91 protein-coding genes, 1 other RNA gene, 4 pseudogenes and 1 riboswitch (2 of these 97 running past the window's edge) are annotated in these 114,208 nt (G+C 72.1%); of the genes and pseudogenes, 26 read left to right on the forward strand and 70 right to left on the reverse strand.

Going from position 1 to position 114,208, the window contains the following annotated elements; translation table 11 throughout:
• The 5 genes from FQY79_RS02570 to FQY79_RS02590 form a co-directional block, all read right to left on the reverse strand.
• On the reverse strand, positions 1–1,174 hold the 5' portion of the coding sequence (locus FQY79_RS02570; RefSeq protein ID WP_146310441.1) for a diguanylate cyclase. It extends 116 nt beyond the left edge of the window; 1,174 of the gene's 1,290 nt are visible here — the first part of the coding sequence; its start codon is at positions 1,172–1,174; its stop codon lies off the left edge, out of view.
• A 150-nt stretch (positions 1,175–1,324) separates the two neighbouring features.
• Positions 1,325–3,244 (reverse strand): potassium transporter Kup, encoded by a 1,920-nt coding sequence (locus FQY79_RS02575; RefSeq protein WP_146310443.1) that lies wholly within the window; start codon positions 3,242–3,244, stop codon positions 1,325–1,327.
• A gap of 27 nt (positions 3,245–3,271) precedes the next feature.
• Positions 3,272–3,868 (reverse strand): Holliday junction branch migration protein RuvA, encoded by a 597-nt coding sequence (gene ruvA, locus FQY79_RS02580; RefSeq protein ID WP_146310445.1) that lies wholly within the window; start codon positions 3,866–3,868, stop codon positions 3,272–3,274.
• Positions 3,869–3,971: 103 nt separating this feature from the next.
• Positions 3,972–4,493, reverse strand: coding sequence for a crossover junction endodeoxyribonuclease RuvC (gene ruvC / locus FQY79_RS02585; RefSeq protein ID WP_146310447.1), 522 nt, complete (start codon positions 4,491–4,493; stop codon positions 3,972–3,974).
• Between the two features lie 20 nt (positions 4,494–4,513).
• A complete protein-coding gene (locus FQY79_RS02590; RefSeq protein WP_146310449.1) occupies positions 4,514–5,254 on the reverse strand; it encodes a YebC/PmpR family DNA-binding transcriptional regulator in 741 nt (246 codons plus the stop codon).
• Positions 5,255–5,607: 353 nt separating this feature from the next.
• On the opposite strand from FQY79_RS02590, the gene FQY79_RS02595 reads away from it, so the two are divergent.
• Together FQY79_RS02595 and FQY79_RS15465 are read left to right on the forward strand one after the other, a co-directional pair.
• The gene (locus FQY79_RS02595; RefSeq protein ID WP_146310451.1) at positions 5,608–7,311 is read left to right on the forward strand and encodes a sodium:solute symporter family protein; all 1,704 of its coding nucleotides are present in this window, start codon (positions 5,608–5,610) and stop codon (positions 7,309–7,311) included.
• Entirely contained in the window at positions 7,308–7,439 is a 132-nt protein-coding gene (locus tag FQY79_RS15465; protein ID WP_222434231.1) for a putative transporter small subunit, read from the forward strand. Before FQY79_RS02595 ends, FQY79_RS15465 begins: the two co-directional genes overlap by 4 nt.
• A gap of 20 nt (positions 7,440–7,459) precedes the next feature.
• On the opposite strand, the gene FQY79_RS02600 is transcribed toward FQY79_RS15465, so the two are convergent.
• From FQY79_RS02600 to aspS, 3 genes are all read right to left on the reverse strand, one after another.
• Complete coding sequence (locus FQY79_RS02600; protein WP_146310453.1) at positions 7,460–8,107, reverse strand: esterase/lipase family protein; 648 nt, start codon at positions 8,105–8,107, stop codon at positions 7,460–7,462.
• Positions 8,104–8,622: a GNAT family N-acetyltransferase gene (locus FQY79_RS02605; RefSeq protein ID WP_146310455.1), complete on the reverse strand. Its 519-nt coding sequence runs from the start codon at positions 8,620–8,622 to the stop codon at positions 8,104–8,106. The genes FQY79_RS02600 and FQY79_RS02605 overlap by 4 nt, the downstream gene beginning before the upstream one ends.
• 123 nt (positions 8,623–8,745) lie before the next feature.
• Positions 8,746–10,506: an aspartate--tRNA ligase gene (gene aspS, locus FQY79_RS02610; RefSeq protein ID WP_146310457.1), complete on the reverse strand. Its 1,761-nt coding sequence runs from the start codon at positions 10,504–10,506 to the stop codon at positions 8,746–8,748.
• Between the two features lie 223 nt (positions 10,507–10,729).
• On the opposite strand from aspS, the gene FQY79_RS02615 reads away from it, so the two are divergent.
• Complete coding sequence (locus tag FQY79_RS02615; RefSeq protein ID WP_146310459.1) at positions 10,730–12,823, forward strand: phosphoglycerol transferase I; 2,094 nt, start codon at positions 10,730–10,732, stop codon at positions 12,821–12,823.
• Between the two features lie 40 nt (positions 12,824–12,863).
• On the opposite strand, the gene FQY79_RS02620 is transcribed toward FQY79_RS02615, so the two are convergent.
• The 3 genes from FQY79_RS02620 to FQY79_RS02630 form a co-directional block, all read right to left on the reverse strand.
• Complete coding sequence (locus FQY79_RS02620) at positions 12,864–13,193, reverse strand: FmdB family zinc ribbon protein (protein WP_146310461.1); 330 nt, start codon at positions 13,191–13,193, stop codon at positions 12,864–12,866.
• Between the two features lie 110 nt (positions 13,194–13,303).
• Positions 13,304–13,996, reverse strand: a complete 693-nt coding sequence (locus FQY79_RS02625) for a hypothetical protein (protein ID WP_146310463.1) — start codon at positions 13,994–13,996, stop codon at positions 13,304–13,306.
• A 56-nt stretch (positions 13,997–14,052) separates the two neighbouring features.
• Entirely contained in the window at positions 14,053–15,906 is a 1,854-nt protein-coding gene (locus FQY79_RS02630) for an ABC-F family ATP-binding cassette domain-containing protein (protein ID WP_146310464.1), read from the reverse strand.
• Positions 15,907–16,056: 150 nt separating this feature from the next.
• Between FQY79_RS02630 and FQY79_RS02635 the strand changes: the two genes are divergently transcribed.
• From FQY79_RS02635 to FQY79_RS02645, 3 genes are all read left to right on the forward strand, one after another.
• Complete coding sequence (locus tag FQY79_RS02635; RefSeq protein ID WP_146310466.1) at positions 16,057–18,456, forward strand: TonB-dependent receptor plug domain-containing protein; 2,400 nt, start codon at positions 16,057–16,059, stop codon at positions 18,454–18,456.
• 146 nt (positions 18,457–18,602) lie between these two features.
• The gene (ybaL, locus tag FQY79_RS02640; RefSeq protein WP_146310468.1) at positions 18,603–20,357 is read left to right on the forward strand and encodes a YbaL family putative K(+) efflux transporter; all 1,755 of its coding nucleotides are present in this window, start codon (positions 18,603–18,605) and stop codon (positions 20,355–20,357) included.
• A gap of 63 nt (positions 20,358–20,420) precedes the next feature.
• Complete coding sequence (locus FQY79_RS02645) at positions 20,421–21,143, forward strand: SIR2 family NAD-dependent protein deacylase (RefSeq protein ID WP_186759706.1); 723 nt, start codon at positions 20,421–20,423, stop codon at positions 21,141–21,143.
• 3 nt (positions 21,144–21,146) lie between these two features.
• Here the strand turns inward: FQY79_RS02645 and FQY79_RS02650 are convergent, their stop codons facing one another.
• The 6 genes and pseudogenes from FQY79_RS02650 to FQY79_RS02675 form a co-directional block, all read right to left on the reverse strand.
• Positions 21,147–22,436 carry an O-acetylhomoserine aminocarboxypropyltransferase/cysteine synthase family protein gene (locus FQY79_RS02650; protein ID WP_146310470.1) on the reverse strand — a complete coding sequence of 430 codons (1,290 nt, stop codon included), beginning with the start codon at positions 22,434–22,436 and terminating at the stop codon, positions 21,147–21,149.
• 567 nt (positions 22,437–23,003) lie between these two features.
• The gene (clpB, locus tag FQY79_RS02655) at positions 23,004–25,589 is read right to left on the reverse strand and encodes an ATP-dependent chaperone ClpB (protein WP_146310471.1); all 2,586 of its coding nucleotides are present in this window, start codon (positions 25,587–25,589) and stop codon (positions 23,004–23,006) included.
• 637 nt (positions 25,590–26,226) lie between these two features.
• Positions 26,227–26,757, reverse strand: coding sequence for a DUF4166 domain-containing protein (locus FQY79_RS02660; protein WP_146310473.1), 531 nt, complete (start codon positions 26,755–26,757; stop codon positions 26,227–26,229).
• 343 nt (positions 26,758–27,100) lie between these two features.
• Positions 27,101–28,693, reverse strand: a complete 1,593-nt coding sequence (locus tag FQY79_RS02665; RefSeq protein WP_146310475.1) for a SulP family inorganic anion transporter — start codon at positions 28,691–28,693, stop codon at positions 27,101–27,103.
• A 465-nt stretch (positions 28,694–29,158) separates the two neighbouring features.
• A pseudogene (locus tag FQY79_RS02670) lies at positions 29,159–31,476 on the reverse strand (TonB-dependent receptor).
• A 20-nt stretch (positions 31,477–31,496) separates the two neighbouring features.
• On the reverse strand, positions 31,497–31,961 hold the full coding sequence (locus FQY79_RS02675; RefSeq protein WP_146310479.1) for a DUF3574 domain-containing protein: 465 nt from the start codon (positions 31,959–31,961) through the stop codon (positions 31,497–31,499).
• Between the two features lie 196 nt (positions 31,962–32,157).
• Here FQY79_RS02675 and FQY79_RS02680 point away from each other — a divergent pair, with 196 nt between their 5' ends.
• Complete coding sequence (locus FQY79_RS02680; RefSeq protein WP_146310481.1) at positions 32,158–34,581, forward strand: TonB-dependent receptor plug domain-containing protein; 2,424 nt, start codon at positions 32,158–32,160, stop codon at positions 34,579–34,581.
• Between the two features lie 167 nt (positions 34,582–34,748).
• Here the strand turns inward: FQY79_RS02680 and pgeF are convergent.
• The 3 genes and pseudogenes from pgeF to rluD all read right to left on the reverse strand — a co-directional run.
• Positions 34,749–35,252, reverse strand: a pseudogene (gene pgeF, locus FQY79_RS02685) (peptidoglycan editing factor PgeF); the annotation flags it as partial.
• Positions 35,253–35,537: 285 nt separating this feature from the next.
• Positions 35,538–35,795: pseudogene (locus tag FQY79_RS02690) on the reverse strand (laccase domain-containing protein); the annotation flags it as partial.
• Positions 35,789–36,787 carry a 23S rRNA pseudouridine(1911/1915/1917) synthase RluD gene (rluD, locus tag FQY79_RS02695; RefSeq protein ID WP_146310483.1) on the reverse strand — a complete coding sequence of 333 codons (999 nt, stop codon included), beginning with the start codon at positions 36,785–36,787 and terminating at the stop codon, positions 35,789–35,791. The pseudogene FQY79_RS02690 and the gene rluD, both read right to left, overlap by 7 nt.
• Positions 36,788–36,874: 87 nt before the next feature.
• Between rluD and FQY79_RS02700 the strand changes: the two genes are divergently transcribed.
• On the forward strand, positions 36,875–37,756 hold the full coding sequence (locus FQY79_RS02700) for an outer membrane protein assembly factor BamD (RefSeq protein WP_146310839.1): 882 nt from the start codon (positions 36,875–36,877) through the stop codon (positions 37,754–37,756).
• A gap of 66 nt (positions 37,757–37,822) precedes the next feature.
• Here FQY79_RS02700 and FQY79_RS02705 read toward each other — a convergent pair whose 3' ends face one another.
• From FQY79_RS02705 to sucC, 4 genes are all read right to left on the reverse strand, one after another.
• Positions 37,823–39,463: an NAD+ synthase gene (locus tag FQY79_RS02705; RefSeq protein ID WP_146310485.1), complete on the reverse strand. Its 1,641-nt coding sequence runs from the start codon at positions 39,461–39,463 to the stop codon at positions 37,823–37,825.
• A gap of 606 nt (positions 39,464–40,069) precedes the next feature.
• On the reverse strand, positions 40,070–40,417 hold the full coding sequence (locus tag FQY79_RS02710) for an endonuclease domain-containing protein (protein ID WP_146310486.1): 348 nt from the start codon (positions 40,415–40,417) through the stop codon (positions 40,070–40,072).
• A 569-nt stretch (positions 40,418–40,986) separates the two neighbouring features.
• Positions 40,987–41,865 (reverse strand): succinate--CoA ligase subunit alpha, encoded by an 879-nt coding sequence (gene sucD, locus FQY79_RS02715; protein WP_146310488.1) that lies wholly within the window; start codon positions 41,863–41,865, stop codon positions 40,987–40,989.
• A gap of 197 nt (positions 41,866–42,062) precedes the next feature.
• A complete protein-coding gene (gene sucC / locus FQY79_RS02720; RefSeq protein WP_146310490.1) occupies positions 42,063–43,232 on the reverse strand; it encodes an ADP-forming succinate--CoA ligase subunit beta in 1,170 nt (389 codons plus the stop codon).
• 180 nt (positions 43,233–43,412) lie between these two features.
• Between sucC and FQY79_RS02725 the strand changes: the two genes are divergently transcribed.
• From FQY79_RS02725 to coaE, 9 genes are all read left to right on the forward strand, one after another.
• Positions 43,413–45,056 (forward strand): sensor histidine kinase, encoded by a 1,644-nt coding sequence (locus tag FQY79_RS02725; RefSeq protein WP_246122970.1) that lies wholly within the window; start codon positions 43,413–43,415, stop codon positions 45,054–45,056.
• Between the two features lie 175 nt (positions 45,057–45,231).
• Positions 45,232–46,662: a sigma-54-dependent transcriptional regulator gene (locus tag FQY79_RS02730; RefSeq protein WP_146310494.1), complete on the forward strand. Its 1,431-nt coding sequence runs from the start codon at positions 45,232–45,234 to the stop codon at positions 46,660–46,662.
• A gap of 99 nt (positions 46,663–46,761) precedes the next feature.
• Positions 46,762–47,478, forward strand: coding sequence for a hypothetical protein (locus tag FQY79_RS02735; RefSeq protein ID WP_146310496.1), 717 nt, complete (start codon positions 46,762–46,764; stop codon positions 47,476–47,478).
• Positions 47,479–47,758: 280 nt separating this feature from the next.
• Positions 47,759–48,220 (forward strand): pilin, encoded by a 462-nt coding sequence (locus tag FQY79_RS02740; protein ID WP_146310499.1) that lies wholly within the window; start codon positions 47,759–47,761, stop codon positions 48,218–48,220.
• A gap of 315 nt (positions 48,221–48,535) precedes the next feature.
• A complete protein-coding gene (locus FQY79_RS02745; protein ID WP_186759709.1) occupies positions 48,536–50,302 on the forward strand; it encodes a DCC1-like thiol-disulfide oxidoreductase family protein in 1,767 nt (588 codons plus the stop codon).
• Positions 50,303–50,468: 166 nt separating this feature from the next.
• The gene (pilB, locus tag FQY79_RS02750) at positions 50,469–52,193 is read left to right on the forward strand and encodes a type IV-A pilus assembly ATPase PilB (protein ID WP_146310503.1); all 1,725 of its coding nucleotides are present in this window, start codon (positions 50,469–50,471) and stop codon (positions 52,191–52,193) included.
• 236 nt (positions 52,194–52,429) lie between these two features.
• On the forward strand, positions 52,430–53,692 hold the full coding sequence (locus FQY79_RS02755; RefSeq protein ID WP_146310505.1) for a type II secretion system F family protein: 1,263 nt from the start codon (positions 52,430–52,432) through the stop codon (positions 53,690–53,692).
• An 85-nt stretch (positions 53,693–53,777) separates the two neighbouring features.
• Positions 53,778–54,638 carry a prepilin peptidase gene (locus FQY79_RS02760; protein WP_146310507.1) on the forward strand — a complete coding sequence of 287 codons (861 nt, stop codon included), beginning with the start codon at positions 53,778–53,780 and terminating at the stop codon, positions 54,636–54,638.
• A gap of 357 nt (positions 54,639–54,995) precedes the next feature.
• On the forward strand, positions 54,996–55,631 hold the full coding sequence (gene coaE, locus FQY79_RS02765) for a dephospho-CoA kinase (RefSeq protein WP_146310509.1): 636 nt from the start codon (positions 54,996–54,998) through the stop codon (positions 55,629–55,631).
• 290 nt (positions 55,632–55,921) lie between these two features.
• Here coaE and FQY79_RS02770 read toward each other — a convergent pair whose 3' ends face one another.
• The 3 genes from FQY79_RS02770 to FQY79_RS02780 form a co-directional block, all read right to left on the reverse strand.
• Complete coding sequence (locus tag FQY79_RS02770) at positions 55,922–56,950, reverse strand: Nudix family hydrolase (protein ID WP_146310511.1); 1,029 nt, start codon at positions 56,948–56,950, stop codon at positions 55,922–55,924.
• Positions 56,951–57,309: 359 nt separating this feature from the next.
• Entirely contained in the window at positions 57,310–60,039 is a 2,730-nt protein-coding gene (gene secA / locus FQY79_RS02775; RefSeq protein WP_146310513.1) for a preprotein translocase subunit SecA, read from the reverse strand.
• A gap of 280 nt (positions 60,040–60,319) precedes the next feature.
• Entirely contained in the window at positions 60,320–61,150 is an 831-nt protein-coding gene (locus FQY79_RS02780) for a M23 family metallopeptidase (RefSeq protein WP_246122988.1), read from the reverse strand.
• Between the two features lie 77 nt (positions 61,151–61,227).
• Here FQY79_RS02780 and FQY79_RS02785 point away from each other — a divergent pair, with 77 nt between their 5' ends.
• The gene (locus FQY79_RS02785) at positions 61,228–61,716 is read left to right on the forward strand and encodes a DciA family protein (RefSeq protein WP_146310517.1); all 489 of its coding nucleotides are present in this window, start codon (positions 61,228–61,230) and stop codon (positions 61,714–61,716) included.
• A 249-nt stretch (positions 61,717–61,965) separates the two neighbouring features.
• On the opposite strand, the gene lpxC is transcribed toward FQY79_RS02785, so the two are convergent.
• The 14 genes from lpxC to mraZ all read right to left on the reverse strand — a co-directional run bounded on the left by lpxC (position 61,966) and on the right by mraZ (position 77,713).
• Positions 61,966–62,874 (reverse strand): UDP-3-O-acyl-N-acetylglucosamine deacetylase, encoded by a 909-nt coding sequence (lpxC, locus tag FQY79_RS02790; RefSeq protein ID WP_146310519.1) that lies wholly within the window; start codon positions 62,872–62,874, stop codon positions 61,966–61,968.
• A gap of 195 nt (positions 62,875–63,069) precedes the next feature.
• Complete coding sequence (ftsZ, locus tag FQY79_RS02795) at positions 63,070–64,308, reverse strand: cell division protein FtsZ (protein ID WP_146310521.1); 1,239 nt, start codon at positions 64,306–64,308, stop codon at positions 63,070–63,072.
• Positions 64,309–64,525: 217 nt separating this feature from the next.
• Positions 64,526–65,761 (reverse strand): cell division protein FtsA, encoded by a 1,236-nt coding sequence (ftsA, locus tag FQY79_RS02800; RefSeq protein ID WP_146310523.1) that lies wholly within the window; start codon positions 65,759–65,761, stop codon positions 64,526–64,528.
• Positions 65,758–66,576, reverse strand: coding sequence for a cell division protein FtsQ/DivIB (locus tag FQY79_RS02805; RefSeq protein ID WP_146310525.1), 819 nt, complete (start codon positions 66,574–66,576; stop codon positions 65,758–65,760). The genes ftsA and FQY79_RS02805 overlap by 4 nt, the downstream gene beginning before the upstream one ends.
• Complete coding sequence (locus tag FQY79_RS02810; protein WP_146310527.1) at positions 66,573–67,520, reverse strand: D-alanine--D-alanine ligase; 948 nt, start codon at positions 67,518–67,520, stop codon at positions 66,573–66,575. The genes FQY79_RS02805 and FQY79_RS02810 overlap by 4 nt, the downstream gene beginning before the upstream one ends.
• On the reverse strand, positions 67,517–68,965 hold the full coding sequence (gene murC, locus FQY79_RS02815) for a UDP-N-acetylmuramate--L-alanine ligase (protein WP_425463166.1): 1,449 nt from the start codon (positions 68,963–68,965) through the stop codon (positions 67,517–67,519). Before murC ends, FQY79_RS02810 begins: the two co-directional genes overlap by 4 nt.
• A complete protein-coding gene (ftsW, locus tag FQY79_RS02820; RefSeq protein ID WP_146310842.1) occupies positions 68,962–70,287 on the reverse strand; it encodes a putative lipid II flippase FtsW in 1,326 nt (441 codons plus the stop codon). Before ftsW ends, murC begins: the two co-directional genes overlap by 4 nt.
• A 23-nt stretch (positions 70,288–70,310) precedes the next feature.
• Positions 70,311–71,396, reverse strand: a complete 1,086-nt coding sequence (mraY, locus tag FQY79_RS02825; RefSeq protein WP_146310529.1) for a phospho-N-acetylmuramoyl-pentapeptide-transferase — start codon at positions 71,394–71,396, stop codon at positions 70,311–70,313.
• Positions 71,386–72,774, reverse strand: a complete 1,389-nt coding sequence (locus tag FQY79_RS02830; protein WP_146310531.1) for a UDP-N-acetylmuramoyl-tripeptide--D-alanyl-D-alanine ligase — start codon at positions 72,772–72,774, stop codon at positions 71,386–71,388. Before FQY79_RS02830 ends, mraY begins: the two co-directional genes overlap by 11 nt.
• Positions 72,771–74,258, reverse strand: a complete 1,488-nt coding sequence (locus tag FQY79_RS02835; protein WP_146310533.1) for a UDP-N-acetylmuramoyl-L-alanyl-D-glutamate--2,6-diaminopimelate ligase — start codon at positions 74,256–74,258, stop codon at positions 72,771–72,773. The genes FQY79_RS02830 and FQY79_RS02835 overlap by 4 nt, the downstream gene beginning before the upstream one ends.
• Entirely contained in the window at positions 74,255–76,054 is a 1,800-nt protein-coding gene (locus FQY79_RS02840) for a peptidoglycan D,D-transpeptidase FtsI family protein (protein WP_146310535.1), read from the reverse strand. The genes FQY79_RS02835 and FQY79_RS02840 overlap by 4 nt, the downstream gene beginning before the upstream one ends.
• A complete protein-coding gene (gene ftsL, locus FQY79_RS02845; protein ID WP_146310537.1) occupies positions 76,051–76,314 on the reverse strand; it encodes a cell division protein FtsL in 264 nt (87 codons plus the stop codon). Before ftsL ends, FQY79_RS02840 begins: the two co-directional genes overlap by 4 nt.
• Positions 76,311–77,225 (reverse strand): 16S rRNA (cytosine(1402)-N(4))-methyltransferase RsmH, encoded by a 915-nt coding sequence (rsmH, locus tag FQY79_RS02850; protein ID WP_146310539.1) that lies wholly within the window; start codon positions 77,223–77,225, stop codon positions 76,311–76,313. Before rsmH ends, ftsL begins: the two co-directional genes overlap by 4 nt.
• Positions 77,226–77,266: 41 nt before the next feature.
• A complete protein-coding gene (gene mraZ, locus FQY79_RS02855; protein WP_146310541.1) occupies positions 77,267–77,713 on the reverse strand; it encodes a division/cell wall cluster transcriptional repressor MraZ in 447 nt (148 codons plus the stop codon).
• Between the two features lie 347 nt (positions 77,714–78,060).
• Between mraZ and FQY79_RS02860 the strand changes: the two genes are divergently transcribed.
• Positions 78,061–78,444, forward strand: coding sequence for an ArsR/SmtB family transcription factor (locus tag FQY79_RS02860; protein ID WP_186759712.1), 384 nt, complete (start codon positions 78,061–78,063; stop codon positions 78,442–78,444).
• Positions 78,441–78,986: an SRPBCC family protein gene (locus FQY79_RS02865; RefSeq protein ID WP_146310543.1), complete on the forward strand. Its 546-nt coding sequence runs from the start codon at positions 78,441–78,443 to the stop codon at positions 78,984–78,986. Before FQY79_RS02860 ends, FQY79_RS02865 begins: the two co-directional genes overlap by 4 nt.
• Before the next feature lie 202 nt (positions 78,987–79,188).
• Here the strand turns inward: FQY79_RS02865 and rnpB are convergent.
• Positions 79,189–79,559, reverse strand: an RNA gene (gene rnpB / locus FQY79_RS02870) — RNase P RNA component class A.
• 125 nt (positions 79,560–79,684) lie between these two features.
• Here rnpB and FQY79_RS02875 point away from each other — a divergent pair.
• Complete coding sequence (locus FQY79_RS02875; RefSeq protein WP_146310545.1) at positions 79,685–81,619, forward strand: LTA synthase family protein; 1,935 nt, start codon at positions 79,685–79,687, stop codon at positions 81,617–81,619.
• A gap of 9 nt (positions 81,620–81,628) precedes the next feature.
• Here FQY79_RS02875 and rsmI read toward each other — a convergent pair whose 3' ends face one another.
• A complete protein-coding gene (rsmI, locus tag FQY79_RS02880) occupies positions 81,629–82,468 on the reverse strand; it encodes a 16S rRNA (cytidine(1402)-2'-O)-methyltransferase (protein WP_425463167.1) in 840 nt (279 codons plus the stop codon).
• 92 nt (positions 82,469–82,560) lie between these two features.
• Between rsmI and FQY79_RS15475 the strand changes: the two genes are divergently transcribed.
• Genes FQY79_RS15475 through FQY79_RS02895 form a run of 3 tightly spaced genes read left to right on the forward strand, consistent with a single transcriptional unit; the run spans position 82,561 to position 85,232 of the window.
• The gene (locus FQY79_RS15475) at positions 82,561–83,679 is read left to right on the forward strand and encodes a penicillin-binding protein activator (protein ID WP_146310546.1); all 1,119 of its coding nucleotides are present in this window, start codon (positions 82,561–82,563) and stop codon (positions 83,677–83,679) included.
• 1 nt (position 83,680) lies between these two features.
• A complete protein-coding gene (locus tag FQY79_RS15480; RefSeq protein ID WP_222434232.1) occupies positions 83,681–84,040 on the forward strand; it encodes a YraN family protein in 360 nt (119 codons plus the stop codon).
• A gap of 13 nt (positions 84,041–84,053) precedes the next feature.
• The gene (locus FQY79_RS02895) at positions 84,054–85,232 is read left to right on the forward strand and encodes a MalY/PatB family protein (RefSeq protein ID WP_146310548.1); all 1,179 of its coding nucleotides are present in this window, start codon (positions 84,054–84,056) and stop codon (positions 85,230–85,232) included.
• Between the two features lie 94 nt (positions 85,233–85,326).
• On the opposite strand, the gene thiL is transcribed toward FQY79_RS02895, so the two are convergent.
• From thiL to FQY79_RS02950, 11 genes are all read right to left on the reverse strand, one after another.
• A complete protein-coding gene (gene thiL / locus FQY79_RS02900; protein ID WP_186759715.1) occupies positions 85,327–86,286 on the reverse strand; it encodes a thiamine-phosphate kinase in 960 nt (319 codons plus the stop codon).
• Between the two features lie 31 nt (positions 86,287–86,317).
• Positions 86,318–86,827, reverse strand: coding sequence for a transcription antitermination factor NusB (nusB, locus tag FQY79_RS02905; protein WP_246122971.1), 510 nt, complete (start codon positions 86,825–86,827; stop codon positions 86,318–86,320).
• Positions 86,776–87,243 carry a 6,7-dimethyl-8-ribityllumazine synthase gene (gene ribH, locus FQY79_RS02910; RefSeq protein WP_146310553.1) on the reverse strand — a complete coding sequence of 156 codons (468 nt, stop codon included), beginning with the start codon at positions 87,241–87,243 and terminating at the stop codon, positions 86,776–86,778. The genes nusB and ribH overlap by 52 nt, the downstream gene beginning before the upstream one ends.
• Positions 87,244–87,357: 114 nt before the next feature.
• Positions 87,358–88,461 (reverse strand): 3,4-dihydroxy-2-butanone-4-phosphate synthase, encoded by a 1,104-nt coding sequence (gene ribB / locus FQY79_RS02915; protein WP_146310555.1) that lies wholly within the window; start codon positions 88,459–88,461, stop codon positions 87,358–87,360.
• A 1-nt stretch (position 88,462) separates the two neighbouring features.
• Positions 88,463–89,074 carry a riboflavin synthase gene (locus FQY79_RS02920; RefSeq protein WP_146310557.1) on the reverse strand — a complete coding sequence of 204 codons (612 nt, stop codon included), beginning with the start codon at positions 89,072–89,074 and terminating at the stop codon, positions 88,463–88,465.
• A 67-nt stretch (positions 89,075–89,141) separates the two neighbouring features.
• Positions 89,142–89,309, reverse strand: a riboswitch (FMN riboswitch).
• A 41-nt stretch (positions 89,310–89,350) separates the two neighbouring features.
• On the reverse strand, positions 89,351–90,367 hold the full coding sequence (locus FQY79_RS02925) for a Gfo/Idh/MocA family protein (protein ID WP_246122972.1): 1,017 nt from the start codon (positions 90,365–90,367) through the stop codon (positions 89,351–89,353).
• Positions 90,364–91,116, reverse strand: coding sequence for a class I SAM-dependent methyltransferase (locus tag FQY79_RS02930; protein ID WP_146310561.1), 753 nt, complete (start codon positions 91,114–91,116; stop codon positions 90,364–90,366). Before FQY79_RS02930 ends, FQY79_RS02925 begins: the two co-directional genes overlap by 4 nt.
• 8 nt (positions 91,117–91,124) lie before the next feature.
• Positions 91,125–92,198: a bifunctional diaminohydroxyphosphoribosylaminopyrimidine deaminase/5-amino-6-(5-phosphoribosylamino)uracil reductase RibD gene (gene ribD, locus FQY79_RS02935; RefSeq protein ID WP_146310849.1), complete on the reverse strand. Its 1,074-nt coding sequence runs from the start codon at positions 92,196–92,198 to the stop codon at positions 91,125–91,127.
• A 49-nt stretch (positions 92,199–92,247) separates the two neighbouring features.
• Entirely contained in the window at positions 92,248–92,781 is a 534-nt protein-coding gene (gene nrdR / locus FQY79_RS02940) for a transcriptional regulator NrdR (protein ID WP_146310563.1), read from the reverse strand.
• 96 nt (positions 92,782–92,877) lie between these two features.
• Positions 92,878–94,146, reverse strand: a complete 1,269-nt coding sequence (gene glyA, locus FQY79_RS02945) for a serine hydroxymethyltransferase (RefSeq protein WP_146310565.1) — start codon at positions 94,144–94,146, stop codon at positions 92,878–92,880.
• A gap of 153 nt (positions 94,147–94,299) precedes the next feature.
• A complete protein-coding gene (locus tag FQY79_RS02950) occupies positions 94,300–94,752 on the reverse strand; it encodes an RcnB family protein (protein WP_146310567.1) in 453 nt (150 codons plus the stop codon).
• Positions 94,753–94,997: 245 nt separating this feature from the next.
• On the opposite strand from FQY79_RS02950, the gene ettA reads away from it, so the two are divergent.
• Positions 94,998–96,662, forward strand: coding sequence for an energy-dependent translational throttle protein EttA (gene ettA, locus FQY79_RS02955; RefSeq protein WP_146310569.1), 1,665 nt, complete (start codon positions 94,998–95,000; stop codon positions 96,660–96,662).
• Positions 96,663–96,747: 85 nt separating this feature from the next.
• The gene (gene pyrF / locus FQY79_RS02960) at positions 96,748–97,578 is read left to right on the forward strand and encodes an orotidine-5'-phosphate decarboxylase (protein WP_146310571.1); all 831 of its coding nucleotides are present in this window, start codon (positions 96,748–96,750) and stop codon (positions 97,576–97,578) included.
• Between the two features lie 108 nt (positions 97,579–97,686).
• On the opposite strand, the gene pncB is transcribed toward pyrF, so the two are convergent.
• The 16 genes and pseudogenes from pncB to FQY79_RS03040 form a co-directional block, all read right to left on the reverse strand.
• A complete protein-coding gene (gene pncB / locus FQY79_RS02965; protein ID WP_146310573.1) occupies positions 97,687–98,871 on the reverse strand; it encodes a nicotinate phosphoribosyltransferase in 1,185 nt (394 codons plus the stop codon).
• A 58-nt stretch (positions 98,872–98,929) separates the two neighbouring features.
• A complete protein-coding gene (locus FQY79_RS02970; RefSeq protein ID WP_146310575.1) occupies positions 98,930–99,772 on the reverse strand; it encodes a glycosyltransferase family 2 protein in 843 nt (280 codons plus the stop codon).
• The gene (locus FQY79_RS02975; RefSeq protein WP_146310578.1) at positions 99,769–100,647 is read right to left on the reverse strand and encodes a glycosyltransferase; all 879 of its coding nucleotides are present in this window, start codon (positions 100,645–100,647) and stop codon (positions 99,769–99,771) included. Before FQY79_RS02975 ends, FQY79_RS02970 begins: the two co-directional genes overlap by 4 nt.
• 24 nt (positions 100,648–100,671) lie before the next feature.
• Positions 100,672–102,858 carry a type II secretion system secretin GspD gene (gspD, locus tag FQY79_RS02980; RefSeq protein WP_146310580.1) on the reverse strand — a complete coding sequence of 729 codons (2,187 nt, stop codon included), beginning with the start codon at positions 102,856–102,858 and terminating at the stop codon, positions 100,672–100,674.
• A gap of 9 nt (positions 102,859–102,867) precedes the next feature.
• Positions 102,868–103,668, reverse strand: a complete 801-nt coding sequence (locus FQY79_RS02985) for a hypothetical protein (RefSeq protein WP_146310582.1) — start codon at positions 103,666–103,668, stop codon at positions 102,868–102,870.
• Positions 103,658–104,278, reverse strand: a complete 621-nt coding sequence (gspM, locus tag FQY79_RS02990; RefSeq protein WP_146310584.1) for a type II secretion system protein GspM — start codon at positions 104,276–104,278, stop codon at positions 103,658–103,660. The genes FQY79_RS02985 and gspM overlap by 11 nt, the downstream gene beginning before the upstream one ends.
• Positions 104,259–105,440, reverse strand: coding sequence for a PilN domain-containing protein (locus FQY79_RS02995; RefSeq protein WP_146310587.1), 1,182 nt, complete (start codon positions 105,438–105,440; stop codon positions 104,259–104,261). Before FQY79_RS02995 ends, gspM begins: the two co-directional genes overlap by 20 nt.
• Positions 105,437–106,234 carry a type II secretion system minor pseudopilin gene (locus tag FQY79_RS03000; RefSeq protein ID WP_146310851.1) on the reverse strand — a complete coding sequence of 266 codons (798 nt, stop codon included), beginning with the start codon at positions 106,232–106,234 and terminating at the stop codon, positions 105,437–105,439. Before FQY79_RS03000 ends, FQY79_RS02995 begins: the two co-directional genes overlap by 4 nt.
• Positions 106,235–106,290: 56 nt before the next feature.
• The gene (locus FQY79_RS03005; RefSeq protein WP_146310589.1) at positions 106,291–106,977 is read right to left on the reverse strand and encodes a prepilin-type N-terminal cleavage/methylation domain-containing protein; all 687 of its coding nucleotides are present in this window, start codon (positions 106,975–106,977) and stop codon (positions 106,291–106,293) included.
• A complete protein-coding gene (xpsI, locus tag FQY79_RS03010) occupies positions 106,974–107,444 on the reverse strand; it encodes a type II secretion system protein XpsI (protein WP_146310591.1) in 471 nt (156 codons plus the stop codon). The genes FQY79_RS03005 and xpsI overlap by 4 nt, the downstream gene beginning before the upstream one ends.
• 62 nt (positions 107,445–107,506) lie before the next feature.
• The gene (gene xpsH / locus FQY79_RS03015; RefSeq protein ID WP_146310593.1) at positions 107,507–108,022 is read right to left on the reverse strand and encodes a type II secretion system protein XpsH; all 516 of its coding nucleotides are present in this window, start codon (positions 108,020–108,022) and stop codon (positions 107,507–107,509) included.
• 112 nt (positions 108,023–108,134) lie between these two features.
• On the reverse strand, positions 108,135–108,599 hold the full coding sequence (gspG, locus tag FQY79_RS03020; protein WP_425463173.1) for a type II secretion system major pseudopilin GspG: 465 nt from the start codon (positions 108,597–108,599) through the stop codon (positions 108,135–108,137).
• A 200-nt stretch (positions 108,600–108,799) separates the two neighbouring features.
• Entirely contained in the window at positions 108,800–110,017 is a 1,218-nt protein-coding gene (gene xpsF, locus FQY79_RS03025) for a type II secretion system protein XpsF (RefSeq protein ID WP_146310597.1), read from the reverse strand.
• A gap of 50 nt (positions 110,018–110,067) precedes the next feature.
• Entirely contained in the window at positions 110,068–111,795 is a 1,728-nt protein-coding gene (gene gspE / locus FQY79_RS03030; RefSeq protein WP_425463174.1) for a type II secretion system ATPase GspE, read from the reverse strand.
• A gap of 291 nt (positions 111,796–112,086) precedes the next feature.
• Positions 112,087–114,015 carry a S8 family serine peptidase gene (locus FQY79_RS03035; protein ID WP_146310601.1) on the reverse strand — a complete coding sequence of 643 codons (1,929 nt, stop codon included), beginning with the start codon at positions 114,013–114,015 and terminating at the stop codon, positions 112,087–112,089.
• Positions 114,016–114,194: 179 nt separating this feature from the next.
• A pseudogene (locus tag FQY79_RS03040) lies at positions 114,195–114,208 on the reverse strand (ESPR-type extended signal peptide-containing protein); its annotated part runs 6,415 nt beyond the window's last position; the annotation flags it as partial.

Here is a 114,208-nt window from a genome sequence, read left to right on the forward strand (position 1 = left end):
TGCTGGCCGTCATCCGCAGGAAGCCGTTGGGCGACGGCACGTCGAGATCCTCGATCCGGCGCCGCAGCGCCTCGAAATAGTCGAGCAGCGGCCCGTCGGCCAGGTCCGGCACCAGCAGGCAGAACTCCTCGCCGCCGAAGCGCGCCACCAGGTCCCCCGGCCGGGCATGCGTCGACAGCTCGGCGGCCACCGCGCGCAGCGCGTGGTCGCCGGCCTCGTGCCCCCACCCGTCGTTGATCCGCTTGAAGTGGTCGACGTCGAGGATCGCCGCGGCCAGTGGGCGGCCGGCCTCGCGCATCCGCGGCACCATCCGCTCGGCCTGCTCGAGGAAGTGGCGGCGGTTGGGCAGCCCGGTGAGGAAGTCTCGGGTGGCCAGGTCCTGCAGGCTGCCGATCAGTTCGAGCTGGTCGACGTTCTGCGACACGCGGCAGAAGAACTCCTCGCGCGAATAGGGCTTGCGCAGGAAATCGTTGGCGCCACTCTTGAGGAAGCGCGCCACCAGGTCGCTGTCGTCGCGCCCCGAGACGCCGATTACCGCCACCCGGTCGCGCGGGCGCAGCGCACGCAGCCGCCGGGTCAGTTCCACTCCGTGCATGCCCGGCATCGCATCGTCGACCATCGCCAGCCGGATCGTGGAGTCGCGCTCGATCACCCGCAGCGCGGCCGCGCCGTCGCCGGCCTGGACCACGCGGTAGCCGTAGGTCTGCAGCAGGCTGGCGGTATGGGCGCGGGCCGAGGCCGAGTCGTCCACCACCAGCGCCGAGATCCGCCGGTTGCGGTCGAGCCGCTTCACCAGCCAGACGATGTAGTCGAGGCTGCCGGGGTTGTCCTTGAGCACGAAGTCGATGACCCGGCGGCGCAGCAGGCGCTGGCGCAGCCCCTCGTCGTAGACGCCGGTCACCACCACCGTCGACAGGCCGCGTCCGAGCAGGCAGTTGACCACGTCGTCGCGGTGGCCGTCGGCCAGGACCAGCCCGGTCAGGGCCAGGAACCAGTCGTCGTGGCGGTCGAGCAGCGCGCGCGCCTCGGCCAGGCTCGATGCGGTGGCGACCGGCAGCTCCAGCTTGTGCTCGATCGCCTGGGCCACGGCGCGCACGTAGGCACGCGAGTTCTCCAGCAGCAGCACCCGCTGCGGCAGGATCGTGGCCGGAACGATGGGCTCGAGCAGGGTCATGCAAGCGCCTGCGTTGGCGTGACACCCTTCCTAGCGGCGCGCGCCGGCCGCACTTGAGGCGCCGGACGGCGTGATTGGGCCGCGGTTCACGCTTCGCCCGCGGGCGCGGGGCCCGGCCTGCCGCGGCGGGTCACCCCCGCACGGCGCGCGTCAGATTTCGACCTGCGCGCCCAGTTCCACGAGCCGGTTGCCCGGGATCCGGAAGAAGTGGTTGGCCGGCGCGGCGTTGCGATGCATCACCGCGAACAGCTTGTCGCGCCACACCGGCATGCCGCGGCGTGCGCTGGAGACCACGGTCTCGCGGCTGACGAAGTAGGTCGTCTCCATCGGGTCGAAGCTGATGTCGCAGTGGTCGGGTACCTGCATCAACGCCTGTGGCACGTCCGGCGTCTCCATGAAGCCGAAGCGCACCAGCACCCGGTAGAAGCCGTCGCCCAGGGTCTCGACCGTCAATCGCCTGCCAGGTGCGGCGTAGGGCACGGTCAGGGTATCGACGGTCAAGAACACGTTGCGCTCGTGCAGCACCTTGTTGTGCTTGAGGTTGTGCAGCAGCGCGTGCGGCACCACGCCCTTGTCGCTGGTCATGAACACTGCGGTCCCCTCCACCCGCACTGGCGGTGCCAGCATCAGGCCCGGGATGAAGGCATCCAGGCGGATGCCCTCCTTCTGCATCTCCTCGCGCAGGATCTCGCGCCCGCGCCGCCAGGTGCGCAGCAGGGTGAACAGCACCATGCCCAGCACCACCGGGAACCACGCGCCCTGCAGCACCTTGGCCCCGTTGGCGACCAGGAAGGCGAGGTCGATCAGCAGGAACAGCACGCACAGTGGCAGCACCCAGCGCCGCGCCACCGGCCACAGCGCGCGCGCCACCAGCGCCAGCAGCAGGGTATCGATGAGCATGGTCGCCGACACCGAGATGCCGTAGGCGGCGGCGAGCGCCGACGAGCTGCCGAACGAGAGCACCAGCCCGACCACGATCACCGCCATCGTCCAGTTGATCGCCGGGATGTAGATCTGGCCGATGGTCTCGCTGGAGGTGTGCTTGATCCGCATGCGCGGGATGTAGCCCAGCTGCATCGCCTGGCGCGCGATGGAGTAACCGCCGGTGATCACCGCCTGCGAGGCGATCACCGTGGCCAGGGTGGCAAGCAGCAGCATCGGCCACTGCGCCCAGTCAGGCACGCCGACGTAGAACGGGTTGCGGACCGCGGCCGGATCCTCGAGCACCAGTGCGCCCTGCCCCAGGTAGTTGAGCATCAGCGCGGGCAGGACGAAAAAGTACCACGCATGGCGGATCGGGCGCGGACCGAAGTGGCCCATGTCGGTGTAGATCGCCTCGCCGCCGGTCACCGCCAGCACCACCGCGCCGAGGATGAAGATCCCGCCCCAGGCGTGGTCGACGAAGAAGCGCACCGCCCACCACGGGTTGACCGCGTGCAGCACTTCCGGCTCGTGCAGGATGTTGGCCACGCCCAGCGCCGCCAGGGCCAGGAACCAGACCACGGTCACCGGGCCGAAGATCCGCCCCACCTTCTCGGTCCCGTAGCGCTGGGTGGCGAACAGCGCCACCAGCACCAGCACCGTGATCGGCACGATCCAGGCGTGCATCCCCGGCGCGACCACCTCCAGGCCCTCGACCGCCGACAGCACCGAGATCGCCGGGGTGATCACCCCGTCGCCGAAGAACAGCGAGGCGCCGAGGATGCCCAGGACGCCCACCACGTAGGCGCTGCGCGAGTCCTTCGGGAAGCAGCGCTGGGCCAGCGCCATCAGCGCCATGATGCCGCCCTCGCCCTCGTTGTCGGCGCGCATGATGATCGTGACGTACTTGAGCGTGACCACCAGGGTCAGCGACCAGAAGATCATCGACAGCACGCCGAGCACGGTGTCGTGGTCGGCGACCAGGCCGTAGTGCGGCGAGAACGCCTCGCGCAGGGTGTACAGCGGGCTGGTGCCGATGTCGCCGAACACCACCCCGATCGCGCCCACCACCAGGCCGGCGAGCCCGGCCTGTGCCGCTCCCTGCGGCGGGACGTGCGCGGGAGGACGCGGGCGGGCGGGCTGGGGCATGGAAGGTGGTCCGGAAGGGCTGGGCGGTCAGCGCAGCGCGGACTGTAGCGCCTTGCGGATGATGTCTTCGGCGGGGTCGCCGTCGGCGGCCGCGGCCTTGGCCATCCGCTGCGCCTCGGCCGGCCTGTAGCCCAGCTGCTGCAGGGCGACGGTGGCCTCGGCCAGCGGGTCGGCCGGCGGCGCGGCGCCTGGCCCGCCCGCAACTGGCGGCCCCGCGGCCAGCGCGGCGGCGCGATCGCGCAACTCGACCACGATCCGCTCGGCGGTCTTCTTGCCGATCCCCGGGATCCGGGTCAACGCGGTGATGTCGCCGGCCTGGACCAGCGCCGCGAACTGGTTGACCGACGCCCCGGACAGGATCGCCAGCGCGATCTTCGCGCCGATGCCGGTCACCTTCTGCACGTCGCGGAACATCCGCCGCTCGGCCTCGCTGAGGAAGCCGTACAGCGACACGCTGTCCTCCTTCTGCGCGTAGTGGGTGAACAGCGCCACCTCGCGCCCGACCTCGGGCAGTTCGTAGAACGTGCTCATCGGCGCTTCGAGCTCGTAGCCCACGCCGTTGACGTCGACCACCAGCCAGGGCGGCTGCTTGTGGACCAGGATGCCCTTCAGGCGTCCGATCATCGCGTTGTCCTCCGGGCGCGCGAACGATGGTGGGGGAAGCAAGGCCGCGACCGGCGGCGCCCGGCTCGGCGCGGCGCCTGGTGGGCCGTGGCGGCGGGCGCGCTCATTTCCTGCTCCAGGCCTGGCGCGTCCCGACGCCCAGGCGGCGGGCGGTGGCGCGCACGTGGGCATGGGTGATGGCGATGGCCAGCGCGTCGGCCGCGTCGGCCTGCAGCTTGCCGTGCAGGTTGAGCATGATCCCGACCATGTGCTGGACCTGCGCCTTGTCCGCGCCGCCCTTGCCCACCACTGCCAGCTTCACCTCGCGGGCGGCGTACTCGTGCACCGGCAGGTCGCGCAGCACCACCGCGCTGAGCGCGGCGCCACGCGCCTGGCCGAGCTTGAGCGCCGAGTCGGGGTTGCGCGCCATGAACACCTGCTCGATCGCCACCTCTTCCGGCCGCCAGCGCTCTATCACCTCGGCCAGCCCGACCAGCAGGCGCTTGAGCCGCGCCGCGAAGTCGCCCTCGCCCAGCAGCACCAGCGCGCCGTTGTGCACGTGGGTCGCCCGGCCCGCCTCGTCGACGTCGATGATCCCGACGCCGGTGCGCTGCGAGCCTGGGTCGATGCCGAGGATGCGGGTCATGTCCGGGCCGGGCCGACGCCTCAGGCGTAGGCGTCCTCGCCCAGGTCGGCGTTGGAGTAGACCGCCTGCACGTCGTCGATGTCCTCCAGCCAGTCGAGCAGCTTGACCACCTGCTGGCCGGTCTCGCCATCGACCGCCACGTCGTTGTCGGCGCGCCAGGTCACCTCGGCCTGGGCCGGCTCGCAGCCGGCCGCGACCATGGCGTCGCGCACCGCGGCGAAGTTCTCCGGGTCGGTCAGCACGTCGATCGAGCCATCCTCCGGGTAGGCGACCACGTCGTCGGCGCCGGCCTCGATCGCCACCTCGGTGATCCGGTCCTCGTCCGAGCCGGGCGGGAAGCTCAGCACGCCGAGCTTGCGGAACATGAAGGCGACCGAGCCGTCGGTGCCCAGGTTGCCGCCGAACTTGTTGAAGGCGTGGCGCACGTCGGCCACGGTGCGGACCTTGTTGTCGGTCAGGCAGTCGACGATCACCGCCACGCCGCCCGGGGCATAGCCCTCGTAGCGGACCTCCTCGTAGTTCACGCCCTCCAGTTCGCCGGTGGCCTTCTTGATCGCGCGCTCGATCACGTCCTTGGTCATGTTGGCGCCGAGCGCCTTGTCGATCGCGCTGCGCAGCCGCGGGTTGGCGGCCGGATCGCCGCCACCGGTGCGCGCGGCCACCGAGATCTCACGGATGATCTTGGTGAAGATCTTGCCCCGCTTCGCGTCCTGCGCGTTCTTGCGGTGCTGGATGTTCGCCCACTTGGAATGACCGGCCATTCAACGCCCAACGATGCACTTGAGGGGCCCCGATTATAGGTCCGCGGGCAGGGGCCGGAGCGCTGGGCTATAGCGCTGGGCTATAATGCCCGGCGCTTCGCAGCCTCCGTGCGCATTGAGTTGCGCACGCCGCTCGAATGCCCCGGTGTCCGCGACCGGTGCCCAGCCACCGTCCCGGCGCCCCCCGGCGGCCACGCCGCCGGCCCATGGCATCTTCGTCGATGCCGCGCCCAAGCAGCCGCAGACAGGCTGCCCCCCATGGCCCGGAAGGGCCCCCAACCCGGCGGGATGACCCGCACGGGCGGCATTTGTTCGTCCGCGCAGGCATCCGGCCCCAGGACCGCTGCAATCCCATGCAACAGACCGGAATCCACCAGCTCGGCACCTCCACCGCGCTCCTGCTCATGGTCGGCTTCTACGTCGCGACCTTCCTGCTCTCGCTCACCATCGTCCGGCGCAAGGAGAACGTCGACGCCTACATGGTCTCCAACAGCGCCATCGGCTTCGGCATGGCCGCCGCCAGCATGATGGCGACCTGGATCTGGGCCGCCTCGTTCTTCGCCAGCGCCACCTCCGGCTACCGCTACGGCCTCTCCGGCCCGATCCACTACGGGCTGTGGGGCGCGCTGATGATCCTGTTCATCTACCCGTTCGGCCGGCGCTTCCGCGAACTCGCGCCGCGCGCCCACACCCTCGCCGAGATCCTGCATGCCCGCCACGGCACGTCCAGCCAGATGGTCATGGCGATTTCCAACATCGTCGGCAGCTGCATCAGCCTGATGGTCAACTTCAGCGCCGCCGGCGCGCTGGTGGCGGTGCTCACGCCGCTGTCGTTCACCCATGGCGTGCTGATCGCCGGGACCGGGGTGCTGGCCTACACGCTGTGGTCGGGCTTCCGCGCTTCGGTGATGACCGATTTCGCCCAGCTGGTGGCGATGGTGGTCGCGGCCGCGGTGCTGATCCCGATGGTGTATTTCAACGCCGGCGGCAGCACCCTGCTCGAACAGGGCATGGCGAACCTGACCAGCGAGCAGGCCGACTTCTTCTCGACCACCGCCTTCCTCGAGCAGGGCGCGCCCTACCTGGTGGCGGTGCTGGCCTACGCGATCGGCAACCAGACCATCGCCCAGCGCCTGTTCGCGGTGCGCCAGGACCTGATCAAGCCCACCTTCATCACCGCCACCGTCGGCTACGGCGCGGTGGTCATCGGCCTGGGCATGCTCGGCCTGCTGGCGCTGTTCGCCGGGATCACCCCGCTCGAGGGCGACAGCAACAACCTGATCCCGCAGATGGCCTCGCAGTACCTCCCGCCGTTCGCGATCGGGCTGTTCTTCATCCTGGTCGTGGGCTCGCTCTCGTCCACCGCCGACTCCGACCTGTCCGCCCTGTCGGCGATCATGATGACCGATGTCTACGGCAAGCACCTGGCGGGCAAGCGGCCGAACCCCAGGATCATGCTGCTGGTGGGCCGGGTCACCATGATCGTGGCGACGATGATCGGCATCATCTTCGCCAGCCTGCGCCTGGACATCCTGGTGGTGCTGGTGTTCGTCGGCGCGCTGTGGGGCGCGATCGTGTTCCCGGTGATCGCCAGCTTCTACTGGGACCGGGTGGACAACCGCGCGTTCTCCTGGTCGGTGGCGGTGGCCGTGACCCTGTTCTGCCTGGTCCGGTTCCAGGTCGTGCCGCTGGACGGTGCCTTCGGCTACCTGGTCGAGGGCATCGCGCTGGTCGGCTCGGGCGTGGTCGCCGGGCTGATGGCGTTCGGTTTCTTCGGCCGCCGCGCCGGCCTGGCGGTCGGCGCCGCCACCATCCTGGGGCTGTCGACGATCGTGTTCGGCGCCCTGCGCGACTACATCCCGCTGGTGGCCGCCCTGGTCGCCTACGGCGCCAGCGCCGTCGTGTGCACCGCCCTGAGCCTGCGCAGCAAGGAGCGGTTCGACTTCGCCCTGCTCGACGAGCGGGTGCGCAACTTCCAGGAATCCGCCTTCGACCGTGCCGGCGCGAAGGACCGCGGTACCACCTCCGCCGGCGCCATCCCGGAGCCGCGCGCATGAACACCACCCTGCTTTCGATCTACATCCTGATCTGGCCGGCGCTGGCCATGGGCGTGCTGGTGCTGCTGTGCGTGGCCCTGGTGCGCGACATCCTGGCGGCACGCAGGAAGGGCACCGACCTGGTCTGACCTGCGGGGCGCGGCGCCGGCTATGCGCCGGGCGCCGCGCGGTCGAAGCGGCCGGTAGCCAGGAAGCGGCCCGCCTGCCGCGCCACCTCGCGAGAGAGGACCATGCCCATGTGGCTCACCGGCAGCACCAGGTGGTCGGCCAGGGCCGGCGTGCGCGTCTCGGCCACCGCCACGGTGCCGTCGTGTTCGCCCTGGAAGCGACCGAACCACTGGCCCATCCCGTGCGGCGAGGAGCCGGCGATCATCCCCACCTCGAACCGGTCGGGCCAGGTCATGCAGCCATTGATCAGGAGTTCGGCGCTGTGGCCGAAGTACAGCCGCGACAGCGGCAGCCTGGCCAATCCGGCTGCCGCGCCGCTGCCGCACAGCGGCGAGCCCAGGCACAGTACCCGGGCCACCGGCACGTGCGGATCCACGCACAGCGCTTGCACCGCGACCAGCCCGCCCAGGCTGTGGCCGACCACGTGCGCGGGCCCGCCCCGGCGCAGGTGGGCGAGCAGGCGGTCGATGGCCGCCTGCGGCGTCGCGGCCACGCTGCGGTAGCCCAGCACCTCGGGCTCGAAGCCCTGGGCGCGCAGGCGCCCGGCCAGCGGGCGCATGCTCACCGCGGCCATCCAGATGCCGTGCAGCAGCACCACGCGGCGGATCGCGGGCGGCGGCCGGCTCATCGCGGCGGCCGGCGCAGGATGAACTCGAGGTCGCGCACCGTGCCCACGGGGAACAGGTACTCGCCCACCCTGGCGAATCCGCGGCGCTGGTAGAAGCGCTGCGCCCCGGCATTCTCCGACCAGACGCCCACCCACAGCGTGCGCGGCCCGTCGCGCAGCAGCCAGTCCATCGCCGCGTCCATCAGCTTCCCGCCGAGGCCGCCCGACTGGTAGTCGCGCAGCACGTACAGGCGCTTGATCTCGCCGTCGCCGGGCGCGACCTCCGGATGCGGCAGGCCGCACGGCCCGGCGGCGACATGGCCGACCGCCACGCCGTCGTCCTCCAGCAGCCAGACGCCGTAGCGCGGATCGGACAGGATCGTGCGCTGGCGCCCGACGGCGTAGGACTCGCGCAGGAACGCGTCCAGGTCTTCCGGCGGGTACAGGTGGCCGAAGGTTTCGGTGAACGTGCGCGCGGCCAGCGTGGAGAGCGTGCTGGCGTCGTCGACGCCGGCGCGGCGGATCTCAAGCGGCATTGGACGGCCCCCACCCCGGCCCTCCCCCGCACGCGGGGGAGGGAGTCGAGACACGGCTGCCGCCGCTCCTGCCGGGCCGGACGGGTTGGGGTGGGCGCACCGCCACCGCGACCACCGACGCCATCAGCCCTGCGGCCGCACCTGCACATGCACCTCGGCCAGCTGCTCGTCCGGGATCGGCGAGGGCGCGCCGGTCATCAGGCACTGCGCGGAGGTGGTCTTGGGGAAGGCGATCACGTCGCGGATCGAGTCGGTGCCCGCCATCAGTGCCGCGATCCGGTCGATGCCGAAGGCGATGCCGCCATGCGGCGGCGCGCCGTAGCGCAGCGCCTCGAGCAGGAAGCCGAACTTGAGTTCGGCCTCCTCCCGGCCGATGCCCAGCAGCTCGAACACCGCCGACTGCATCGAGGCGCGGTGGATGCGGATCGAGCCGCCGCCGATCTCGTTGCCGTTGAGCACCATGTCATAGCCGCGCGAGACCGCCGTGGCGGCATTGGCGCGCAGGTCGGCCTCGTCGTCCACCGCCGGCGCGGTGAAGGGATGGTGCAGGGCCACGTAGCGCTGCGCCTCCTCGTCCCACTCGAACATCGGGAAGTCGGTGATCCACAGCGGGCGCCAGCCCTCCTCGACCAGGCCGAAGTCCCGGCCGGCCTTGAGCCGCACCGCGCCCATGAACTCGCTGACGGTGGAGTACCTGCCGGCGCCGAAGAACACGATGTCGCCGTTGCCGGCGCCCACGTGCGCCAGCAGTGCGGAGAACGCGGCCGCGTCGAAAAACTTCTGGATCGGCGAACTCACCTCGCCGCCCTCGCCGATCTTCGCCCAGGCCAGCCCCTTGGCCCCGAACTTCGCCGCGTGCGCGGCGTACTCGTCGATCTGCTTGCGCGACAGCGACGCGCCGCCCGGGATGCGCAGCGCGGCGACGCGGCCGCCGGCCTCGCTGGCCGGGCCGGCGAACACGGCGAAGCCGCAGTCCTTCACCAGCTCCGCCACGTCCACCAGCTCCAGCGCGATGCGCAGGTCCGGCTTGTCCGAGCCGTAGCGGCGCATGGCCTCGGCGTAGGTCATGCGCGGGAACGGATCGGCCAGCTCGACCCCGGCGACCTCGCGGAACACCTCGCGCATCATCGCCTCGACCGTGTCCTGCACGTCGCGCTCGGACACCCAGGCGAACTCCATGTCGAGCTGGGTGAACTCGAGCTGGCGGTCGGCGCGCAGCGCCTCGTCGCGGAAGCAGCGCGCGATCTGGTAGTAGCGGTCGAAGCCCGCCATCATCAGGATCTGCTTGAACAGCTGCGGCGACTGCGGCAGGGCGTAGAACTCGCCGGGGTGCATGCGCGCCGGGACCAGGAAGTCGCGCGCGCCCTCGGGCGTGGCCTTGGTCAGGATCGGGGTCTCGATGTCCTGGAAGCCGCGCGCGTCGAGCCAGCGGCGCAGCGCCGCGACCAGCTTCGTGCGGGTGCGCATCTTGCGCTGCATGTCCGGGCTGCGCAGGTCGAGGTAGCGGTACCTGAGGCGGATGTCCTCGCCCGGGTTCTCGTGGTGGTGGAACGGCAGCGGATCGGCCTTGTTCAGCACCTCGATGCGCTCGGCCACCACTTCCACCTGGCCGGTGCGGATCTTCGCGTTCACCGAATGGCGGCGGCGCACGGTGCCGGTGACGCGCAGGCAGTCCTCGTAGCCCACCTGTTCGGCCACGGCCAGGACCTCGGCGTTGCCGGCGGCGTCCGAGGGCTCGGCCACCACCTGGACGATGCCCTCGTGGTCGCGCAGGTCGATGAAGCACACGCCCCCCAGGTTGCGGGCGACGTCGGCCCAGCCGCACAGGGTCACGGTCTGCCCGATCAACGATTCGTCGACCAGGCCGCAGAGATGGCTACGCATGGAACGCAAACTCCGGGGAAGCGGTCCACCCGGCGGCGGCCGGGAAACCCGCGAGTGAAAACCCGCAAGTCTAGACGCTCGCGGCCCGGCTTGCCGCCTCCGGACCTGCTGGCCAAGCCGCGCGCAGGGGCGCGCCCGACTGCCCATTCAGCAATATGACAGCACGATGGCAATAGGTTCGAACCCCGCACCGCCCGGTCCCCAGCCCGAGAACCCACGCCGCATGCCCGTCATCCTGCTGCTCTGGTTGCTGTTGCTGGCCTGCCTGGTCGTGGCCGCGGACCGGCTGGCCTGGGCACGCGCGGCCCTGCTCAGCCTGCTGCTGCTGGCCCTGAGCGCCTGGTGGCTGGTCGACCGGATCAGCGGCGACGGCATCAACGCCGCGACCCTCTACCACCTGCAGGCCGGGCTGGAAGGCGCCGGCGTGGCCGGGTTCAGCGCCGATCTGTGGCGGTTCGGCGGGCTGGTGCTGCTCTCGCTCGCCCCGCTGGTCCTGGCCGCGGTGCGCGGCCGTCTGCCGCGGCTGCGCGGTCGCCGCGCCGCCGCGGGGGTGAGCGCCGCCTTCGCCGCGGCGTTCGTGGCCGCCATCGTGGCCAGTCCCCTGCACCACGACGTGCTCCGGCTGCAGCGCCAGCTGGCCCCGGCCGACGGGCGCAGCGTCGCCACCGAGTACCGCCCTCCGTCCGGCACGCTGGAGCGGCCGAAGAACATCGTCTGGATCTACGGCGAAAGCCTGGAGCGCACCTACCTCGACCAGGACGCATTCCCGGGGCTGATGCCGGAGCTGGCGCGCCTGGTCGCGCAGGGCCTGGATTTCCGCGACGTCGCCTCCCCCCAGGGCACCGGCTGGACCATCGCCGGCATCGTCGCCTCGATGTGCGGGGTGCCGCTGACCGCCGCGCGCGGCGACGAGAACAGCCTGGGGCGGATGCGCGAGTTCCTGCCCGGCGCGCGCTGCCTGCCCGAGTTCCTCGCCGAGCAGGGCTACCGCAACGTGTTCCTGGGCGGCGCCGACTCCAACTTCGCGGCCAAGGGCCGGTTCCTGCGCCAGCACGGCTTCCACGAGGTGCGCGACCGCGACCACTACCTCGCCACCGGCATCGACCCCGCGCACTTCTCGCACTGGGGCCTGCACGACGACGTGCTGCTGGAAGACGCGTTCGATACCTTCATGGAACTGTCCGCGACCGGCCAGCCGTTCCTGCTCAGCGCGCTGACCATGGACACCCACCACCCCGCCGGCCACCTGCCGGTGGCCTGCCACGACCTGCGGGGCACCGGGGAGGTCGGGCTGATCGACGCCCTGGCCTGCAGCGACCGCCTGGTCTCGCGCCTGGTCGAGCGCATCCGCACCAGCCCGTACGCGGCCGACACGATCATCGTGCTGGCCTCCGACCACCTGGCCATGCCCAACGACCTCACCGCGGTGCTGCGCGACCTGCGGCGCGAGAACCTGTTGCTGTTCCTGGTCCCGGGGATGCCGGCACGGCAGTTCACGGTCCCCGGCTCGGTGCTCGACAGCGGGGCCACCCTGCTCTCGTTGCTGGATCCGCGCCACGACGCGCTTGGCTTCGGCCGCTCGCTGCTGGCGCCGGCGGCCGACGGCGGCACCCGCGCGGCCCTGGCCGGCGACGAGGCGTTCGCGCCCTACCTCGCCTACGCGCGCAGCCTGTGGACCGGCGGCGACGTGCGCACGCTGCGGGTCGAGGACGGCCAGCTGCGGATCGGACTGCAGCACGTCACCCCGCCGGTGATGGTCGAGTACGACCCGGAGTGGGGCCTGCAGGCGATCACGATGGAGGATGCGCCGCGCCAGTTCGGCCTCGACGACCCGGCCAACGTGCGCGCCTACGTCGACCGCTGCACCGCGTTCGACGACGAGGGCCTGCGCGGCGAATGGTGCGCGCTGCTGGTGGACGCCGACAACAACATGAAGCTGTTCGCGGGCGACGAACTGCGCGACGGCGTGCGCGTGGACGCGCCGCTGGAAGCGGCCACGGGGCCGCGCCCGCGGCCGCGGCGCGCGATCTGGCTGGGCGCCGAGTCCTCGCTGGTCGCGGGCGAATACCTGCTGCGGCTGCGCCCGCGCGAGTGGCCCAGCCACCCGTTCTGGCTCGAGGCGGTGTCCTCGGACGGCCGGGTGGTGGCGCGCGAATGGATCGAGCCAGACGACGGCGAGCCGCGCACGATCCGGCTGCGGATCGGGCTGGAGGAACGCATCGACGACCTGGAGATCCGCGCCTGGCTGGACTGGGCCGAATACATGGAGCTGTCGAGCCTGGCGATGGTGCGCACCGGCTCGGGTTCGCGCGGCTGAGGCCGCGCCGGGCATCGCGGCCCGGCGCGCCAGACGGGCCTCAGGCGGTAGCAGGCGCCGCACTGGAGGCGGCGTCGGCGGACCTGGCAGGCGTGTCGGCCTTGGCCTCCGGCTTGGAGGCGGCACTGCCGCCTTCGGACTTGCCACCGCCGTCGCCCGCGTCGGCGAGGTTGCGCTTGCGATCGCCGTCCTTCTTGAAATCCGTCTCGTACCAGCCCGTCCCGGCCAGCCGGAACGCGGGGGCGGTCACCTCGCGCCGGACCTGGGCACCGCCGCAGGCGGGGCAGGCCTCGGGATCGGGGTCGGAGAGCTTCTGCAGGCGATCGAAGGAATGCTCGCACTGCTCGCAGCGGAACGCATAAATGGGCATGGCAAATCCACGGAAAGCAGGGATGACGGGTGCGGCCGGGAGTCTGGGGGCCGTACGCGGGAAATCAAGCCCGGCCAGCCGCGACGCGGCGTGGCCGGCGCTGCGCGCGACTATTGCGCGGCGTCGCTGCCCCACGGCGGAGGCGGCGGATCCACCGGCCGGGTGAGATCGAACTCGACCTTGAACTCGCGACCACCCGGGCGGGTGAGTTCGTAGACAAAGCGCTGTCCCGGCTCGATCTCCATCGCCCAGGTGTTGGTGACCGAGGCCGCCAGGCCTTCGCGCTCGAACAGCGCAACCGATTCGGCGTCGACCGGGAATTCCTGCCGCTGGGCGGTGCCCGCGACGACGCTCTCGCCGCCGTACATGGTCACCGCGTCGTCGCTGCCGTCCTCGTGGCGGTGGTCGTGCTTGAGCCGCAGGCCCGGGCCCACGCGGGTGAGCACCCAGGTGCGGGAACGGTCGTCGCCGACGTGGAACGGCACCCGCAGCTCGCGTGCCGGGTCGTCGCAGCCGCGCACGTGCATCACCAGCCGCTCGGCCTCGAACGCGTCGGGCTCGGCCGGGCGCGGCTCGTTGGCCACCACCCGGCCCTCGAAGGCCTGGCCGCAGTGCGAGGCCAGCGCGGCCATGAATGCGTCGGCGGGCACTTCGGCCGCGGCGAAGCCCTCGGCGGCGGCGTCGGCCTGCTCGGCCGGATCGCCCTTGCGGCTGGCGGGGTCGGGCGCGCCGTCGAAGCGGATGCAGCCGGCCAGGGCAAGCACGAGGCCGCTGGCGGCGAGGATTCGGAAGGACGTCTGCATGGCGGCACCGTAGCCGCGCCCGGCGGGGCCTGCAAGTACGGGCCGGCGGCGCGCGCTCAACCGTACAGCGCCAGCAGTTCGTTCTCGGCCGCCTCCAGGTCGGCGTGCAGCTGCACCTGGCGCTGGCCCAGCGCGGCGGCCCGGTCTGGATCCGACCAGGTCGCCGGATCGGCCAGCGCGGCCTCCACTTCCGCCAGCGCCTGCTCGAGCTGGGCGACCTTCGCTTCGGCCTTGCCGACGCGGTGGGGGTTGGGCTTGCCCGCGGGCTTCGCCGGCGCAGGCGGCGGCACGGGCTCCGGCTCGCGCGCGGACGCGGGCGCGCGCGCCTGCTCGCCCGCCGGGCGCGCGCGCAGCCAGGCGGCGTATTCGTCCAGGTCGCCGTCGAACGGCTTGACCACGCCGTCGGACACGCGCCAGAAGGTGTCGCTGACCAGGCCGATCAGGTGACGGTCGTGCGAGACCAGCACGATCGCGCCGTCGAAGTCCGAAAGCGCCTCGGCCAGCGCCTCGCGCATGTCCAGGTCGAGGTGGTTGGTCGGCTCGTCGAGCAGCAGCACGTTGGGCTGCTTCCAGGCGATCAGCGCCAGCGCCAGGCGCGCGCGCTCGCCGCCGGAGAAGCCATCGATGCTCTCGAACGCACGGTCGCCGGGGAAGTACCACTTGCCGAGGAAGTCGCGGAAGGCCTGGGTCGGCGCGTCCGGCGAGAGTTCGCGCAGGTGGTCGATCGGCGAGGTGCCTTCCTTCAGCGACTCCACCGTGTGCTGGGCGAAGTAGCCAATGCGCAGGTCCGGGTGCGCGTAGCGCTCGCCGGCCAGCAGCGGCAGCTCGCCGACCAGCGACTTGACCAGGGTCGACTTGCCGGCGCCGTTGGGGCCGAGCAGGCCGATCCGGTCGCCGGCTTCGAGGCCGAAGCCGACGTTTTCCAGGATCCTCGCGTCCCCGCCGTAGCCGCAGGTGCCGTCGTTGATCCGCAGCAGCGCGTGCGGCAGCTTCGCCGGCGCGGGGAACTCGATCCGGAACTGGCGCTCGGCGCGCACCGCCTCGGTGCCGGCGAGCTTGGCCAGCCGCTTCATCCGGCTCTGCGCCTGGCGCGCCTTGCTGGCCTTGGCCTTGAACCGGTCGATGAACTTCTGCAGGTGGGCGCGCTCGGCCTGCTCCTTCTCGTAGGCGATCTGCTGCTGGCGCAGGTGCTCGGCGCGCTGGCGCTCGAACGCGGTGTAGTCGCCCACGTACAGCTTCGCCCTGCCGTCGTGCAGGTGCAGGGTGTGGGTGGAGACGCCGTCGAGGAACTCGCGATCGTGGCTGATCAGCAGCAGGGTGCCGGTGTAGCGCAGCAGCCACTGTTCCAGCCACAGCACCGCGTCGAGGTCGAGGTGGTTGGTGGGCTCGTCGAGCAGCAGCAGGTCGCTGGGCATCATCAGCGCGCGCGCCAGGTTCAGGCGCACGCGCCAGCCGCCAGAGAACTCGCCGACCGCGCGACGGTGGACCTCGGCCGGGAAGCCGAGCCCGTGCAGCAGCCGGCCGGCGCGCGCCTCGGCGTCGTAGCCGCCGATCTCGGCCAGCTTCTGGTGCGCGGCGGCCACCGCTTCCCAGTCCTCGCGCGCGGTGGCCTCGGCCTCGGCGCGCAGCACCGCGGCCACCTCGTCGTCGCCGCCGAGCACGAAGTCGATCGCCGGTTCGGGCAGCGCCGGCGTCTCCTGGGCCACGCTGGCGATGCGCAGCCGGTTGGGCACGTCGATGTCGCCGCGATCGGCCTCCACCTCGCCGCGGATCGCGGCGAACAGGCTCGACTTGCCGGTGCCGTTGCGCCCGACCACGCCCACCCGCCAGCCGGCGTGCAGGGCCAGGTCGACGTCGGACAGCAGCAGGCGCTCGCCCCGGCGCAGGGCGAAATTGCGGAAGGCGATCATGGGGCGCGGATTCTACCGGAGCGGGGCGCGGCCGGCCGGACTTATGAATTGCCGGCATGAGGCCGTGACGACATGCACTTTGGCCGCCCGGGACCCGGTTGCTAAGGTGGCCGGCGCAATTTCGACATCCCCCACCGCAGGAGTTCCCCCATGAGCCGGCATCCCCTTGCCCTCGCCCTCCTCGCCGCGCTGGCCACCGCCCCCGCCCTGGCCCAGGAGGCGCCCCAGGCCACGGCCGACCGCGCCAGCACGCTCGACACCATCATCGTCACCGGCACCCGCGTGGCCGACCGCACCGTGGCCGAGTCGCAGTCGCCGATCGACATCATCAGCAGCGAGGCGCTCCAGGCCACCGGCACCACGGAGCTGGCGACGGCGCTGTCGCGCGCCCTGCCCTCGCTGAACTTCCCGCGCCCGGCGCTGGTCGACGGCACCTCGGCGATCCGCCCGGCGCAGCTGCGCGGCCTCGCCCCCGACCAGGTGCTGGTGCTGGTCAACGGCAAGCGCCGCCATACCTCGTCGCTGCTCAACCTCAACGGCACCATCGGCCGCGGCTCGGCCCCGGTCGACCTCAACACCATCCCGGTCTCGGCGATCGACCGCGTGGAGGTGCTGCGCGACGGCGCCTCGGCGCAGTACGGCTCGGACGCGATCGCCGGCGTGGTCAACGTCGTGCTCAAGGGTGCGCGCCAGGGCGGCAGCCTGCAGGCCCAGTACGGCGGCTACTCCGCTGGCGACGGCAAGCAGTCGCAGCTCTCCGGCGACGCCGGCCTGGCGCTCGGCGACGACCGTGGCTTCCTGCACCTGTCGGCCCAGCTCGGCCAGCAGGACCACACCAACCGCGCGCGTCCGTTCGCCGGCACCCCCGGCCCGACCCAGCCCGAGCCCGGGCAGAAGGCGTTCGTGATCGGCGAGCCCGAGGTCGACGCCGGCGCGGTCGCCTTCAACCTCGACTATGCCTTGGGCGAGCACGTCTCGGCCTACGCCTTCGGCAGCGCCAGCAACCGCGACATCACCTCGTTCGCGTTCTTCCGCGCCCCGGGCAACCCGACCCAGAACATCCCCTCGATCTACCCCGACGGCTTCCTGCCGGAGATCAACAACATCTCCAAGGACCGCGCGATCGTCGCCGGCCTGAAGGGCTTCACCGAGGGCGGCTGGAACTGGGACCTGAGCTACAACTACGGCTACAACCACCTCGAGTTCTACACCCGCAACACCCTCAACGCGACGCTCGGCCCGGACTCGCCGACCGAGTTCTACGACGGCGCGCTCGAGACCACCCAGAACATCCTCAACCTCGATGTCAGCCGCCAGTTCGACTGGGGCCTGGCCTACCCGGCCACGCTCTCGTTCGGGCTCGAGGCCAGGAACGAGAAGTGGAACCAGTCGCCGGGCGAGTACGGCTCCTACGCCGACGCCGGCCTGGGCGTGCCGGGCGCGCCGCCCGGGGCGCAGGGCTTCGGCGGCTTCGCGCCGGAGGTCTCGGGCGCCTACGACCGCGACAGCTATGCCGCCTACGTGGGGCTGGAGGCCGACTTTACCGAGAAGTTCTCCGCCGGCGTCGCCGCCCGCTACGAGGACTTCGACGACTTCGGCAGCCAGGCCTCCGGCAAGCTCTCGGCCCGCTACGCGTTCACCGACGCGGTCGCCCTGCGCGGCACGGTGTCCTCGGGCTTCCGCGCGCCGTCGCTGGCCCAGCAGTACTTCCAGACCGTGAGCACGGTGTTCCTGCCGGGCATCCCGACCCCGTTCGAGATCCGCACCTTCCCGGCCAGCAGCGCGGTGGCCCAGGCCTTCGGCGCCGAGCCGCTGCAGCCGGAGGAATCGCTGTCCTACAGCCTGGGCCTGGTGCTGCAGCCGGCCGACGGGCTGTACCTGACGGTCGACGCCTACCAGATCGACGTCGACGACCGCATCGCGCTCTCGTCCAACCTCACCGGCGACGGCGTGCGCGCGCTGCTCGAGTCGCGCGGGATCTACGGCGTGAACGGCGGGCGCTACTTCACCAACGCGATCGACACCCGCACCCGCGGCGTGGACGTGGTCGGCACCTGGCGCGTGCCGCTGCAGGCCAGCACCCTGGACCTGACCGCCGGCTACAACCACACCAGGACCGAGATCACCCGCATCGCGCCGAACCCGGAGGAGCTGGAGGAAAGCGGGCTGAACCTTGAGCGCATCGACCGGGTCGAGATCGGCCGCATCGAGCAGGGCTTCCCGCGCAACAAGCTGCTGCTGGGCAGCGTCTGGAACGCGAGCCAGTGGACGCTGTCGGCCACCGCCACCCGCTACGGCAGCGTGCGCACCACTCCCAACAACCCGGACCTGGACCAGGAATACGGCGCCAAGTGGCTGCTCGATGTCTCGGCCAGCTACCGCCCCGACGAGCGCTGGACGCTGACCCTCGGCGCGGACAACGTGCTCGACGAGTACCCCGACGAGAACATCTTCGGCAACTCGACCAACGGCCAGTTCCCGTACAGCAACCTCTCGCCGTTCGGCTTCGGCGGCGCGTTCGTGTACGGCCGGGTGGGCTATCGCTGGTAGCGGCCCCGTCCCGCGGGCCCGGCAGCGCCGGGCCCGCGCGTCGCCGGCGCCCGGGGCGCCGGAAAACGCTTCCGGTCCCGCGGGAATTTGCCCGCAGTCGCCGCATTCGGCGACACTGCCAACCCGGAAGCGACGATCCCCGCTCGATGCACCATGACACCAGCCTGATCAGCATCGTCGCCGTTGGCCTTGCCATTGCATTCGTGCTGGGCGCCCTGGCCAACCGGTTGCGCATGTCCCCGCTGGTGGGATACCTGGCCGCGGGGATCATCGTCGGCCCATTCACCCCCGGTTTCGTCGCCGACCAGGAACTGGCCAACCAGCTGGCCGAGATCGGGGTGATGCTGCTGATGTTCGGCGTCGGCCTGCACTTCTCGCTCAAGGACCTGATGGAGGTCAAGGCGATCGCGATCCCGGGCGCGGTCGCGCAGATCACCGTGGCCACGGTACTCGGCTGGGGCCTGGCCTCGCTCCTGGGATGGCCGACCCTGCACGGGGTGGTGTTCGGCTTCGCGCTGGCCACCGCCAGCACCGTGGTGCTGCTGCGGGCGATGGAGGAACGGCGCCTGCTCGACACCACCCGCGGGCGGATCGCGGTGGGCTGGCTGATCGTCGAGGACCTGGCCTGCGTGATCGCGCTGGTGATGATGCCGGTGATGGCCGACATCTTCGTCGGCGACGACGGCGCGCCGCCGCCGACGCTGGGCGCGGTGGCCACCACGGTGCTGTGGACGATGCTCAAGGTCGCCGCGTTCGTCGCGGTGATGCTGGTGGTCGGCCGGCGGCTGATCCCGCTGCTGCTCGAGCGCATCGCCGGCACCGGCTCGCGTGAACTGTTCACGCTGTCGGTGCTTGCGATCGCGCTCGGCATCGCCTTTGGCTCGGCGCTGCTGTTCGGCGTATCGTTCGCGCTGGGCGCGTTCTTCGCCGGCATGCTGCTCAACGAGTCCGAGCTCAGCCACAAGGCGGCCAACGACTCGCTGCCGCTGCGCGATGCGTTCGCGGTGCTGTTCTTCGTCTCGGTGGGGATGCTGTTCGACCCGATGATCCTGGTACAGCGGCCGCTGGAGGTGCTGGCCACCGCGTTCATCATCCTGTTCGGCAAGTCGGCGGCGGCCTACTCCATCGTCCGCGCCTTCGGCCACCCCTCGCAGACGGCGCTGACGATCTCGGCCAGCCTCGCCCAGATCGGCGAGTTCGCCTTCATCATCGCCGGGCTCGGCGTGGCATTGGGGATGATGTCGGCCGACGAACAGTCGCTGGTGCTGGCCGGCGCGCTGATCTCGATCATGCTCAACCCGATGCTGTTCCGGCTGCTCGACCGGCGGCTGGCCCGGCAGCAGGCCGCCGCCGACGCGGCGGCCGCCGAGGCCGCCGCATCGGCGCGCGAGGACCCGGCCGAACGGCCGGCGCTGGCAGTGAAGGACCACACCATCGTGGTGGGCTACGGCCGCGTCGGCCGGCAGCTGGCGCTGCTGCTGCGCGACCGCGGCGTGCCGGTGGTGGTGGTGGAGGAGGAAGCCGACCTCACTCAGCGCGCGCGCGAGGAGGGGCTGCTGGTGGTGCGCGGCAACGTCGCCTCCGAACCGGTGATGCACGAGGCGGTGCCCGAACGCGCCAGGCTGGCGGTGTTCGCGATCCCGCGCGCGCTGGAGGCGGGCGAGACCATCGAGCGGATGAAGGCGATCAATCCGGCGCTGACCGTGCTGGCGCGCGCGCACAGCGAGGCCGAAGTGCGGCACCTGCTCGAGCACGGCGCCGACGGCGCGGTGCTGGCCGAGCGCGAACTGGCGTTCTCGCTGGCCGAGATGGTGATGTCCACGCCGCCCTACCGCCCGAAGCGCAGGCCCGACGGCGACGACGACGCGCCGCCGAGCGCACCGGTCCCCGCGGCCGCCTGATCCGGACACCGGCCGCGCGGGCGTCCACGCCCCCGGGCAACGGCACTGCAAGGAGCCACCACGTTGCGTACCGTCTTCCTCACCGGTGCGGGCATGTCCGCCGAAAGCGGCATCCCCACTTTCCGCGACGCGCTCACCGGCCTGTGGGCGCGGTTCGATGCCCAATCGCTGGCCACGCCGGAGGCGTTCCGCCGCGACCCCGCCTTGTGCTGGGGCTGGTACCGCTGGCGCGCGGCGCTCGTTCGCCGCGCCGCGCCCAACGCCGGCCACCTCGCGATCGCGGCCCACGCCGATGCCGGGCACGCGGTTGCCGTCGTCACCCAGAACGTCGACGACCTGCACGAGCGCGCCGGCGCGCGCGACGTGGTCCACCTGCACGGCAGCCTGTTCGCCTCGCGCTGCATCGACTGCGGCCACGTGGTATCGCCCGATCCGATCCTCGAGCGCCTCGACGCCGTGCCGGCCGACGGCGCGCGCGAGGCGCCCCCGCCCTGCCCGCGCTGCGGCGGCGCGTTCCGCCCCGGCGTGGTCTGGTTCGGCGAGGCGCTGCCGGAAGACGCGTGGCAGCGGGCCTGCGAAATCGTGTCCCGCTGCGCGCTGCTGGTGGTGGTCGGCACCTCGGGCCTGGTCCACCCGGCCGCCTCGCTGCCGCGGCTGGCGCGTGAATGCGGCGCACGGGTGGTGGAGATCAACCCCGTGGACAGCGCCGTGAGTGCGGTCGCGCACGAGCGGATCCGGATGCCGGCCGCGACCGGCATCCCCGTCCTGCTGGGGCGCCTGGACTGAGGCTCAGGCCCGGGCCAGCGCCTGGTCGAGATCGGCGACCAGGTCGTCGACGTGCTCGATGCCCACGCACAGGCGCACGGTGTCCTCGCTGACGCCGGCCTTCTCCAGCTCCTCCGGCGACAGCTGCCGGTGCGTGGTCGAGGCCGGATGGGTGGCCAGCGAACGGGTGTCGCCGATGTTCACCAGGCGGGTGAACAGCTGCAGCGCGTCGAGGAAGCGCGCGCCCGCCTCGCGTCCGCCCGGCAGGCCGAAGGTGAGCAGGCCCGAGGCGCCACCATCGCGCATGTACTTCTTCACCAGGGCGTGGTCGGGATGGTCCTCCAGGCCGGCGTAGTTCACCCACGCCACCTTCGGATGGCCCTGCAGGTGGCGTGCGACCGCCAGCGTGTTGGCGTTGATCCGGTCCATGCGCAGGGCCAGCGTCTCGATGCCCTGCAGGATCAGGAACGCATTGAACGGCGACAGCGCCGCGCCGGTGTTGCGCAGCGGCACCACCCGGGCGCGGCCGATGAACGCGGCCGGGCCCAGCGCCTCGGTGTAGACCACGCCGTGGTAGCTCACGTCCGGCTCGTTGAGGCGCGGGAATCGCTGCTTGTGCTCGGCCCAGGGAAACCGGCCCGAATCGACGATCGCCCCGCCGATGCTGTTGCCGTGGCCGCCCAGGTACTTGGTCAGCGAATGCACCACGATGTCGGCGCCGAAGTCGATCGGCCGCAGCAGGTAGGGCGTGGGCACCGTGTTGTCCACGATCAGCGGCACTCCGTGCGCGTGGGCGACCTTCGCCACCGCCTCGATGTCGGTGATGTTGCCCAGCGGGTTGCCGACCGACTCGACGAACACCGCCTTGGTGCGCGCGTCGATCAGCTTGCCGAACGAGTCGGGGTCGCGGTGGTCGGCAAAGCGGACCTGGATCCCGAACTGCGGCAGCGTGTGCGCGAACAGGTTGTAGGTGCCTCCGTACAGCGCCGCCGAGGACACGATGTTGTCGCCGGCCTCGGCGATGGTCTGGATCGCGTAGGTGATGGCCGCCTGCCCGGACGCCAGCGCGAGCGCGCCGATCCCGCCCTCGAGCGCCGCGACGCGCTGCTCGAGCACGTCGGTGGTCGGGTTCATGATCCGGGTGTAGATGTTGCCCGGGACCTTGAGGTCAAACAGGTCGGCGCCGTGCTGGGTGTTGTCGAAGGCGTAGGCGACGGTCTGGTAGATCGGCACCGCCACCGCGCGGGTCGTCGGATCGGGCCGGTAGCCGCCGTGGACGGCGATGGTTTCGGGCTTCCAGTTCTGTTCTGACATGGGCTTGCGTGGGTCGCGATGGAACCCCCGACCATACGCCAAAGGCCGGCGACGTGGACGGCAGGTTGCAGTGGCAACCATGGGCGCGGGGCGCCGCGCCGGGATTGCGGGGCCTGGATCGCGCGGCTGCGCCGCCCCCACCCAACCCTCCCCCGCAAGCGGGGGAGGGGGCCGGAACATCTGCTGCCCACGCCTCCTTCGCACAGGGATCGGCGTCCCCGTCCCAGGTGACGCCGCCGGACGACAGCCGCCACCTCGACCCTTCGGGCCAGCCGGACATTGCCCCCTCCCCCGCCTGCGGCGAAGGTCGGGGTGGGGACAACCGCCACCTCGACCCTCCCGGCCAGCAGGACATTACCCCTCCCCCGCTTGCGGGGGAGGGTCGGGGTGGGGGCAACCGCCACCTCGACCCTTCGAGGCCAGCAGGACATTTGTCCCCTCCCCCGCCTGCGGGGGAGGGTCGGGGTGGGGGCAACCGCCACCTCGACCCTTCGAGGCCAGCAGGACATTTGTCTCCTCCCCCGCCTGCGGGGGAGGGTCGGGGTGGGGGCAGCGGGCGCCCCGATCTCAGCCCTTGGCGAACACCAGCCGCCCGCCCTCGGCGTCCACGCGCACCGTGTCGCCGTTGCCGAAGCTGCCCGACAGGATCTCCTGCGCCAGCGGGTTCTCCAGCTGCTGCTGGATCGCGCGCTTGAGCGGGCGTGCGCCGTACACCGGATCGAAGCCGACATCGCCCAGCAGCTCCAGCGCCTGCTCCGAGACCTCGATCCGGATACCGCGCTCGGCCAGCCGCTTCTCCAGGCCCCGCAGCTGGATGCGCGCGATCGACTTGATCTGCGCCTTGTCCAGCGGGTGGAACACCACGATGTCATCGAGCCGGTTGATGAACTCGGGGCGGAAGTGCGCCTGCACCACGCCCATCACCGCGGCCTTCATCTGCAGATAGGCCTCGGGCGAATGGTCCTCGCTCAGTTCCTGGATCTGGTGCGAGCCCAGGTTCGAGGTCATCACGATCACGGTGTTGCGGAAGTCCACCGTGCGACCCTGGCCGTCGGTCAGGCGGCCGTCGTCGAGCACCTGCAGCAGGATGTTGAACACGTCCGGGTGCGCCTTCTCGACCTCGTCGAGCAGGATCACGCTGTAGGGCCGGCGCCGCACCGCCTCGGTGAGGTAACCGCCCTCCTCGTAACCCACGTAGCCCGGGGGCGCGCCGACCAGGCGGCTCACGGAGTGCTTCTCCATGAACTCGCTCATATCGATGCGCACCATCGCCTCCTCGGTATCGAACAGGAACCCGGCCAGTGCCTTGCACAGCTCGGTCTTGCCCACGCCGGTGGGGCCGAGGAACAGGAACGAGCCGTCGGGCCGGTTCGGGTCGGCCAGTCCGGCGCGCGCCCGGCGCACTGCGTCGGACACCACCTTGACCGCCTCGTCCTGGCCGACCACGCGCTCGTGCAGCGCCTGCTCCATCTTCAGCAGCTTCTCGCGCTCGCCCTCGAGCATCTTGCTGACCGGGATCCCGGTCCAGCGCGCGACCACCTCCGCGATTTCCTCGGCCGTGACCCGGTCCTGCAGCAGCTGGAACCCGGTGCGCTCGGCCTCCTGGGCAGCCTTGAGCTGCTTCTCCAGCTCCGGCAGGCGGCCGTACTGGATCTCGCTCATCTTCGCGTAGTCCTGGCGGCGCTGCGCGGCCTCGAGCTCCAGGCGCGCCTGCTCGATCTGCTCCTTGATCCTGGTCGCGCCCTGGACCGTGGCCTTCTCGGCCTTCCAGATTTCCTCGAGGTCGTTGTACTCGCGCTCGAGCGTGGCGATCTCGGCCTCGAGGTCGGCCAGGCGCTGCTTCGAGGCGTCGTCGGTCTCCTTCTTCAGTGCCTCGCGCTGGATCTTGAGCTGGATCAGGCGCCGCTCCTTGCGGTCGAGCTCCTCTGGCTTGGAGTCGATTTCCATGCGGATGCGGCTGGCGGCCTCGTCCATCAGGTCGATGGCCTTGTCGGGAAGCTTGCGGTCGGCGATGTAGCGGTGGCTGAGCGTCGCCGCGGCGACGATCGCCGGGTCGGTGATCTCCACCCCGTGGTGCACCGCGTAGCGCTCCTTGAGCCCGCGCAGGATGGCGATGGTGTCCTCGACGCTGGGCTCGCCCACGAACACCTTCTGGAAGCGGCGCTCGAGCGCGGCGTCCTTCTCCACGTACTTGCGGTATTCGTCGAGCGTGGTCGCGCCGATGCAGTGCAGCTCGCCGCGCGCCAGCGCCGGCTTGAGCATGTTGCCCGCGTCCATCGAGCCCTCGGCCTTGCCGGCGCCGACCATGGTGTGCAGCTCGTCGATGAACAGGATGATCTGGCCCTCGTTCTTGGCCAGGTCGTTCAACACGGCCTTGAGCCGCTCCTCGAACTCGCCGCGGAACTTGGCGCCGGCGATCAGCGCGCCCATGTCGAGCGAGAGCACGCGCTTGCCGCGCAGCCCTTCGGGCACCTCGTTGTTGACGATGCGCTGGGCCAGGCCCTCGACGATCGCGGTCTTGCCCACGCCGGGCTCGCCGATCAGCACCGGGTTGTTCTTGGTCCGGCGCTGCAGCACCTGGATGGTGCGGCGGATCTCCTCGTCGCGGCCGATGACCGGGTCGAGCTTGCCGGCCTCGGCGCGCGCGGTCAGGTCGACGGTGTACTTCTCCAGCGCCTGGCGCGCATCCTCGGCGTTCTCGTCCTGCACGCTCTCGCCGCCGCGCACTTTCTCGATCGCGGCCTCCAGGCCCTGCTTCGTGGCCCCGGCTGCCTTGAGCAGGCGCCCGGCCTCGCCGCCATCCTCCAGCGCCGCGAGCAGGAACAGTTCGCTGGCGATGAACGCATCGCCGCGCTGTTGCGCCAGCTTGTCGGTGACGTTGAGCAGCCGCCCCAGGTCGTTGCTGACCGACAGCTGCCCGGCCTGCCCGGTGACCTTCGGCAGCCGCTCGAGCGCCTCGCCCAGCTGCTCGCGCAGCAGCGGCACGTTGACGCCTGCCTGCGACAGCAGCGGCCGCGTGCCCCCGCCCTGCTGGTCGATCAGCGCGACGAGCAGGTGCACCGGCTCGATCATGTTGTGGTCGCGGCCCACGGCCAGCGACTGCGCGTCGGCCAGCGCCTGCTGGAAACGCGACGTGAGCTTGTCCATCCGCATGGGGATTTCCTCGGAAACGGTGTGGCCGGCGAGGCCGGCGATGCCCTCCAGATGCGGTCTTCGCCGCTTGGAAACAAGCCTCGGGGGCGAAGCGTCTCCCCAGGGCCGCGGCCCCTCCCCCGCTTGCGGGGGAGGGCCGGGGTGGGGGCATACCAGGCCAGCACCGCCACCTGAAGCCGCCCCCCCTCCCAGCCTCCCCCCGCAAGCGGGGGGAGGAGCAGGACGGTCGCGCCCGTCGCCTCCCCTCGCAAGGAACTAGCCCCCTCCCCCGCTTGCGGGGGAGGCCGGGGTGGGGGCACGCCAGGCAGCAGGGCCACTGAAGCCGCCCCCCTCCCAGCCTCCCCCCGCAAGCGGGGGGAGGAGCAGGACAGACGCGCCCGTCGTCTCCCCCCGCAATGAACTAGCCCCCTCCCCCGCTTGCGGGGGAGGGTTGGGGTGGGGGCATGCCAGGCAGCAGAGCGACTGAAGCCGCCCCCTCCCAGCCTCCCCCCGCCAGCGGGGAGAGGAGCAGGATGGTCGCGCCCGTCGCTTCCCCCCGCACCGCATCAGCCCGCTCCCCCGCTTGCGGGGGAAGGAACAGTGAAGCGTATCGCCTCGCCCGGAACGCACGGGAAGGCCGAAACACGACTTCCGTCGCCTATGCCCGCTCCAGCCATCCCGAATACCGGATCACCCGCCCGGCCACCGGCAGCACCGCCTCCACCTCGAAGCGGTAGCGCCCGTCCTGCTCGAACTCGCGGCAGCGCACGCCGTCGAACATCGAGGCCGGCAGCGGCAGCAGCCCGAACAGCCGCGCCCCCGACACCGTCCACCACACCACCCCTTCGTTGGCGTGCAGCTCGATGCGCAGCGACACCGGTCCCAGCCGCTCGCGCAGCCGGCCGCCGCGCAGGCGCAGGGTCGATGTCATCCGCGCTTCCCCAAACCGGCGCCGCCAGGTCTCGCGCGCGGGTTCGCATTCGAACTCGACCACGGTCGCCACGTCCTGCCCCGCCGGCGGCAGGCCGGCCAGCCAGGCGCACAGGCGCGCGAGCGGATTGCGGCCGCGCTCGACCGTGGCCCGGCCGGTGTAGCGCACCAGGCCACGGCTGGAATGGAGCTGGCGCAGGCTGTCGGGCAGCCGGAAGAAGGCGGCCCCGAGCACCTGCTGGAACACGGACGGCTGCATGCAAGGCCTCGTATGGTCGACGGGGCCAGCATAGCCGCAGCACCGCCCGCCGCCGGCCTGGACAGCGTCGACCGCGACACCGGGGCCTCGATCGCCCGGACCGGAAACACCGCACCGGTGGGAACGCCCCTCGACGTCGCCAGCCCGTCCATCCGGCCGCGGCAAGCCGCCCCGCTCCACCTGCCCGACGCCGGCATACGCCTCCCGGCACGCCCGATCCACGCTGCCAGGATGCCCGACGTCCTCGACGGGATGCCCTGGCGCAGGCTCGTGCCGCGCGGTGAACCGCGCCGGATCGCCGCGACGCGCACCCGCATGCGGCGAAGCGGGTGCCGCCCGGTCGCTATCGCGGCCGCATCCGCTGCAGCGAGAGCAGCCCCAGCAGCGCAGCGAGCGCGGCGTAGCCGCCGGCGAACTGCCACGCGATCACCGCCCGCAGGCCGTCCAGCGACCACGGCAGGTACACCCCGCCGCGCGGATCCACCGAATGCACCACGCCCACCAGCGACAGCCCCGCGCACAGCAACAGCACCCCGGCCGCGGCGCGCAGGCGACCCTCGACCATCGCCACCAGCGCGGTGGCCCACAGCATCGCGGTGATGATGAAGCCGTTGCCCAGCGTCACCAGCACCGCCAGTTCGGGCAGTCCGTGCGCGCCGGTCTGCGCGTACAGCGCTGCGAAGTGCTCCGGCGAGATCCAGTCCGGATTGCCGAGCTTGATCCCGAGCAGGTACGCCAGCGACGGCAGGAACGCCAGCACCACCGCCGGCGCATGGCGCGCCGGCGTGGCCTCGAACGCCTGCACCGTGATGCCGATGCCCACGTAGACGATGATCGGCGCCAGCACCGCCAGCGGCAGCCACTGCACCAGGCCCGCGACCACGCCCAGCATGCCGCCGATGCCGACGAACAGGCCGGTGAGCAGGGTGTAGCCGCTGCGCGCGCCCATCTGCTTGTAGGCCGGCTGGCCGATATAGGGCGTGGTCTGGGCGACGCCGCCGCACAGGCCGGCGGCCAGGGTCGAGAACGCCTCGACCAGCAGCACATCGCGGGTGCGGTAGTCGTCGCCCGCCGCGCGCGCACTTTCGCTGACGTTGATCCCGCCCACCACCATCAGCAGCCCGAACGGCAGCAGCAGCGGCAGGTAGGGCACGGTGGCCGGCAGGCCGTCGATGAAACCCAGGCCCGGCAGCGGCAGCTGCGGCGACAGGCGCACCGGCTCGGGCAGGGCGAAGCCGGGCACGCCGAGTCCGGCCAGGCCGAGCCCGTAGTACAGCGCAGTACCGACCAGGAACGCGAGCAGCACGCCCGGGATCCGCACCGGCAGCGATCCGCGCGCGACCAGTACGTACAGCAGCAGGCCGAACGTGACCATCCCGACCACCGGATTGCGCAGCAGTTCGACCAGCGGCAGGAACCCCAGCAGGGTCAGCGCCGCGCCACCGATCGACCCGAGCAGCGCCGCACGCGGCAGCACCCGCGTGATCCAGTCGCCGGCGAACGACAGCACCGTCTTGAGCACGCCCATCACCACCAGCGAGGCCATGCCCAGCTGCCAGGTGGCGATGCCGGCGGCCTCGGCGTCCAGGCCGTCGGCACGGAACGCGAGGAAGGCGGGGCCCAGCACCAGCAGCGCCATGCCGATGCTGGTCGGCGCGTCCAGGCCCAGCGGCATCGCGGTGACGTCGTCGCGGCCGGTGCGCGCGGCGAGCCGCCGCGCCATCCAGGTGTAGGCCAGGTTGCCCAGCAGCACGCCCAGCGCCGTACCCGGGAACATGCGGCCGAACACGATCTCCGCGGGCACGCCGAAGATGCCCACGAGGGCCATCGCGATGAAGCCCAGGATCGAGAGATTGTCGACGACGAGGCCGAAAAAGCCGTTGAGGTCGCCGGCGACGAACCAGCGCGGCGCGGTGCGGGAGGGAGGCGGGGTCATGCGGTGTGGATCCTCGGGGTGTCCGGCTCAGGTCGATACGCGAAAGCGCGCGGGAGGGTGCATGGTCCTCGCCCTACCCGCTGCCCCTCCCCCCGCCTGCGGGGGAAGGCCGGGAGGGGGGGCAACGCCCGGATCACATCGCTGACCGGCTGCCCCACCCAACCCTCCCCCGCACGCGGGGGAGGGAGTGACGCGTGGAATGGAGGGACGTGCACGCGGGGGAGGGAGTGATGCGTGGCGTGGAAGGGCTTGCACGGTTCCTGCGCCGCGTTCGGCCCCTCCCCCCGCTTGCGGGGGGAGGCTGGGAGGGGGGCAACGCCCAGATCGCATCGCTGGCTGGTTGCCCCCACCCCAACCCTCCCCCGCAAGCGGGGGAGGGGGCTTGTTGCCCCGCGTATCCGTCACCCCGCAATGAGCCCTCCCCCGCAAGCGGGGGAGGGAGTCGGCCCTGCATATCGCCACGTCCTAGAACCGTGCCGTGAATTCGACGCCGACGGTGCGCGGCTCGTTGAGGAAGCCGGTGAGGTTGTTGAAGTCGATGCCGCCGACGATGCGGGTCTGGTCGGTGATGTTGCGCCCGAACACCGCCACCTCGCGGTTGCCGTCGGCCCAGTTGTAGCCCAGGCGCAGGCCGCCCTCCAGGCTCGACTTGCCGGTGAACTCGGGCGACTCGTACAGGAAGAAGTTCACCTCGCTGCGGTACGCCCAGTCGGTGAACACGAAGAATTCGCCCTGCCCCACCGGCACGCCCCAGCGCGCTGTCAGGTTGTGCACCCACTTGGGCGACTGCGGCAGCGGGTTGCCGTCGATGTAGTAGCGCCCGGTCGGCTGGCCGTCGGCGTGGAGCACCGGCGGGTCGGTGATCGTGCATTGGGCGCAGCCGGCCACCGACAGCGTGGGGTCGTTGATCTCGGTGTCGTTGTAGCTGCTGCCGAGGGTGACCAGCAGCGAATCGGTCACCCAGGCCTCGAGATCGAGCTCCAGGCCCTGCCCGGTGGTGCGGTCGGCGTTGAGCAGGGTCGCGATGTTGGCCGCGCCGCCCACGGCGATGATCTGCTGGTCGTCCACCTCGTAGTGGAACACGTTCAGGCCCAGGCGCGCGCGGCGGTCCCACAGGTCGGCCTTGATGCCGGCCTCGAACGAGATCGCCTCTTCCGACCCCGCGGTGGTCACGCCGCCGTTGGGCGCGGCCGGATCGGCGAACAGCAGCCGGCCCTGGATCGACGGCGCACGGAAGCCGGTGGCCACGCGGGCATAGACGTTGACCGCGTCGCTGGCCGCGTACACCGCGCTCAGGTCCCAGCTCACGTTGCTCTCGTCCACGTCCACCCGGTAGGGCCCGCCCACGGGCGCGCCGAACGGGGCCGCCTCGATGACCCTGGCGCTGAACGCCTTCTCGTCGTGCGTGTAGCGCAGGCCGCCGCGCAGCGTCAGGCGATCGGTGGCGTCGTATTCGCCCGACGCGAACACCGCCCAGGCCTTGTTGCGCTGGGTCTGCACCGCGTAGCCCGCGCGCGGGTTGCCGGGCGCGAGCGAGTCGAAGTTGAAGCTGTCGACGGTCAGGTCCTCGTCGAACCAGAACAGGCCCGCCTGCCACTCGAAGCGGTTGCCGGTGTCGGACTCGATGCGGAACTCCTGGGTGACCTGGCGATGCTCCGGCAGCCCGTCGGCCGATTCCGACGCGAACGGGATCAGCCCCGGCCCGGTCAGCTCCGGCGGCAGGAACGCCGCGCCATAGCCGCCGTCGATGTCGCCGCGGTTGAGCGTTTCCACCGTCTCGTAGCCGGTGATCGAGTACAGGTTGTAGTCGCCCAGGTCCCAGCGCAGGCGCACGCTGCCGCCGCGGCTGTCGAGGTCGGAGAAGTTCACGCCGTCCAGCGACACCCGGTCGCGGTCGAAGCCGGGGACGAAGTCGTTGCTCCCCGGCTGGATGATGTTGGCGCGGAACACGCGCGCGGTGCCGTTGAGGTGGCGCCCGTGCAGCTTGAACAGGGCCTCGAAATCCTCGCCCTCGTACAGGAACTGGACCCGCGCGGCGGACTCGTCGAAGCCTTCCAGCCCGTCGTTGGCCGCGCCCGGATGGGTGTTCCCGACCCAGTCGTCACGGCGCTGGTATAGCGCCGACACGCGCACCGACCAGCGGTCGGTCAGCGGCCCGCCGTACGCGCCCTCGACGTTCCACAGCCCTTCGTTGCCCAGCGCGATGCGCGCGTAGCCGCTGGCCTCCTGCGACGGGCGCACCGATTCGAACTTCACCACGCCGGCCGGGCTGTTGCGCCCGAACAGCGTGCCCTGCGGGCCGCGCAGCACCTCGATCCGGTCCAGGTCGAACACCGGGAAGCCCTTGAGGATCGGGTTCTCCTGGACCACGTCGTCGTACACCAGCGACACCGGCTGCGAGGCGTTGAGGTCGAAGTCGGTGTTGCCCAGGCCGCGGATGTAGAAGCGCGGGAATGCGCGGCCGAACGAGGACTCGATGTTCAGGCTCGGCACGCGCCCGGACAGGAAGCGCACGTCGCCGGCGCCGGAGGCGAACACGGACAGCTTCTCGCCCGACAGCGCGCTGATCGAGATCGGCACGTCCTGGATGTTTTCGACCTTGCGCTGGGCGGTCACCTCGAGCGCATCGAGGGTCACGGCGTCCTGGGCCTGGGCTGCCGGCGGCACGGCCAGGGCGAGCGCGAGCAGGCCGCGGCGGAAGGGGCGGAAAGCGGCTTGGCGGGCGGAGGGGTGCATGGGGCAGCTCCAGCGGACGGAAGGAAACGGGACGGGATGCCGGCCACGCGCACCCGCCCGGCGGGGATCAGAACGAGACCTGGACCGGCTGGCGCGACCACAGCACCGACTGGTGGCCGTGCCTGCGCTTCCAGGCCAGGCGGATCGCCTCGATGTCGGCGGCGCGCTGCGGGGTGTCCTCGTGCACGATCACCAGCACCTTGGACTGCAGCCGCTCGGGTTCGGGCCGGCCGCGGAACAGCCATTGCCCGTAACCGTCGAGCACGGTCAGGCCGTCGGGGAAGCGCGGGGTCACCTCGCGGTCGAGGAACTCGCGCCACTGCGCCTCGTCGATCGGCGCCACCTGCGGATCGATGTTGGCCTTGCCGACCCCGAAGTAGAGCTCGCTGCGGACCCAGTCCGGGGCCCGCGCGGGGCGCGCCCGGTCGCCTTCGAGCGTGGCGGTGACCTGCCGCGCGGCGGGCTCGGCCACGGGTAAGCCGGCGCAGGCGGCAAGCAGGGCACACAGCAGCAGGGAACTGGCGGCTCGCATCGGACACAGGCGGGACGAGGGCGGCAAAGCGTGGCCACGGCGGCGCGGCGCGGGCAAATAACGTTCGGTCATGAGTGGATTCGGATTGGCGATGCGGTGGACGGTGGCACGGCCGTCCGCGTCCAATACGATATCGCTTCATCCGGATGGATAGGGAGGTTCTCCGGCACGCCTTGTTTCACCGGAGCACCCTCGCATGCCCCTGCACCGCCGCGTTCCCCTCGCCGCCGCCATCGCGCTGGCCCTGTCCTGCGCCCCCGTCCTGGCCCAGGACGCCGTCGCCACCCTCGACCAGGTGATCGTCACCGGCACCCGCGCCAGCGACCGCACCGCGCTCGAGTCCACCTCGCCCATCGACGTGCTCGACGCCGAGGACATCCGCCGCGCCGGCGCGGTCAACGGCGAGCTCGGCAGCGCCCTGCAGGCCCTGCTGCCCTCGTTCAACTTCCCGCGCCAGTCCAATTCCGGCGGCGCCGACCACGTGCGCGCCGCCCAGCTGCGCGGCCTGGCGCCCGACCAGGTGCTGGTGCTGGTCAACGGCAAGCGCCGCCACACCTCGGCCCTGGTCAGCACCGGCAGCAAGATCGGCCGCGGCACCACGCCGGTCGACTTCAACGCGATCCCGGTCTCGGCGATCCGGCGCATCGAGGTGCTGCGCGACGGCGCCGGCGCCCAGTACGGCTCGGACGCGGTGGCCGGCGTGATCAACATCATCCTCGACGACCGCGCCGAAGGCGGCGCGATCGAGGCCAGCTACGGCCTGCACCACACCGAGCTGGCGCCGATCGGCCGGACCCTGACCGACGGCCAGACCGCGCAGCTGTCGGCCAAGGTGGGCACCGCCCTGGGCGAGGACGGCTTCCTGCGCCTGGGCGTGGAGTTCAAGGAACGCTCGGGCACCAACCGCGCCGGCTTCGACCAGGTCCCGCCCTGGGACCAGACCCCGGCCAACCTGGCCGTGCAGGGCCAGCGCAACTACCACATGGGCGATGGCGACTCGCGCGACATCAACGCCTGGTTCAACGCCGAGGCGCCGCTGGGCGAGGACGCCGCGTTCTACGCCTTCGGCACGTACAACCAGCGCGACACCGAGGGCGCGAACTACTTCCGCTACCCCGACAGCAGCGCCAACTGGCCCGAGGTCTATCCCGACGGCTTCCGCCCGGTGTCGGTCGGCGAGAACCTGGACGCCGGCCTCGTCGCCGGCCTGCGCGCGCATCGCGGCGAATGGGATCTCGACGCCAGCGTCAACCACGGCCGCAACGAGTTCACCTACCGCCTGCGCGACTCGATCAACAGTTCGCTCGGGCCCTCCAGCCCCACCAGTTTCCGCACCGGTGACTACGCCTTCTCGCAGACCCTGGCCAACCTGGACCTGAGCCGCGGCTTCGCCCGTGGCGACCACTTCCACACGCTCGCCCTGGGCGCGGAATACCGCGTGGAACGCTACGACACCGGCGCCGGCGATCCGGCCAGCTACGCCGTGGGCCCGTATACCGACCGCCCGGCCGGCTCGCAGGCCGGCGGCGGCCTGACCCCGCAGGACGAGGCCAACCTCGACCGCAGCGTGGCCAGCGTCTACGCCAGCCTTGCGAGCAGCTTCGGCGAACGCCTGACCACGGACCTGGCGGTGCGCTACGAGGACTACGAGGACTTCGGCGGCGAGCTCACCGGCAAGCTGGCCGCACGCTACGAATTCAGCCCGGCCTTCGCCCTGCGCGGCGCGGTGTCGAACAACTTCCGCGCGCCCTCGCTGGCCCAGGTCGGCTTTGAATCGACCAGCACCGGCTACAACGCCGCCGGCCAGATCGTCGAGGGCCGCCTGCTGTCGGTGAACAACCCGATCGCACGCGCGCTCGGCGCCACCGACCTGGATCCGGAGAAGTCGGTGAACCTGAGCCTGGGCTTCACCAGCCGCATCGGGGAGCGCTTCGACCTGTCCTTCGACCTGTTCCAGATCCGCATCGACGACCGCATCGCCCTGTCCGAGGCGATCACCGGCCAGGCGCTGACCGATTTCGTCGACGCCAACTTCGACGTCGCCCGGATCCAGAGCGCGCAGTTCTTCGTCAACGCCGCCGACACCCGCACCCGCGGCGCGGAGCTGGTGGGCAACTGGCGCGACCAGCTCGCCGGCGGACATCTGCTGCTCACCGGCACCTGGAGCTACGCGAAGACCGAGCTGGAGAACGTCGTCGCCACGCCGGCGCAGCTGGCCGCGCTGGACCCGGGCTACATCCTGTTCGGGGTCGAGGAAAGCAACACCATCACCGACGCCGCACCGCGCACCCGCGCCCAGTTCAGCGCCAACTGGAACAACGACCGCTGGAACCTGCTCGCGCGCCTGCAGCGCCACGGCAGCGCCAAGCGCGTGTTCAACTTCGGCGGCGGCTTCGAGCCCGAGCAGGTGTACGGCGCCGAGTTCCAGCTCGACGCCGAGGTCGAGTACCGGTTCAACCGCCACTGGACCCTGGCCCTGGGCGGGCAGAACCTGACCGACGCGTATCCCGACCTCTCCAACGAGGACATCTACTACTTCGGCAACCTGCCCTACGACGTGCTCTCGCCGATCGGCAGCAACGGCGCGTACTACTACACCCGCATCCGCTACACGTTCTGAGCCGTGCACGGCTGCGCGCCGCCGCCATTCCGGCGGCGGTCGCGGCCTGCACGCGGCCCCGATGCCGGCACGCGCCGGCGTCGACTTCTTCCGGTTCCTCCCCGAACTTCGGGACCGGTGCCCTCCTGGGTCGAGCCCGGCTTCGGATGGAAGCGCCATTCTTCTCGTCAGCGCGCGCCCGGCTCCAGCCAGGCGATGGTGGCCAGGCGCCCGCTGCGGCCATCGCGCCGGTGGGAGAAAAAGCGCGCCGGATCCGAGATCGTGCACAGGTCGCCGCCGTGGATGTCGGTGGCCCGCATCCCGGCCGCGACCAGGCGCCGCCGCGCCAGCGCCGGCAGGTCGGCCAGCCAGTGGCCCTCGCGCGTGGGAACGAAGGCAGCCTCGGCCGCCGGATCCGGCCCGGTGAACGCCGCGAAGACATTGCGTCCGACCTCGTAGCGGCGCGGCCCGGCGCAGGGGCCGATCCAGGCCACCAGGTCGCCGGGCGGCGTGCGCATCGCGGCCAGCGTCGCTTCGAGCATTCCGGCGGACAGGCCGGGCCAACCGGCATGCGCGGCCGCCAGCTCGCTGCCATCGCGGGCGGCGAACACCACCGGCAGGCAGTCGGCGGTGAGGATGGCCAGCACGACCCCCGGGGTGGCAGTCACCGCGGCATCGGCCTCGGGCTCTTCGGCCAGCGCGGAAAGCTCCCACCCGGGCCCGCTCCCTCCCTCGCCCGCGGGGCAGGGCCGGGGCGGGGGCGGCCCCCCTCCCAACCTCCCCCCGCCTTGCGGGGGGAGGAGCAGGCCATCGCCCCCGCCACCGGATCGACTCCCATCCCCCGACGCGCTCCCCCCGAAGCCGCTCCCCCCGAAGCCGCTCCCTCCGAAGCCGCTCCCCTCGATGCCGCTTCCGCCGAGGCCGCTCCGTCCCGCAGACCCACTCCCTCCCCCGCCTGCGGGGGAGGGCCGGGGTGGGGGCGGCCCGAACCTCACCACCCGCGTCCCATGCACCTGCCGCAGCCAGCGCGGCGCCGACGGCAGCCCGAAGCGCCTCACCAGTTCCTCGCGGTTGCGCGCCACCACCGCCGGGTCGTCTCCCTCCGGGCCACGGCAGTTGCCCAGGTTGAAGCGGTCGAAGGGCGGCGCCGAACTCCCCGCGCCATGGCGCAAGGTGGTGAACACCCGCACCCCGGGCGGGAATGGCGCCGCCGCGTGGATCCGGTCGCTCACCACCGCCGCGCGCGCTCGGCCTCGGCGTGGAGCGCGGCGTCCTCACGCAGCGCGGCCAGCAGCGCGAGCATGTCGTCGGGCACCGGGGCAGTGCAGCGCAGCGGTTCGCCACTGGCCGGATGGGTGAACTCCAGCGTCTCGGCATGCAGGGCCTGGCGACCGAAGCCGCGCAGCGCCGCCGCCAGCGCTTCGCTGGCGCCCCTGGGCAACCGCAGCGGCCCGCCGTACAGCGGGTCGCCGACGATCGGATGCCGGGCATGCGCCATGTGCACCCGGATCTGGTGGGTGCGCCCGGTCTCGAGCCGGCATTCGAGCGCGGTGTGGGCGCGGAAGCGTTCGCGCAGGCGGTAGTGGGTCACCGCCTCGCGCCCGTCCTCGCGCACCGCCATCCGGATCCGGTCGCGCGGATGGCGGTCGATCGGCGCATCGACGGTGCCGCCCGAGACCAGCGCGCCCACCACCACCGCCAGGTACTGCCGGTGCACGCCGCGCGCCGACAGCTGCTCGACCAGCGCCGCCTGCGCCTGCAGCGTGCGCGCCACCACCATCACCCCGGAGGTGTCCTTGTCCAGGCGATGGACCACGCCCGCCCGTGGCAGCGCGGCCAGCGACGGATCGCGATGCAGCAGGGCGTTGACCAGGGTGCCATCGGCATTGCCGGCGCCCGGGTGCACCACCAGGCCCGCCGGCTTGTCGAGCACCAGCACGTGGTCGTCCTCGTGCAGGATCCGCAGCGGGATGTCCTGCGGCACGACGGCCGTCTCTACCTGCAGGCGCGCGGCCAGGCGCACCTGCTCGCCGCCGCGCACCGGCTCGCGCGGGCGTACCTGGCGGCCGTCGAGCAGCGCGTCCCCGTCGCGGATCCAGGCCGCCAGGCGCGAGCGCGAGAACTCGGGGAACAGTTCGGCCAGCACCGCGTCGAACCGGCGCCCGGCGGCGGATTCGGGTACGCGGGCCTCGCGGAGGTCGACGGCGTCGGGGCTGGGCTCTGGCATGGACGGCTGCGATTCAGGCCCCGGAACCGGGCGGCCGGGGCGGACTGCTATTATCCGCGCTTCGTGCCCAGCCTGCCCCCGGTGCCCATGTCCCTCCGCCCGATCCCGTTCCGCCGCGCGATCCTGCTCCTGCTGGTGATCGTCCTGACGACCTCCGGCTGCGGGCGGATCAAGGGCATGTTCAAGGACGAGAACGAAAACGAAGGCGTCCCGGTCGAGCAGCTCTACGACAAGGGCCTGTCGCAGATGCGCAACGGCAACTGGGCCGGCGCCGTGGTCACCTACCGCCGCCTGCTGGCGCAGTACCCGTACGGGCCGTACACCGAGCAGGCGCTGATGGAGACCGCGTTCGCCTACTACAAGATGGGCAACGACGAGGAGGCGATCTCCACCATCGACCGCTTCCTGCGCACCTACCCCACGCACCGGAACACGCCGTACATGTACTACCTGCGCGGCCTGGTGAACTCCAAGCGCGACACGGTGTTCCTGCAGCGGGTGTGGCGCCTGGACATCAGCCGGCGCGACCTGGCCACGCCCAACCAGGCGTTCTCCGACTTCAACACCCTGGTCGACCGCTACCCCAACAGCCGCTACGCCGACGACGCGCGCCAGCGCATGGCCGTGCTGCGCAACATGTTCGCCCGGCACGAGATCGAGGTCGCGCTGTACTACATGCGCCGCAATGCGCTGGTGGCCGCCGTCGAGCGCGCCAAGTACCTGCTCGAGACCTACCCGCAGAGCGAATACCAGAACGACGCGGTGGCGGTGCTGGCCGCGGCCTACGACCGCCTGGGCAACCAGACCCTGGCCGCGGATGCGCGCCGCGTGCTCGAGTACAACGAACCCGGCCATCCGTACCTCACCGGCGACTGGCCGAACTACCCGTGGACGATACGCAAGATCAATCCGTTCGCCGGCGAGCGTTCCGCGATCGACAACGACGAGCGCCGCAAGCGCAGGAACTGACCCCGCCCGCGCCAGGCCACGCCGCACGCCGCCTCCGGGCGGCGTTCGCGTTTCCCGGGGCCGGGCTCAGGCCGGGTAGCGGTTGCTGATCGGGTAGCGCCGCTCGCGCCCGAACGCGCGCCGCGACACCTTGGGTCCGGGCGCGGCCTGGTGCCGCTTCCACTCCGCGGTGCGCACCAGCCGCAGCACCCGCTCCACCGTGGCCGGATCGAAGCCGGCGCCGGTGATCTCCTCGCGCGACTGCTCCAGGTCCACGTAGCGGCGCAGGATCGCGTCGAGCACGTCGTAGGGCGGCAGCGAGTCCTGGTCGAGCTGGTTGTCGCGCAGCTCGGCCGACGGCGGGCGCGCGATCACCGCCGGCGGGATCACCGGCGCCCCGCCGACCGTGTTGCGCCACTTCGCCAGTCCGTAGACCTCGGTCTTGTACAGGTCCTTGATCGGCGCGTAGCCGCCGCACATGTCGCCGTAGATGGTGGCGTAGCCGACCGCGTACTCGCTCTTGTTGCCGGTGGTGAGCAGCAGCCCCCCGAACTTGTTGGCCAGCGCCATCAGCAGCGCGCCGCGGGTGCGCGACTGCAGGTTCTCCTCGGTGGTGTCGGGCTCGCGGCCCTCGAAGTGCGGCGCCAGCGCCTCCACGAAGCCCTGGAACGGCTGCTCGATCGGCACCGTCAGCAGGCGCACGCCGAGCGCGTCGCACTGCTCCTGGGCCAGGTCGTTGGACAGCCCGGCGGTGTAGCGCGAGGGCATCCGCACCGCGGTGACCTTGTCCGCCCCCAGCGCGTCCACCGCCAGCGCCAGCACGATCGACGAGTCGATCCCCCCCGACAGCCCCAGCCACGCGCGCGAGAACCCGTTCTTGCCGCAGTAGTCGCGGATCCCGCGCACGATCGCGCGCCAGGCCAGCGCATCCATGCTCTCGTCGCCGTCGTCCATCCACAGCACCGGCGAGAAGCGGCGCGCGGCGACGTGGTAGTCCACCACCAGCCACTGGTCGGTGAACGCGGCCGCGGCCGGATGCACGCTGCCGTCTGCGTCGGCGACCAGCGAGGCGCCGTCGAACACCAGCGAATCCTGCCCGCCGACCAGGTTGACGTAGGCCAGCGCCGCCCCGCTTTCGCGGGTGCGCTCGGCCAGCATCGCGTCGCGCCGCGCGTGCTTGCCGCGTTCGAACGGCGAGGCGTTGGCGACCAGCACCAACTGCGCGCCCTCGCCCACGGCCCCGGCCAGCGGCTCGGGGAACCACAGGTCCTCGCACACCAGCACGCCCACCGGCACGCCCTTGACCTCGACCACGCAGTGGCCGCCGTCCGGGTCGACCTGGAAGTAGCGGCGCTCGTCGAACACGTCGTGGTTGGGCAGCTCGCGCTTGCGGTAGGTGGCCTCGATGCGCCCGTCGCGCAGCACGCTGGCGGAGTTGTAGAGCACGCTGCCCGCGCTCTCGGGCCAGCCGACCACGGCCACGATCCCCCTGGCCGCCCTCGCCACCACTTCGCGCATCGCGCGGTCGCAGTCGGCCAGGAACGACGGCCGCATCAGCAGGTCCTCAGGCGGGTAGCCGCTCACGGCCAGCTCCGGGAACAGCACGATGTCGGCCCCGAACTCGTCGCGCGCCTCGCCGATCATCGCCGCGATCCGGCTGGCGTTGCCCGCGACGTCCCCGACCGGGAAATCGAACTGGGCCATGGCGATGCGCAGGGTGTCGGTCATGCGGGTGGATCCATGCGTGGGGAGCCCCGCAAGTATGGACCCACGCGCCCGACCCCGCCGGCATCGCAGCGGCTGCCCCGCCCGACCGCCGGCCTGCCCCTTCCCCACCCCACGGCCTGCCTCCCCTGCTTGCGGGGGGCTGGGAAGGGCACCTGCCGGAGCCAACGTCGCACCACCTGCCCCCACCCCAACCCTCCCCCGCAAGCGGGGGAGGGAGCTGGACCTGGCGCCGGCGGGGCCGAACTTGGCGGCGGTGGGAGCGGATCCGGAAGCGGGAATAAAGGGCCGCGACGCCCCCGTCCGACGGCCTGCCCCTCCCCCCGCTTGCGGGGGGAGGCTGGGAGGGGGGCACCCTCCGGAGCCATCGGCGCACCGCCTGCCCCCACCCCAACCCTCCCCCGCAAGCGGGGGAGGGAGCCGTGCCTGGCGGCGGTGGGAGCCGGACCAGGCGCCGGTGGGGCCGAACTTGGCGGCGGTGGGAGCGGATCCGGAAGCGGGAATGAAGGGCCGCGACGCCCCCGTCCGACGGCCTGCCCCTCCCCCCGCTTGCGGGGGGAGGCTGGGAGGGGGGCACCCTCCGGATCCATCGAAATGACGTGCCCGCACTCAGCGCCGCGCCCCTTTCAGCCACCCCAGGATCGCCTCGCACACCGCTTCCGGATTCCCCAGGACCTCGTGGTTCCAGAACCGCACCACCTCGAACCCCGCGGCACGCAGGAACGCATCGCGGACCGCATCGCCGCGCGCGCCGGCGTGCTGGCCGCCATCCACTTCCACCACCAGCCGGGCCTGCAGGCAGGCAAAGTCGGCGACGTACGACCCGATCGGCACCTGGCGCCGGAACCGGTGTCCGGCCAGCTGGCGCATGCGCAGGCATCGCCAGAGCACGCGCTCGGCATCGGTCATGCCCGCGCGCAGCGCGCGGGCACGGTTGCGCTTCTGGCCGGCTCGCATCGGGGCTCCCCGCGGGGCTCTGGCTGCAAGGTCGCAGTCGGGCCGGGATGGGGGGATCGGGGGGCGCTGTCGGGAGGTGTCGGAAAGTGCCGCGTCTGGCTGCCCCCCCCTCCCAACCTCCCCCCGCAAGCGGGGGGAGGGGCAGGAGTCGGGGCACTCTGCCGCACGTCCACTCCCTCCCGCGCTCGCGGGGGAGGGTTGGGGTGGGGGAGCCTCCGCAGCGACGCGATCTGGGACGCCCCCCTCCCAACCTCCCCCCGCAGGCGGGGGGAGGGGCAGGAGTCGGGGCACTCGGCCGCACGTCCACTCCCTCCCGCGCTCGCGGGGGAGGGTTGGGGTGGAGGAGCCTCCGCAGCGACGCGATCTGGGACGCCCCCCTCCCAACCTCCCCCCGCAGGCGGGGGGGGAGGGGCAGGAGTCGGGGCACTCGGCCGCACGTCCACCCCCTCCCCCGCTCGCGGGGGAGGGTTGGGGTGGGGGCAGGCAGGGTGCGGATGCCATCGCCGCCCCCCTCAACGCAGAAAGGCCGCCCGAAGGCGGCCTTCCCGCTGCAGCCGGGGCGGGCGGCGTCAGCCCGCCAGGCGCTTGGCGATCGCCGCGCCCAGGTCGCCCGGCGACTTCACCGTGGTCACGCCCGCCTTCTCCAGCGCGGCGAACTTGCCCTCGGCCGTGCCCGAACCACCCGAGGCGATCGCGCCCGCATGGCCCATCCGCTTGCCCTTCGGCGCCGAGGCGCCGGCGATGAACGCCACCACCGGCTTGGTCACCGACTCGGCGATGAACTCGGCCGCCTCTTCCTCGGCGCTGCCGCCGATCTCGCCGACCAGGATGATGCCCTCGGTCTGCGGGTCGTCCTGGAACAGCTTCAGCGCGTCGACGAAGCTGGTGCCGTGGATCGGGTCGCCGCCGATGCCGATGCAGGTCGACTGGCCCAGGCCCACGTCGGTGGTCTGCTTCACCGCCTCGTAGGTCAGCGTGCCCGAGCGCGAGACGATGCCCACCTTGCCGGGCTTGTGGATGTGGCCGGGCATGATCCCGATCTTGCACTCGCCCGGGGTGATCACGCCGGGGCAGTTCGGCCCGACCAGCACGGTGTCCGGGTAGGTGGTGCGCAGGGTGTGCTTGACCCGCAGCATGTCCAGCACCGGGATGCCCTCGGTGATGCACACGATCACCTCGATGCCGGCATCGGCCGCCTCCAGGATCGCGTCGGCCGCGAACGGCGGCGGCACGTAGATCACCGAGGCGTTGGCGCCGGTGTCGGTGACCGCGTCGCGCACGGTGTTGAAGACCGGCAGGCCGAGGTGCTCGGTGCCGCCCTTGCCCGGGGTCACGCCGCCCACGACCTTGGTGCCGTAGTCGAGCATCTGCTCGGCGTGGAAGGTGCCCTGCTGGCCGGTGAAGCCCTGCACGATCACCTTGGTGTTCTTGTTGACGAGAACGCTCATGTGTTGGTCCTGATCTGTTGAAGCCCTTCCCCCGCGCGCGGGGGAAGGGTCGGGATGGGGGCCGGGTCCGAAGCGACGTTCGCCCCCACCCCAGCCCTCCCCCGAAGGCGGGGGAGGGAGCGTGTAGGTCCCTGCACCGGGATGCGTGGGGGTCGCGCGGACCCGCTGCCGCAGGCGGTGGAGGGCTGGTGGATGCCTCAGGCGGCCTGCTTCACCGCCGCGACCGCCTTGCGGGCGCCGTCGTTGATGTCGTCGGCCGGGGTGATGGCAAGCCCGCTCTCGCGCAGCAGCTTCTTGCCTTCCTCCACGTTGGTGCCTTCCAGGCGCACGATCACCGGCACCTTGACGTCCACCTCCTTGACCGCGGCGATGATGCCCTCGGCGATCATGTCGCAGCGCACGATGCCGCCGAAGATGTTGACGAAGATCGCCTTCACGTCCTCGTCCGACAGGATCAGCTTGAACGCCTCGGTCACCCGCTCCTTGTTGGCGCCGCCGCCCACGTCGAGGAAGTTGGCCGGCTCGCCGCCCTCGAGCTTGATCACGTCCATCGTCGCCATGGCCAGGCCGGCACCGTTGACCATGCAGCCGATGTCGCCGTCCATGGTCACGTAGTTGAGGTCGTGCTGGCTGGCGGCCACCTCGGTCTCGTCCTCCTGGCGGATGTCGCGCATCGCGACCAGGTCGGGGTGGCGGAACGAGGCGTTGTCGTCGGAGTTGACCTTGCCGTCGAGCACCGCCAGGTCGCCGTTCTTGAGCACCGCCAGCGGATTGAGCTCGACCAGCGCCAGGTCCTTTTCGTTGAACAGCCGGTACAGCCCCAGCATGATCCGGGTCAGCTGGTTGACCTGCTTGGCGCTCAGGCCCAGGGCGAAGCCCATCTCGCGGCACTGGTAGGGCTGCAGGCCCTGGACGAAATTGACGTTGAGGGTCTGGATCGCGTCGGGGTTCTCCTGCGCGGTCTTCTCGATGTCCACGCCGCCCTCGCTCGAGGCGATGAAGGTGACCGACTGGGTGCCGCGGTCCACCAGCACCGACAGGTAGAGCTCCTGGGCGATGTCGGTGGCCTGGGTGACCAGCACGCAGTCGATCGGCAGCGCCACGCCCGCCGACTGGTAGGTCTCCATCCGCGTGCCGAGCATCGCCTTGGCGTAGTCGCGCACTTCGTCGAGGGTGCGGGCGAGCTTGACGCCGCCTGCCTTGCCGCGGCCGCCGGCGTGGATCTGGGCCTTGACGACCCAGAAGTCGCCGCCGATGGCCTTGGCCGCGTCGACCGCTTCTTCCGGCGAGCGCGCCACGCGCCCGGCCGGGACCGCGATGCCGTATTCGGCAAACAACTGCTTGGCCTGGTATTCGTGAAAGTTCATGTGGGGTCCGTGCTGGGGAGGATCGCGGCGGCGCCCGGACCCGGAGGCCTGCAGGCGGCACGCGGCCGCATATTCTCGCGCATGCGCCGGCCGCGGGCAAAGGCGTGCGGCCGGGGCCGGGCCGCGGGCGCCGGTTCCCGGCCTATACTCCGGGGCCCCGACCCCTGGCGCCATCCGCCCTTGGCCGCACCCGACGCAGCCCCGCCCGCCCGCCTGCATTCGCTGCGCCGCGAGCTGTACCTGTTCGCGCTCTACCGCCTGTTCGAATCGGCCCTGCTGGCGCTGGTGGTCTTCAGCCCGGCCGGGGAGCTGTTCGGCCAGATGCACATGCCGCAGCTGGCGCGCACGGTCTCGGCCACCTACGTGGTGCTGTCGCTGGTGCTGCTGGCCCACGCCCGGCACCTGCACCGGGCCGAGGGCGTGCTGCGCGGCGGGGTGCGCCCGCACGTGGTGGTCGGCCTGGGGGTGGACGTGGCGGTGGTGTTCCTGGCCACCCACGCCCTGCCCGCCGCCGGGCCCGGCATCGCGCTGATGTTCGTGTTCAACCTGGCCGCCGGCGCGCTGTTCCTGTCGGTGCCCTGGAGCATGGCCTTCGCCGCCGCGGCCACCGCGGCCCTGCTCGCCCAGTACGCCTGGCAGCGGGTGGAAGGGGTGGACGCGCGGCCGCTGGCCGAGGTGGTGATGTTCGCGGTGGCCTACGTGGCCGTGGCCGCGCTGATGCACCACCTGGGCCGGCAGATGCGCGCCGCCCAGCGGCTGGCCGACCGGCGCCACGCCGAGGCCGCCAACCTGGCCGAGATCAACGAACTGGTGATCCGGCGCATGCGCATCGGGGTGATGCTGGTGGACGGCGGCGGCCGCATCCGCATGGCCAACGAGGCCGCCCAGGTGCTGCTGCGCGAGGACAACGCCGCCCACGACCCGCCCATGCACGGCAAGCTGCTGGCCGAGATCGCCCCGGAACTGGCCGCGCGCCTGGACCAGTGGCGCCGCGACGGCGAGCAGAACGAGCTGCCGATGGCCTGCGGCCCCGAGCGCTCGGAGGTGCTGCCGCGCTTCACCCGCCTGCTGGCCACCAGCGACGCCACCCTGGTGTTCCTGGACGACACCTCGCTGGTCTCGCGCCGCGCCGAGTCCCTCACCCTGGCCGCGATGGGCCGGTTCTCGGCCAGCCTGGCCCACGAGATCCGCAACCCGCTGGCCGCGATCAACTACGCCACCCAGCTGCTGGAGGAATCACAGGACCTGGGCCCCAGCGACCGCCGCCTGCTGCAGATCATCCACCAGCAGTGCATGCGCACCAACGGCATCGTCGAGAGCGTGCTCGGCCTGGCCCGGCGCGAGCGCGCCAAGCCCGAGCGCATCGACCTGGTGGCCTTCCTGCGGCACTTCATCGAGGACTACCGCCTGATCGTGCCCGAGGAGAACGCCCGGCTGCAGGTGACCGGCGACTGCGCCCGGATGCCGGTGATGTTCGACCCGCGCCACCTGCAGCAGATCGTCACCTCGCTGGTGAACAACGCCGTGCGCTATGGCCACCTGCCCGGGGAGGTGCCGCGCATCTCGCTGCACGTGGAGGAGCACGAGCGGATCCCCGTGCTGAGCATCCTCGACCGCGGCCCGGGCATCCCCGACGCGGTCACCGCCCAGCTGTTCCGCCCGTTCTTCACCACCTCCGAGAACGGCACCGGCCTGGGGCTCTACATCGCCCACGAGCTGTGCCGGGCCAACGACGCCGAGCTCGACTACGTGCCGGTGCCCGGCGGCGGCGCCTGCTTCCGCATCACCCTGCCCGCCCAGCACGCGCTGCTGGCCCCGGACTGAGGCCGGACCAGGGCGCGGGCAACAGTTTCCGCCGGAACGGCCGATAGTCGTTCCCGTGCACCCGTTCCCCCGCCAGGCAGGTCACCGGTTGAGCCACGTACCCGAGGCCGACGCCCTCGTCACCCGGGTCAAAAAGTGTCAATATTGGTCACCTTGCGACGAGTTCCTCATTTTTATGAACGAAGCCCGCAGCGCACTGATCGTCGATGACGAGCACGACATCCGCGAACTGCTGGTGCTGACCCTGGGCCGGATGGGCCTGCGCACCGATACCGCCCCCAACCTCCACGCCGCCCGGCAGATGCTGGGCACGGTCTCCTACGATCTGTGCCTGACCGACATGCGCCTGCCCGACGGCTCGGGGCTGGAGCTGGTGAGCGAGATCTCCACCCGCTTCCCCACCACCCCGGTGGCGGTGATCACCGCCTACGGCAACGTCGAGGCCGCGGTGGAGGCGCTCAAGGCCGGCGCCTTCGACTTCGTCAGCAAGCCGGTCGACATCAACGTCCTGCGCGGCCTGGTGCGCCAGGCGCTGGAGCTCAACACCCGCCGGATCGCCGAGCCCGAGGAGGCCGGCCGCCTGCTGGGCGCCTCGCCGGCGATGGTCTCGCTTCGCCAGACCATCACCAAGGTCGCCCGCAGCCAGGCCCCGGTGCACATCAGCGGCGAGTCGGGCACCGGCAAGGAACTGGTGGCCCGCACCATCCACGCCCAGGGCTCGCGCGCCGGCGGCCCGTTCGTGCCGGTGAACTGCGGCGCGATCCCGTCGGAGCTGATGGAAAGCGAGTTCTTCGGCCACAAGAAGGGCAGCTTCACCGGCGCCACCAGCGACAAGGCCGGCCTGTTCCAGGCCGCCGACGGTGGCACCCTGTTCCTGGACGAGGTGGCCGAACTGCCGCTGCCGATGCAGGTCAAGCTGCTGCGCGCGATCCAGGAAAAGAGCGTGCGCCCGGTGGGCTCGCAGTCCGAGGTGCGGGTGGACGTACGCATCCTCTCGGCCACCCACAAGGATCTCGCCCAGCTGGTGGCCGAGGGCAGGTTCCGCCACGACCTCTACTACCGCATCAACGTCATCGGCCTGCACGTGCCCTCGCTGCGCGAGCGCACCGGCGACCTGCCGCTGCTGTCCGAGGCGATCCTCGAGCGCCTGTCGCGGGCGATGAAGCGCCAGGCCCCCACCCTGGCGCCCGACGCGGTCGCCGCGCTCGAGGCCTACCCGTTCCCGGGCAACGTGCGCGAGCTGGAAAACATCCTCGAGCGCGCGCTCGCCCTGGCCGACGGCGACACCATCCACGCCGCCGACCTGCAGCTGCCCGCCGCCATGGCCCACGCTCCCGCGCCCGGCGCGCCCGTGCCCGCGCCGGGCGCGCCCGTGGCCCCGATCGCCCCGCCGCCGGTCAATGCCGCGCCCGGCCCCGACCCGCGCCAGGCCAGCCCCTTCGACACCTCCAGCAGCGCCCTGCCCTCCTACATCGAGGAGATCGAACGCGCCGCCATCCAGCAGGCCCTGCAGGAGAACCGCTACAACAAGACCAAGACGGCCGCCGCGCTGGGCATCACCTTCCGCGCCCTGCGCTACAAGCTCAAGAAGCTCGGCATCGACTGACCCCGCCGCTCCCCGCGGCCACGCCCGCCCCGGCACGCCCCTTGCCAACCCCGCGGCGCGGATGAAGAATCCGCGCCGGGTCCGACACAGCTGCCTTCCATGACCCGCTGGAAAGCGTCCGGTTCGCACCTGCTCCTGAGCATCGTCGTCATCGGCGGCATCGCCCTGTCCGCCTTCCTGCTCTGGTACCCGCACGCGCTCTACCGCATCGCGGGGCTCGACCGCATCCTGCTGGTGATGCTGGGCATCGACCTCACCGCCGGCCCCCTGCTCACCCTGATCCTGTACCGCAAGGGCAAGCGCGGGCTGAAGTTCGACCTCACCGTGATCGCGCTGTGCCAGCTCGCCTTCCTGGCCTACGGCCTGCACACCCTGTGGGTGGCGCGCCCGGTGTTCCTGGTCGCCACCCCGCAGACCTTCACCCTGGTCTTCGCCAGCGAGATCGACGACGCCGACCTGGCCGCCGCCGCGCGCCCGGAGTGGCGGCGGCTGTCCTGGACCGGCCCGGTGCTGGTGGGCACCCGCATGCCCGACGACCCGGAGGAGCGGCGCGCGGTGATGGAGCAGTTCATGGCCGGCGGCGCCGGCATCGAGCGCACCCCGGCGCGCTACCTCGACTTTGCCCGGGTGGCGCCCGACATGCTCGCCACCGCCGCCCGGCCGCTCGACCCGGCCACGCTCCAGGGCGCCGACCTGCGCGCCGCGGGCTCCGGACCCGACCGGCTGCGCGTGGTTCCGATCGTGTCCCGGCGCGGGGAAGGCCGGATGCTGGTGGACGGGCAGACCGGTGAGCCGATGCGCGTGCTGGCCCGATGATCGATGGCCGTCACACTTTTATGGCAACAGCGGGTTTTTCCATGCCCCGTCGCGTCACAAAGTGACGCCCGCGAGCGTGAAGTGACCTGCGATTCCGGGCACCCGACGCACAGGAGTGTGACGGCCCTCCAACATGCGCATCGCAAACCCGCTGCGATTCCGTTTGGCACAGATTCTGCGTACCCTGAGCCCGCACGTGCGCTGTTGCACGGCTGCCCACGGGACCCGGCGCTGCCGGCCGGCGGGGCACGTGAAGTCAACTACTCCTAGGGGATACACCATGAAGAAGTACCAGGGCTTTACCCTGATCGAGCTGATGATCGTGATCGCGATCCTGGGCATCCTGGTGGCGATCGCGCTGCCGGCGTACCAGGACTACACCGTGCGCGCCCGCGTGTCGGAAGCCGTCGCGCAGACCGCCCCGGCCAAGCTGGCCGTGGCCGAGACGGCCTCCTCGCTCCCGGGTGGCTTGGCCGATGTCACCCAAGCGAACTCTGGCTTTGTGTTCGCCGCAGACGCCACTGACTTTGTGGCAAGCATCACCATTGCCGACGGCGGCGAGATCACCACGGTGACACGTGAAACGGGCGGAGACGCCGATCCGACCCTGACCTTTACGCCCACGCAGGATGGCACCCCGAGCTCGCCCATCAACTGGACCTGCTCCGCGCCCGAGAACGTGCGTAAGTACGTGCCTGCCGAGTGCCGTAACGATCCTGCCTCCGGCGGAGGCACCGACTGACCGCTATTGTCCTTGTACGATCCAAGAGGCCCCGTCAAGGGGCCTCTTTTTTTGTCCCGGAGATGCCACTGGCCTCGGTTGTCGCGGGAGCCTCACTGCGGTAACACTCCGGTCCGCAGGTGGCGCTGACCTTCAGACGGATGGTCGGCTGGATGGGCACCTGCATCGCGGACGGCGCGGCCAAGGGGACTCGATGAAGAATGCTGTCGGAAGACCGGTAAACAGGTCTGGACCCCGCGCAATCGCGCGCGTGGCGCCGCACGCTGGGTGGCTTGCGTCTGCATCCTGCCGCCCCAGGACCAGGACGTTCTGCGCGTGAACGGGCCGGCGGACAGCACCGGCGCCAGCATCTACTACGACGGCGACTGCCCCTTCTGCAGCCGCTATGTGCAGCTGCTGCGCCTGCAGGACTCCCTCGGCCAGGTGCGAGTGGTCAACTTGCGCCAGTCGCCCGGCGACGTGGCCCGCCTGCGCCAGGCCGGCTTCGAGCCGGACGAGGGAATGGCCTTCGAGTTCGAGGACGGCCTGTACTTCGGCCAGGACGCAGTCCATCGCCTGGCGCTGCTCGGCACCCGCAGCGGCACGTTCAACCGGGTCAACCGCTGGCTGCTGGGGTCGACGCGCAGGGCCGCGCTTGCCTACCCGGTCCTGCGCATGGGGCGCAACGCCGCCCTGTTCCTGCTCGGGCGCATCCGTCTGCGGGAGCCTTCGGTGGGCGCACGGGCGCCGTGGCTGCTGTTCCACCACGCCCTGGGCCTCTTTGCCCTACTGCACGCGCTGACCAACTCCTTCCGTTACAACCCCCCGGGCTATCCGAGCACATGGCTGATGGGGGCGCTGGGCATCGGGCTGCTGCTGCGACCGGCCTCCACGCGACTGGCAGCCATGCTGCTGCTGACATTCATGGTGGATGCGTGGGCGCAGCTTCCCGTGCATTCCAACCACACCATGATGAAGAACGTCCTGCTGCTGGCGATGGCGGCCTGCGCCATCCGGCAGATGTGGCGGGGCGGCGACTGGTCCGCGTTCTTCAACGATTTCGCCCCCACCGGTCGCGTGTTGCTGCTGGTGATGTACGTGTTCGGCGTCTTCCACAAGATCAATACCGGCTTCCTGGATCCGGAGGTCAGTTGCGCCGTGGCGCTCTGGCGCGAAATGCCGGCGTTCATGCGCTGGATCGACTTCACCGCCTTCCACCACGCGGCCATCTACGGCACCCTCGTCATCGAAACCCTGATCCTGGTGTGCCTGGTACTGCCGCGAACACGCACGGTGGCGATCGGCCTGGGGATCGCATTCCACTCGCTGCTGGCGCTCAGCGGCTACGCGATGTACGTGGTGTTCTCCACCCTGTCCATCGCCCTGCACGTGCTGTTCATCGAACGCGAGAGCGCGGCCCGCATCCTGGCCTCCCCGCCTTGGCGCGCCATGCGGGCCCGGCTCGACATGCCCAGTGGACGGGCAGCACTGCTGGCCTGGGCGGCACTGGTCACCGTACTCGTCTGGAACGGCAGCTACAGCGAGGTCGCGCTGGCGTGGATGCCCGTCCCGGCGTTCCTTGCCTGGGTGATCTTCAGGTACGGAAGGACCACGCACGCGCCCACGCCGGCCCCGCGGCTGCTGTGGTCCGGCTGTCTGGCGGCAAACCTGCTGTCGCTCCTGTTCCTCGTCAACGGCTTCGCGCCCTACCTTGGACTGAAGACTGCGCAGTCGCTCAACATGTTCGCCAATCTCCGGCTGGAGGCCGGCGCCAGCAACCATCTGATCTTCCGGAACCCGCCGGGGCCGTTCCCCTATCTGGCCGATACGGTGGAAATCGTCGGATCGAGCGGTTCGCCATACTTCCACTACATCCAGTCGCACGGCCTGCAGGTGACCTGGTACGACCTGCTGGACACGCTCGAACGGACCCCCAGGGGCCGTGTCAGCTTCGTCCGCAATGGCGTCCTGCACCGCGACATGGACGTCGCCGCGCTGCGCGGAGAGATGGAGCGCGTGTTGCATCCACGCTGGGTGCGCGCGTTCGTGCACTTCAACCCGGTGGATCTGCGCGAGCCCAAGCCCTGCGCCCTTGACCGGTGACCCTAGGCCAACCCATGGCCCAGCCCCGGCCTCTCCCCTGCCCTCTCCCCCTGCCGGCTCCAGCCCCTGCCGGGCAGGCTTGGGCTTGGCCGCCCCTGAAGACAGTAGTGCCGCCCCCGGGACATGCGCTACAGTCGGGCGGGATCTGCTTGATGGATGACTGGGGATGAATGCGGCTGTGAACGCCAACCTGGTGGGCATCACCGGCATCGCCCGCCGCCTGGTCCTCGACGGCGCGCTCGACGAGGCGGCCGCGCGCGAGGCGCTCGACAAGGCCACCGCCCAGCGCAAGCACGTCGCGGTGTACCTGCGCGAGCACAAGCTGGTGACCGCGGCGCAGATGGCGGCGGCCAACTCGATGGAGTTCGGCATGCCGATCCTGGATCCGTCGGCGATGGATCCGAACCAGAGCGCGATCAAGCTGGTCAGCGAGGAGCTGCTCTCCAAGCACCACGTGCTGCCGCTGTACAAGCGCGGCAACAAGCTCTTCATCGGCATGTCCGACCCCACCAACAGCCACGCGCTGGACGAGGTGAAGTTCCACACCAACCTGGTGGTGGAGCCGATCCTGGTGGACGAGGACAGCATCCGCCGCACGCTCGACCTGTGGCTGCAGTCGCACGACACGCTGACCGAAGCGCTCGGCGACGCCGACGACCTGGACAACCTCGACATCGAGGCCGGCGACGACGAGCCGCGCGATTCCGGCGTCGACGGCAAGGGCGACGACACCCCGGTGGTGCGCTTCGTCAACAAGGTGCTGATCGACGCGATCAAGCGCGGCGCCTCGGACATCCACTTCGAGCCCTACGAGAACGACTACCGCGTGCGCCTGCGCATCGACGGCATCCTCAAGCAGTCGGCGAAGATGCCGGTCAAGCTCAACCAGCGCATCACCGCGCGCCTGAAGGTGATGGCGCAGCTGGACATCGCCGAGAAGCGGGTACCGCAGGACGGCCGCATCAAGCTCAACATCAGCAAAACCAAGCAGATCGACTTCCGCGTGAGCACCCTGCCCACCCTGTTCGGCGAGAAGGTGGTGCTGCGCGTGCTCGACGGCAGCGCCGCCAGGCTGGGCATCGACAAGCTCGGCTACGAGCCCGACCAGCAGAAGCTGTTCCTGGAGGCGATCCACAAGCCCTACGGCATGGTGCTGGTGACCGGCCCGACCGGTTCGGGCAAGACGGTGAGCCTGTACACCGCGCTGGGCATCCTCAACGACGAGACCCGCAACATCTCCACCGCCGAGGACCCGGTGGAAATCCGCCTGCCCGGCGTGAACCAGGTGCAGCAGAACGAAAAGCGCGGCATGACCTTCGCCGCCGCGCTGCGCAGCTTCCTGCGCCAGGACCCGGACGTGATCATGGTCGGCGAGATCCGCGACCTGGAAACCGCCGAGATCGCGATCAAGGCCGCGCAGACCGGCCACATGGTGCTCTCCACCCTGCACACGAACGACGCGCCGCAGACCATCGCGCGGCTGATGAACATGGGCATCGCGCCCTACAACATCACCAGCTCGATCACCCTGGTGATCGCCCAGCGCCTGGCACGGCGGCTGTGCGAGCGCTGCAAGCGCAAGGCCGAACTGCCCGACCACGCGCTGCTGGCCGAGGGCTTCACCGAGCAGGAGATCGCCGAGGGCTTCAGCGTGTACGAGGCGGTGGGCTGCGACGAGTGCACCGGCGGCTACAAGGGCCGCACCGGCGTGTACCAGGTGATGCCGATGAGCGAGGAGATCGCCACCATCATCCTGCAGGGCGGCAACGCGATCGAGATCGCCAGGGCGGCGCAGGCCGCGGGGGTCCGCGACCTGCGGCAGTCGGCGCTGCTGAAGGTGAAGCAGGGCATCACCAGCCTGGCCGAGATCAACCGCGTCACCAAGGACTGAGCCCGGACGGCGCTCGCCGCGCGCCCGGCCCCGGGCGCCCCGGGCGTGGCGCCGGCGTCCGCGCCCCGGCCCGGCCGCCTGCCGGCGCGAAGCCGCCCGGGCCGCCGCCGCGTGGACCCCGGTGCCGGAAACCGGTCGGCCGTCACACAGTTGAATTTCACTTTGCCCCGTAAACGGCTAACATCCAAGGGAATTCGTCCGGCTGGGGAGGCCGGCGAGCTTCCGGGGGATAACCGATGGCCGTGACACGCTCCGCCGCCAAGACCGCGACCAGGCCCGTCGCCCGCGCAGGGGTGGCCCTGGACACCTTCATCTGGGAGGGCACCGACAAGCGCGGCGTCCGGATGAAGGGCGAGGAGACGTCCAAGAACGCCAACATGCTGCGCGCCGAACTGCGCCGCCGTGGCATCCAGCCCACCCTGGTCAAGACCAAGCCCAAGCCGCTGTTCGGCGGCGCCGGCAAGCCGATCACCCCCAAGGACATCGCGGTCTTCAGCCGCCAGCTGGCGACGATGATCAAGTCCGGCGTGCCGCTGGTGATGGCGCTGGAGATCATCGGCAACGGCAACAAGAACGTGCGGATGAAGAAGATGGTCGACGAGCTGCGCCTGGACATCGAGGGCGGCTCGTCGATCTACGAGGCGATGAGCAAGCACCCGGTGCAGTTCGACGAGCTGTACCGCAACCTGGTCAAGGCCGGCGAAGGCGCGGGCGTGCTCGAGACGGTGCTCGACACCATCGCCACGTACAAGGAAAACATCGAGACCCTCAAGGGCAAGATCAAGAAGGCGCTGTTCTACCCGGCGATGGTGATCGTGGTGGCGATCCTGGTGAGCGCGCTGCTGCTGATCGTGGTGGTGCCGCAGTTCGAGCAGACCTTCGCCAGCTTCGGCGCCGAGCTGCCGGCGTTCACCCAGTTGATCATCGCGGCCAGCAAGTTCGTGCTGGCCTGGTGGTGGGCGATCCTGCTGGTGGTGGTCGGCGGCGGCTTCGCGTTCGTCTTCACCTACCGGCGTTCGCCGTCGCTGCAGCACACCGTGGACCGGCTGTCGCTGAAGATCCCGGTCGTCGGCCAGATCCTGCACAACGCCGCGATCGCCCGCTTCGCCCGTACCCTGGCGGTAACCTTCAAGGCCGGCGTGCCGCTGGTGGAGGCGCTGGGCATCGTTGCTGGCGCCACCGGCAGCAAGGTCTACGAGCAGGCCGTGCTGCGCATGCGCGACGACGTCGCCGTGGGCTACCAGGTGAACATGGCGATGAAGCAGACCGCCCTGTTCCCGCACATGGTGGTGCAGATGACCGCGATCGGCGAGGAGGCCGGCGCGCTCGACACCATGCTGTTCAAGGTGGCCGAGTTCTACGAGGAAGAGGTGAACAACGCCGTCGACGCGCTGAGCAGTCTGCTCGAGCCGATGATCATGGTGGTGATCGGCGGAGTGGTCGGCGCTCTGGTGATCGGCATGTACCTGCCGATCTTCAAGCTCGCGGCGACCATCTGACCCCCGCGGTGCACCGCCGCGCCGGCGACCGGCGCCGCGGCGCGCGCGTGCCCCGCGACTGACCTGATCCTGCACGGCGGAACGAATGGCATATCTCGACCAGAACCCCTCGCTCGGCTACCCGCTGGTCGCCGGGCTGGGCCTGCTGGTGGGCAGCTTCCTCAACGTGGTGATCCTGCGCCTGCCGCGGCGCATGGAGTGGGAGTGGAAGCGCGAGGCCCGCGAGGTGCTGGGCGAACCGGAGATCTACGACCCGCCCCCGCCGGGGATCGTGGTCGAGCGCTCGCACTGCCCGCACTGCGGCCACCAGCTGGCCTGGTACGAGAACATCCCGGTGCTGAGCTGGCTGGCGCTGCGCGGGCGCTGCCGCAGCTGCAAGGCGCCGATCTCGGTCCAGTACCCGCTGGTGGAGCTGCTCACCGCCCTGCTGTGCGTGCTGTGCGTGTGGAACTTCGGCTTCGGCTGGCAGGGGTTTGGCGCCTGCCTGCTCACCTGTTTCCTGATCGCGCTGTCGGGGATCGACCTGCGAACCCAACTGCTGCCCGATTCGCTGACCCTGCCCCTGATGTGGCTGGGCCTGGTGGCGGCGCTGGACAACCTGTACATGCCGGCCAAGCCGGCGCTGCTGGGGGCGATCGCCGGGTACGTGAGCCTGTGGTCGGTGTGGTGGTTGTTCAAGCAGGTGACCGGCAAGGAGGGCATGGGCCACGGCGACTTCAAGCTGCTGGCCGCGCTGGGGGCCTGGGTGGGCCTGGCCGGGGTGCTGCCGGTGATCCTGCTGTCGTCGCTGCTGGGTGCGGTGGTCGGCTCGATCTGGCTGGCGGCCAAGGGCCGCGACCGCGCCACCCCGATTCCGTTCGGCCCCTATCTGGCCCTGGCCGGCTGGATCGTCTTCATGTGGGGCGACCAGCTGCTCGGCCTGTACCGCAACTACGCGGGCTTCTGACCCTTCCCCACTCCCGCTGCCTCTGCCCCTCCCCCCGCTCGCTGGGGGAGGCTGGGAGGGGGGCACCCAGCCGCCACGCCCCCCCGACCGCCCCCACCCCAACCCTCCCCCGCAAGCGGGGGAGGGAGCACACCCCCATTCCCCGCCGCCTCCGCCCTCCCCGTTGCCGCCGCCTCTGCCCCTCCCCCCGCTCGCGGGGGGACACTGGGAGGGGGGCACCCCCAGCCGCCACGCCCCCGACTGCCCCCACCCCAACCCTCCCCCCCGCAAGCGGGGGAGGGAGCCACTGCCCAGCGCAGGCCGTGGGCGCGGCTCCCGGATGCCCGGCACTCCCTCCCGAACATGCACAATCCACCCATGGCCGGATTCATCGTGGGACTGACAGGGGGCGTGGCCTCCGGCAAGAGCGAGGTGGCGCGGTGCTTCGAAGCGCTGGGCGTCACCGTGGTCGACGCCGATGCGGCCGCGCGCGAGGCGGTGGCGGTGGGCAGCGAAGGATTGGGCGAGGTGGTCGCCGCGTTCGGACCGGAAGTGCTGGCGCCCGACGGCAGCCTCGACCGGCCGGCGATGCGCCGACGGGTATTCGCCGACGACGCAGCGCGCGCGCAGCTCGAGGCGATCGTGCATCCGCGGGTGCGCGCGCTGCTCAGGACCGCCTGCGAGGCCGCGCCGGGGCCGTATGCGATGGCCGCGATCCCGCTCCTGGCCGAGGCGGCCACGGCTTCCGGCAGTGGAGTGCGCACCGCCTATCCCTGGTTGCATCGGGTACTGGTGGTGGACGTACCGGTGGAAGTGCAACGCAGCCGGCTGCTGGCCCGCGACGGCATCGATGCCGCGTTGGCCGACCGCATGATCGCGGCCCAGGCGACCCGCGCCGAGCGGCTGGCGATCGCCGACGACGTGCTGGTCAACGACGGCCCCCTCGAGCAGCTGCCTCCGCACGTGGCAGCGCTGGACGCGCGGTATCGGGCCCTGGCCGCCGCTGCCGGGTGATTCCGGTACCAGCGGCGTCCGGTTCCCCCACCCCAACCCTCCCCCGCACGCGGGGGAGGGAGCACTCCCCCACCCCGCGCCTCTGCCCCTCCCCCCGCCTGCGGGGGGAGGCTGGGAGGGGGGGCGCCAGTCGCCACGCCGCCCGCCCGCTTGCCCCCACCCCAACCCTCCCCCGCAAGCGGGGGAGGGAGCACATACCCCACCCCGCGCATCCGCCCCTCCCCCCGCTTGCGGGGGGAGGCTGGGAGGGGGCGCCGCAGCCACCACGCCGGCGGCTCGCGGCAACTCCCCTACGAGCGCGATGACGTGGCGGGCGCGCGCCGCGGGGCCGGGGTGGCCGGTGCGTCCCACAAGCCGCGGATCGCGGCGATGCCCTGCGCGCCGTGGCGGCGGGCCACGGGGATGTCGCGGGGGGACAGGCCGCCGATCGCGTAGATCGGCAGCGAGCTGCGCTCACGCAAGGCTTCGAACCGTCCCCAACCCATGCCCGGCTGGCCAGGATGGCTGGGCGTGGCCCGCAGCGGACCCACCAGGACGAAGTCGCATCCCAAGGCTTCCGCCAGGGCCAGTTCGTCGGCATCGTGGCAGGACGCCGACAGCAGTGTGCCCGGGGGAACCGGACGCGCGTCGAGTTCCCGCAGCCGGGCGGAGGGCAGGTGCAGGCCGGCGCCAGTGGCGCGCGCCAGGGCGGCGTCGCCGTTCACCAGCAGCTGCGCCCGGGCGCCGGCACAGAGCCGGAGGGCGCCATCCAGCAGCCGGCGGCGCCGGTCGGCGTCCACGCCGGGCATGCGGAACTGGACCCGGCGCACGCCGCGATCCAGGGCGGCGCCCAGGCCCGCCAGCCAGGCTTCGTCGTCCAGGTCGGGAGGCGGCGTGACCAGGCAATGGTCGGGCTGCAGCAGCGCGGCAACGACCGGGCGGTCGGGGGCCGGCATGTCGTAGCGCGGGAGCTTCTCCGGCTGCACCCAGGCCAGGGCCTGGCCCTCCCGCCCCTTGGCACTGCCGCGCCAGGCGGCCACGCGTCGCACGTCCAGCCGCAGGTGGCGGCTCGGGGCCAGGTGCGGGACGGTCATCAGCGGCGCGCCGACGTCGATCCCGATCCCGAGCTCTTCCTCGAGCTCGCGTGCCAGGGCGGCCTCGGGGGATTCGCCGGGTTCGACCTTGCCGCCGGGGAACTCCCACAGTCCCGCGAGCTCGCGCCCCGGCGCGCGGCGGGCGAGCAGGATCCGGCCGCGGGTGTCGGTGATGACGCCGGCAACGACATGCACCGTGGGCAGGGAGCCGGCGGGAGGAACCTGGCGGGAGGGGCCGGTGGTCATGGTCGGGGATCCGGCGTGGCTGCAGGTGCGGCTGCCGCGGCGGCCCCCACCCCAACCCTCCCCCGCAGGCGGGGGAGGGAGTCGGGGGCGGTAGTTGGGGGCTGAGCGGCCGTCTGCTCCTCCCCCCGCTTGCGGGGGGAGGTCGGGAGGGGGGCATCCGGGCACTGGCGCCAGCGGCTTGCCCCCACCCCAACCCTCTCCCGCAGGCGGGGGAGGGAGTTGGATCTGCCCTTCCAGGCGGGGGGGCCCGCAAGCGGAGCCACGGGTTTCCCGGGCATGGATCCGGCCCTGCCCCCGCGATGGCGGGGGCGGCGCTCAGGCGGAATGCGGGCAGGCGGGTGGTGCAGGAGCGGCTGTCCTCAGGAAAGCTGCCCGTGGCAGTGCTTGTACTTCTTGCCGCTGCCGCAGGGGCACGGGTCGTTGCGGCCGATCTTGGCGCCCTCGCGCACGATCGGAGTGCGCGGGCCATGCTGGTAGTCGGGCTGCGCGGCTTCCTCGTCGGCGCCGTAGCCGCCGGCGTCGGCATGCTGGAACTCGGCCTGGCGCAGGCGCGCCTCGGCCTGGGCGCGCTCCTGCGCCTCGATCGCGGCCACCTCCTCCTCGGTGCGCACGCGCACCCGGGCCAGCAGCATGATCACCTCGCGCTTGACCTTGTCGAGCATCTCGCTGAACAGCTCGAACGCCTCGCGCTTGTACTCCTGCTTGGGCTGCTTCTGCGCGTAGCCGCGCAGGTGGATGCCCTGGCGCAGGTAGTCCATGCGCGCCAGGTGCTGCTTCCAGTTCTCGTCGAGCACGCTGAGCATGATGTGCTTCTCGAGCGCGCGCATGGTCTCGGCGCCGACCTGCGCTTCCTTCTCCTCGAACACCCGGTCGAGCGCCTCGCGCACGTGGTCCTGGATGCCGTCGGCATCGAGCTCGCGGCTCGCCTTCGCCAGGCCCTGCAGGTCCAGGCGCAGGCCGAAGTCCTGCTCCAGCGTCGCCTCCAGGCCCGGCAGGTCCCACTGCTCGTCGATCGAGTCGGGCGGGACAAAGCGCTCGACCACCTCGGCCACCACGTCGGCGCGGATGCCGTCGATGTTGTCCTTGATGCTCTCGGCCTCGAGCAGTTCGTTGCGCTGGCCGTAGATCACCTTGCGCTGGTCGTTGTTGACGTCGTCGAACTCGAGCAGGTTCTTGCGGATGTCGAAGTTGTGCGCCTCGACCTTGCGCTGGGCATTGGCGATCTGCCGCGAGACCAGCGGCGACTCGATGATGTCGTCCTCCTTGAGCCCCATGCGCGCCATCACCTTCTGCACCCAGTCGGCGGCGAAGATGCGCATCAGGTTGTCTTCGAGCGACAGGTAGAAGCGGCTCGAGCCCGGGTCGCCCTGGCGGCCGGAACGGCCGCGCAGCTGGTTGTCGATGCGCCGCGACTCGTGGCGTTCGGTGCCCAGGATGTGCAGGCCGCCCAGCGCGACCACTTCGTCGTGGCGCTTCTGCCACTCCTCGCGCACGCGCGCCTTGTCGGCCTCGGACGCATCCTCGCCCAGCGCGGCGAGCTCGGCCTGCAGCGAGCCACCGAGCACGATGTCGGTGCCGCGACCGGCCATGTTGGTGGCGATGGTCACGGCCTTGGGCCGGCCGGCGTTGGCGATGATCTGCGCCTCGCGCTCGTGCTGCTTGGCGTTGAGCACCTCGTGCGGGATGTTCTCGCTGCGCAGGAACTGCGACAGCAGCTCGGACACCTCGATCGAGGTGGTACCCACCAGCACCGGCTGGCCGCGCTCGTAGCACTCCTTGATTTCCTGGCACACCGCGCGGTACTTGCCGGCGCGGTTGAGGAACACCGCGTCGGGGTGGTCGACGCGGATCATCGGCCGGTGGGTGGGGATCACCACCACTTCCAGGCCGTAGATGTTGCTGAACTCGAACGCTTCCGTGTCGGCGGTGCCGGTCATGCCGGCGAGCTTGCCGTACATGCGGAACAGGTTCTGGAAGGTGATGCTGGCGAGCGTCTGGTTCTCGCGCTGGACCGGCACGCCCTCCTTGGCCTCGACCGCCTGGTGCAGGCCGTCGGACCAGCGCCGGCCCGGCAGGGTGCGGCCGGTGAACTCGTCGACGATGATCACCTCGCCATCGCGCACGATGTAGTCCACGTCGCGCTGGAACAGCGCGTGCGCGCGCAGCGCGGCGTTGAGGTGGTGGACGACGTGGATGTTGTGCGGCGCGTACAGGTTGTCGCCGGCCTCGAGGATGCCGACCTTGTGCAGCAGCTGCTCGGCGTGCTCCTGGCCGGCCTCGGACAGGTGCACCTGCTTGCCCTTCTCGTCCACCCAGTAGTCGCCGATGCCGTCCTCGACCTCCTGGCGGGTGAGGTGCGGCACGACCTGGTTGACCTTGAGGTAGAGCTCGGGCGACTCGTCGGCCGGGCCGGAGATGATCAGCGGGGTGCGGGCCTCGTCGATCAGGATCGAGTCGACCTCGTCGACGATGGCGTAGTGCAGGCCGCGCTGGTGGCGGTCGGCCTTCGACATGGCCATGTTGTCGCGCAGGTAGTCGAAGCCGAACTCGTTGTTGGTGCCGTAGGTGATGTCGGCGGCGTAGGCGGCGCGCTTGTCCGAATGCGGCATGCCCGGGTAGACCACCCCGACCGACATCCCCAGCCAGTTGTACAGCTGGCCCATCTGCGCGGCGTCGCGGCGGGCGAGGTAGTCGTTCACCGTCACCACGTGCACGCCCTTGCCTTCCAGGGCGTTGAGGTAGACCGGCAGGGTCGCGACCAGGGTCTTGCCCTCGCCGGTGCGCATCTCGGCGATCTTGCCCATGTGCAGGACCATGCCGCCGATCAGCTGGACGTCGTAGTGGCGCATGCCCAGGACCCGGAGGCTGGCCTCGCGGCAGACGGCGAAGGCCTCGGGCAGGAGCTTGTCGAGCGACTCGCCATTGGCGACGCGCTCGCGGAACTCGCCGGTCTTGGCCTGCAGTTCGGCGTCCGAGAGGGCCTGCATCTGCGGTTCGAGGGCGTTGATCTTCCTGACGATCCCGCCCAGCTGCTTGAGGAGGCGGTCGTTGCGGCTGCCGAAGACGCTGGTGAGCAGGCGATTGAGCATTGGGGTACCGGGAACTGTGACGGGGGCCGCGCCGGGGCCCGCTCGGGCGCACCGGCAATGAAAAAGGGCGCAACTGGCGCCCTTTTCGATGGCAACGCGCATTGTACCGTGGTGGCGCCCGGGGGCGATTGCAAGACCGTGGCGGCGGCGCGGGCCGGGAGACCTGCCCCCACCCCGGCCCTCCCCGCACGCGGGGGAGGGAGTCGGGAGTGGGATCGGAGGACGTGCCGCCATCCGCCCCGCCCCCCTTGCGGTGGGAGGGGGCAGGATCCCGGCCGGGCTACTGCCGGTCCAGCTCCAGGAACTTGCGCGGGTTGTGCAGGCGGCCGTTCTCCCAGACCTCCAGGTGCACGTGGGCACCGGTGGAGCGGCCGGTGGAGCCGGCCTTGGCGATCTCCTGGCCCACCCGCACCAGGTCGCCCACCTTCACGATGTTGCGGGAGTTGTGGGCGTAGCGGGTCACGAAGCCGTTTCCGTGGTCGACCTCGACCACGTTGCCGTAGCCGCTGCGCACGCCGGAGAAGCTGACCACGCCGTCGCCCACGGCCAGCACCGGGTCGCCGGTGCGGGCGTCGAAGTCGATGCCCTTGTGGAACTGGCGGCCGCCGCCGAACGGGTCGGCCCGCCCGCCGAAACCGGAGGTGACGTAGCCGCCCGCGACCGGCGAGCGCGAGGGCATGGCGTTGCGCTCGAGTTCCTGGTCGAACAGCAGCGCCTCGAGCACCGAGAGCTGGCGCCCGGCGCGGGCGAAGCCGGCCTCGACCCCATCCATGCCCTCCACCAGGCCGCGCGCCGGCATGTCCTGGCTGGGCTCGGCGCCGCCGATGCCCACCGGCTCGCCGAAATCGAACTCGCCGTCGCCCAGCTTGGCGATCCGGGTCAGGCGCTCGCCCAGGGCGTTGAGGCGGTTGGCCTGGGCCTGGAGTTCGGCCAGGCGGGCCGCCAGGGCGTTGACCTCTCGCTGGGCCTCGCGCCGGGTCTCCTCCAGCGAACGGGCCTGTCCGGCCACCTGCCGCTGCAGGCGGTCGACGTTGGCGGCGTTGATCCCGCCGCCCACCAGCACTCCCGCGCCCAGCAGCACGATGGCGGCCGCCAGCGGCCGGGCGGCCATGCGCGCATGCAGGTCGCGGCCGAGCGCGCGGAGTATCGACAGTGCCTGCACGGAAATAGTGTGTAGAGTCATAGCCTATGTCTGATTCGCTGCCACGGCGGTCCAGTTCGCCCAAGGTGCCTGGCGCGGAACGTTCCGCGACCATGCAGACGGCGCTCGAGGCGCTGTTGTCCGGTAGCAGCGCCGATCCGGTGCGCCGCGCCCTGGGGCTCGACGCGCTCGACCGCCAACTGCGTCCCCTCCTGCCCCAGGCCCTGGCCCCACACGTGCGGCTGGCCAACGTGGCCGGGGGCCGGCTGGTCATGCTCGTCGACTCCCCCGTCTGGCACGCCAGGCTGCGCCTGGCCGCGCCCGAGCTCATCGACGCCGCCCGGTCCGTCGGGCTGGATGTGCGCGAGGTCGTCATCCGGCCGACCCGGGAACCGCTGCACCTCCCTGCTGCCGCCGGCCAGCGCGCGAGTGCGACGCCGGGCCACGGTGGCCGGTCGGCGGCCACGCAGGAAGCGTTCCACGCCGCGCTGGCCGCGCTCGCGGAGCCCGCCGCTGGCGGCGAGTCCGGGCGCTGACCGGGTCCGACCGCCCGCCCGGGGGTTCCCCGGCGCTCCGGCCGGCCCAGGCGGACAGCGCATCCTAGCGGCCGCGTCTGCACGAAGCGTTAACCTGCCCCGCCGAAACGCTGCCATTTCGTTAAATAACCGTTATATCGGGGCGCTCGTCGCGTGAAATGTGACACCCGCCTGACCGCGGGCGCGCCCGGTCCTCCGGCGGCCGGACGCAGGCAGATGCGCAATTCGGGCGGGCAGCCGGCCCGCCGGTCAGGCGGTCAGCGGACTGCCGTAGGCCAGCGGCGCCGGGGCCTCGACCGGGAAGCTGACTTCTTCCCAGGCCTCGCGGTCGGCCAGCAGCGCGCGCACCAGCTTGTTGTTGAGCGCGTGCCCGGACTTGTAGCCCTCGAACGCGCCCAGCACCGGGCGCCCGGCGAGGTACAGGTCGCCGATCGCGTCGAGGATCTTGTGGCGCACGAATTCGTCGGCGTAGCGCAGGCCGTCGTCGTTGAGCACCCGGAACTCGTCGAGCACGATCGCGTTGTCCATCGAGCCGCCGAGGCCGAGGTTGCGCTCGCGCATGTATTCCAGGTCACGCATGAAGCCGAAGGTGCGGGCGCGGCTGACCTCGCGGATGTAGTTCTCGGTGGAGAACTCGATCTCCGCGCGCGAGCGCGACTTGGGGATCGCCGGGTGGTCGAAGTCGACGGTGAAGCCGAGTCGGAAGCCGTCGTAGGGCTCGAACCGGGCGGTCTTGTCGCCCTCGCGCACTTCGACCGGGCGCTTGATGCGGATGAAGCGCTTGGGCACGCCCTGCTCGAGGATCCCGGCCGACTGCAGCAGGAACACGAACGGACCCGAGGAGCCGTCCATGATCGGCACCTCGGCCGCGGACAGTTCGACGTAGAGGTTGTCCACGCCCAGCCCGGCCAGGGCCGACATCAGGTGCTCGACGGTCTGCACCTTGGCGCCGTCGCGCGACAGGCCGGTGCACAGGGTGGTCTCGCTGACCAGCTCGCCCGAGGCGGGGATCTCCACCACCGGGTCCAGGTCCACGCGGCGAAACACGATGCCGGTGTCGGGCGCTGCCGGGCGCAGGGTCAGGAAGACCTTCTGGCCACTGTGCAGCCCCACTCCGGTGGCGCGGATGACGTTCTTGATGGTGCGTTGCTGCGGCATCGGGTCACGGCCTGTTGCAGGAGTTCCCCGTCGCCGGGCAACGTCCCAGATTATCACCCGACGCCCTGAACCGGATTCAAGCGGCCGGGGCGCAGGTCGCCCGAAAAGCCGCCGGGCCGGCACGGCCCGGCGGCGAAACGGACATGGCGCCCGCCCCCGCCGCGGCGGGGTGCGGGCCGGACCGACCTTGGGGGGTCAGTCCGCCTGGCGGCGCAGGAACGCCGGGATGTCGAGGTAGTTGCTGTCGCCGAAGTCGGCCGCTTGCGGCGCCGGCGCCGCCGGCTCGGCCGCCGCCGCGGCGCGCCCGCGCAGGGCGCCGGCGATGCTCGAACCGGAGTTGAACGCCTCGACCGGATCGTCCAGGAACATCCCGGTGGTGCCATCGCGCCGGCCGGTGTTGACCAGCTGCACGTGCGGGCGGCGGGCGCCAGCGTCGAATCCGGCATCGCCGCGCACCGGCGGGCGCACGCTGGCGCGGTTGAGGCCGGTGGCCACCACGGTCACGCGCACGTCGTCCTGCATCTCCGGGTCGAGCACGGTGCCGATCACGATGGTCGCGTCCTCGCTGGCGAAGTTCTCCACGGTGCGGCCGACCTCGTCGAACTCGCTCATGGTGAAGTCCGGGCCGGCGGTGATGTTGACCAAGATGCCGTTGGCGCCGGCCAGGTTGACGTCGTCGAGCAGCGGGTTCTGGATCGCCGCCTCGGCCGCGGCCTGGGCGCGGTCGTCGCCGCGGGCGTGGCCGGTGCCCATCATCGCCAGGCCCATCTCGGACATGACGGTGCGCACGTCGGCGAAGTCGACGTTGATCAGGCCCGGGCGCACGATCAGGTCGGCGATGCCCTGCACCGCGCCGAGCAGCACGTCGTTGGCGGCGCGGAACGCCTGGATCATGGTGGCGTTGCGGCCGAGCACGGTGATCAGCTTCTCGTTCGGGATCGTGATCAGCGAGTCGACATGCGCCGAGAGGTCTTCGATGCCCTTGAGCGCCACCTGCATGCGGCGACGGCCCTCGAACGGGAACGGCTTGGTCACCACGGCCACGGTGAGGATGCCCATCTCCTTGGCCAGCTGCGCGACGACCGGGGCCGCGCCGGTGCCGGTGCCGCCGCCCATGCCCGCGGTGATGAACACCATGTCGGCGCCCTGCAGCGCGTCCATGATGATCTCGCGGTCCTCGAGCGCGGCCTGGCGGCCGACTTCGGGGTTGGCGCCGGCGCCCAGGCCCTTGGTGACGCTGGAGCCGAGCTGCAGCTGGAGCTTGGCGCCGCAGTTGCTGATCGCCTGGGCGTCGGTGTTGGCGGTGATGAACTCAACGCCGTCGACGCTGCTGTTGACCATGTGCGCGACCGCGTTGCCGCCGCCGCCGCCCACGCCGATCACCTTGATGACGGCGTTCGGGGCCATCTTTTCCACGAGTTCGAAATGTGCCATGTCCTAGTCCTCGGTTGGAGCCGGGATTGGGGTCCGGAAGGGCCTGCGCCCGGGTTCCGTTCCGCTCATCGCCGGCGTTGTTATTGGTGTGACGCCTTGTTGCCTGTGTTCGTGTCCTGCGACTGGATGACCGCTTACCTGTTGTGCTCCTCCGCTCCGCCTTTCGCCTCGCCCGGCCCGTGCCGGCCTCCTCCCCGTCCCCGTTCCCCCCGCGGGCTCAGAACTCGCCCCGGAACCACGTGGCCAGCTTCTTGAGCAGGGTCCCGGCCTTGCCCGTCGGCAACGACGGACGGCGCGGGTGCTCGATCTGGCTGCCCATCAGCAGCAGGCCCACGCCGGTGGCGTGGACCGGGTTGTTGACCACTTCGCCCAGGCCGGTGACGTGCTGCGGGATACCCACGCGCACCGGCATCTGCAGCATTTCCTCGGCCAGCTCGACCACGCCTTCCATCTTCGCGGCCCCGCCGGTGAGCACCATGCCGGCGCGCACGTGCTGCTCGAAGCCCGAGCGCCGCAGCTCGGCCTGGACCATCTCGAAGATCTCCTCGTAGCGGGCCTGCACCGCCTGCGCCAGCGCCTGGCGCGGCAGCCGCCGCGGCGGGCGGTCGCCCACGCTGGGCACCTGGATCGACTCCTCGCTGGTGGCCAGCTGCGCCAGCGCGCAGGCGTAGCGGACCTTGATCTGCTCGGCCTCGGGCGTGGGCGTGCGCAGCATGTGCGCGATGTCCTCGGTAACCTTGTCGCCGGCGATCGGCAGCGAGGCGGTGTGGCAGATCGCACCGTGCACGAACACCGCCAGGTCGGTGGTGCCGGCGCCCATGTCCACCATCACCACGCCCAGCTCGCGCTCGTCGCCGGTGAGCACCGCGGTACTCGAGGCCAGCGACGACAGCACCAGGTCGTCGATCTGCAGGCCGCAGCGCTGCACGCACTTGCTGATGTTGGCCGCGGCCGACTGCGCGCACACCACCAGGTGCGCCTGCACCTCCAGGCGCACGCCGGTCATGCCGACCGGGTTGCGGATGCCTTCCTGCGAGTCGTCGAGCACGTACTCGCGCGGGATCGCGTGCAGGATCCGCTGGTCGGCCGGGATCGCCACCGCCTTGGCCGCGTCAAGCACGCGGTCCAGGTCGGCCCAGGTCACCTCGCCGTCGCGGATCGGGACGATGCCGTTGGAGTTGCGGCACTGCACGTGGTTGCCCGAGATCGAGGCGTAGACGCTGCGGATCTCGCAGCCGGCCATCAGCTCGGCCTCCTCGATCGCGCGCTGGATCGACTGCACGGTCGATTCGATGTCGACCACCACGCCGCGCTTGAGGCCGCGCGATTCGTGGCTGCCAATGCCGATCACCTCGATCGGGTTGCCGGGGGAGTACTCGCCCACCAGCGCCACCACCTTGGAGGTGCCGATGTCGAGTCCGACGATGAGGGCCTTGTCGCCTTTGCGGTTCATGTGCGGGAGCCGGGATTCACGAGGGGGGAACGCAGGCCGGGGGGCGCGTCGTGGCGGGTGAGCGACGCCAGCGCGCCGCCCTCGCCCGCGTCGCCGCCGGCAGGTCCGGGCTCGCCCCATTCCAGGGCGAAGCCGTTGGTGTAGCGCAGGTCGGCGCGGCGCAGGGTCTGCCCGCTGCGCGCCAGCAGCTGCGGCAGCACCCGCGCGAAGCGCTGCAGGCGCAGCCGCGCTTCCTGCTTGCCGACCGTCACTTCGATGCCGTTGTCCAGCACCAGCGACCAGCTGTCGCGGCGGTCGAGCACCAGCCGCCGGACCGAGAGCCCGCCGGCCATGAAGATCTCGCCCGCCTGGTTGTACAGCGCGACCACGTCGGCCACGCGGGCGTCGGGCCCGTCGAGCTCGGGCAGGCCGTCGGGCACCTCGATGCCTTCCACCGGGAACAGGCGCCCCTGCTCGGACAGCAGCCGGTCCTCGCCCCAGCGCGCGAACGGGCGGTGCTCGGAGATGCGCACCTCCAGCACGTCCGGCCACAGCTTGCGCACCTCGGCGCGCTCGACCCACGGCAGCCGGGCGACCTCGGCCTGGACGCGGTCGAGGCGGATCGCGAAGAAGCCGTCGGCCGCGTGCGGCGCCACCACCTCGCGCAGGCGCGCGGTGTCCACGCGCTCCAGCCCGTCTGTGACCCGCAGCGTGCGCAGCGGCCAGCGCTCGGCGCCGATCCAGCCGTTGACCAGCGCCACCACCGGCAGCGCGACCAGCGCCAGGGCCAGCGCCCACGCGCCCACCTGGAGGATGCGGCGGAGCGTCGCGTTCATACCGTCTGCTCCAGCACGCGCCAGCACAGCTCGGCGTAGTCGATGCCCACCTGCGCCGCGGCCTTGGGCACCAGCGAATGGCTGGTCATGCCCGGCGCGGTGTTGACCTCCAGCAGCAGCAGGCGGCCGGTGGCGCGCTCGCGCATCAGGTCGACCCGGCCCCAGCCGCTGCAGCCCGCGGCCACGAACGCGGCCAGCGCCAGTCCGGCGGCCGCGCGCTCGCCGGCCTCGTCCAGGCCCGGGCACAGGTACTGGGTGTCGTCGGCGAGGTACTTGGCGTTGTAGTCGTACCACTCACCGGCGGGCACGATCCGGATCGACGGCAGCGCGACATCGCCGAGGATGGCCACGGTGATCTCGTCGCCCACCACCATTTCCTCGACCAGCATCTCGCCGCCGTACGCGCGCGCGACCCCGACCGCGTTGGCGATGTCGCCCTCGCCCACCACCCGCGCGGCGCCCACGCTCGAACCCTCGCAAGAGGGCTTGGCGAACGCGGGCAGCCCGACCTTCGCGATCGCGGCGCGCAGGTCGCCGCCGGGCGGCACGCGCGCGAAGCGCGGGGTCGGCAGGCCCTCGGCGATCCACACCTGCTTGGTGCGGATCTTGTCCATGGCCAGCGCGCTGCCGAGCACGCCCGCGCCGGTATAGGGCACGCCCAGCGCCTGGAGCAGGCCCTGGACCACGCCGTCCTCGCCGCCGCCGCGGTTGCCGTGGAGGATGTTGAACACGCGATCGACCGTGCCGGCGCGGATCGCCTCGACCAGGGCCGGGATGCCGTCGACCGCGTGCGCATCCACGCCGCGCGCGCGCAGCGCCTCGAGCACGCCCTGGCCCGACTGCAGCGACACCTCGCGCTCGGCACTGGTGCCGCCCATCAGCACCGCCACGCGGCCGAACGCGGCCGGGTCGGTGATGCGCAGCGGGGGCACGGCCAGGCTCATCGCGCGGCCTCCGGGAAACCTTCGCGCGCCAGCTGCTGGGCGGCGTGGCCGATGTCGCCGGCGCCCATCATCAGCAGCAGGTCGCCGTCGAGCAGCACGTCGGGCAGCACCTCGCGCAGTTCCTGGGCGCTGCCCACTACCACCGGGTCGATCCGGCCGCGGGCGCGGATCGCGCGCGCCAGCGCCTTGGCGTCGGCGCCGGCGATCGGCGCCTCGCCCGCCGGATAGACCTCGGTCAGCACCAGCGCGTCGACGTCGGAGAGCACCGCGGCGAAGTCGTCGAACTGGTCGCGGGTACGGGTGTAGCGGTGCGGCTGGAACGCCACCACCAGGCGCCGGTCCGGCCAGCCGCCGCGCGCGGCCTCGAACACCGCGGCCAGTTCGCGCGGATGGTGGCCGTAGTCGTCCACCAGCCGCACCTGCGCGCCCTGCGCGGTACGCAGCGTGGCCAGCAGGTTGAAGCGGCGGCCGATGCCCTGGAACTTCTCCAGCGCCGAGGCGATCCGCGCGGTGTCCACGCCCAGCTGCCAGCCCACCGAGGCGGCGGCCAGCGCGTTGAGCACGTTGTGGCGCCCCGGCAGGGCCAGGGTCACCGGGGTGCGCGAGCCGTCGGGCAGGCACAGCGTGAAGCGCATCGCCGGGCCTTGCTGGACGACGTCCTCGGCGCGTACGTCCGCGCCCGGCGACAGGCCGTAGGTCATCGCGTGGCGCGGCATGTTCGCCGCCAGGCGCGCGACCTCCGGGTCGTCCACGCACAGCACCGCCAGGCCGTAGAACGGCAGCCGGTGCAGGAACTCCAGGAACGCGTCCTGGACCCTGGCGAAATCGCCGCCGTAGTTCTCCAGGTGGTCGGCGTCGATGTTGGTGACCACCGCGATCAGCGGGTTCAGGCGCAGGAAGCTGCCGTCGCTCTCGTCGGCTTCGGCCACCAGCCAGTCGCCGCCGCCCAGGCGTGCGTTGGCCCCGGCGGCGAGCAGCTGGCCGCCGATCACGAAGGTCGGGTCCAGCCCGCCTTCGGCCAGCACGCTGGCGGTGAGCGACGTGGTCGTGGTCTTGCCGTGGGTGCCGGCAACCGCGATCCCGCGGCGGAAGCGCATCAGCTCGGCCAGCATTTCGGCGCGCGGCACGACCGGGATGCGCTGCGCGCGCGCCTCCATCAGCTCGGGGTTGTCGGCGCGGATCGCGCTGGAGACCACCACGCAATCGCAGCCGAGCACGTTCGCGGCCGCGTGCCCGCGGTGCACGGTCACGCCCAGCTCGGCCAGGCGCCGGGTGGTGGCGTTGTCGGCGGTGTCCGAACCCGAGACCCGGTAGCCGAGCGTGCACAGCACCTCGGCGATGCCGCTCATGCCCGCGCCGCCGACGCCGACGAAATGCACGCGCGAGAACGAGCGGGCAATGCCCTCCTTGGTGAGGTCGCGGGCGGCAAGCAGGCGGCGAATCACGGGCGCCTCCCATGGCCCAGTGGGCCCTGGCCGAGGGTGGGCTCGATGCGCGGACGCAGGCGGCTGGTGCCGCGCACCCCGGCGACCGCCGACGGCGGCGGCTGCGTGGTCGGCGGCGGCGGCGGGCCCTCGCCGCCCGGCGCGCGCGCGCCCTCGCCGCGCAGGCGCGCGACCTGGCGCTGGGCGCGGTCGAGTTCGTAGGACACGCGCAGCAGCAGGCCGATCGCCACGCAGGTCATCATCACGCTCGAGCCGCCGGCCGAGATCAGCGGCAGGGTCAGGCCCTTGGTCGGCAGCAGGCCGAGGTTCACGCCGATCGACACCAGCGCCTGCAGGCCGATGGTCAGGGCCACGCCGAAGGCCACGTAGCCGGCGAAATGGCGGCGCATCTCCACGCAGCGGTAGCCGATCCAGAACGCGCGGCCCACCAGCGCGGCGAACAGGCCGATCACGCACAGCGCGCCGACCAGGCCCAGCTCCTCGGCGATCACCGAGAAGATGAAGTCGGTATGCGCCTCGGGCAGGTAGGACAGCTTCTGGATCGACGCGCCCAGGCCCACCCCGGTGAGCTCGCCGCGGCCGATCGCCATCAGCGCGTTGCTCAGCTGGTAGCCGGCGCCGAGCTGGTCTTCCCACGGGTTCCAGAACGAGGTGATGCGGCGCAGGCGGTAGGGCTCGACCACCGCCACCACCACCAGCGCCGGCAGCAGCAGCGCCACCGGCAGCAGCATCCGGCGCAGGTGCCCGCCGCCCAGGACCAGCATCCCGGCGGTCACCGCCAGCAGCATCGTCGCCGAGCCGAAGTCCGGCTGCGCCAGCAGCAGCAGCACCATCAGCAGGGCGACGCCGATCGGCTTGAGCATCGCCGCCCAGGTGGCGTTGACCTCGTCGCGGAAGCGCACCAGGTAGCTGGCCAGCCACACCAGGTACAGCACCTTGGCCGCCTCGACCACCTGGAAGTTGGCGACCCGGAAGCTGATCCAGCGGCGCGCGCCGTTGACCGAGTAGCCCAGGCCGGGGATGAACACCAGCAGCAGCAGCAGCACGCAGCCGGCCAGCAGCGCACGCGGGTACTTCTCCACCAGCTTCAGGTCGGTGCGCATCGCCACGCCGCACAGCGCGATGCCCACCGCCAGGAACACCACGTGCTTGACGAGGTAGTGGAACGGGCCCTGGCCGAGGTTGCCGGCGACCGCGATCGAGGCCGAGGCGACCATCACCACGCCGAACGCCGCCAGCGCCACCGCCACGCCCACCAGCCAGCCGTCGTAGCGGCCTTCGATGGCGTCCAGGCGGGTGGCCTGGCGGGTGCTTTCGAACATGCGGGAGTCGGCGGTCACGGCCATCAGCGCACCTTCAGCGTTGCCAGGCCGACCAGCACCAGGACCACCGAAATGATCCAGAAGCGCACGATCACGCGCGGCTCCGGCCAGCCCTTGAGCTCGAAGTGGTGGTGGATCGGCGCCATCCGGAACACGCGCTTGCCGGTGAGCTTGAAGCTGGCCACCTGGATCATCACCGACAGCGTCTCGATCACGAAGATGCCGCCCATGACCACCAGCACCAGCTCCTGGCGCACGATCACGGCCATTGTGCCGAGCACCGCGCCCAGCGCCAGCGCGCCGATGTCGCCCATGAACACCATCGCCGGGTAGGTGTTGAACCACAGGAAGCCCAGGCCCGCGCCGGCGATCGCGGCGCAGATGATGATCAGCTCGCCCGCGCCCGGCACCGGCGGGATCTGCAGATAGCGCGAGAACTCGGCGTGGCCCGAGGCGTAGGCGAACACCGCGATGCCGCCGGCCACAAGCACCGTGGGCATGATCGCCAGGCCGTCGAGGCCGTCGGTGAGGTTGACCGCGTTGGAGAAGCCGACGATCCAGAAGTAGGCGATCGCCACGAAGCTGATGCCCGCCAGCGGGAGCGCCACCGACTTGAACAGCGGCACGTAGAAGGTCGTGGCCGCCGGCACGTCGGCGTAGAGGTACAGGTACAGGCCGGCGGCCAGGCCGAAGATCGACTGCAGCAGGTACTTCCAGCGCGACTTCAGGCCGTTGGGGTCGCGCCTGACGATCTTGATCCAGTCGTCATACCAGCCGATCGCACCGAAGGCCAGCATCACCAGCAGCACCACCCACACGTACTTGTTGCGCAGGTCGCCCCACAGCAGCACCGCGGCGGTGACCGTGAACAGGATCAGCGCGCCGCCCATGGTCGGGGTGCCGGCCTTGGAGAAATGCGACTGCGGGCCGTCCTGGCGGATCGGCTGGCCGCCCTTGTACTGGGCGAGCTTGCGGATCACCGCCGGGCCCCACCACAGCGACAGGAACAGCGCGGTCAGCGCGGCGAGGATGCCGCGGAAGGTCAGGTAGCCGAACAGGCCGAACAGGCCTTCGTGTTGCTGCAGCCAGCGCGCGAGTTCAAGCAGCATCGTGTCCCCCTGTTTCAGGCAGCAGCGCGTCGACCACGCGGTCCATCGCGCTGCCGCGCGACCCCTTCACCAGCACCCGCACGCCGGCGTGCAGGTCCACCCGCAGGGCGTCGACCAGCGCGCCGTGGTTCTGGAAATGGCGGCCGCCCTCGCCGAAGGCCTCGGCGGCGGCCCGGCTCAACGGCCCGATCGCGTACACCCGGGCGATGCCCGCGCGGCGCGCGCGGCGCCCGGCCTCGGCGTGCAGCGCCTCGGCGTCGCCGCCCAGCTCGCGCATGTCGCCCAGCACCAGCCAGCTCTCGCCCGCGGCGGCGGCCAGGGTGTCGATCGCGGCGTTGAGCGAGCCGGGATTGGCGTTGTAGCTGTCGTCGATCAGCATCGCGCCGTTGGCCAGGCGGTGGCGCACCAGCCGGCCCTTGACCGGCTCGGCTTCCGACAGCGCCGCCGCGATCGTGTCCAGCGGCACGCCCAGCGCCAGCGCGATCGAGCTGGCCGCCAGCGCATTGGCGATGTTGTGGCGACCGGGCAGCGGCAACCGCACCCCGATGCTGGCGCCCGGCACCACCAGGGTGAAGCGCGACTCCTCGTCGCCGCAGGCGATGTCGCGCGCGGTCACGTCGGCACTGGCCTCCAGGCCGAAGCGCAGCACCCGGCGGCCCTGGGCGCGGTTGGCGAAATACGGCGAGAACGCGTCGTCGGCGTTGATCACCGCCGTGCCGTCGTAGGGCAGCGCCTCGTAGATCGCGCCCTTGGTCTCGGCGATGCCCATCAGGCTCTGCATGCGCTCCAGGTGCGCCGGGGCGACGTTGTTGACCAGCGCCACGTGCGGGCGCGCGATGCTGGTCAGGTAGGCGATGTCGTCGCGCTTGCCGGCGCCCATCTCGTAGATCGCGACGTCCACGTCGTCCGGGGTCTCGATCACCGACAGCGGCAGGCCGATCTCGTTGTTGCGGTTGCCGGGGTTGGCATGGGCACGCATCGCCCGCGAGGCGATCTCCAGGGTGAGCTGCTTGACGCTGGTCTTGCCGTTGGAGCCGGTGATCCCGACCACCCGGCCCCGGCGCGCATGCTGCAGCGCGGCGGCCAGCGCCCCCAGTGCGCGCTCGGTGTCGGCCACCAGCACCTGCGGCAGCGGCGCCTCGACCTGGCGCGCGACCAGCGCGGCGCGCGCACCCTGGGCGGCGGCGGCGGCGACGTGGTCGTGGCCGTCGAAGTGGCTGCCCTTGAGCGCGACGAACAGCGCGCCGCGGCCGTCGCGTGCGTCGAGCGTGCGGGTGTCGGTCTCGACCGCGTCGATCAGCACGTCCGTGGCCTGGCCGTCGCCGAGCAGGCGCCCGCCGGTCCACTGCGCGATGCGCGAAAGCGGCAGCGGCCTCATCGCGCCACCTCCCCCGCCGCCAGCGCGTGCAGCGCCTGGCGCGCGACCCGGACGTCGTCGAACGGGTGCTTCACGCCCGCCACTTCCTGGTAGTCCTCGTGGCCCTTGCCGGCCACCAGCACGATGTCGCCGGCGCGCGCGCGGGTGATCGCCCCGGTGATCGCGGCGCGCCGGTCGCGCTCGATCCGCACCCGCTCGGGGTGGGCGAAACCGGCCATGATCCCGGCCACGATCGCATCGCCGTCCTCGTGGCGCGGATTGTCGTCGGTGACCACCACCTCGTCGGCCAGGCGCTCGGCGATCGCGGCCATCACCGGGCGCTTGCCGGCGTCGCGTTCGCCACCGCAGCCGAACACGCAGACCAGGCGGCCGCGCAGGTGGTCGCGCAGCGACTGCAGCGCCTGCTCGAGCGGGTCGGGCTTGTGCGAGTAGTCGACCACCACCAGCGGCCGGTCGCCGCCGCCGATCCGGTTCATGCGCCCCGGGATCGGCTGCAGCCGGCCGAGCGTGGCGGCGATGCTGTCCGGGTCGTGGCCCAGCGACCGCATCACCGCGGCCACCACCAGCAGGTTGTCGATGTTGAACCGCCCCAGCAGCGGCGACGCCACCGGCCAGCTGCGGCCGGCCATGTGCAGCAGGAAGGACAGGCCGTTGCCGTCGAGGACCACGTCGGTGGCGCGCACCGCGGCGTCCGCGGCGCCGCGGGCGCTGGTGCCCAGCACCTCGAGCGTGGCCGGAAGGGTTGGCAGCAGGCCGCGGCCGAAGGGATCGTCCAGGTTCACCACCGCCGCGCGCAGCCCGGGCATCGCGAACAGGCGCGCCTTGGTCGCGCCGTAGTGCGCCATGTCGGGGTGGTAGTCGAGGTGGTCGCGGCTGAGGTTGGTGAACACCGCGACCGCGAAGTGCACGCCGTCCACGCGGCCCTGGTCGAGCGCGTGCGAGCTGACCTCCATCGCCACCGCGTCCATGCCCTCGTCGCGCAGCCCGGCGAGCAGCGCATGGGTGGTGAGCACCAGCGGGGTGGTGAAGCCGGTCGGGCGCGGGCGGCCGTAGGGGCCGGCGCCGAGGGTGCCGATGGTGCCGGCGCGCACGCCGTTGAGCTCCAGCGCCTGGGCCAGCAGCTGCACGGTCGAGGTCTTGCCGCTGGTGCCGGTGACGCCGATCGTGGTCATCCGCGCCGAGGGCCGTTCGTGGAAGGCGTCGGCGAGCTCGCCCAGGCGCGCGCGCAGGCCCGGCACCGCGATCGCGCCGGGCGGCGGCGGCGGGACGTCGCCGGGCACCGGCGGCTCGAACAGGATCGCGCGCGCGCCGGCGCGCGCAGCGTCGGCGGCGAAGTGCAGGCCGTGGCGGCCGAAGCCGGCGACCGCGACGAAGGCGTCGCCCGGACGCAGTTCGCGACTGTCGAGCGCCAGCCCGGCGACCGCGACGTCCGGGATCCCGGGCACGTCGGGCAGCAGCTGCGCGAGCGGCACCGTGCGGCTCATCGCCGGCCTCCCGTGGCCGCGCCGGCGACGCGCGCGCGCCCGCCTTCCCCGGCCGCCTGCGCGGCCAGCCAGGTCTCGATGTCGTCCGGCGGCACGTCCATCAGCCGCAGCGCGCCCTCCATCACCCGCGCGAACAGCGGCGCGGACACGTAGCCGCCGCCATAGGTCGAACCGCCGGCCGAGGGGTCGGGGTCGTTGACCACCACCGTGACCGCGAACCGCGGCCGCTCCACCGGCACCAGGCCGGCGAAGTAGGCGACGTAGCGGCGCGCGTAGCCGCCGGCGGCGGACTTGCGCGCGGTGCCGGTCTTGCCGGCCACGTGGTAGCCCAGGATCGCGGCGCGGGTGGCGGTGCCGCCGGGCTCGGTGACGGTCTGCATCATCTGCATCACCTGGGCGGCGATTTCCGGGTCGAGCACGCGCACCGACCCGCCGGCATGCCCGCCCTTGACGAAGGTCGGCGTCACCATCACCCCGCCGTTGCCGATCGCCGCGTAAGCGCGCGCGATCTGCAGCGGCGTGGCCGACAGGCCGTAGCCGTAGGACAGGGTCTGCTTGTGGGTGCCGCTCCAGCGGTCGGGCGTGGGGAAGGTGCCCGGCGCCTCGCCCGGGAACCCGCTGCCGGTGCTGGAGCCGAAGCCGAAGCGGCGCAGGAACGCGTCGAACTCGCGGTCGGGCAGCATCCGCACGATCTTGGACACGCCCACGTTCGAGCTCTTGGTGAGCACGCCGGTGACGTCGAGCACGCCGTAGTTGCGGAAGTCGCTGGTGCGGTAGCGGCCGTTCGGGATCCAGCCCGGGTTGGTGTCGATGAGCGTGGTCGGGGTGATCACGCCGGCCTCGAGCCCGGCGGCCACGGTCAGCGGCTTGATGGTCGAGCCGGGCTCGAACAGGTCGGTGACCGCGCGGTTGCGGTAGGCATCGCGGTTCTCGCCGCTGACCTTGTTGTTGTTGTAGGACGGCAGGTTGGCCATCGCCAGCACTTCACCGGTGGCCACGTCCAGGATCACCACCGAGCCGCTGGCCGCGCGGGTCTCGAGCAGGGTGCGCTTGAGCTCGCGGTAGGCCAGGAACTGGATCCGGCGGTCGATGCTCAGCACCAGGTCCTTGCCCGGCTCGGCCGGGCGGACCAGGTCGACGTGCTCGACGATCCGGCCGTGGCGGTCGCGGATCACCTTCTGCAGGCCGGGCTTGCCGCGCAGCCACTCGTCGAAGGCCAGCTCGACGCCTTCCTGGCCCTGGTCGTCGATGTTGGTGAAGCCGAGCACGTGCGCGACCGCCTCGCCCTGCGGGTAGAAGCGGCGGAACTCGCGCTGCGAGAACACGCCCGGGATCTTGAGCGCGAGGATCTTCTGCGCCACCGCCGGGTTGATCCGGCGATGCCCGGGCACGTACATGAACTCCTTGTCCTTGCGCTGCGAGACGTAGCGCGTGAGGTAGTCCACGGGCAGGCTGGTGGCCTCGGCCAGGCGCGCGATCGCGTCCGGGTCGTTGGCCAGTTCCTGCGGGTTGGCCCACAGCGACTCGACCGGCGAGGACACCGCCAGCGGCTCGCCGTTGCGGTCGGTGATCATGCCGCGCGAGGTCGGGATCGGCACCTCGCGCAGGAAGCGCGCGTCGGCCTTGCGCTGGTAGAAGTCGTTGTCCACCAGCTGCAGGTCCACCGCGCGCACCACCAGCGCGACCGCGCACAGGCCCATCGCGCCGGCGACCAGCATCAGCCGCCCGCGCAGGTTGAACTGCGCACGCGGGCGCGGCTTCTTGGCGGTCCCGGAGCTGGCGCGCACGAACCTCATGGCCGCACCACCACGATCTCGTCGGTAGCCGGGAACTTCATGCCCAGGCGCGAGCGCGCGACCTGGTCGATGCGGTTGCTCTCCGCCCAGGTGGCCTGCTCGAGCTGCAGCCGGCCGAACTCGATGTCCAGCTCGTCGCGCTCGCGCTCCAGGCGGGTGAGCTGCACGTACAGTTCGCGGTGCTGGTGGCGCGCGTACACCACGCCGATCGCGGAGATCACGTTGGCCAGCACGAGCACGACCAGGGCCAAGCGGATCATGCGCGCGCCTCCCGGGCCGACGGCAGCCTCTCGGCCACCCGCAGCACCGCGCTGCGGGCGCGCGGGTTGGCGGCCACTTCGGCCTCGTCCGCCTTGCGGGCGCCGCCGACCGGGCGCAGGGTGGGCACGAAGCCGGTGGCCTCGGGCAGGCGGCGGTTGCCGGGCGGCGCCTTGGCGCGCGCGGCGATGAACCGCTTGACGATGCGGTCCTCGAGCGAATGGAAGCTGATCACCGCCAGCCGCCCGCCCGGGCGCAGCGCGTCGTGGGCGGCGCCGAGGCCGCGCTCGAGGTCCTCGAGCTCGCGGTTGACGTGGATCCGGATCGCCTGGAACGTGCGCGTGGCCGGGTGGATGTCGCCACGCCCGCGCGGCACCACCGAGGCGACCAGCTCGGCCAGTTCGGCGGTGCGGGTGAGCGGACGTTCGCGGCGGCGGGCGACGATCGCGCGCGCGATCCGCCGGCTCATCCGCTCCTCGCCGTAGGTCCACAGCACGTCGGCGATCTCGCGCTCGTCGGCGCGCGCCAGCCACTGCGCCGCGCTCTCGCCGGAATCGGGGTCCATGCGCATGTCGAGCGGGCCGTCCTTGCCAAAGCTGAAACCGCGCTCGGCGACGTCGAGCTGCGGCGAGGACACGCCCAGGTCGAGCAGCACGCCGTCGAGGCCCTGGCGGGCCAGGTCCCACGCGCCCATGTCGGCGAAGCTGCCGCGGCGGATCGCGACGCGCGCGTCGGCGCCGAACGCGCGCCCGGCCTCCGCAATCGCTTCGGGATCCTTGTCCATCAGCAGCAGCCTGCCTCCGCTACCCAACCGCTCCAGCACTCCGCGCGCATGGCCTCCGCGCCCGAACGTGCCGTCCAGATACGTTCCGTCCTCCAACACCCGCAGCCCTTCCATGACCTGCTCGAACATCACCGGAAGGTGCGCGGACCGGGCTTCCGCGCGCCCCTCCGTCACAGCTGCAGCTCGACCAGGTCGTCGCCCAGGTCCGCGTCGCCAAGCGTCTGCCGGATCTGCGCCAGGTGTGCCTGCTCGCTCCAGAGTTCGAACTTCTCGCCCATGCCCACCAGCACGGCCTTCTTCTCGATGCCGACGGCATGGCGGTGGCTGGCGGGGATGCTGATGCGGCCGTTGCCGTCGGGCTCGACGAACGTGGCCGCGCCGACCAGCTTGAGCTGCAGCTGGCGGTTGACCGAGCGGGTGCGCGGGAGCGCGTTGACCTGGTCGCGCACGCGCTCCCACACCGGCTGCGGGTAGATGTAGAGGCTGCCGGACTCGAACGGGTTGTAGGTCACCACCAGGCGGTTGCCGCCGGCCTCGGCCACGAGGTCGCGGTAGCTGGTCGGGATCGCCAGCCGGCCCTTGTCATCGATCGTGATGGCCGATTCGCCCTGGAACACCAATGCCTGCCCGGAGGTGCCCGTCTGCGGCGGGCTTCAGTCCAGGGAAAACCACAAAAAACCCGGTTTCCCCACGAAGCGCCACCTTATGGCCCGTCCAGAACGATGTCAACAGCTTTGGTGTCGAAATTTCATTAATCCGCTCAATAACTTGCGTGACACTTCACAAAGTTGCTCAAGGCTTATCCACAAGCTGCTGATATGTCTCAAATTTTGAGATTCGTCGATTTCCGGGCCACCTGGCAGGGGACGCGGACGGCGCGATCCCCGGTGGATGCTGCATAGCACAACGCACTCATTCAACCTCTGGGTTGACAAGAGCCGTCCACAGGCAGATATTCAACCACATGATTGAATATCCGTCGCGCCTCGACGGCGTCTTCCACGCCCTTTCCGACCCCACCCGGCGCGCGATGCTGGCGGCGCTGGCGACGGGCGAGCGCAGCGTGGGCGAACTGGCGGCGCCGTTCGAGATGTCGCTGGCCGCCGCCTCCAAGCACATCCGCACCCTCGAACGCGCCGGCCTGCTACGCCGCACCGTGCAGGGCCGCACCCACCGCTGCGCGCTCCAGGCCGCACCGCTGGCCGAGGCCGAGGCATGGCTGCGTGGCTACGCGAAGTTCTGGACCGCGCGCCTGGACAGCCTCGAGGCGCTGCTGCGCGACGGCGGCCCCGACGGATCCGGCAACCCGCCCGATGCCCCGCCCACCCCTGGAGGACCTGCGCCATGACCGCCCACGGCACCCTCGCCGGACCCGGCACCCTGCGCTTCCGCCGACGCCTGCCCGGTCCGCTCGAACGCGTCTGGAGCTACCTCGTCGATCCGGACAAGCGCCGCCTCTGGCTCGCCGGCGGACCGATGGACACGCGCCCGGGCGGTGCCGTGGAGCTGCATTTCCGCAATTCGGAACTGTCGCGCGGGGACGATCCACCCCCGGAGAAGTACCGCGAGGTCGGCAACGCCGGCACGGTGCGCGGCGAGATCCTGCGCTGCGAGCCGCCGCGCCTGCTGGCGTTCACCTGGGGCGGCGGGCCGGACGCCGGCGAGCCGCCCTCGGACGTCACCATCGAACTGGAACCCGACGGCGACGAGGTGCTGCTCACCCTCACCCACCGCCGCCTGGCCCCGGGTCCGCAGACGCTCAGCGTCGCCGGTGGCTGGCACACCCACCTCGACATCCTCGGTGACGTGTTGCGCGGCGACCAGCCGCGTCCGTTCTGGCGCACCCACACGCGGATCGAAGCCCAGTACGCGGCGCGCGGCCTGGGGTGACGATGCGCATGCGCGCTGCCGTCGGCTGCATCGCCGGCGCCGGCGCGACTGCATTGCACTAGACTGTCCCGCGTTCCACGCCCGGCGGCATGGCGAGAGTTGCCATCCATGCCCATCCGGCTGGCAGTGTCCACCGTCGTGCCAGCGCCGGGCACCCGACCTGCACACCAGGCCAGGGAGTTGTCGCGTCCATCGAAGCAGGTGGCGGAGCCGGCCTGTAAGCCGGGTTCTGTCGTGGACAGCCATTCGTCTGGGCGCACCGTCACCGGTGCGCTCGAGCAACCTACCCGGAGGCACCGCGGGCCGCGGCATCGCCTCCCTATTTGGTCTTGCTCCCGGTGGGGTTTGCCGTGCCGGCCTGTTGCCAGGCTCGCGGTGCGCTCTTACCGCACCATTTCACCCTTGCCCGCACCCTGCCATCCGAAGACGACCGGGCCGCTGGCGGTATCTTTCTGTTGCACTTTCCGTCGGCTCGCGCCGCCCAGGCGTTACCTGGCACCGTGCCCTGTGGAGCCCGGACTTTCCTCGGCGCCTTCCCCGGAGGGAGGGCGACGCGGCTGCCCGGCCGGCTCCGCCGACGCCATTGTCGCACGGCGCCGGCCGCCGCACTCCGGCCATCCGGGGTTCAGCATAGTGAAGGCTTTGTGCAGGCAGGCCGTTCTATCCTCGAACGCCGCCCGCAACCGACCCTGCTGCCGATGACGTCGCCCCCGCGTCAAGGCCGGCTGCGCAGCCTGTTCGCGCACCACGGCCGCCTCCTGTTCCTCGCCGGGCTCGCGCTCGCCTACTGGATCGCCCTCGCCGGCTTCGCCCTGCCGGACGGCGAGCGCACCGGCCGCATCTTGGTCCGGTTAGCCGGCAGCATCGTGGAACTCTGGTTCACCGGCCTGCTGCTGGCCGGCTGCATGCGCATGGCCGCGCGCGGCCGGGCACGTCCGGCGTGGCTCGCGCTGTGCTGGGCGATCTCGGGCCTCGCCTGCGCCGGCTACCTGGTCCAGGCGTACTCGCTGCACATCTCGGGCAACTTCCTGACCGCGCTGGCGCTGCAGAACGGCGACTCGGCGCAGTTCCTCCTGTCGAAGCGGTTGATGCTCGCGGCCGCGCTGGCGCTGCTGTGGTGGCTTGCGTTCTGCTGGTCGACGCTGCTGCCGCGTCCCGCGCATGGGGCGCGCCCGCTCAACGGCGAGTGGCTGCGCCGCGGGGCGTACGCCGGCAGCCTCGGCGTCGCCATGCTGCTCGTGGCCTACCTGGCCACCCTGCAGCGCAAGGCGCCGGCACTGGAGCCCGGGTTCCGGCAGGCGCCGCTGGCCGCGCTCGCGATCGCGGGTTACGACGCCTCGCGGGCCGTCCCCGACGCGCCGTCCGGGGCAGTGGCGGTGGACGTCGGAGCGTGCTTCCCGTGGCCGGCCCGGCACGAGGATTTTCCGTTCCAGAAGAACGAGATCTACCGCGAACGGCTGGCACGCGCGCCCGACGCGCCGCCGGGACGGCCGAACATGATCGTGCTGATGTCCGAAGGCGTGTCGGCACGCATGCTCGGCGCCTACGGCGGCGAGTACCCGGGCCTCACGCCGAACTTCGACCGCGTCGCCGCCGAGTCGATGCGGGTGGACAACTACTTCAACCACACCGCGGCCACCTATCGCGGCGTCGGCGGGCAGATGGCCTCGGGATTCATGGCCTCCGGCGGCGCCGGGCAGAACGGCTGGGAGCGCGTGCCCGACCCGAACGCACTGACCACGACCCGTCGGCAGACGGTCCCCGCGCTGCTCTCGGCCGCCGGCTGGCAGACCTATTTCCTGGCGCCGCATCCGGAAACCAAGCCGTTCATCGTGATGCTGCGCTCGATCGGGTTCAGCCAGGTGTATTCCCGCCACACCATCGGTTCCGACCTGCTCGGGCGCGAGCTGCCGCTGCGCGGGCGCACCGCCGCGATCGAGGACCAGAGCCTGTTCGAAGGCCTTCAGGCGCTGCTCGAACGGCGCCTTTCCAACGGCGAGGACGCGCCGTTCTTCATCATGCTCTACAACATCGGCACCCACGCCATGATCCCGCCGGGACCGGTGCGGTACCCGGGGCACGACAACCCGGTGCTGGACAAGCTGCACAACTACGACGCGGCGTTCGGGCAATTCCTGGACTGGTTCGACCGCAGCCCGTACGCGCGCAACACGATCCTCGTCGTCACCGCCGACCATTCCACCTACCCGGAGCCGGCATACCGCAAGGTCGCCGGCAGCGACTTCCGCCCATTCTTCGTCGACCGCATCCCGCTGCTGGTGCGCGACCCGTTCCATCGCCTGCCGGCCACGCTCGACGCCGACGGCCGCAACTCGCTCGACCTCGCCCCGACCCTGCTGCAGCTGCTGGAGGCCCCACAGGCGCCGAACAGCTTCCTGGGCCGGTCGCTGTTCGAGCCGCGCTCGATGCCGCTGGGGATCGCGTGGACCGCGCCCGGGCGGTACTTCCTCACTACCCGCGAGGGCGTACGCAGCCACGGCCAGATCCCGCCCGAGCTGGCGTCGCAGTTCGGCTGCCACCAGGAGGTGCTGCGGCGCTACCTGCAAGCCGAAGCGGACGACCGGATCTTCGCGCCGGACCTGGCGACGGACACCGCGACCGGCCAGCGCTAGCCGCGCGCCTCAGCCGCCGTAAAGCGCCTTGCGCGGCGCGCCGGTGATCTCGGCGGCGAGCTTGGCCGCCAGCGACGGCCTGAGTTCGGCCGCCAGCAGCGCGTACACACGCCGGCCCTCGGCCAGGCGCGCGGCGCCATCCTCGCCGGCGCCCTCCACCACCACCACGAACTCGCCCCTGCGCTGGTCGGCATCGCTGCCCACCCGCGCGACCAGCGCGTCGAGGGTGCCGTCGAGCACGGTCTCGAACAGCTTGGTCAGTTCCCGCGCCACCACGGCCCGGCGGTCGCCGCCGAACGCGGCCGCCGCGTCGGCCAGCATCGCGTGGATGCGGTGCGCGGACTCGTAGAAGATCAGCGTGCGCGGCTCGCCCGCCAGCGCCGCCAGCCATTCGCGGCGGGCCGCGGCCTTCGCCGGCGCGAACCCCTCGAACACGAAGCGGTCGCTGGGCAGCCCAGCCACGCTCAGCGCGGCGACCAGGGCGCAGGGACCGGGCACCGGACTGACCCGGATCCCCGCCTCGCGCGCGGCCCGCACCAGACGGAAGCCCGGGTCGCTCACCAGCGGGGTGCCGGCGTCGCTGACCAGCGCCAGCGACTCGCCCGCGCGCAGCCGCTCCACCAGCCGCGGCGCGAGCGCCTCCTCGTTGTGCTCGTGCAGCGCCAGCAGCGGCGTGGACACGCCGATCTGCGCCAGCAGCTGGCGGGTATGGCGGGTGTCCTCGGCGCAGATCGCCGCCACCGATCCCAGCACCTGGGCGGCGCGCGGCGAGAGGTCGCCCAGGTTGCCGATCGGCGTGGCCACCACGTGCAGCACGCCCGCGGCGGCCACCGCTGCCTTGGTCGACATCGTCCCTCCACGGACTGACGGTAGAATCGGGCCATTGTCCACCGTGGGGCCGGCAGATGCGGCAGATGTCGAAATGGATGTTGGGCGCGGCCATGGCGGCCATGCTGGCGGGCTGCGCCTCGGTGCAGGTGGGCCCGCAGGTGGCGCCGGAGGCGCCCGCGCCGGTCGACACCCACTGGACCTTCGGCCCGGCGCCGGCCACCGCCGGCGGACCGCCGCAGCGGCTCGCCGTCCTGCTGCCGATGACCGGGCAGCTGGCCACCGCCGCCGCGTCGGTGCGCGACGGCCTGCTCGCCGGCTATTACGGCCACGGCGGCGCCAGGCCGGAACTGGTGTTCTACGACACGGGCGGGACGGTTTCGGGCGCGATCGCCGCGCGCGACCGCGCGGTCGCCGAAGGCGCCGACCAGATCCTGGGCCCGCTGGGCCGCGACGAAGTCTCGGCGCTGTTCGGTTCGCCGCAGCCGGTGCCGCTGCTGGCGCTCAACCGCGGCCATGGCGAGCCGCCCGAAAACGCCGCCGACTTCTCGCTCGCGCCCGAGGACGAAGGCGCCGCGATCGCGCAGCGGCTGCTGGCGCACAACGCGCGCCGGGTGCTGGTGCTGAGCAACGGCGACGACCACGCCGTGCGCAGCGTCGAGACCCTCCGCACGGCGCTGGAGGCGGCCGGCGGCACGCTCGTGGCCACGATCGCGATCACCGGCGAGACCCCGGGCGACCAGACGCCGGCGCTGCGCGCGGCGGCCGGCAGCGAAGGCGGCGTGGACGCGGTGCTGATCGCGCTGCGCGGCAACGAGGCGCGGGTGGTGGTGCCGCAACTGTTCGCCGCCGGCCTCGGCAACCGGATCCGGCTCGCGACCTCGCAGCTGGGCCTGGGCACCGGCGATGCCGACAGCGACCGCGCCCTCGACGGAATCGTGTTCGTCAGCGAGCCCTGGACCACGTCCGGCCTGCCCGGGCTGCCCTCGCCGGCCACGCTGGCCGAGCAGTTGCCGACCGCCCGCGGCCCGGCCGCGCGGCTGTTCGCCTTCGGCCACGACGCCTGGCTGCTCAGCGCCCGCCTGCGCGAACTCGCCAGGCAGCCGGGCGCGACGGTCTCCGGCGCCACCGGCGAGCTGTCGCTGGCGCCCGACGGGCGCGTGCATCGGATTCCGGCCTGGGCCACCTTCAGCGGCGGCCTGGTCACGCCGGTGGCCGACCGCGGCCACTGAGGTGCGCGCCCGCGGCGCCGGCATCGAAGCGGCCGCGCGCGCCCACCTGTGCCGCGCCGGCCTGCGGCCGATCGCCGCCAACGCCACCGCGCGGGTGGGCGAGCTGGACCTGGTGATGCGCGACGGCGATACCGTGGTGTTCGTGGAGGTGCGCTACCGGCGCAGTGCGCGCTTCGGCGATGGCGCGGCCTCGATCGACGCGCGCAAGCGCCGCCGCCTGGTGCTGGCCGCGCGCCAGTTCCTCGCCCGCCGACGCGACCTGCAGGACGCGCCCTGCCGGTTCGACGTGGTCGACGCCAGCGGCGACCCCGACGCCCCCACGCTGCGCTGGCTGCGCGACGCATTCCGCGCCGACGACTGACCCGACTGCCGCGATGCCCATCGATTTCGACCAGATCGACGAAGCCGGCCTGCGTGCCGCCGGCGGCCTGAAATGGACCGCCTTCCCCGACTGCATCGGCGCCTTCGTGGCCGAGATGGACTTCGGGCTCGCCCCGCCGGTGGCCGCGGCACTGCAGGAGGCGGTGGCGCGCGGGCGCACCGGCTACCCCACGCCGGCGCTGTCGCGCGAGCTGGCCCAGGCCTGCGCCGCCTGGCAGGCCGGCCGCTACGGCTGGCAGGTCGATCCCTCGCGCATCCAGCCGGTGGGCGACGTGCTCGGCGCGCTGGAGATCATGCTCGCCCACTTCCTGCCGCGTGGCACCGCGGTGGTCCTGCCGACCCCGGCCTACATGCCGTTCCGCCCGCTGCTGGAGCTGCACGGCCACCGCGTGCTGGAAGTGCCGCACCTGCTGCAGGACGGGCGCTGGCGCATGGACCTGGCCGGCATCGACGCGGCGCTGGCCGGCGGCGCCGGGCTGGTGCTGCTGTGCAATCCGCAGAACCCGCTCGGATGCGTGTTCGAGGCGGACGAGCTGCGGGCGCTGGCCGAGGTGGTGGAGCGGCATGGCGCGCGCGTGTTCTCCGACGAGATCCACGCGCCGCTGGTCTACCCGGGCGCGCGCCACGTGCCCTACGCCAGCGTGTCCGACGCCGCGGCCCGGCATTGCGTGGTGGCGGTCTCGCCTTCCAAAGGCTGGAACCTGGCCGGCCTCAAGTGCGCGCAGATGGTGCTGGGCAACGACCAGGACCTCGACCGCTGGCGGCGCATCGCCCTGGTGGCCGGGCACGGCGTGGCGGGACTGGGCATGATCGCCGCCACCGCGGCCTGGCGCGAGGGCGGCGCCTGGCTGGACGGCGTGCTGCGCTACCTCGACGGCAACCGCCAGCGCGTGTCGCGGTGGATGGCCACGCACCTGCCGGAGGCCAGGTTCGTCGCGCCGCAGGGCACCTACCTGGCCTGGCTCGACTGCCGCGCGCTGCCGCTCCCCGCAGGGACGACGGCCGCGGCGCTCTTCCGCCGCCGGGCCCGCGTGGCGCTGACCGACGGCCGCGAATGCGGCGAGGCCGGCGCGGGCCACGTGCGCCTGAACTTCGCCATGCCGCGGCCGGTGCTCGACGAGGCGCTGTCGCGCATGGCCGATGCCATCGCGACGCTTCGCGGCGGCGCCTGATCACGGGAAGCGCCCAGCTGCACGGCTCCCTGTAGGAGCGGCTTCAGCCGCGACCTGCGCACGTGTCGATTCCTGGTCGCGGCTGAAGCCGCTCCTACAGGAGGGGCGAAGGGTCCTGGAAGTGGCGGTAGCCCGGCACCGCCGGCGTCCACGCGCTGCCGTCTGGCCGCAGCGCGCGCACGCCCTGTCCGTCCTCGATCCGGCCGATGCGCGCCGCGGGCACGCCCGCGCCCGCGAGCGCCCGCGCGATCGCCTCGCGATGCTCCGGCGGCGCGGTGAAGCACAGTTCGTAGTCGTCGCCGCCGCAGGCCTGCCACGGCCAGCGCATCTCCGGACGGAAACGCGCCAGCGCCGGCGACGCCGGCAGAGCCTCGAGTTCGACCACCGCGCCCACGCGGGAGGCGGTGCAGACGTGGCCGAGATCGGCCAGCAGGCCATCGGAGACGTCGATGCAGGCGGTGGCCAGCCCCGACAGCGCGCGTCCGGCGGCCACCCGCGGCTGCGGCCGGTCGAGCCGCGCGCGCAGCGCGCGGTCGACCGCGGCGCCGGCCTGCAGCGCGGCCAGCGCACCGGCCGCGTCGCCCGGCGTGCCGGTCACCCAGACGTCGTCGCCGACGCGTGCCCCGTCGCGGCGCAGCGCACGGCCCGGTTCGACGAACCCATGCGCGGCCACGCACAGCGACAGCGGCCCGCGCGTGGTGTCGCCGCCGACCAGGGCCACGTCGTGCTCGCGGGCCAGGGCAAGGAACCCGTCAAGCAGGGCGTCGACCAGGCCGGCATCGCCCTCGGGCAGCGACAGCGACAGCGTGCACCAGGCAGGCCGGGCGCCCATCGCGGCGAGGTCGGACAGGTTCACCGCCAACGCCTTCCAGCCGATGTCGGCCGGCGCGGTGCCGTGCGGGAAGTGCACGCCGGCGTGCAGCGCGTCCATCGTCACCACCAGCTGCAGCCCCGGCGGCGGCTGCAGCAGCGCGGCATCGTCGCCGATGCCCAGGACCACATCGCCGCGCGCCGCGACGCGGGCGCGGATGCGGGCGATCAGGTCGAATTCCATCGCCATCGGCGGCCGTCGCGCGACGCCCCGGTCAGCCGCGCGCGGCCTGGACCTCGGTCGCGCGCCACTGCGCGGCGGCGCGGTCGAGCACCCCGTTGACGTAGGTATGGCCGTGCTCGGAGCCGAAGCGCTTGACCGTGCGCAAGGCCTCGTCGATCACCACCCGGAACGGCACGTCCAGGCGGTGGCGCAGCTCGTAGGCGGCGATGCGCAGCATGGCGCGCTCGATCGGGTCCACCTCCTCCACCGCGCGGTCGAGGAAGGGCTGCAGCGCCGCGTCGAGTTCGGCGCGGTGCTTGCCGACGCCGCGCACCAGGTCCTCGAAGTACTCCAGGTCGGCCACTTCGTGCGCCTGCTCGTGGGCGAACTGGGCGATCGCGTTGCGCGCGTCCACGCCCGAGAGCTGCATCGCGTAAACCGCCTGCAGCGCGCGCCGGCGCGAGCGCGTGCGCGCCACCGGATCGACGCCGTCGCGACGCGGCCCGCGGCTCACGCCAGCGTCTCCAGCAGGTGCGCCATCTCGATCGCCACCAGCGCGCACTCCTCGCCCTTGTTGCCGTGGCTGCCGCCGGCGCGCTTCTCGGCGTCCTCGTAGGAATCGACCGCCAGCACGCCGTTGGCCACCGGCACCCCGTGGTCGAGCGCGACCCGCATCAGCGCCTGGCTGCAGCCGTCGGCCACCTGCTCGTAGTGACGGGTATCGCCGCGCACCACGCAGCCCACGGCGACGAGCGCGCGGTGCGCGCCGCGCACGGCGAGCTGGCGGGCCGCCAGCGGGATCTCCCAGGCGCCGGGCACGCGCACCACGTCGATCGCGTCGGCGGCCACGCCGTGGTCGGCGAAGGCCTTGCGCGCGCCGGCCACCAGCGCATCGGTGATGCGCGGGTTCCAGCGGCTGGCGATGATCGCGAAGCGCGCGCCTTCGGGGGCGCGCAGGTCGCCTTCGTAATGGCTCATGCCTTGGGGATATCCGGTCGGGAGACGGGAATTCTACCGTGCGGGCCGCGGCCCCGAAGGGCGATGGCGGCGGCCGGGGCGGATGCCCGGACACGGCAGGTCCGCGCGCGGGCGCTAGGGAGCCACGTACTCCACGATCTCCAGCCCGAACCCGGCCAGCCCCACCTGCCTGCGCGGGGTGCCCAGCACCCGCAGGCGGCCGAAACCCAGGTCCTGCAGGATCTGCGAACCGGCACCGTTGCGCCGCCACTCGCCCATCCGGCCGCCGCGTACCGGGGGCGGCGCGGCCGACTGCGGCGCTCGGACGCGCTCGAGCAGCGCCGCCGGATCGCGCGGCTCGTCCAGCAGCACCAGCGCGCCGGACTCCTCCGCCGCCAGCCGGGCCAGGACGTCCGCGGTGGTGGGGCCGAAGTCGTCGCGCCGCCAGTGCAGCGCGTCGGCGAGCGGGTTCATCGGCTGCACCCGTACCAGCGCGGCCCGCGCCGGGTCCGGCGCGCCACGCACCAGGGCCAAGTGCAGCGCGTCGGCCAGCCGGTCGCGGTAGCTCACGAGGCGGAACGGGCCGTGCGCGGTCTCGATGCCGCGTTCGTCCACGCGCTCGACCGTGTGCTCGGTCTCGAGCCGGTAGCGGATCAGGTCCTCGATCGAGCCGATCTTCAGGCCGTGTTCGCGCGCGAACACCTCCAGCTCCGGGCGCCGGGCCATGCTGCCGTCGGGATTGAGGATCTCCACCAAAACGCCCGCCGGCGCCAGGCCCGCCAGCCGCGCCAGGTCGGACGCGGCCTCGGTGTGGCCGGCGCGCGCGAGCACGCCGCCCGGTTCGGACATCAGCGGAAAGATGTGGCCGGGCTGCGAGAGGTCCTCGGGGCGCGCGTCCGGGCGCACCGCGGTGCGGATCGTGTGCGCGCGATCGTGGGCGGAGATGCCGGTGGTCACGCCCTCGGCCGCCTCGATGCTGACGGTGAAGTTGGTGCGGTGGCGCGAGGTGTTGGACTGCACCATCGGCGGCAGGCCGAGCTGCGCGCAGCGTTCGCGGGTGAGCGACAGGCACACCAGCCCGCGCGCATGGGTGACCATGAAGTTGATGTCGGACGGGCGCACCAGTTCGGCGGCCATGATCAGGTCGCCCTCGTTCTCGCGGTCCTCGTCGTCGACGATCACCACCATCCGCCCCTGGCGGATCTCCTCGAGCAGTTCGGGCACGGGTGCGAAGGCCATCTCAGCGCCCTCCCGCCGGCGTGCCGGCCTCGAGCAGGCGTTCGACGTAGCGTGCCAGCAGGTCCACTTCCAGGTTCACCGGATCGCCGGGGGCGGTGCCGGAGAACGCGGTGTGGGCGACGGTGTGCGGCACGAGCGCCACTTCGAAGCCGTCGGCGTCGACCGCGTTGACGGTGAGGCTGACGCCATCGACGCAGATCGAACCCTTGCGCGCGATGTACCGCATCAGCGCCGCCGGCGCGGTGAAGCGCCAGCGCTGGGCGCGGCCGTCGTCGGCGACCGAGGCCACCCGCCCCACCCCGTCGACATGGCCGCTGACCAGGTGCCCGCCGAGCCGGTCGCCGGGGCGCATCGCGCGCTCGAGGTTGAGCGCGCGCCCCGGCGCCAGCGCGCCGAGCGTGGTCAGGGACAGGGTTTCGTTGGAGGCGTCGGCCTCGAAATGCGCGTCGTCGAACGCGACCACGGTCAGGCACACGCCGTTGACCGCGATGCTCTCGCCCAGCGCCACGCCGTCGAACGGCAGGCTGCCGGCCGCGATCCGCAGCCGCGCGTCGCCACCGCGCGCCTCGCGCGAGACCAGCGTGCCGACACCCTCGATGAGACCTGTGAACATGACCGTTTCCCGCTATGCGGGAAACGCCCGCGGGAGCGAGCGAACGCTCGGCCCACGGGGCCGCGCGACGCGTCTTCTTTCATCCGGACTGTGACCGTCGGCTCCGGGATTGGACCGGATCTGCTGACCCCGGACGGCGATGCCGGCCGGGCGCTCGCGGGCTCGCGCGCGCGATCCGCCGGGTCGCGCCACGCCTACCGCCGGTGGGGACTTCCACCCCGCCCCGAAGACGTTTCCATCGTTGGTGGCCGCCACGCGGGCGGCCGTGGCGCCATTCTAGCCCAGCGGCCCCGCGGCCCGCGTCGAGGCGCCGGACGCAGCGTTGCGGAAGCGGGCCAGGATCGCGTCGATCACCGCCGTGGTGCGCGCCGCCGTCTCGCCGGTGGACGGGCAGTCGCCGCGGCCCTGCAGCGCGGCGACCACGGTCTCGACCAGCGGCTGCTGGATGTGCGGCGGGTTGGGGATGCTCCAGCTCTGCCGGCGGCCGCCAGCCTCGAGCACCACCGGCGCCTCGTCGAAGGTGGCGAACGACAGCCGGCCGCGGCTGCCCTCGATCTCGACCACGTCGCGGCGGGCATCGCTGCAGAAGCACCAGTCGCCGCTGCCCTCGATGCCGCCGGGAAACATGAAGCGGGCCTCGACCGTGTCCTCGGCGGGATAGGCGCCGGATGCCGAGCGCGCCTCGCCCGAGGCCTCGACCACCGGGCCGAGCAGGAAATCGAGCAGGTCCAGGGTGTGGCTGCCCAGGTCCACGAACAGCCCGCCGCCGGACAGCTCCGGGCGCACCCGCCACGGCAGCGCCGCGGAATCGGCATAGCGCGGGTCCAAGGTCCGGTGCAGCTGCACCCGGACCCGGCGCGGTTGGCCGATCGCGCCTTCGGCCACCAGCTCGCGCACTTTCAGGAAGCGCGGCAGTGCGCGCCGGTAGTAGGCGACGAACAGCGGCTGCCCGGCGTCGCGACTGGCGTCGAGCATGGCCGTGCATTCGCCGGCGTCCAGCGCCATCGGTTTCTCGACGTACACCGGCTTGCCTGCGCGCAGCGCGCGGATCGCCAGCGGAGCATGGCTCGAAGGCGGGCTCGCGACGTACACCGCGTCCACCTCCGGGTCGGCGATCAGCGCATCGGCATCGGCGTACCAGCGCGGCACGCCGTGGCGGCGCGCGTAGTCCTCGGCCCTGCCGGCGTCGCGGCGCATCACCGCGACCAGCGCCGAGCCCGGTGCACGCTGCAGCGCCGGCCCGCTCTTGACCTCGGTGACCGCGCCGCAGCCGAGGATCCCCCAGCGGATCAAGGCTTCCTCCGCGCGAACACGTACAGCGGCCAGCGCAGGCGCCGGGTGCTCGCCGGATCGCCCCAGGCCCGGGCGATGGCGTCCGCGTGCGCGGCCACCGGATCGACGCCCGTGGCTTCACGATGGCGGCGCGTGGCCGAATAGCTCGCGAAGTACGCCAGCATCCGCGCCAGCGGCCAGTCCGCCTCGAGCGTGAACGCCGGCGGATCGACCGGCACGAACGGCCAGTCGAAGCCGGCGTACGCCGCGCCGACCAGCGCCCGCTCCTGCGGCCAGTACGGGCGGATCGCGTCGCTGAAGGCGCCCACCGCCTCGCGCAGCTCCGGCGGTACCGCCAGGCCATCGTAGGTCCAGGCCACCAGCACCCCGCCCGGCCGCAGCACGCGCGCGCACTCGTCGAAATAGCGCGGCAGGTCGAACCAGTGCAGGGCCTGGCCGACGCAGGCGACGTCGGCGCTGGCAGCGCCGAGGCTGCACCGTTCGGCCGGTTCGACCGCGAAGCGCGCGTTGGCCGGCCCGCGGGCATGGGCGAGCTGTTCCGCGCTGGCGTCGGTCGCGTGCACGCGCTCGAAGCGCGCGGCGAGGCTGCGCGTGGCCTGGCCGCTGCCGCAGCCCGCTTCCCAGGCCAGCCGGCGCGACGGCGCGACCGCGGCGATCCAGTCGAACAGCGCGTCCGGGTAGCCCGGCCGCGCGCCGGCGTAGGCCGCGGCGACCGCGGAAAAGTGGTCCTTGAACCCCGGGCCGGGCATCGCCGCCGTCAGGCCGTGGCCCCTGCCCGCGGCCGCAGCCGCAGCCGCAGGTCGTCGCCGATGCGCAGGGTCTCGAGGATCTCCAGCTGGAGCCGCTGCGCCATCTCGGTGAAGCCCAGGCCGCCGAACAGCGGCCGCGCGGTGTCGCCCAGCAGCACCGGGGCCACGTACAGCAGCAGCTCGTCCACCAGCCCGGCCTTGAGCAGGGCGCCGGCCAGGGTCGCACCGGCCTCGACGTGGACCTCGTTGATCCCGCGCCCGGCCAGCAGGGCCAGCACCGCCGGCAGGTCGAACACGCCGGCGCGCACCGGCACCGGGGCGCGGTCGGCGGTGAGTTCGCGCGGCGGCTTGGCGTCGGGCGCGTGCAGGTACAGGGTCGGCGCATCGCCCTCGCGCACCTTGCCGCGGGCGACGGTGGCCAGGCCCGGGTCCAGCACCACCCGCAGCGGCGGCACGAATTCGCGCGGCGTGGCGAAGCGCACGGTGAGCGAAGGGTCGTCGGCCAGCACCGTGCCGGCGCCGGTGAGGATCGCGCCGGCGCGGGCGCGCCAGTGCATCACGTCCGCGCGCGCGGCCTCGCCGGTGATCCACTTCGAGTCGCCGCTGGCCATCGCGGTGCGGCCGTCGAGGCTGCAGGCCAGCTTGACCCGCACCCACGGCCGGCCGCGGACGACGCGCGAAACGAAGCCGACGTTGAGCGCGCGCGCCTGCGCCTCCATCAGCCCCACCTCGACCGCGATCCCGACCGCGCGCAGGCGGTCGAAGCCGCTGCCGTCGACCTGCGGGAACGGATCGCGCATCGCCGCGACCACCCGTGCCACGCCCGCGGCGACCAGCGCGTCGGCACAGGGCCCGGTGCGGCCGGTGTGGGCGCAGGGTTCGAGGGTGACGTAGGCGGTGGCGCCGCGGGCGCGATCGCCGGCCGCCTGCAGCGCCAGCACTTCCGCGTGCGGTTCGCCCTGGCGGCGGTGCCAGCCCTCGCCCACCACCTCGTCGCCGTGCGCCAGCACGCAGCCGACCATCGGGTTGGGCCGGGTGGTGTAGGCGCCCCGCTCGGCCAGGCGCAGGGCCCGGGCCATCATCGCGTGGTCGGTGGCGGAGAACGCGCTCACGCCCGCGAGGCCCCGCGCATCAGCGCTTCTTGCCCTTGCCCGAGGCCTTGTCGAACGGCACCACGTCGCCGCCCAGCAGCGGCAGCTGGCCCTCGCCGGGCAGCTCGCGTTCGAGCCGGTCGAGTTCCTCGCGGAAATCGGTGATGTCCTCGAACGAGCGGTACACCGAGGCGAAGCGCACGAAGCCGACGTGATCGAGCTTGCGCAGCTCGGCGATCACGAACTCGCCGACCCGGCGCGAGGGCACCTCGCGCTCGGTGGTCATGCGCAGCTGGTGCACCACCGCGCGCACCGCGGCCTCGATCTGCTCTTCGGAGACCGGGCGCTTGTGCAGCGCGCGGTCCATGCTGATGCGCAGCTTGCGGGCGTCAAACGGCTCGCGCCGGCCGTCGCCCTTGATGATCACCGGCAGCTTGAGTTCGATGGTCTCGAGCGTGCTGAAGCGCTCGCCGCAGGCCTCGCATTCGCGCCGGCGCCGGATCGTCGCGCCGTCCTCGGACGCGCGCGAGTCGATGACCTTGGTGTCCTGGTGCTGGCAGAAGGGACAGTGCATCGGGCGGCGCTCCAGGCGGCTGGACGCTAGCGCTGGCGGGCGGTCGCGGGCGGACGCCGACCGGCCCGGGGCAGCGCCATCGCGAGCGGCCGCGGTTCAGCCATAGACCGGGAACTTCCGGCACTGCGCCGTCACCGCCTCGCGCACGCGGGCGAGGACGGCCTCGTCCTCCGGCGCGTCGAGCACGTCGCAGATCCAGTGGGCCAGCTCGATGCAGTCCTGCTCGCCGTAGCCGCGGGTGGTCACCGCCGGGGTGCCGATGCGCAGGCCCGACGTCACGAAGGGCTTCTGCGGATCGTTCGGCACCGCGTTCTTGTTGACCGTGATGTGCGCCTTGCCCAGCGCTTCCTCGGCCGCCTTGCCGGTGATCGGCTTGCCGATCATGTCCACCAGCATCAGGTGGTTGTCGGTGCCGCCGGAGACGATCTTGTAGCCGCGGGCGATGATCGTCCCGGCCATCGCCTGGGCGTTCTTCACCACCTGCTGCTGGTAGGCCTTGAATTCCGGCTCCAGCGCCTCCTTGAAGGCCACCGCCTTGGCCGCGATCACGTGCATCAGCGGCCCGCCCTGGATCCCGGGGAAGACGATCGACTGCAGCTTCTTGGTGATCGCGTCGAACTCCTCACCCGCGCCCTCGCGGCTGGCGACGATGATGCCGCCGCGCGGGCCGCGCAGGGTCTTGTGGGTGGTGGAGGTGACCACGTGCGCGTGGGGCACCGGGTTCGGGTACACCCCCGCCGCCACCAGCCCCGCGACGTGGGCCATGTCCACGAACAGCACCGCGCCGACCTTGTCGGCGATCGCGCGGAAGCGCGCCCAGTCGATCCTGCGCGAGTAGGCCGAGAATCCGGCCACCACCATCTTCGGCTTGTGCTCGAGCGCCAGCTTCTCGACGTCGTCGTAGTCGATCAGGCCATCGTCGTCGACACCGTACTGGACGGCGTTGAACAGCTTCCCGGAGGCGTTGACCTTGGCGCCGTGGGTCAGGTGCCCGCCATGCGCCAGCGACATGCCCAGGATGGTGTCGCCCGGCTGCAGCAGCGCGAAATAGACCGCCTGGTTGGCCTGCGACCCCGAATGCGGCTGGACGTTGACGTAGTCGGCGCCGAACAGCTGCCTGGCGCGATCGATCGCCAGCTGCTCGGCGACGTCCACGTGCTCGCAGCCGCCGTAGTAGCGCTTGCCGGGATAGCCTTCGGCGTACTTGTTGGTCAGCTGGCTGCCCTGGGCCTCCATCACCCGCGGGCTGGCGTAGTTCTCGCTGGCGATCAGCTCGACGTGGTCCTCCTGGCGGCGCGCTTCGTCGGCGATGGCCTTGGCCAGTTCGGGGTCGTAGCCTTCGATGCGGGCGTCGCGGGGAAACATCGGATCTCCGGGAAAATGGGCGGGCAGGCGTGGATTGTACCTGCCCCGCCCGGCCGCCGGCCCGGGGACGGGGGCCGGAACGGCGGAAGGCGCGCCCCGGGGCGCGCCTTCCGGACCGGTCGATGGCCGGGGCCAGCGGCCCCGGGCGGCTCCTCAGCGCAGGATCATGTCCACGATCAGCCCGGTGGCGATGGCGACCAGGAGCATATCGCCGTAGTCGTCGCGCACCCAGCGGTAGCCGTGCGGCGGATGGCGCAGGCCGTAGCCGTGGTAGTCGTGGATCACGTACACCGGGCGGTGGTAGTGATGGACATAGCCGCCGCGGGCCCAGCGCGGCGGGCCGACGTGGCGCGGCGGCGCATGGTAGTGGTGGACCACCGGGCGGTGGTGCACTACGCGCACGGGGGCGCGGTGGTGGCGGTCGTGGCGCCGGTGGTCGCGACGGTCGTACCGGGCCTGGCGGTGGTCGCGGCGGTCGTGCCGCAGTTCGCGCCGGTCGTGGTCGCGATACCCGTGGCCGCGCCCGCGGCCGTCGGCCACGGCAGGGGCGGCCATCGTCGCCATGGCCACGGCAAGCACGGTCGCCCAGGTGAACTTCAGGTTCATGGTGTGGTCTCCAGGTCCCGGCCATCCCCCACCGGACGGCCTGTCCCGACTATCGGCCGCGGCGGCTGAATCGATCCTCCCTGCAAGCGTTTGCGGCCGCGTCGTCGTCACGCGCGTTTAACCACCGCTCAGGCTGGGGGACGCCCCTCCGCGACCGGCTATAATTGCGCGATCCCGAGCCACCCTGCCGGTCCGCGCGGCCCGCCGCGCGGGTTCCGGCCGCGCGCAATTCCCGGAGTCCTTCCATGTCGTCGCAGTACATCTACACCATGAACCGGGTGTCCAAGGTGGTCCCGCCCAAGCGGCAGATCATCAAGGACATCTCGCTGAGCTTCTTCCCCGGCGCCAAGATCGGCCTGCTGGGCCTCAACGGCGCCGGCAAGTCCACGGTGCTGCGGATCATGGCCGGCGTGGACACCGACTTCGAGGGCGAGGCGCGGCCGCAGCCGGGCATCAAGATCGGCTACCTGCCGCAGGAACCCCAGCTCGATCCCGGGCAGACCGTGCGCGAGGCGGTCGAGGAAGGCGTGGGCGAGATCCTGCAGGCGCAGAAGCGCCTCGACGAGGTCTACGCCGCCTACGCCGAGGAAGGCGCGGACTTCGATGCCCTGGCCAAGGAGCAGGAGCGGCTGGAGGCGATCCTGGCCTCGGGCGACGCCCACACCCTGGAGCAGCAGCTGGAAGTGGCGGCCGACGCGCTGCGCCTGCCGCCCTGGGACGCGAAGATCGGCAACCTCTCCGGCGGCGAGAAGCGCCGCGTGGCGCTGTGCCGCCTGCTGCTGCAGAAGCCGGACATGCTGCTGCTCGACGAGCCGACCAACCACCTCGACGCCGAGTCGGTGGAGTGGCTGGAGCAGTTCCTGCAGCGCTACCCGGGCACCGTGGTCGCGGTGACCCACGACCGCTACTTCCTCGACAACGCCGCCGAGTGGATCCTCGAGCTCGACCGCGGCCGCGGCATCCCGTGGAAGGGCAACTACACCGAGTGGCTGCAGCAGAAGGAAGAGCGGCTCAAGCAGGAGGAGAACCAGGAGAAGGCGCGCCAGAAGGCGATCGCCAAGGAGCTGGAGTGGGCCCGGCAGAACGCCAAGGGCGGCCGTTCCAAGGGCAAGGCCCGCCTGGCCCGCCTGGAGGAGCTGCAGTCGGTCGAGTACCAGAAGCGCAACGAGACCAACGAGATCTTCATTCCGCCGGGCGAGCGCCTGGGCAACAACGTCATCGAGTTCCGCAACGTCTCCAAGCGCTTCGGTGACCGCCTGCTGATCGACGACCTGAGCTTCATCGTGCCGCCGGGCGCGATCGTCGGCATCATCGGCCCCAACGGCGCCGGCAAGTCGACCCTGTTCAAGATGATCACCGGGCAGGAGAAGCCGGACTCGGGCGAGATCATCATCGGGCCGACCGTGAAGCTGGCCTACGTGGACCAGAGCCGCGACGCGCTGGACGGCGACAAGACGGTGTTCGAGGAGGTCTCGGGCGGCCTGGACATCCTCGACATCAACGGGATCGAGATCCAGTCGCGCGCCTACCTCGGTCGCTTCAACTTCAAGGGCCCGGACCAGCAGAAGCGCGTGGGCTCGCTGTCGGGCGGCGAACGCGGGCGCCTGCACATGGCCAAGACCCTGCTCCAGGGCGGCAACGTGCTGCTGCTCGACGAGCCCTCCAACGACCTGGACGTGGAAACCCTGCGCGCGCTCGAGGACGCGTTGCTGGAATTCCCGGGCAACGCGTTCGTGATCTCGCACGACCGCTGGTTCCTGGACCGCATCGCCACCCACATCCTGGCCTTCGAGGGCGACTCGCACGTGGAGTTCTTCCAGGGCAACTACCGCGAGTACGAGGAAGACAAGAAGCGCCGCCTGGGCGATGACGCCGGCCCGAAGCGTCTGCGCTTCAAGGCGCTGAAGTAACGGCCGCAACCGCCCGCGCCGCGGACGGGCGCGGGCGCGCGGCCCGGTCCGGGCGTGGCATCCGACTCGACACCGGGGAGAGCGCATGACCTTCATCGACAAGCTCCGCGCCCGCTGGCGCGACGCCGACAGCCTGCTGTGCGTGGGCCTGGACCCCGATCCGGCGCGGTTCCCCGACCGCTTCGCCGGCGACGGTTACGCGGACACGGCCGAGGCGCTGTTCGCGTTCTGCCGCGACATCGCCGACGCCACCGCCCGCTACGCCTGCGCGTTCAAGCCGCAGATCGCCTACTTCGCCGCCCACAACGGCGGCGAGGCCGCGCTGCAGCGGCTCATCGCCCACCTCAACGCCGCGCATCCGGACATCCCGGTGATCCTCGACGCCAAGCGCGGCGACATCGGCAGCACCGCCGCGCAGTACGCCATCGAGGCCTTCGACCGCTTCGGCGCCGACGCGGTCACGCTCAATCCGTACATGGGCCGCGATTCCGCCGCGCCCTTCCTGCAGCGCAACGACCGCGGCTGCATCTTCCTGTGCCACACGTCCAACCCCGGCGCGCGCGACTTCCAGGAGCTCGAGGTCGGTGGCGCGCCGCTGTACCAGCACGTGGCGCGCGCGATCGCGACCGGATGGAACGTCGACGGCAACTGCGCCCTGGTGGTCGGCGCCACCTTCCCCGGAGAACTCAAGGTGATCCGCGGGATCGTCGGCGACATGCCGCTGCTGATCCCGGGCGTCGGTGCCCAGGGCGGCGACGTCGAGGCGGTGGTGCGCAACGGGGCGACCGCCGACGGCACCGGGCTGATGATCAATTCCTCGCGCGGGATCCTCTACGCCTCCACCGGCGAGGACTATGCCGAGGCGGCGGCCGGGGCCGCGCGGCAGCTGCGCGACGAGATCAACCGTTACCGCTGAGCGGCGTCGGCATCGTGCGAGCGGCTTCGGCCGCGGCAGCGGACCCCGGAGCGGCGCGATTCCCGGAACGGCGGTCGCGGCTGAAGCCGATCCTGCAGGGGATTCGGGTCACCCGGGTTGCGGGACGCCGAACACCTGACGCAGGTAGGCCAGGTACCCGGGATCGTCGCACATGGTCTTGCCGGGGCTGTCGCTGAGCTTGGCCACCGGCTGGCCGTTGCAGCGGACCATCTTCATCACGATGCTCAGCGGCTTCGGGCCCAGGTCGTTGGTCAGGTTGGTGCCGACCCCGAACGACATCAGGCAACGCCCCTTGAAGTGGGCGTACAGGCGCATGACCTCCTCGATGTCCAGGCCATCGCTGAACACGAAGATCTTGGTGCGCGGGTCCACCTTGTTCGCGGCCAGGTGCGCGATCAGCCGCTCGCCCCACTCCACCGGGTCGCCGGAGTCGTGGCGCATGCCGTCGAACAGCTTGCAGAAGTACATGTCGAAGTCGCGCACGAACGCGTCCAGGCCGATCACGTCGGTCAGCGCGATGCCGAGATCGCCGCGGTACTCGCGGGCCCAGCCCTCGAACGCGGCCACCTGCGAATCGCGCAGCCGCGGCCCCAGCGCCTGGTAGGCCTGCAGCCATTCGTGCGCCATCGTGCCCTGCGCGACCAGGCCGTGGCGGCGCGCCAGATCGACATTGCTGGTGCCGGCGAACTTCTCCCCCAGCCCCTGCACCAGGCGCGGGATCAGGCGGTCGTGCCAGGCGCGCGAATAGCGCCGGCGGGTGCCGAAGTCGGTGATCCGGCAGTCCTCGTAGCCGACCGCGTCATTGATCCGCGCCAGCTTGGCCTCGAGCCGGCGCAGGCCCTCGGCCTCGTCGGGCGCGCCGTGGGTGTCGCGGAAGTAGACCTCGTTGACGATCGCCAGCAGCGGCACCTCGAACAGGATCGTGTGCAGCCACGGCCCCTTGACCTCGAGCTCGATCGCGCCGGGCTCGGCGTCGGAGCGGCGCAGCGAGACGTACTTGCGCTGCAGCCGGAACAGGGCGAGGAAGTCGACGAAGTCGGACTTGATGAAACGCAGCCCGCGCAGGTAGTCCAGTTCCTCTTCGGCCAGCCGCAGCGTGCACAGGTGGTCGATCTCGTCGGCGATCGCGTCGATGTGCCGCGCCAGGTCGACCCCGGGGGTGCGGCAACGGAAGCGGTACTCGGCGTGCGCGGCCGGATGCTGGTGCAGCACCGCCTGCATCATCGTGAACTTGTACAGGTCGGTATCGAGCAGGGACTGGATCACGGGCATGGGAGAACTCCATCGATTTGCCGGGGCGGCGCCACGCCGGCGTAGCGCCGTGCCGCGCTCACGTCCGCCACTGCCGCAGCGCGGCGAAGGGAAAGCGCAGCCAGATCGCGCACCACACCGCCACGCGCGCCGGCCAGGGCGCGCGCGTCGCGTCGAACCGGCGGAAGTACCGCCACAGGCCGCGGTGCTTGTGCCATTCCACGAACAGCGGACGCGCGCGGCTGGACACGCCGCGCAGGTGCAGCACCCGGACGTCGTTGGCCACCGCCACCACCGCGCCGGCGGCGCGCGCGCGGCGGCACAGGTCCAGGTCCTCGGCGTGCAGGCGGTAGCCCTCGTCGAAGCCGCCGATGCGCTCGAACAGGCGCCGCGGCAGCAGCATCAGCGCACCGGAGACCGCATCGACCGGCTGCAGCGTGCACGACGGATCGGGCGGCACCGCCACGTCGCGTGCGGCCCGGTCGCGCAGCATGGCGGCAAAGTCGGGATCACGGCGGCGCGCGGCGGCGTCGCGGCGGCCGTGTTCGTCCACCAGGTCCGCGCCGAGCAGGCAGTCGCCATCGTACGCGCGGGCATGGGCCAGCAGGCGCGCCAGCGCGTCGGGTTCGAGCAGGCAATCGGGATTGACGAAGGCCAGCCACTCGGCGTCGCTGGCGCGCGCGCCCTGGTTGCAGGCGACCGAGAAACCGGGGTTGTCCGGATTGCCGATGAAGCGCAGGCGCGGATCCAGCGAGGCCTGGCGCTGGACCACTTCGAGGGTGCCGTCGGTCGAGCCGTTGTCCACCACCCGCACCTGCACCACCGCCGTGCAGGCCAGTAGCCGCGCCAGGCAGTCGGCGATGGTGGCTTCGCTCTGGTGGCTGACCACGATCGCGGCGATGCCGGGAGCCGCGGCGCTCATGCTGCGCCCCCGGGCGCGCCGGCATCGCCGCCATGGCCGTCGGCCGGGAACAGTTCCTGCTGCCGCTGCGGCCCGTCGACCTCCGCTTCCAGCCGGGCCAGCCGCTCGCGCAGCGGGCGCAGCGGATCCTCGATCAGGAACGCCGCCAGCCGCGCGTGCCAGGCCGGCCAGCGTGCGGCCAGTGCGTCCATGTCGCCCTCGCCCGCCCCGCCCTCGCCGCCACGGGCGACGAAGGCGGTCTCGCACAGGACGTTGCGCCAGCCCAGGCCCGACAGCCGCAGCGACAGGTCGATCAGCGCCGCGTACCAGGACCGGTAGCTGGCCGCATCCAGGCCGCCGGCCTTGCGCCGGGCGCTTCCGCGCAGCATCACCGCATGCGCCACCGCGGCCGGCAGCTCGGGGTGCAGCGGCGGCATCGCGGCGCAGGCGCGGGCCAGCCGCGCCGGTTCGGCGGGCATCGGCGAGATCTCGCCGATCCGCAGCCACGCCGCAGCCTCGCCGGCGTTGCACCAGGGAGTGGCGCTGGCGATCGAGGCGTCACGCGCAAAGCAGGCCGCCAGCTGCACCGCCCAGCCGGGCGCGGGGACCGCGTCGGGCGCGAGCACCACCACGTCGGCGTCGCCGCAGGCGGCGAGCATCTCGTCCAGGTGCGCGACCTCGCCCACCGGGCGCTCGCGCCGGGTGTAGTCGGCGCGCAGCGGCGTCGCCGCGAGCCAGCGTTCGATGATGGCCAGGCCGCGTGGCCCCGCCTGGGCGTCGTCCGCGAGCCATACCGCGGTGCCCGCCGGGGTGGCGGCGTCGAGCGCGGCGAGGCAGGCGTCGAGCGCGGCGTCGTCCACGCCCACCGGCAACAGCACCACCGGCAACTCAGCCATGCGCACGCCCGCCTGCGGCCACGGTCAGTCCCGCGCCTGGTGCAGCGGCTCCATCGCGCGGAACCGGCGGCTGTACTCGTCGGTCAGGTTCCGCGCCTCGTTGTTGTTGCGCACGATGCGCGCGGTGATCAGGACGATGGTCTCGCTGCGCGAGGATTCGTTCCGCTGGCTGCCGAACAGCGCGCCCAGCACCGGGATCCGGCTCAGGCCGGGAATGCCGCTGCTGCCGCGCTCGACGCCGTCGCTGATCAGTCCGGCGAGCATGACCGTGTCGCCGTCCTGCGCCGCGGCCTCGGTCTTGAGCCGGCGGGTGGAGATGATGAAGTTGCCGTTGTTGTCCGGCTGCCCGGTCGGCGCGCTGATCTCCTGCACGATGTCGAGGAAGATCGTGCCGTCCTGGGTCACCCGCGGGCGCACCTTGAGGATGGTGCCGGTCTCCAGGTACTGCACCGAGGTGAGGCTGTTGTCGCTGCCCAGGATCGGGTTGACCGAGACCGTGGAGACCGGGATCCGGTCGCCGACGTTGAACTCGGCCTCGGCGTTGTTGCGCACGAACACCGACGGGGTCGAGAGCAATCGCACGTCCGAGACCCGGTCCAGGGCGCTGATGATCGCCGCCGCGTCGTTCTTGAACAGCGTCCAGGACGCGCCGCTGCCGCCGCTGACGCTGCCGCCGTAGGTGCTCCAGCTGCGCGGCAGGGACGGATTCACCGCCAGGTCCAGGCCCGGCAGCCCGGGCACGCCGGACGCGCCGTTCTCGATGAACCACTGCACGCCGTAGGACAGCTCGCCGGTGAGCTGCACCTGCGCCACCTGGGCCTCGATGTGGACCTGCAGCGGCATCACGTCCAGGCGTTCGATCACGTCGCGGATCGACTTCCACGCGGTGGGCGTGGTGCGCACCAGCAGGGCGTTGGTTTCGTCCAGGGCCGAGACGCCCACGCGGTCGCCCTCGACCTCCAGGGTGACGGCGCTGGCGCCGCCGCGGTCCTGGCCGAGCGACATCGAGCCGCCGCCGAAGCCGCCGCCGGTCGACGGCCCCATCGTGTCCATGGGCTCGACATCGCGCCCGGTGTCGCCCGGATCCACGCCGCTGCCGATGGTCGCCGGGGTGGTGCCCGGCATCAGCGACGGACCACCGCCGTCGCCGCCGGCGCGCCGGCTGCCGCCTCCGAACACCTCCGCCAGTCGCTCGGCGAGGTCGCGGGCGCGGATGTACTTGAGTTCGTACGAGTACAGGCGCATCCCCGCGCCGGCGCTGTCGATGCGGTCCAGCCATTCCCGGATGTCGTCCAGGTACTCGGCCTGGGGCGTGATCACCAGCACCGCGTTCGCGCCCTCCAGCGGCATGAAGCGGAACATGCCCGCGACCGGGGTCTTGCTCTGCTCGCCGAACACCTTCTCCAGGTCGGCCGCCACCCGCGTGGCCTTGCCGCCCTGCAGCGGGAACACGCCCACCGACATGCCCGAGAGCCAGTCCACGTCGAAGATCTCGATCGTGCGCAGGTAGTTCTCCAGCTCCACCCGCGAACCCGCGACCGTGATCGTGTTGCGCCCGTTGTCCACCGCGACGATCGCGTCGGGGCGTGCATACGGCTCGAGCACCTTCTCCATCTCGCTGGCCGAGATGTAGCGCAGCGGCACCACCCGCACCTCGAAGCCGCGCGCGGCGGCGGCGCTGCCGGCGCGCGGCGCCACGGCGCCGGAGGCCAGCGCGGAGTCGGCCGGCACGATCTGGTACATGCCGCCGCTGTAGACCATGCGCGCGTTGTTGTCGGCCAGCGCGCGCTCGAGCAGCACGTAGGCCTGCGCCGGGCTCACCGTGCGCGGCGTGGCCAGGGTGACCGTGCCCTGCACGCCCGGGGCGATGGTGTAGTTCTGGCCGAGCATGTCGCCGAGGATGGCCTTGACCACCGCGTGCAGCGGCTCGCCCTCGAAGTTGAACGAGGCCTCGCCGGTGCTGCCGCCCAGGTTGGGCGGCGGCGCGGCCGCGGTGTGCTGGTCGATCACCCGGCCGGTGCCGCGCCGGATCTGGGCGCGCGGGCCGGCCGCCTCCTCGTCCGGCAGCGCGACCGTGTCCACGCCGGCATCCGGGCCGGCGGGGCGTTGCGGTGATCGCGACAGCGTCGGCGGCGGCATCGAGGCGCAGGCGGCGAGCAGCGCGGCCAGCAGGGCCACGATCGCGGTACGGCAGGGGCTTGGCAGGGTCATCGGCACAGTCTATGGGTTGGGCGGGTCCGCGCGCGGCGGGCGCGGCGGGGACATGCCATCGGCCCGCAGCCGGGCGCGACGCTCCTCGATCCGGCGCCGGATCATCTCCACCTGCTCCTGCGCCTCCTGCTGGCGGACGCCGCCGGGGGCCGAGTCCTCCAGCGCGGCGGCCGCCTCGGCGGCCGGGTCCGGGGCCTGGCCGTCCGCGCCCGGCCCCCCGGACGGGTCGGCGCCAGGCCCGGCGGCCGGCGACTGCGCGGGGCCGGCGGCGGCATCGCGCGGGATGAACGAGGTCGGCGCTTCGCCGCCCACCCCGTCGAACACCCGCAGCTCCAGGCTGCGCTCGCCTTCGGGACCGGCGAACACCGCGCGCCGGGCTTCCACCGATTGCAGCACCCAGCCCGGGGCGCCCTCGGGCGAATGCCCGCGGCGCACGCGCACCGGGTCGCCGCCGTCGACCGGCTGCAGGATCACCAGCTGCACCTGCGGCGTGCGCAGCACGCTGGTGAGGACGTAATCGAAACCGCCGCCTGCGCCCGGCTCCGCCGTCGGGTCGATCACGAACGGCTGCGGGCGCCGGTCCTCGGTGAACAGCGGGCGTGCCGCCACGTCCGCGTACTGCGGCAGCGGCCCGAGGCGCTCGGGCGCGGGCGCCACCGGCGTCGGCAGCGGTTGCGCCAGCGCCGGATCCTCCTCCAGCCGGTCGATGCTGCCGCCCATGCCAAACAGCGCCAGGACCCACGCGCACAGCGCCCAGCCGGCGAGCGCGGCGTACAGCCAGGTGCGCGCACCCGCGTCCTCAGCGCGCACCGCCCACCCCCGCCGCGGGCGCCGGCTGCAGGTAGCCCGACAGGTCGAAGCTCGCGTCCACCCCTCCCCCGCCTCCGCCCCCCGGCTGGCTGCTGAACTGGTAGCGCTGGGCGAGGATGTTGAGGTTGTCGACGAACAGGCGCGGCGAGCCGCTTTCGAGCGAATGCAGCACCGCGGCCAGCTCGGCGTTGCCGCAGGTCAGGCGCACCTGCACGGTGGCGCGCGGGAAGCGTTCCTGGCGCGCGTCGTTGATCGGCTGGCGATGGCTGATCGCGCAGCTGCGGTTGCCGGGGCTGGCCTGCGCCACCGCCTGCTCGAGCCGCTGCACCAGGGCCGAGGTGGCCAGCTGCAGGTTGGCCTCGGCCATGAAGCCCGGCGTGCGCGCCGCGGCCTCGCGCGCGGCCTCGAGCCGGCGCGCGACCTCCGGCGCCTGCGCCAGTTCCATGCGCGCGCGCAGGTCGCGCTCGCGCAGCGCCTCGATCCGGGCGGTGGTCGCGCGCATCGGCACCGTCCACCACGGATGCACCAGCACCAGGTAGGCGAGCGCGAGCACGCCGGCGAGGATCGCCAGCGCCAGCCAGCGTTCGCGCCTACCGGGCTGCGGCGGCATCGCCTGCCTCCCCCGCGGCCGCCCCGGCGGGCGCCGTGGCCACGGTCGCGGTCAGGGTGAAGCGGTCCATCCGGCTGCGCGGATCGGGCTGCAGCGCGCCGGCCAGCGCCGGCGAGGTCCACAGCGGCGACCCCTGGAGCTGGCCCACCAGCGCGGACGCTTCGCGGCTGAGGCCGATCAGCAGGATCCGGTCGCCTTCGATCGAGAGCTTCTCCAGGTAGGTGCCGTCGGGCAGCCGCCGCGCCAGCTCGTCCATCAGTTCGACCATGGTCGGGGTGCCCGCGCGCGCGGACTGCAGGAACGCGCCGCCCTCGACCAGGTCGAGCAGCCGGCGCTTCTCCAGCGAGGCCGCGCGCGCCTGGCGCACGGTCTGTTCGACCTGCCGTTCGAACTCGTCGGCGGCGGCCCGGCGGTTGGCCAGCATCTGCCACATGGCCGCGGCCAGGGCCAGGGCCGCGACCAGCAGCAGCACCGCGTTGCGGCCGCGCCAAGGATCCTCGCGGCGGTGGCGGCGCGCGTCGCCCATCAGGTTGATCCCCAGCGGCCGGCCGGCCGCGTCGGCGGCATCGACGCCCGCCAGGGTCGGCGCGAGCGGGCCGAGCGCGGCGAGCGCGGCCTCGAGCGTGGTCCGTGGCACCACCGCCAGTTCCACCTCGATCCGGTCGTCGCCACGATTGCCGAGCACGCGCGCGTCGTAATGCACCTCGTCGGCGGCGAACGGGGTCTGGCGGTCGATCTCGAACCCCAGCACCTCGCGCAGCCGTTCGCCGGCGGCGGCGGGCAGGACCAGCCGCCGGCGCAGGACCACGTCGGCCGGCAGCAGCAGCCAGCGTGGCACCTCGAGCGCACGCGGCGCGAGCAGCATCGCGAACGGGTCGCCCCCGCCGTCGCCCAGTCCGGCCAGCGGGACGTCGGCCAGCACGCCGGCTTCGTCGCCACGCCACAGCGCCAGCTCCAGGTCGCGCTCGCGCACGCGCAGCAGCAGCCGCTGCGGCGTCAGGCCGATCAGGTCGCGGGTGCCGGGCGGCAGCCACGCGGCCAGCGCGTTGCCCCACCAGGACAGAAAGCGCCGCAGGCGCGGCCGCAGCGAGCCTTCGACGCGGCGCAGCCCGGCGCGCAGGCCTCCCGAGGCCGCATCGGATTGTTCGACCACGGCGCTCATCGCGGCAACGCGCCTTCCTCCCATTTCAAGATGGTGAACGCCGACCCCGGTATTCCGCTGGGCCCGAGCCGGACCACGGCGCGCAGGGCGGCTTCGCGCCCGTCCCCGAGCCTCGCCTGGCTCTCGATACTATACGTGCCGCTGCCGGCGCCCACGAAGCTCGGCTCCCCCGGCCGCGGCGGGCGTTCACGCTCGGCCAGCACCGGCCCGGGATCGACGCCGATGGCCTGCAGTACGGGCGCGGCGGCGAAACGGGCGTCGGGGATCGGCAGGCCGCCGTGCACGGTCAGGTGCGCGGCCAGGCGCTCGAACAGCGCCGGGGTCATGCCCAGCACCTGTTCGACCTCGGCCACGGTTTCGAACGGCGCGTCCTTCGCCCCCCAGGGCAGGCCGGCCGCCGCGTATTGCGGATCCTCGGCGCCGCCCACGGCCTGCAGCAGGTCGTCGGCGTCACGCCAGTCGGCGATCGCCGCGGCCACCGCGTCGGCTTCGGCGCGGTCCGCGCCCAGCACCTGCATCAGCGCCGAGAGCGCGGCCGGCTCGGCGGCGTTGAGGTCGAACTTGCCCGACTCGTCGATGATCCGGACCTCCACGACGGCGCCCCCGAATCGCCATGGGTAGGGGCGGCCGTCGGGCAGCCACTGCAGCCGCGGGTCCGGGTGCGAGATCCGGGTGATGGCGTATTCCAACCCCGCGCGCGCGGCCTGCCCGGCCACCAGCGACCCGTCGAGTGTGCGCGCCTGCAGGCGCTCGACCTGCGCGGTCATCGCGAACGCGCCGATCAGTGCGGCCATCAGCGCCACCAGCCACAGCACCAGCACCAGGGCGGCGCCTTGCGCGCGTACCCGGCTCACGGCAGCGCCCCGCCGCGCTGCGGCAGGCTCACCAGCAGCGGCGGCCAGGCGCCGCCGCTGCGGCTGGACAGTTCCACCGAGACCTGCAGCGGAAGCGCGTCGACCCGGTCCCAGCGGTCGCTCCAGTCGCCGAGCCGGCCGTCCTCGTCGAGTCCGCGGTAGCGCAGTCGCACGCCGGTCAGGTCCGGCACCAGCACGTCCGGCGGCCGCGCATCGCGCGCCTCGACCGTGCGGCCGGCCAGCACCATGGAAAACGAGACCGCCAGCACCGGCTCCGCCCCGTCGTCGAGCACCGCGATGTCGTGCAGGTGCGGCCCCCCGCGCCCGAGGTAGTCGGGCAGGTCGGCGACGAAGCGGATCCGGTCGGGCTCGCCGACGAAGCGGACCAGGCGCCCGGTCTCCGGATCGGTGGCGAATGCGATCGGCGCCGCCGAGGCGAGCCGGCGGCGGAGGAACCCATCCACCGCGCGCATGCGCTCGGTGCGCTGCGCGATCCGCTCGCCGCGTTCGACCGAGGCGGTAGCCGCGCGCAGGGTGGCGAACCCCAGCGCCAGGCCCGCCGCCAGCAGGCTGGTGGCGACCAGGATCTCGAGCAGGGTGAAGCCCCGCTGCGAGGGCCGCGGCGTCGCGGCGGGAGCGACGCCCCCGCCACGGCCGCCCGCGATCCACCCGTGCGTCCTCATCCGGCCACCCCGGCCGGATCGGGCTGCACCAGCCGCAGGGTTTCCAGCCGCAGGCGCTCGCGCGGGCCGCCCTCGCCCCACTGCACCTGCAGGCGCAGGTGCATCAGCCGCGGGCCGTAGGGGTCGACCGGTGCATCCGGGTCGTGGACCGGATCGGCATAGGGTTCGACCTCCAGCACCCAGCGGTAGCGGCCGGCGTCGAACCCGCCCTCGCGGCGGCCCGGTTCCAGCGGCTCGCCCACGCCAACCACGTCCAGCAACGAGCGCGCGTGCAGCGCCGCGCGGGCGCTGTCGGCCGACCCGCGCACCTGGCGCAGGCCGCCGGACAGGGTGCCCAGCAGCAGCACCAGCGCCAGCCCGAGCACGGCAAAGGCGATGATGATCTCGAGCAGGGTGTAGCCGCGCTCGCGCGTGCCTGCCCCGCCAGCCGCGGCGGGTGGAGGACGGCCGCCGCGGCAGCGCGCCATGCGTCCCAGCGTCACCAGGCAGCACGCCTGCCGTGCGCCGGCACGGGCGTCGCGCCGCCGGCTCACCGCCCGCCCTCGCCGCGCTGCAGCGTCACCTCGCCAGTGAGCCAGGCCACGTCCACGTTCCAGGCCGCGTCGCGCAGGCTCAGCTGCAGCCGCCCGCCGGTCGAGGCGCCGTCGCCGAAGAACACGATCGCGCCCACACCCTCGCGCGGCTGCACCTCGCGCGCGCCGGTGAAGCGGACATCCAGCGTGTCGGGCAATGTCCCGCCGCGGCCGTTCGCGCCCTGCCAGGTGCGCGACGCCGGGTCGATGGCGAACCGCTGCGGGACCCCGGTGGCGATGGCATGGGCGCGCGCGAAGCGCAGCTGCGCCGCCATCTCCTTCGCGCCCGAGCGCAGCGCCATGCGGTCGAAGCCGCCGCTGAGCACGCCGGCGGCGAGCAGCCCGGTGGCCGCGATCAGCGCCATCACCAGCAGCAGCTCCAGCAGCGAAAACCCGCGCGGGGCGCCCCGCGGTGCAGGCGTCCCGGTGTCGCGGACGCGCCCGGCCCCGGTTGGACGCCCGCTGGCGACCATCCGGCCGGGCAGGCGGACGCCTCGGTCCGGCGGCCGCGTCACCGCCCTGGCGCCGTTGGCGTGTTCAGCATGCGGACCGGCCCGCACGGCTCGCCGTCCCGATCGTTCGCCATCACTCGTAGCGGATATCCGCGTCGACGCTGGTGCCGCCCGGCTTGCGGTCGGCGCCATAGCTGACGATGTCGAACGGCCGGCCGTCGCCCGGGACCCGATACTCGAAGGGCGTGTTCCACGGATCGCGCAGTTCGGACGGCCGGGCATACGGCCCGAGCCAGCCGACCGCGCCGCCGGGCTCGACCACCAGTTGTTCCAGCGTGGCCGGCAGCGAGCCGGTGTCCATCTCGAACTGCTGCACCTTCTCGGCCAGCGTCTGCACCTGGGCTTCGGCCAGCCGCACCCGCGCGCGATCGCCGCCGCCCAGGATGCGGGTGGCGGCGAAGGCGACGATGCCGCCGATCAGCACCACCACGAGGATGATCTCGATCAGCGAGAATCCGCGCTGGCCGGCCCCCGCCGCGCTCGCGGACAGGCGCTTGCCCGGACCGGTCGCATCGGGCCGTCCGTCCCCCGGTGCCACCGCCCCGGCGCGGCCGAGCGCGCCGTCGACACGGACCCCGGCGCTCCGCGCGCCCGACTTGCCGCCGCTTCGTACCTGTACCCGCAGTCCAGCCATGTCCGTCTCCTCGAAAGCAAATCCGCGACCTGCCCCGGCGCATGCCTGGCCGGGCGCGCGCCCGCGGCGCAACGCGGGAACGACCCAGGACGCCTGCCGCCGCCCTATCCGATCACGCTGGTCAGATCATAGATCGGCACCAGCACCGCCACGATCACTACCATCACCACCGCCGCCAGCACCAGGGTCACCGCCGGCACCAGGGCGGCGAGCATCCGGTCCAGCGCCTGGCCGGTCTCGTGTTCGAAGGTGTCGGCGGTCTTGAGCAGCATCGCATCCAGCGCGCCCGATTCCTCGCCCACCTGCACCATCTGCAGCGCCAGCCGCGGGAAGCGCTTGCCCTTGCCCAGCGCGGTCGACAGGCCGAGGCCGTTCTTCACGTCCTCCGCGGCGGCTTCGACATCCGCCGCGAGCACCCGGTTCCCGATCACGCTGCGGCCGATGCCCAGCGCCGTGATCAGCGGCACGCCGTTGCGCAGGAGGGTGCCCAGGGTGCGCGCCAGGCGCGCGGTCTCCACCCGCGCGGCCAGACTGCCCACCAGCTTGCGGCGCAGCAGCCAGCCGTCGAAGCGGGTGCGGAAGACGGGATCGCGCAGGCGCCGGTCGAACCACCACAGCGCCAGCGCGGGCACCACCAGCAGCACGATCCACCAGTCGCGCACGAACAGGCCGATCGCCAGCACGATCTTCGTGAACAGCGGCAGCGGCGCGTCGAGGCTCTCGTACATGGCGGCGAACTGCGGCACCACGTAGCCAAGCAGGAACATCAGCGACAGCGCCACCATCACCACCAGGATCGCCGGATAGATCAGCGCGTTGACCACCCGGCCGCGCAGCAGGCGGCTGCGCTCGAGGTAGTCGGCCAGGCGCTGCAGGGTCTGCTCGAGGCTGCCGCCGGCCTCGCCCGCGCGGACCATGTTGATGTAGAGCCGAGAGAAGGTGTCGTGCTGGCGTTCGAGCGCGGTCGAGAGCGAGGCGCCGCCGCGCACCGCGTCGCGCACCTCGGCGATGGTGCGGCGGGCCGCCGGTTCCTCGGGCAGCTCCAGCAGGATCGTCAGCGCGCGGTCCAGCGGCTGGCCGGCGCCGAGCAGGGTCGCCAGCTGCTGGGTGAACTGGACCAGGCGCGCGCCCGCGAACGGCCGCGGCCGCCACAGCGACTTCCATGCCGCCGCGCCGCCGCCCTCGCCCGCCGGACGCGCTTCCACCGGCAGGTGGCCTTGCTCCTGGAGGCGCTGCGCGACCTCGCGCTCGTCCACCGCCTCCATCCGGCCTTCGAGCAACTCGCCGCGCGCGTTGAGCGCCTTGTAGTGGTACAGGGGCATGGCGTTCGGCTACCGCTGCTGCCCGCCTGCGCCCATCCGCGACGTCGCGGTCATGCGTCCTCCGTCACCCGCAGGACTTCCTCGATCGTGGTCACCCCGGCCAGGGCCTTGGCGATGCCGTCCTCGTACATGGTGCGCATGCCGTGCCGGCGCGCGATCTGCTCGATCTCGCCCATGCCCGCGTGGCGCATGACCGCGCGCCGCAGGTCGTCGTCCATGACCAGGAACTCCAGGATCGTGGTGCGGCCGAGGTAGCCGGTGGGCGCGATCGCCGACCCGCGCGGGCGGTACAGGAAGATCTCGCCCTCGGGCTGGAAGCGGCGCAGGCCGAACTTCTCGATCTCCTCGGGCGAGGCCGGGTAGCGCTCGGCGTGGGTCGGCTCGAGCCGGCGCACCAGGCGCTGGGCGAGGATGCCGTTGACGGTCGAGGTGAGCAGGTAGTCCTCCACCCCCATGTCGAGCATGCGGGTGATGCCGCCGGCGGCGTTGTTGGTGTGCAGGGTGCTCAGCACCAGGTGGCCGGTGAGCGCGGACTGGATCGCGATGCGCGCGGTCTCCAGGTCGCGCATCTCGCCGATCATGATGATGTCCGGATCCTGGCGCACGATCGAGCGCAGCGCGTTGGCAAAGTCGAGCCCGATCTGCGGCCGCACCTGGATCTGGTTGATGCCCTCGATCTGGTACTCGACCGGGTCCTCGACGGTGATGATCTTGACGTCGGGCGTATTGAGCTTCGACAGCGCGGTGTAGAGCGTCGTGGTCTTGCCCGATCCGGTCGGGCCGGTGACCAGCAGGATCCCGTGCGGCTGTTCGAGCACGCGCTGGAAGCCGGGCAGCAGGTCGTCGGTGAAGCCGAGGCGGTGGAAGTCGAACACCACCGTCTCGCGGTCGAGCAGGCGCATCACCACGCTCTCGCCGTGGGCGGTAGGCACGGTGCTCACGCGCAGGTCGAGTTCCTTGCCCTGGACGCGCAGCATGATCCGGCCGTCCTGCGGCAGGCGGCGTTCGGCGATGTTGAGCCGGGCCATGATCTTGACCCGGCTGATCACCGCGGCGGTGAGGTTGGCCGGCGGGCTCTCGCCCTCCTCGAGCACGCCGTCGATGCGGTAGCGGACCTTGAGCCGGTTCTCGAACGGCTCGATGTGGATGTCGGACGCACGCAGCTCGACCGCGCGCTGGATGACCAGGTTCACCAGGCGGATGACCGGCGCCTCGGAGGCGAGGTCGCGCAGGTGCTCGACGTCGTCGATGTCACCGCCGCCCTCGCCGTCGGCGGTCTCGACGATCGCGCCCATCGCGCTGCGGCCCTGGCCGTGCCAGCGCTCGATCAGGTCGTCGATCTCCGAGCGCAGGCCGACCAGCGGGCGCGGCTCGCGGCCGGTGGCCAGGCGCACCGCGTCCAGCGCATAGCCGTCGTGCGGGTCGGCCATCAGCAGGTCGAGGCCACCGTCGCGCTCGGCGACCGGGCACAGATGGAACTGCCGGAGGAAGCGCACGCTCAGCGGCGCGGTCCCGGGCAGCAGCTCGGGCGGTTCGGCCGGCAGGTCCTTGGCCGAGACCAGCGGCAGGTCCAGCGCCCGGGCGCAGGCCTCGGCGTGGTCGCGCTCGGACACCAGCCCCAGCCGCGACAGCAACTGCAGGATCGGCCCGCCCGTCTCCTCCTGCAGGCGGCGCGCCCGCGCGAGATCGACGTCCTTGAGCTGTTGCCTGGACAGCAGCGCGGCGAGGATGCGGTCTTCCGCCGTCCGTACCTCGGGCGCGGCGACCGGGTCGGGAATCGCGTTCACGGCAGGGCGTTCCGTCGGGGGCCTCGACTTTAACAGTTTGCCCCGCGGCGCTGGCCGCCCGCCTGCCGCGCGGTGAACGGCCGAGGGGACGCGACGCACACGCCACCACGTGCCGCCGCTACGCCGCGACGCGCCGACGGGCCGGGCCCCGCCGCGGCGCCCGCGCCCGGCCTTCCACGGCGCGCCCGGGCCGCACCCGCGGGCCCGGGCGCCCGGGCCCGCATGCGCCGGACAAAAAGAGCCCCGGGCGGGCCGGGGCTCCAAGTGCACCACGTGGGGAGATCAGTTGTGGCGTGCGACCAGGCGCACGTTGCTGTAGGCGCGCACGCCGACCAGCTTGATGTAGTAGGTGCCGGCCTGCGGCGCGTTCACGCGCACCGTCTCGTTGTTGCCGGGCCGCGCCGAGCGGTACTGGGCGTCGGCCTCGGTCGGCTCCTCGCCCAGGCTCACCAGCAGCGTGACGTCGCCGCTGCCGCCGCTGGTGGTGATGCTCAGCGGTCCCGCGCCCGCCGGGACGTGGATGCTGTACAGCACCTCGCTGCCGGCGGCACCACTCAGCCCCGACAGCGCCACGCCGTTGCCGATCGGCGTGGCGTCGGGATCGCAGTCCACCTCGCACGGCGGCTCGATCGCCTTGGCCACCGCCGCGGCGGCATTGACGATGCCCGGCCCGATCGGCTGCGAAGCCCCCGGCGCGACCGTGAACGCGGTGACGGTGGACTGCAGGATGGCCGTCACCTCTTCCGGAGTGAGCAGCGGCAGGCCCGCGTCCAGCCGCGCCCCCTGCATCAGCGCCACGACGCCCGCCACGTGCGGCGCCGCCTGCGAGGTGCCCGCGGATCCGCCGTAGGCGGTCACCGGGTTGATCTCCTCGAGCGGCGTGGGCGTGGTGAGGCTGGGGTTGCGCGCCTGCCAGACGAAGCCGTCGTAGATCTGTGCGCCGCCGGAACCGTCGTTGGCGTACACCCCGCCGCCCGGGGCGGAAATGGTGATGCCGGCGCCGAAGTTGGAGTAGTACGCACGCCGGCTGGTGACGCCGTTGGCGGCCACGGCGATCACGCCGGGGCAGTTGGCGGGTGAGGCGTTGGACACGTTCATCGATTCGTTGCCGGCGGCGACCACGACCACCGCGCCCAGCGCGTTGGCCTGCGCGATCGCCGCGGCCTCGCCCGCCGAGCACGGGCCTTCGCCGCCCAGGCTGAGGTTGATCACGTGCGCCGGGTTGGGGTTGGCCGGCACGCCCTCGACCGTGCCGCCGGCGGCCCAGATGATGGCGTCGGTGATGTCGCTCTCGTACCCGCCGCAGTGCCCGAGCACCCGGACCGGCAGGATCCGCGCGTTGTAGGCGACGCCGGCCATGCCCACGGCGTTGTCGGTGAGCTGGGCGCCCGCGGTGCCGGCGACATGGGTGCCGTGCCAGGAGCTGTTGCGCTGGCGGCAGCCTTCCGCACCGGGATAGCCGATCGTCCAGTCGCCGAGGTCCCAGCCGCCGGGCACGCGGTCGTCGGTGTCGCGGCCGGACACGAACGCATCGGTAATGAAATCGTAGCCGGCCTCGGCGAGCGAAGTGTCGATGTCCGGGTGCTCGGTGATGCCGGTGTCGAGCACCGCGATGGTGATGCCGTTGCCGTCGGCCAGGTCCCAAGCCGCGGACACGTTCGCGCCGCCGCGGTTGGGGCCGCCGTCGTAGGTGGGCGAGCCGTCGGGCGCCAGCATGTGCCACTGGTATTCGAGGAAGTCCGGATCGTTGGGTATGTACGCGGGTTGCACGCCCGGCAGCCGCTCGGCGGTGCGGGCGATGTGGCGCATCCGGTCGGGTCGCACCGACACCACGTTCGGATCGGCGCGGATCTGGCGCAGCAGGGCCTCGGCCTCGACCCGGTCGAGGCGGCGCGAGAGCTTCACCAGGTGCTCGCCGGTGGCCAGCTTGCGCACGTGGCTGGCGCTGGCCGGCCGGGCGCCGGCCAGGCCTGCGCGCGACAGGGCACGGGTCACGCCGGCGGCCGCCGCGCTGCGGTCGGTGGCCTCGCGCGTCCCGTCGCGATACTCGACCACGAAGCGGTGGAACGCGGCCTGGCCGGCGGGCTGCGCCGACAGCACCGGCGGGGTGGCGGCGAACTTGGCCTTCTTGGCGGCGTTTGCGCCGGTGGCGCCGATCGCCGCGATCAGGGCAAGGGCCAGGGTGCAGGGGAAGATGTTGCGCTTCTTCATGAATATCCCTCTCTGGGTCGTGGATCCATCGCACATGGGCGGCGCGACCGGGTTGGACGCCCCGCGATTGCCGTCTGCTCTCGTCCGTACCGGATTCCGCGGGAGACGGATGCGCCATGGCGCCCCGCGGGAACCCCGAATCCCGCGGCGGCGGGCGCGGTGCCCGCCGCCGCGCCACCTCACCAGCCGAAGC

The organism is Luteimonas wenzhouensis (assembly GCF_007859305.1).
Classification (GTDB): domain Bacteria; phylum Pseudomonadota; class Gammaproteobacteria; order Xanthomonadales; family Xanthomonadaceae; genus Luteimonas; species Luteimonas wenzhouensis.

Bases quoted from the DNA above. Each gene is read 5' to 3' on its own strand.
- FQY79_RS02805 (WP_146310525.1), bottom strand. From the start codon at position 66,576: ATGAACGCGACGCTCCGCCGCATCCTCCAGGTGGGCGCGTGGGCGCTG.
- mraY (WP_146310529.1), bottom strand. From the start codon at position 71,396: ATGCTGCTTGAACTCGCGCGCTGGCTGCAGCAACACGAAGGCCTGTTC.
- FQY79_RS02600 (WP_146310453.1), bottom strand. From the start codon at position 8,107: ATGAGCCGGCCGCCGCCCGCGATCCGCCGCGTGGTGCTGCTGCACGGC.
- clpB (WP_146310471.1), bottom strand. From the start codon at position 25,589: ATGCGGATGGACAAGCTCACGTCGCGTTTCCAGCAGGCGCTGGCCGAC.
- pilB (WP_146310503.1), top strand. From the start codon at position 50,469: ATGAATGCGGCTGTGAACGCCAACCTGGTGGGCATCACCGGCATCGCC.
- FQY79_RS02895 (WP_146310548.1), top strand. From the start codon at position 84,054: ATGCCCATCGATTTCGACCAGATCGACGAAGCCGGCCTGCGTGCCGCC.
- FQY79_RS02665 (WP_146310475.1), bottom strand. From the start codon at position 28,693: ATGACCCCGCCTCCCTCCCGCACCGCGCCGCGCTGGTTCGTCGCCGGC.
- xpsI (WP_146310591.1), bottom strand. From the start codon at position 107,444: ATGGCGCGCTGCCGCGGCGGCCGTCCTCCACCCGCCGCGGCTGGCGGG.
- FQY79_RS15475 (WP_146310546.1), top strand. From the start codon at position 82,561: ATGGCGGCCATGCTGGCGGGCTGCGCCTCGGTGCAGGTGGGCCCGCAG.
- ftsA (WP_146310523.1), bottom strand. From the start codon at position 65,761: ATGAACCGCAAAGGCGACAAGGCCCTCATCGTCGGACTCGACATCGGC.
- ettA (WP_146310569.1), top strand. From the start codon at position 94,998: ATGTCGTCGCAGTACATCTACACCATGAACCGGGTGTCCAAGGTGGTC.
- FQY79_RS02735 (WP_146310496.1), top strand. From the start codon at position 46,762: ATGACCCGCTGGAAAGCGTCCGGTTCGCACCTGCTCCTGAGCATCGTC.
- secA (WP_146310513.1), bottom strand. From the start codon at position 60,039: ATGCTCAATCGCCTGCTCACCAGCGTCTTCGGCAGCCGCAACGACCGC.
- FQY79_RS02810 (WP_146310527.1), bottom strand. From the start codon at position 67,520: ATGAGCCTGGCCGTGCCCCCGCTGCGCATCACCGACCCGGCCGCGTTC.
- nrdR (WP_146310563.1), bottom strand. From the start codon at position 92,781: ATGCACTGTCCCTTCTGCCAGCACCAGGACACCAAGGTCATCGACTCG.
- FQY79_RS02760 (WP_146310507.1), top strand. From the start codon at position 53,778: ATGGCATATCTCGACCAGAACCCCTCGCTCGGCTACCCGCTGGTCGCC.
- FQY79_RS02865 (WP_146310543.1), top strand. From the start codon at position 78,441: ATGACCGCCCACGGCACCCTCGCCGGACCCGGCACCCTGCGCTTCCGC.
- FQY79_RS02780 (WP_246122988.1), bottom strand. From the start codon at position 61,150: ATGGCCGCCCGGCCGCTGGCGGCCGCCATCGTGCTGCTGGGCGCGGGA.
- ybaL (WP_146310468.1), top strand. From the start codon at position 18,603: ATGCACCATGACACCAGCCTGATCAGCATCGTCGCCGTTGGCCTTGCC.
- FQY79_RS02625 (WP_146310463.1), bottom strand. From the start codon at position 13,996: ATGCAGACGTCCTTCCGAATCCTCGCCGCCAGCGGCCTCGTGCTTGCC.
- FQY79_RS02605 (WP_146310455.1), bottom strand. From the start codon at position 8,622: ATGCCGCTTGAGATCCGCCGCGCCGGCGTCGACGACGCCAGCACGCTC.
- FQY79_RS02950 (WP_146310567.1), bottom strand. From the start codon at position 94,752: ATGAACCTGAAGTTCACCTGGGCGACCGTGCTTGCCGTGGCCATGGCG.
- ribD (WP_146310849.1), bottom strand. From the start codon at position 92,198: ATGATGGCCCGGGCCCTGCGCCTGGCCGAGCGGGGCGCCTACACCACC.
- FQY79_RS15465 (WP_222434231.1), top strand. From the start codon at position 7,308: ATGAACACCACCCTGCTTTCGATCTACATCCTGATCTGGCCGGCGCTG.
- FQY79_RS02575 (WP_146310443.1), bottom strand. From the start codon at position 3,244: ATGCCCCAGCCCGCCCGCCCGCGTCCTCCCGCGCACGTCCCGCCGCAG.
- pyrF (WP_146310571.1), top strand. From the start codon at position 96,748: ATGACCTTCATCGACAAGCTCCGCGCCCGCTGGCGCGACGCCGACAGC.
- FQY79_RS02835 (WP_146310533.1), bottom strand. From the start codon at position 74,258: ATGAGCCGCACGGTGCCGCTCGCGCAGCTGCTGCCCGACGTGCCCGGG.
- FQY79_RS02875 (WP_146310545.1), top strand. From the start codon at position 79,685: ATGACGTCGCCCCCGCGTCAAGGCCGGCTGCGCAGCCTGTTCGCGCAC.
- FQY79_RS02840 (WP_146310535.1), bottom strand. From the start codon at position 76,054: ATGAGGTTCGTGCGCGCCAGCTCCGGGACCGCCAAGAAGCCGCGCCCG.
- FQY79_RS02930 (WP_146310561.1), bottom strand. From the start codon at position 91,116: ATGCCCGGCCCGGGGTTCAAGGACCACTTTTCCGCGGTCGCCGCGGCC.
- FQY79_RS03000 (WP_146310851.1), bottom strand. From the start codon at position 106,234: ATGGCCGCACTGATCGGCGCGTTCGCGATGACCGCGCAGGTCGAGCGC.
- FQY79_RS02705 (WP_146310485.1), bottom strand. From the start codon at position 39,463: ATGACCGACACCCTGCGCATCGCCATGGCCCAGTTCGATTTCCCGGTC.
- ribB (WP_146310555.1), bottom strand. From the start codon at position 88,461: ATGGCCTTCGCACCCGTGCCCGAACTGCTCGAGGAGATCCGCCAGGGG.
- FQY79_RS02675 (WP_146310479.1), bottom strand. From the start codon at position 31,961: ATGCGAGCCGCCAGTTCCCTGCTGCTGTGTGCCCTGCTTGCCGCCTGC.
- FQY79_RS02975 (WP_146310578.1), bottom strand. From the start codon at position 100,647: ATGGCTGAGTTGCCGGTGGTGCTGTTGCCGGTGGGCGTGGACGACGCC.
- FQY79_RS02970 (WP_146310575.1), bottom strand. From the start codon at position 99,772: ATGAGCGCCGCGGCTCCCGGCATCGCCGCGATCGTGGTCAGCCACCAG.
- FQY79_RS02830 (WP_146310531.1), bottom strand. From the start codon at position 72,774: ATGAGGCCGCTGCCGCTTTCGCGCATCGCGCAGTGGACCGGCGGGCGC.
- FQY79_RS02660 (WP_146310473.1), bottom strand. From the start codon at position 26,757: ATGCAGCCGTCCGTGTTCCAGCAGGTGCTCGGGGCCGCCTTCTTCCGG.
- FQY79_RS02770 (WP_146310511.1), bottom strand. From the start codon at position 56,950: ATGACCACCGGCCCCTCCCGCCAGGTTCCTCCCGCCGGCTCCCTGCCC.
- ribH (WP_146310553.1), bottom strand. From the start codon at position 87,243: ATGAGCCATTACGAAGGCGACCTGCGCGCCCCCGAAGGCGCGCGCTTC.
- FQY79_RS03005 (WP_146310589.1), bottom strand. From the start codon at position 106,977: ATGAGGACGCACGGGTGGATCGCGGGCGGCCGTGGCGGGGGCGTCGCT.
- sucD (WP_146310488.1), bottom strand. From the start codon at position 41,865: ATGAGCGTTCTCGTCAACAAGAACACCAAGGTGATCGTGCAGGGCTTC.
- FQY79_RS02710 (WP_146310486.1), bottom strand. From the start codon at position 40,417: ATGCGAGCCGGCCAGAAGCGCAACCGTGCCCGCGCGCTGCGCGCGGGC.
- FQY79_RS02630 (WP_146310464.1), bottom strand. From the start codon at position 15,906: ATGATCGCCTTCCGCAATTTCGCCCTGCGCCGGGGCGAGCGCCTGCTG.
- FQY79_RS02590 (WP_146310449.1), bottom strand. From the start codon at position 5,254: ATGGCCGGTCATTCCAAGTGGGCGAACATCCAGCACCGCAAGAACGCG.
- ftsW (WP_146310842.1), bottom strand. From the start codon at position 70,287: ATGTTCGAAAGCACCCGCCAGGCCACCCGCCTGGACGCCATCGAAGGC.
- glyA (WP_146310565.1), bottom strand. From the start codon at position 94,146: ATGTTTCCCCGCGACGCCCGCATCGAAGGCTACGACCCCGAACTGGCC.
- FQY79_RS02740 (WP_146310499.1), top strand. From the start codon at position 47,759: ATGAAGAAGTACCAGGGCTTTACCCTGATCGAGCTGATGATCGTGATC.
- ruvC (WP_146310447.1), bottom strand. From the start codon at position 4,493: ATGACCCGCATCCTCGGCATCGACCCAGGCTCGCAGCGCACCGGCGTC.
- lpxC (WP_146310519.1), bottom strand. From the start codon at position 62,874: ATGCCGCAGCAACGCACCATCAAGAACGTCATCCGCGCCACCGGAGTG.
- coaE (WP_146310509.1), top strand. From the start codon at position 54,996: ATGGCCGGATTCATCGTGGGACTGACAGGGGGCGTGGCCTCCGGCAAG.
- rsmH (WP_146310539.1), bottom strand. From the start codon at position 77,225: ATGTTCGAGCAGGTCATGGAAGGGCTGCGGGTGTTGGAGGACGGAACG.
- sucC (WP_146310490.1), bottom strand. From the start codon at position 43,232: ATGAACTTTCACGAATACCAGGCCAAGCAGTTGTTTGCCGAATACGGC.
- FQY79_RS03035 (WP_146310601.1), bottom strand. From the start codon at position 114,015: ATGAAGAAGCGCAACATCTTCCCCTGCACCCTGGCCCTTGCCCTGATC.
- FQY79_RS02635 (WP_146310466.1), top strand. From the start codon at position 16,057: ATGAGCCGGCATCCCCTTGCCCTCGCCCTCCTCGCCGCGCTGGCCACC.
- rsmI (WP_425463167.1), bottom strand. From the start codon at position 82,468: ATGTCGACCAAGGCAGCGGTGGCCGCCGCGGGCGTGCTGCACGTGGTG.
- ftsL (WP_146310537.1), bottom strand. From the start codon at position 76,314: ATGATCCGCTTGGCCCTGGTCGTGCTCGTGCTGGCCAACGTGATCTCC.
- pncB (WP_146310573.1), bottom strand. From the start codon at position 98,871: ATGCCCGTGATCCAGTCCCTGCTCGATACCGACCTGTACAAGTTCACG.
- FQY79_RS02785 (WP_146310517.1), top strand. From the start codon at position 61,228: ATGTCTGATTCGCTGCCACGGCGGTCCAGTTCGCCCAAGGTGCCTGGC.
- FQY79_RS02650 (WP_146310470.1), bottom strand. From the start codon at position 22,436: ATGTCAGAACAGAACTGGAAGCCCGAAACCATCGCCGTCCACGGCGGC.
- FQY79_RS02995 (WP_146310587.1), bottom strand. From the start codon at position 105,440: ATGAGCGCCGTGGTCGAACAATCCGATGCGGCCTCGGGAGGCCTGCGC.
- FQY79_RS02755 (WP_146310505.1), top strand. From the start codon at position 52,430: ATGGCCGTGACACGCTCCGCCGCCAAGACCGCGACCAGGCCCGTCGCC.
- FQY79_RS02615 (WP_146310459.1), top strand. From the start codon at position 10,730: ATGCCCGTCATCCTGCTGCTCTGGTTGCTGTTGCTGGCCTGCCTGGTC.
- ftsZ (WP_146310521.1), bottom strand. From the start codon at position 64,308: ATGGCACATTTCGAACTCGTGGAAAAGATGGCCCCGAACGCCGTCATC.
- xpsH (WP_146310593.1), bottom strand. From the start codon at position 108,022: ATGGTCGCCAGCGGGCGTCCAACCGGGGCCGGGCGCGTCCGCGACACC.
- FQY79_RS02700 (WP_146310839.1), top strand. From the start codon at position 36,875: ATGTCCCTCCGCCCGATCCCGTTCCGCCGCGCGATCCTGCTCCTGCTG.
- ruvA (WP_146310445.1), bottom strand. From the start codon at position 3,868: ATGATCGGACGCCTGAAGGGCATCCTGGTCCACAAGCAGCCGCCCTGG.
- thiL (WP_186759715.1), bottom strand. From the start codon at position 86,286: ATGGAATTCGACCTGATCGCCCGCATCCGCGCCCGCGTCGCGGCGCGC.
- FQY79_RS02920 (WP_146310557.1), bottom strand. From the start codon at position 89,074: ATGTTCACAGGTCTCATCGAGGGTGTCGGCACGCTGGTCTCGCGCGAG.
- aspS (WP_146310457.1), bottom strand. From the start codon at position 10,506: ATGCGTAGCCATCTCTGCGGCCTGGTCGACGAATCGTTGATCGGGCAG.
- gspD (WP_146310580.1), bottom strand. From the start codon at position 102,858: ATGACCCTGCCAAGCCCCTGCCGTACCGCGATCGTGGCCCTGCTGGCC.
- FQY79_RS02595 (WP_146310451.1), top strand. From the start codon at position 5,608: ATGCAACAGACCGGAATCCACCAGCTCGGCACCTCCACCGCGCTCCTG.
- FQY79_RS02730 (WP_146310494.1), top strand. From the start codon at position 45,232: ATGAACGAAGCCCGCAGCGCACTGATCGTCGATGACGAGCACGACATC.
- xpsF (WP_146310597.1), bottom strand. From the start codon at position 110,017: ATGCCCCTGTACCACTACAAGGCGCTCAACGCGCGCGGCGAGTTGCTC.
- gspM (WP_146310584.1), bottom strand. From the start codon at position 104,278: ATGCCGCCGCAGCCCGGTAGGCGCGAACGCTGGCTGGCGCTGGCGATC.
- rluD (WP_146310483.1), bottom strand. From the start codon at position 36,787: ATGCCAGAGCCCAGCCCCGACGCCGTCGACCTCCGCGAGGCCCGCGTA.
- FQY79_RS02680 (WP_146310481.1), top strand. From the start codon at position 32,158: ATGCCCCTGCACCGCCGCGTTCCCCTCGCCGCCGCCATCGCGCTGGCC.
- FQY79_RS02620 (WP_146310461.1), bottom strand. From the start codon at position 13,193: ATGCCCATTTATGCGTTCCGCTGCGAGCAGTGCGAGCATTCCTTCGAT.
- FQY79_RS02860 (WP_186759712.1), top strand. From the start codon at position 78,061: ATGATTGAATATCCGTCGCGCCTCGACGGCGTCTTCCACGCCCTTTCC.